The 112022-nt window shown below is 70.4% G+C and carries 110 protein-coding genes and 2 tRNA genes (1 of these 112 running past the window's edge); 64 read left to right on the top strand and 48 right to left on the bottom strand.

The features are described from left to right. Both ABD327_RS01280 and ABD327_RS01275 read left to right on the top strand, forming a co-directional pair. On the top strand, positions 1-60 hold the 3' portion of the coding sequence (locus ABD327_RS01280) for a response regulator transcription factor (protein WP_425547019.1). The gene continues 645 nt to the left of window position 1, outside the view; only the last 60 of its 705 coding nucleotides appear in the window; its start codon lies beyond the left edge, outside the window; the stop codon is at positions 58-60. Between the two features lie 2 nt (positions 61-62). Continuing rightward, positions 63-1214 (top strand): sensor histidine kinase, encoded by a 1152-nt coding sequence (locus tag ABD327_RS01275; RefSeq protein WP_344448551.1) that lies wholly within the window; start codon positions 63-65, stop codon positions 1212-1214. On the opposite strand, the gene ABD327_RS01270 is transcribed toward ABD327_RS01275, so the two are convergent. Continuing rightward, positions 1184-1546 (bottom strand): hypothetical protein, encoded by a 363-nt coding sequence (locus ABD327_RS01270; RefSeq protein ID WP_344448187.1) that lies wholly within the window; start codon positions 1544-1546, stop codon positions 1184-1186. The two genes, ABD327_RS01275 and ABD327_RS01270, sit on opposite strands and share 31 nt — an antisense overlap. A 164-nt stretch (positions 1547-1710) precedes the next feature. Here ABD327_RS01270 and ABD327_RS01265 point away from each other — a divergent pair, with 164 nt between their 5' ends. Genes ABD327_RS01265 through mptB form a run of 3 tightly spaced genes read left to right on the top strand, consistent with a single transcriptional unit; the run spans position 1711 to position 4320 of the window. Next, entirely contained in the window at positions 1711-2049 is a 339-nt protein-coding gene (locus ABD327_RS01265) for an STAS domain-containing protein (RefSeq protein ID WP_344448186.1), read from the top strand. Between the two features lie 20 nt (positions 2050-2069). Beyond that, the gene (locus tag ABD327_RS01260) at positions 2070-2828 is read left to right on the top strand and encodes a glycosyltransferase family 2 protein (RefSeq protein WP_344448185.1); all 759 of its coding nucleotides are present in this window, start codon (positions 2070-2072) and stop codon (positions 2826-2828) included. Further along, on the top strand, positions 2812-4320 hold the full coding sequence (mptB, locus tag ABD327_RS01255; RefSeq protein WP_344448184.1) for a polyprenol phosphomannose-dependent alpha 1,6 mannosyltransferase MptB: 1509 nt from the start codon (positions 2812-2814) through the stop codon (positions 4318-4320). The genes ABD327_RS01260 and mptB overlap by 17 nt, the downstream gene beginning before the upstream one ends. Here mptB and ABD327_RS01250 read toward each other — a convergent pair. After that, the gene (locus ABD327_RS01250; protein ID WP_344448183.1) at positions 4238-6385 is read right to left on the bottom strand and encodes a hypothetical protein; all 2148 of its coding nucleotides are present in this window, start codon (positions 6383-6385) and stop codon (positions 4238-4240) included. The two genes, mptB and ABD327_RS01250, sit on opposite strands and share 83 nt — an antisense overlap. 71 nt (positions 6386-6456) lie before the next feature. Here ABD327_RS01250 and ABD327_RS01245 point away from each other — a divergent pair, with 71 nt between their 5' ends. The 6 genes from ABD327_RS01245 to serS all read left to right on the top strand — a co-directional run bounded on the left by ABD327_RS01245 (position 6457) and on the right by serS (position 12566). After that, a complete protein-coding gene (locus tag ABD327_RS01245; protein WP_344448182.1) occupies positions 6457-7737 on the top strand; it encodes a glycosyltransferase 87 family protein in 1281 nt (426 codons plus the stop codon). After that, a complete protein-coding gene (locus ABD327_RS01240; protein ID WP_344448550.1) occupies positions 7737-8177 on the top strand; it encodes a DUF4446 family protein in 441 nt (146 codons plus the stop codon). Before ABD327_RS01245 ends, ABD327_RS01240 begins: the two co-directional genes overlap by 1 nt. Positions 8178-8209: 32 nt before the next feature. Continuing rightward, entirely contained in the window at positions 8210-9124 is a 915-nt protein-coding gene (gene pheA / locus ABD327_RS01235; protein ID WP_344448181.1) for a prephenate dehydratase, read from the top strand. Between the two features lie 44 nt (positions 9125-9168). Beyond that, positions 9169-9924, top strand: a complete 756-nt coding sequence (locus ABD327_RS01230) for an enoyl-CoA hydratase/isomerase family protein (protein ID WP_344448180.1) — start codon at positions 9169-9171, stop codon at positions 9922-9924. Positions 9925-10153: 229 nt separating this feature from the next. Beyond that, positions 10154-11140, top strand: coding sequence for a hypothetical protein (locus ABD327_RS01225; RefSeq protein WP_344448179.1), 987 nt, complete (start codon positions 10154-10156; stop codon positions 11138-11140). A 166-nt stretch (positions 11141-11306) separates the two neighbouring features. Then, entirely contained in the window at positions 11307-12566 is a 1260-nt protein-coding gene (serS, locus tag ABD327_RS01220; protein WP_344448178.1) for a serine--tRNA ligase, read from the top strand. A gap of 746 nt (positions 12567-13312) precedes the next feature. Here serS and ABD327_RS01215 read toward each other — a convergent pair. After that, positions 13313-13765 (bottom strand): DNA-binding protein, encoded by a 453-nt coding sequence (locus ABD327_RS01215; protein ID WP_344448177.1) that lies wholly within the window; start codon positions 13763-13765, stop codon positions 13313-13315. A gap of 146 nt (positions 13766-13911) precedes the next feature. After that, entirely contained in the window at positions 13912-14715 is an 804-nt protein-coding gene (locus tag ABD327_RS01210) for an HAD family hydrolase (RefSeq protein WP_344448176.1), read from the bottom strand. A gap of 76 nt (positions 14716-14791) precedes the next feature. Here ABD327_RS01210 and ABD327_RS01205 point away from each other — a divergent pair, with 76 nt between their 5' ends. Beyond that, complete coding sequence (locus tag ABD327_RS01205; RefSeq protein WP_344448175.1) at positions 14792-15628, top strand: tyrosine-protein phosphatase; 837 nt, start codon at positions 14792-14794, stop codon at positions 15626-15628. A gap of 59 nt (positions 15629-15687) precedes the next feature. On the opposite strand, the gene ABD327_RS01200 is transcribed toward ABD327_RS01205, so the two are convergent. Both ABD327_RS01200 and ABD327_RS01195 read right to left on the bottom strand, forming a co-directional pair. Then, the gene (locus tag ABD327_RS01200; RefSeq protein WP_344448174.1) at positions 15688-16212 is read right to left on the bottom strand and encodes a bacterial proteasome activator family protein; all 525 of its coding nucleotides are present in this window, start codon (positions 16210-16212) and stop codon (positions 15688-15690) included. After that, positions 16209-17174 carry an NAD(P)H-quinone oxidoreductase gene (locus ABD327_RS01195; protein ID WP_344448173.1) on the bottom strand — a complete coding sequence of 322 codons (966 nt, stop codon included), beginning with the start codon at positions 17172-17174 and terminating at the stop codon, positions 16209-16211. The genes ABD327_RS01200 and ABD327_RS01195 overlap by 4 nt, the downstream gene beginning before the upstream one ends. A 63-nt stretch (positions 17175-17237) precedes the next feature. Between ABD327_RS01195 and ABD327_RS01190 the strand changes: the two genes are divergently transcribed. Next, positions 17238-17324: transfer RNA gene (locus ABD327_RS01190), tRNA-Ser, on the top strand. Between the two features lies 1 nt (position 17325). On the opposite strand, the gene ABD327_RS01185 is transcribed toward ABD327_RS01190, so the two are convergent. The 4 genes from ABD327_RS01185 to ABD327_RS01170 form a co-directional block, all read right to left on the bottom strand. Continuing rightward, positions 17326-17511, bottom strand: a complete 186-nt coding sequence (locus ABD327_RS01185; protein WP_344448172.1) for a hypothetical protein — start codon at positions 17509-17511, stop codon at positions 17326-17328. A gap of 48 nt (positions 17512-17559) precedes the next feature. Beyond that, positions 17560-18090 (bottom strand): Clp protease N-terminal domain-containing protein, encoded by a 531-nt coding sequence (locus tag ABD327_RS01180; protein ID WP_344448171.1) that lies wholly within the window; start codon positions 18088-18090, stop codon positions 17560-17562. 1 nt (position 18091) lies between these two features. Further along, positions 18092-18337 carry an RNA polymerase subunit sigma-70 gene (locus ABD327_RS01175; RefSeq protein ID WP_344448170.1) on the bottom strand — a complete coding sequence of 82 codons (246 nt, stop codon included), beginning with the start codon at positions 18335-18337 and terminating at the stop codon, positions 18092-18094. 275 nt (positions 18338-18612) lie between these two features. Next, positions 18613-19080 carry a M15 family metallopeptidase gene (locus ABD327_RS01170; RefSeq protein ID WP_344448169.1) on the bottom strand — a complete coding sequence of 156 codons (468 nt, stop codon included), beginning with the start codon at positions 19078-19080 and terminating at the stop codon, positions 18613-18615. Positions 19081-19366: 286 nt separating this feature from the next. Here ABD327_RS01170 and ABD327_RS01165 point away from each other — a divergent pair, with 286 nt between their 5' ends. After that, on the top strand, positions 19367-19753 hold the full coding sequence (locus tag ABD327_RS01165) for a hypothetical protein (protein ID WP_344448168.1): 387 nt from the start codon (positions 19367-19369) through the stop codon (positions 19751-19753). Between the two features lie 14 nt (positions 19754-19767). Here the strand turns inward: ABD327_RS01165 and ABD327_RS01160 are convergent, their stop codons facing one another. Further along, positions 19768-20220: a MarR family winged helix-turn-helix transcriptional regulator gene (locus tag ABD327_RS01160; RefSeq protein ID WP_344448167.1), complete on the bottom strand. Its 453-nt coding sequence runs from the start codon at positions 20218-20220 to the stop codon at positions 19768-19770. A gap of 204 nt (positions 20221-20424) precedes the next feature. Between ABD327_RS01160 and ABD327_RS01155 the strand changes: the two genes are divergently transcribed. Next, positions 20425-21618, top strand: coding sequence for an ATP-binding protein (locus tag ABD327_RS01155; RefSeq protein ID WP_344448166.1), 1194 nt, complete (start codon positions 20425-20427; stop codon positions 21616-21618). A 220-nt stretch (positions 21619-21838) separates the two neighbouring features. On the opposite strand, the gene ABD327_RS01150 is transcribed toward ABD327_RS01155, so the two are convergent. Together ABD327_RS01150 and ABD327_RS01145 are read right to left on the bottom strand one after the other, a co-directional pair. Next, positions 21839-22612, bottom strand: a complete 774-nt coding sequence (locus ABD327_RS01150; protein ID WP_344448165.1) for a MauE/DoxX family redox-associated membrane protein — start codon at positions 22610-22612, stop codon at positions 21839-21841. Next, positions 22612-23529 carry a hypothetical protein gene (locus ABD327_RS01145; protein WP_344448164.1) on the bottom strand — a complete coding sequence of 306 codons (918 nt, stop codon included), beginning with the start codon at positions 23527-23529 and terminating at the stop codon, positions 22612-22614. Before ABD327_RS01145 ends, ABD327_RS01150 begins: the two co-directional genes overlap by 1 nt. A 265-nt stretch (positions 23530-23794) precedes the next feature. Between ABD327_RS01145 and ABD327_RS01140 the strand changes: the two genes are divergently transcribed. The 3 genes from ABD327_RS01140 (at position 23795) to ABD327_RS01130 (ending at position 24914) form a co-directional block, all read left to right on the top strand. Beyond that, the gene (locus tag ABD327_RS01140; RefSeq protein ID WP_344448163.1) at positions 23795-24316 is read left to right on the top strand and encodes a SigE family RNA polymerase sigma factor; all 522 of its coding nucleotides are present in this window, start codon (positions 23795-23797) and stop codon (positions 24314-24316) included. Positions 24317-24377: 61 nt separating this feature from the next. Beyond that, positions 24378-24770: a hypothetical protein gene (locus ABD327_RS01135; RefSeq protein WP_344448162.1), complete on the top strand. Its 393-nt coding sequence runs from the start codon at positions 24378-24380 to the stop codon at positions 24768-24770. 55 nt (positions 24771-24825) lie between these two features. Then, a tRNA-Ser gene (locus ABD327_RS01130) sits at positions 24826-24914 on the top strand. 102 nt (positions 24915-25016) lie between these two features. On the opposite strand, the gene ABD327_RS01125 is transcribed toward ABD327_RS01130, so the two are convergent. Further along, entirely contained in the window at positions 25017-25820 is an 804-nt protein-coding gene (locus ABD327_RS01125; protein ID WP_344448161.1) for an SAM-dependent methyltransferase, read from the bottom strand. Positions 25821-26033: 213 nt separating this feature from the next. Between ABD327_RS01125 and ABD327_RS01120 the strand changes: the two genes are divergently transcribed. The 4 genes from ABD327_RS01120 to ABD327_RS01105 all read left to right on the top strand — a co-directional run bounded on the left by ABD327_RS01120 (position 26034) and on the right by ABD327_RS01105 (position 29752). Continuing rightward, entirely contained in the window at positions 26034-27224 is a 1191-nt protein-coding gene (locus ABD327_RS01120) for an FG-GAP repeat domain-containing protein (protein WP_344448160.1), read from the top strand. A gap of 313 nt (positions 27225-27537) precedes the next feature. Next, the gene (locus ABD327_RS01115) at positions 27538-28059 is read left to right on the top strand and encodes a SigE family RNA polymerase sigma factor (RefSeq protein ID WP_344448159.1); all 522 of its coding nucleotides are present in this window, start codon (positions 27538-27540) and stop codon (positions 28057-28059) included. Continuing rightward, the gene (locus tag ABD327_RS01110) at positions 28056-29039 is read left to right on the top strand and encodes a hypothetical protein (RefSeq protein ID WP_344448158.1); all 984 of its coding nucleotides are present in this window, start codon (positions 28056-28058) and stop codon (positions 29037-29039) included. The genes ABD327_RS01115 and ABD327_RS01110 overlap by 4 nt, the downstream gene beginning before the upstream one ends. A 200-nt stretch (positions 29040-29239) precedes the next feature. After that, a complete protein-coding gene (locus ABD327_RS01105) occupies positions 29240-29752 on the top strand; it encodes a hypothetical protein (RefSeq protein WP_344448157.1) in 513 nt (170 codons plus the stop codon). Between the two features lie 32 nt (positions 29753-29784). On the opposite strand, the gene ABD327_RS01100 is transcribed toward ABD327_RS01105, so the two are convergent. Further along, on the bottom strand, positions 29785-30288 hold the full coding sequence (locus ABD327_RS01100; protein ID WP_344448156.1) for a MarR family winged helix-turn-helix transcriptional regulator: 504 nt from the start codon (positions 30286-30288) through the stop codon (positions 29785-29787). A 231-nt stretch (positions 30289-30519) separates the two neighbouring features. Between ABD327_RS01100 and ABD327_RS01095 the strand changes: the two genes are divergently transcribed. Both ABD327_RS01095 and ABD327_RS01090 read left to right on the top strand, forming a co-directional pair. Beyond that, a complete protein-coding gene (locus ABD327_RS01095; protein ID WP_344448155.1) occupies positions 30520-30999 on the top strand; it encodes a hypothetical protein in 480 nt (159 codons plus the stop codon). A gap of 34 nt (positions 31000-31033) precedes the next feature. Continuing rightward, the gene (locus ABD327_RS01090) at positions 31034-33184 is read left to right on the top strand and encodes a galactose oxidase early set domain-containing protein (protein WP_344448154.1); all 2151 of its coding nucleotides are present in this window, start codon (positions 31034-31036) and stop codon (positions 33182-33184) included. 127 nt (positions 33185-33311) lie between these two features. On the opposite strand, the gene ABD327_RS01085 is transcribed toward ABD327_RS01090, so the two are convergent. The 6 genes from ABD327_RS01085 to ABD327_RS01060 form a co-directional block, all read right to left on the bottom strand. Further along, the gene (locus ABD327_RS01085) at positions 33312-33836 is read right to left on the bottom strand and encodes a DUF6790 family protein (protein ID WP_344448153.1); all 525 of its coding nucleotides are present in this window, start codon (positions 33834-33836) and stop codon (positions 33312-33314) included. A gap of 192 nt (positions 33837-34028) precedes the next feature. Then, a complete protein-coding gene (locus tag ABD327_RS01080) occupies positions 34029-34808 on the bottom strand; it encodes a VIT1/CCC1 transporter family protein (protein WP_344448152.1) in 780 nt (259 codons plus the stop codon). 805 nt (positions 34809-35613) lie between these two features. After that, positions 35614-36090 carry a hypothetical protein gene (locus ABD327_RS01075; RefSeq protein ID WP_344448151.1) on the bottom strand — a complete coding sequence of 159 codons (477 nt, stop codon included), beginning with the start codon at positions 36088-36090 and terminating at the stop codon, positions 35614-35616. Positions 36091-36149: 59 nt separating this feature from the next. Then, a complete protein-coding gene (locus ABD327_RS01070; protein ID WP_344448150.1) occupies positions 36150-37328 on the bottom strand; it encodes a helix-turn-helix domain-containing protein in 1179 nt (392 codons plus the stop codon). Positions 37329-37625: 297 nt separating this feature from the next. Next, positions 37626-38042 (bottom strand): VOC family protein, encoded by a 417-nt coding sequence (locus ABD327_RS01065; protein WP_344448149.1) that lies wholly within the window; start codon positions 38040-38042, stop codon positions 37626-37628. Positions 38043-38096: 54 nt separating this feature from the next. Then, on the bottom strand, positions 38097-39263 hold the full coding sequence (locus ABD327_RS01060) for a serine hydrolase domain-containing protein (RefSeq protein ID WP_344448148.1): 1167 nt from the start codon (positions 39261-39263) through the stop codon (positions 38097-38099). A gap of 283 nt (positions 39264-39546) precedes the next feature. Between ABD327_RS01060 and ABD327_RS01055 the strand changes: the two genes are divergently transcribed. From ABD327_RS01055 to ABD327_RS01020, 8 genes are all read left to right on the top strand, one after another. After that, positions 39547-40065: a DinB family protein gene (locus ABD327_RS01055; protein ID WP_344448147.1), complete on the top strand. Its 519-nt coding sequence runs from the start codon at positions 39547-39549 to the stop codon at positions 40063-40065. 239 nt (positions 40066-40304) lie between these two features. After that, on the top strand, positions 40305-41243 hold the full coding sequence (locus ABD327_RS01050; protein ID WP_344448146.1) for a L,D-transpeptidase: 939 nt from the start codon (positions 40305-40307) through the stop codon (positions 41241-41243). Between the two features lie 32 nt (positions 41244-41275). Beyond that, positions 41276-41896: a P-loop nucleotide/nucleoside kinase family protein gene (locus tag ABD327_RS01045; protein WP_425547036.1), complete on the top strand. Its 621-nt coding sequence runs from the start codon at positions 41276-41278 to the stop codon at positions 41894-41896. A 209-nt stretch (positions 41897-42105) separates the two neighbouring features. After that, complete coding sequence (locus ABD327_RS01040; RefSeq protein WP_344448144.1) at positions 42106-42675, top strand: NADPH-dependent FMN reductase; 570 nt, start codon at positions 42106-42108, stop codon at positions 42673-42675. A 14-nt stretch (positions 42676-42689) separates the two neighbouring features. Further along, positions 42690-44423 (top strand): ABC transporter ATP-binding protein, encoded by a 1734-nt coding sequence (locus ABD327_RS01035; RefSeq protein WP_344448143.1) that lies wholly within the window; start codon positions 42690-42692, stop codon positions 44421-44423. Then, on the top strand, positions 44420-46279 hold the full coding sequence (locus ABD327_RS01030) for an ABC transporter ATP-binding protein (protein ID WP_344448141.1): 1860 nt from the start codon (positions 44420-44422) through the stop codon (positions 46277-46279). The genes ABD327_RS01035 and ABD327_RS01030 overlap by 4 nt, the downstream gene beginning before the upstream one ends. 144 nt (positions 46280-46423) lie before the next feature. Further along, positions 46424-47827 (top strand): 3-isopropylmalate dehydratase large subunit, encoded by a 1404-nt coding sequence (gene leuC / locus ABD327_RS01025; protein ID WP_344448140.1) that lies wholly within the window; start codon positions 46424-46426, stop codon positions 47825-47827. Positions 47828-47996: 169 nt separating this feature from the next. Then, positions 47997-48578: a TetR/AcrR family transcriptional regulator gene (locus ABD327_RS01020; protein ID WP_344448139.1), complete on the top strand. Its 582-nt coding sequence runs from the start codon at positions 47997-47999 to the stop codon at positions 48576-48578. A gap of 22 nt (positions 48579-48600) precedes the next feature. Here the strand turns inward: ABD327_RS01020 and ABD327_RS01015 are convergent, their stop codons facing one another. Next, positions 48601-49683 (bottom strand): helix-turn-helix transcriptional regulator, encoded by a 1083-nt coding sequence (locus ABD327_RS01015; RefSeq protein WP_344448137.1) that lies wholly within the window; start codon positions 49681-49683, stop codon positions 48601-48603. Between the two features lie 173 nt (positions 49684-49856). After that, positions 49857-51452 carry an acyl-CoA synthetase gene (locus ABD327_RS01010; RefSeq protein ID WP_344448136.1) on the bottom strand — a complete coding sequence of 532 codons (1596 nt, stop codon included), beginning with the start codon at positions 51450-51452 and terminating at the stop codon, positions 49857-49859. A gap of 231 nt (positions 51453-51683) precedes the next feature. Between ABD327_RS01010 and ABD327_RS01005 the strand changes: the two genes are divergently transcribed. Next, a complete protein-coding gene (locus tag ABD327_RS01005) occupies positions 51684-51860 on the top strand; it encodes a hypothetical protein (protein WP_344448135.1) in 177 nt (58 codons plus the stop codon). Between the two features lie 48 nt (positions 51861-51908). Here the strand turns inward: ABD327_RS01005 and ABD327_RS01000 are convergent, their stop codons facing one another. Continuing rightward, complete coding sequence (locus tag ABD327_RS01000; RefSeq protein ID WP_344448134.1) at positions 51909-52889, bottom strand: lytic polysaccharide monooxygenase auxiliary activity family 9 protein; 981 nt, start codon at positions 52887-52889, stop codon at positions 51909-51911. Positions 52890-53033: 144 nt separating this feature from the next. Then, positions 53034-54401 (bottom strand): sensor histidine kinase, encoded by a 1368-nt coding sequence (locus ABD327_RS00995; protein ID WP_344448133.1) that lies wholly within the window; start codon positions 54399-54401, stop codon positions 53034-53036. A 95-nt stretch (positions 54402-54496) separates the two neighbouring features. Here ABD327_RS00995 and ABD327_RS00990 point away from each other — a divergent pair, with 95 nt between their 5' ends. After that, complete coding sequence (locus tag ABD327_RS00990) at positions 54497-55012, top strand: hypothetical protein (protein ID WP_344448132.1); 516 nt, start codon at positions 54497-54499, stop codon at positions 55010-55012. A 9-nt stretch (positions 55013-55021) separates the two neighbouring features. Here the strand turns inward: ABD327_RS00990 and ABD327_RS00985 are convergent, their stop codons facing one another. From ABD327_RS00985 to ABD327_RS00975, 3 genes are all read right to left on the bottom strand, one after another. Then, entirely contained in the window at positions 55022-55699 is a 678-nt protein-coding gene (locus ABD327_RS00985; protein ID WP_344448131.1) for a response regulator transcription factor, read from the bottom strand. Between the two features lie 100 nt (positions 55700-55799). Beyond that, entirely contained in the window at positions 55800-56636 is an 837-nt protein-coding gene (locus ABD327_RS00980) for a hypothetical protein (RefSeq protein ID WP_344448130.1), read from the bottom strand. Then, positions 56629-57129 (bottom strand): sigma-70 family RNA polymerase sigma factor, encoded by a 501-nt coding sequence (locus tag ABD327_RS00975; RefSeq protein WP_344448129.1) that lies wholly within the window; start codon positions 57127-57129, stop codon positions 56629-56631. The genes ABD327_RS00980 and ABD327_RS00975 overlap by 8 nt, the downstream gene beginning before the upstream one ends. 245 nt (positions 57130-57374) lie before the next feature. On the opposite strand from ABD327_RS00975, the gene ABD327_RS00970 reads away from it, so the two are divergent. After that, entirely contained in the window at positions 57375-57629 is a 255-nt protein-coding gene (locus ABD327_RS00970) for a hypothetical protein (RefSeq protein WP_344448128.1), read from the top strand. 86 nt (positions 57630-57715) lie between these two features. Here the strand turns inward: ABD327_RS00970 and ABD327_RS00965 are convergent, their stop codons facing one another. Next, the gene (locus tag ABD327_RS00965) at positions 57716-58366 is read right to left on the bottom strand and encodes a TetR/AcrR family transcriptional regulator (protein WP_344448127.1); all 651 of its coding nucleotides are present in this window, start codon (positions 58364-58366) and stop codon (positions 57716-57718) included. A gap of 120 nt (positions 58367-58486) precedes the next feature. Between ABD327_RS00965 and ABD327_RS00960 the strand changes: the two genes are divergently transcribed. From ABD327_RS00960 to mhpA, 4 genes are read left to right on the top strand one after another with little or no spacing between them, the layout of a single operon-like run. After that, a complete protein-coding gene (locus ABD327_RS00960; RefSeq protein ID WP_344448126.1) occupies positions 58487-59431 on the top strand; it encodes a fumarylacetoacetate hydrolase family protein in 945 nt (314 codons plus the stop codon). 31 nt (positions 59432-59462) lie between these two features. Continuing rightward, on the top strand, positions 59463-60575 hold the full coding sequence (locus ABD327_RS00955) for a VOC family protein (RefSeq protein WP_344448125.1): 1113 nt from the start codon (positions 59463-59465) through the stop codon (positions 60573-60575). A 45-nt stretch (positions 60576-60620) separates the two neighbouring features. Then, the gene (locus tag ABD327_RS00950; RefSeq protein ID WP_344448124.1) at positions 60621-62504 is read left to right on the top strand and encodes an acyl-CoA synthetase; all 1884 of its coding nucleotides are present in this window, start codon (positions 60621-60623) and stop codon (positions 62502-62504) included. Further along, positions 62501-64111 (top strand): bifunctional 3-(3-hydroxy-phenyl)propionate/3-hydroxycinnamic acid hydroxylase MhpA, encoded by a 1611-nt coding sequence (mhpA, locus tag ABD327_RS00945; RefSeq protein WP_344448123.1) that lies wholly within the window; start codon positions 62501-62503, stop codon positions 64109-64111. The genes ABD327_RS00950 and mhpA overlap by 4 nt, the downstream gene beginning before the upstream one ends. Positions 64112-64148: 37 nt before the next feature. Here the strand turns inward: mhpA and ABD327_RS00940 are convergent, their stop codons facing one another. Continuing rightward, positions 64149-65489 carry a metal-dependent hydrolase family protein gene (locus ABD327_RS00940; protein WP_344448122.1) on the bottom strand — a complete coding sequence of 447 codons (1341 nt, stop codon included), beginning with the start codon at positions 65487-65489 and terminating at the stop codon, positions 64149-64151. Between the two features lie 371 nt (positions 65490-65860). Here ABD327_RS00940 and ABD327_RS00935 point away from each other — a divergent pair, with 371 nt between their 5' ends. Then, positions 65861-66895 carry a Rieske 2Fe-2S domain-containing protein gene (locus ABD327_RS00935; protein ID WP_344448121.1) on the top strand — a complete coding sequence of 345 codons (1035 nt, stop codon included), beginning with the start codon at positions 65861-65863 and terminating at the stop codon, positions 66893-66895. Between the two features lie 16 nt (positions 66896-66911). Beyond that, the gene (locus ABD327_RS00930; protein WP_344448120.1) at positions 66912-67520 is read left to right on the top strand and encodes a nucleoside deaminase; all 609 of its coding nucleotides are present in this window, start codon (positions 66912-66914) and stop codon (positions 67518-67520) included. Positions 67521-67551: 31 nt separating this feature from the next. Here ABD327_RS00930 and ABD327_RS00925 read toward each other — a convergent pair whose 3' ends face one another. Next, the gene (locus tag ABD327_RS00925; protein WP_344448119.1) at positions 67552-67902 is read right to left on the bottom strand and encodes a MerR family transcriptional regulator; all 351 of its coding nucleotides are present in this window, start codon (positions 67900-67902) and stop codon (positions 67552-67554) included. A gap of 54 nt (positions 67903-67956) precedes the next feature. Between ABD327_RS00925 and ABD327_RS00920 the strand changes: the two genes are divergently transcribed. The 3 genes from ABD327_RS00920 to ABD327_RS00910 all read left to right on the top strand — a co-directional run bounded on the left by ABD327_RS00920 (position 67957) and on the right by ABD327_RS00910 (position 71012). Continuing rightward, entirely contained in the window at positions 67957-68520 is a 564-nt protein-coding gene (locus tag ABD327_RS00920) for an RBBP9/YdeN family alpha/beta hydrolase (RefSeq protein WP_344448118.1), read from the top strand. 118 nt (positions 68521-68638) lie between these two features. After that, positions 68639-70054: an MFS transporter gene (locus ABD327_RS00915; RefSeq protein WP_344448117.1), complete on the top strand. Its 1416-nt coding sequence runs from the start codon at positions 68639-68641 to the stop codon at positions 70052-70054. Positions 70055-70226: 172 nt separating this feature from the next. Beyond that, a complete protein-coding gene (locus tag ABD327_RS00910; RefSeq protein WP_344448116.1) occupies positions 70227-71012 on the top strand; it encodes a VOC family protein in 786 nt (261 codons plus the stop codon). A gap of 51 nt (positions 71013-71063) precedes the next feature. Here the strand turns inward: ABD327_RS00910 and ABD327_RS00905 are convergent, their stop codons facing one another. The 6 genes from ABD327_RS00905 to ABD327_RS00880 all read right to left on the bottom strand — a co-directional run bounded on the left by ABD327_RS00905 (position 71064) and on the right by ABD327_RS00880 (position 77085). Continuing rightward, positions 71064-71525, bottom strand: a complete 462-nt coding sequence (locus ABD327_RS00905; RefSeq protein WP_344448115.1) for a MarR family winged helix-turn-helix transcriptional regulator — start codon at positions 71523-71525, stop codon at positions 71064-71066. 47 nt (positions 71526-71572) lie between these two features. Further along, positions 71573-73171 (bottom strand): MFS transporter, encoded by a 1599-nt coding sequence (locus ABD327_RS00900; RefSeq protein WP_344448114.1) that lies wholly within the window; start codon positions 73169-73171, stop codon positions 71573-71575. A gap of 210 nt (positions 73172-73381) precedes the next feature. Continuing rightward, the gene (locus tag ABD327_RS00895) at positions 73382-73837 is read right to left on the bottom strand and encodes a MaoC family dehydratase (protein ID WP_344448113.1); all 456 of its coding nucleotides are present in this window, start codon (positions 73835-73837) and stop codon (positions 73382-73384) included. Then, on the bottom strand, positions 73834-74562 hold the full coding sequence (fabG, locus tag ABD327_RS00890) for a 3-oxoacyl-ACP reductase FabG (protein WP_344448112.1): 729 nt from the start codon (positions 74560-74562) through the stop codon (positions 73834-73836). Before fabG ends, ABD327_RS00895 begins: the two co-directional genes overlap by 4 nt. A gap of 14 nt (positions 74563-74576) precedes the next feature. Further along, the gene (locus ABD327_RS00885; RefSeq protein WP_344448111.1) at positions 74577-75719 is read right to left on the bottom strand and encodes an acyl-CoA dehydrogenase family protein; all 1143 of its coding nucleotides are present in this window, start codon (positions 75717-75719) and stop codon (positions 74577-74579) included. Positions 75720-75819: 100 nt separating this feature from the next. Beyond that, a complete protein-coding gene (locus tag ABD327_RS00880; RefSeq protein ID WP_344448110.1) occupies positions 75820-77085 on the bottom strand; it encodes a multidrug effflux MFS transporter in 1266 nt (421 codons plus the stop codon). Between the two features lie 45 nt (positions 77086-77130). Between ABD327_RS00880 and ABD327_RS00875 the strand changes: the two genes are divergently transcribed. After that, the gene (locus tag ABD327_RS00875; protein ID WP_344448109.1) at positions 77131-77649 is read left to right on the top strand and encodes a MarR family winged helix-turn-helix transcriptional regulator; all 519 of its coding nucleotides are present in this window, start codon (positions 77131-77133) and stop codon (positions 77647-77649) included. Positions 77650-77701: 52 nt separating this feature from the next. Here ABD327_RS00875 and ABD327_RS00870 read toward each other — a convergent pair whose 3' ends face one another. Beyond that, the gene (locus tag ABD327_RS00870; protein ID WP_344448108.1) at positions 77702-78739 is read right to left on the bottom strand and encodes a helix-turn-helix transcriptional regulator; all 1038 of its coding nucleotides are present in this window, start codon (positions 78737-78739) and stop codon (positions 77702-77704) included. 74 nt (positions 78740-78813) lie between these two features. Here ABD327_RS00870 and ABD327_RS00865 point away from each other — a divergent pair, with 74 nt between their 5' ends. The 6 genes from ABD327_RS00865 (at position 78814) to ABD327_RS00840 (ending at position 84203) form a co-directional block, all read left to right on the top strand. Beyond that, positions 78814-79851 carry an ATP-binding cassette domain-containing protein gene (locus ABD327_RS00865; protein WP_344448549.1) on the top strand — a complete coding sequence of 346 codons (1038 nt, stop codon included), beginning with the start codon at positions 78814-78816 and terminating at the stop codon, positions 79849-79851. Further along, complete coding sequence (locus ABD327_RS00860) at positions 79848-80642, top strand: ABC transporter permease (RefSeq protein ID WP_344448106.1); 795 nt, start codon at positions 79848-79850, stop codon at positions 80640-80642. The genes ABD327_RS00865 and ABD327_RS00860 overlap by 4 nt, the downstream gene beginning before the upstream one ends. A 115-nt stretch (positions 80643-80757) precedes the next feature. Then, positions 80758-81549 carry a VOC family protein gene (locus ABD327_RS00855; protein WP_344448105.1) on the top strand — a complete coding sequence of 264 codons (792 nt, stop codon included), beginning with the start codon at positions 80758-80760 and terminating at the stop codon, positions 81547-81549. Between the two features lie 45 nt (positions 81550-81594). Further along, positions 81595-82017 (top strand): YybH family protein, encoded by a 423-nt coding sequence (locus ABD327_RS00850; protein WP_344448104.1) that lies wholly within the window; start codon positions 81595-81597, stop codon positions 82015-82017. A 64-nt stretch (positions 82018-82081) separates the two neighbouring features. Then, positions 82082-83554, top strand: coding sequence for an MFS transporter (locus ABD327_RS00845; protein WP_344448103.1), 1473 nt, complete (start codon positions 82082-82084; stop codon positions 83552-83554). Between the two features lie 151 nt (positions 83555-83705). Beyond that, positions 83706-84203, top strand: a complete 498-nt coding sequence (locus tag ABD327_RS00840) for a PPOX class F420-dependent oxidoreductase (RefSeq protein ID WP_344448102.1) — start codon at positions 83706-83708, stop codon at positions 84201-84203. Between the two features lie 66 nt (positions 84204-84269). Here ABD327_RS00840 and ggt read toward each other — a convergent pair whose 3' ends face one another. Both ggt and ABD327_RS00830 read right to left on the bottom strand, forming a co-directional pair. Next, on the bottom strand, positions 84270-86054 hold the full coding sequence (gene ggt / locus ABD327_RS00835; protein WP_344448101.1) for a gamma-glutamyltransferase: 1785 nt from the start codon (positions 86052-86054) through the stop codon (positions 84270-84272). A 122-nt stretch (positions 86055-86176) separates the two neighbouring features. Further along, a complete protein-coding gene (locus tag ABD327_RS00830) occupies positions 86177-86701 on the bottom strand; it encodes a copper chaperone PCu(A)C domain-containing protein (protein ID WP_344448100.1) in 525 nt (174 codons plus the stop codon). Between the two features lie 249 nt (positions 86702-86950). On the opposite strand from ABD327_RS00830, the gene ABD327_RS00825 reads away from it, so the two are divergent. From ABD327_RS00825 to ABD327_RS00805, 5 genes are all read left to right on the top strand, one after another. Further along, a complete protein-coding gene (locus ABD327_RS00825) occupies positions 86951-87391 on the top strand; it encodes a hypothetical protein (RefSeq protein WP_344448098.1) in 441 nt (146 codons plus the stop codon). Continuing rightward, positions 87363-88082, top strand: a complete 720-nt coding sequence (locus tag ABD327_RS00820; protein WP_344448097.1) for a tyrosine-protein phosphatase — start codon at positions 87363-87365, stop codon at positions 88080-88082. The genes ABD327_RS00825 and ABD327_RS00820 overlap by 29 nt, the downstream gene beginning before the upstream one ends. 461 nt (positions 88083-88543) lie before the next feature. Further along, positions 88544-89320, top strand: coding sequence for an alpha/beta fold hydrolase (locus ABD327_RS00815; protein WP_344448095.1), 777 nt, complete (start codon positions 88544-88546; stop codon positions 89318-89320). Next, complete coding sequence (locus ABD327_RS00810; RefSeq protein ID WP_344448093.1) at positions 89317-90645, top strand: PP2C family protein-serine/threonine phosphatase; 1329 nt, start codon at positions 89317-89319, stop codon at positions 90643-90645. Before ABD327_RS00815 ends, ABD327_RS00810 begins: the two co-directional genes overlap by 4 nt. Next, positions 90642-91001: an STAS domain-containing protein gene (locus tag ABD327_RS00805; protein ID WP_344448092.1), complete on the top strand. Its 360-nt coding sequence runs from the start codon at positions 90642-90644 to the stop codon at positions 90999-91001. The genes ABD327_RS00810 and ABD327_RS00805 overlap by 4 nt, the downstream gene beginning before the upstream one ends. A gap of 57 nt (positions 91002-91058) precedes the next feature. On the opposite strand, the gene ABD327_RS00800 is transcribed toward ABD327_RS00805, so the two are convergent. From ABD327_RS00800 to pgi, 3 genes are all read right to left on the bottom strand, one after another. Continuing rightward, positions 91059-91673: a cupin domain-containing protein gene (locus ABD327_RS00800; RefSeq protein ID WP_344448091.1), complete on the bottom strand. Its 615-nt coding sequence runs from the start codon at positions 91671-91673 to the stop codon at positions 91059-91061. A gap of 82 nt (positions 91674-91755) precedes the next feature. After that, positions 91756-93123, bottom strand: coding sequence for a glucose-6-phosphate dehydrogenase (zwf, locus tag ABD327_RS00795; protein WP_344448090.1), 1368 nt, complete (start codon positions 93121-93123; stop codon positions 91756-91758). Continuing rightward, the gene (gene pgi / locus ABD327_RS00790; protein ID WP_344448089.1) at positions 93120-94748 is read right to left on the bottom strand and encodes a glucose-6-phosphate isomerase; all 1629 of its coding nucleotides are present in this window, start codon (positions 94746-94748) and stop codon (positions 93120-93122) included. Before pgi ends, zwf begins: the two co-directional genes overlap by 4 nt. Positions 94749-95090: 342 nt before the next feature. Here pgi and ABD327_RS00785 point away from each other — a divergent pair, with 342 nt between their 5' ends. After that, positions 95091-98582 carry a glycosyltransferase family 2 protein gene (locus ABD327_RS00785; RefSeq protein WP_344448088.1) on the top strand — a complete coding sequence of 1164 codons (3492 nt, stop codon included), beginning with the start codon at positions 95091-95093 and terminating at the stop codon, positions 98580-98582. A gap of 14 nt (positions 98583-98596) precedes the next feature. After that, complete coding sequence (locus tag ABD327_RS00780) at positions 98597-99622, top strand: glycoside hydrolase family 26 protein (protein ID WP_344448087.1); 1026 nt, start codon at positions 98597-98599, stop codon at positions 99620-99622. 45 nt (positions 99623-99667) lie between these two features. On the opposite strand, the gene ABD327_RS00775 is transcribed toward ABD327_RS00780, so the two are convergent. The 4 genes from ABD327_RS00775 to ABD327_RS00760 form a co-directional block, all read right to left on the bottom strand. After that, on the bottom strand, positions 99668-100285 hold the full coding sequence (locus tag ABD327_RS00775; protein WP_344448086.1) for a 3-keto-alpha-glucoside-1,2-lyase-like domain-containing protein: 618 nt from the start codon (positions 100283-100285) through the stop codon (positions 99668-99670). A gap of 94 nt (positions 100286-100379) precedes the next feature. Beyond that, positions 100380-101654, bottom strand: coding sequence for a non-hydrolyzing UDP-N-acetylglucosamine 2-epimerase (gene wecB / locus ABD327_RS00770; protein WP_344448085.1), 1275 nt, complete (start codon positions 101652-101654; stop codon positions 100380-100382). A gap of 30 nt (positions 101655-101684) precedes the next feature. Beyond that, positions 101685-102908: a glycosyltransferase family 2 protein gene (locus tag ABD327_RS00765; protein ID WP_344448084.1), complete on the bottom strand. Its 1224-nt coding sequence runs from the start codon at positions 102906-102908 to the stop codon at positions 101685-101687. Further along, the gene (locus ABD327_RS00760; RefSeq protein ID WP_344448083.1) at positions 102905-103111 is read right to left on the bottom strand and encodes a hypothetical protein; all 207 of its coding nucleotides are present in this window, start codon (positions 103109-103111) and stop codon (positions 102905-102907) included. The genes ABD327_RS00765 and ABD327_RS00760 overlap by 4 nt, the downstream gene beginning before the upstream one ends. Positions 103112-103411: 300 nt before the next feature. Between ABD327_RS00760 and ABD327_RS00755 the strand changes: the two genes are divergently transcribed. The 6 genes from ABD327_RS00755 to ABD327_RS00730 all read left to right on the top strand — a co-directional run bounded on the left by ABD327_RS00755 (position 103412) and on the right by ABD327_RS00730 (position 110237). Further along, on the top strand, positions 103412-105238 hold the full coding sequence (locus ABD327_RS00755; protein WP_344448082.1) for a DUF2334 domain-containing protein: 1827 nt from the start codon (positions 103412-103414) through the stop codon (positions 105236-105238). Beyond that, positions 105235-106236 carry a glycoside hydrolase family 113 gene (locus ABD327_RS00750; protein ID WP_344448081.1) on the top strand — a complete coding sequence of 334 codons (1002 nt, stop codon included), beginning with the start codon at positions 105235-105237 and terminating at the stop codon, positions 106234-106236. The genes ABD327_RS00755 and ABD327_RS00750 overlap by 4 nt, the downstream gene beginning before the upstream one ends. A 221-nt stretch (positions 106237-106457) precedes the next feature. Continuing rightward, entirely contained in the window at positions 106458-107609 is a 1152-nt protein-coding gene (locus ABD327_RS00745) for an RNA-guided endonuclease InsQ/TnpB family protein (RefSeq protein ID WP_344448080.1), read from the top strand. 158 nt (positions 107610-107767) lie between these two features. Further along, positions 107768-108550, top strand: coding sequence for an ABC transporter ATP-binding protein (locus ABD327_RS00740; RefSeq protein ID WP_344448079.1), 783 nt, complete (start codon positions 107768-107770; stop codon positions 108548-108550). Further along, positions 108547-109506 carry an aliphatic sulfonate ABC transporter substrate-binding protein gene (locus ABD327_RS00735; RefSeq protein ID WP_344448078.1) on the top strand — a complete coding sequence of 320 codons (960 nt, stop codon included), beginning with the start codon at positions 108547-108549 and terminating at the stop codon, positions 109504-109506. Before ABD327_RS00740 ends, ABD327_RS00735 begins: the two co-directional genes overlap by 4 nt. Next, positions 109503-110237 (top strand): ABC transporter permease, encoded by a 735-nt coding sequence (locus ABD327_RS00730; protein ID WP_344448077.1) that lies wholly within the window; start codon positions 109503-109505, stop codon positions 110235-110237. The genes ABD327_RS00735 and ABD327_RS00730 overlap by 4 nt, the downstream gene beginning before the upstream one ends. Positions 110238-110286: 49 nt before the next feature. Here the strand turns inward: ABD327_RS00730 and ABD327_RS00725 are convergent. Further along, on the bottom strand, positions 110287-112022 hold a 1736-nt coding region (locus ABD327_RS00725), incomplete at its 5' end, for a glycosyltransferase family 2 protein (protein ID WP_344448076.1).

Raw genomic sequence — 112022 nt, 5'->3', positions numbered from 1 at the left:
CCCGCACGCATCCAGACGGTGTGGGGAGTCGGCTACCGGTATGGAGACGCGGCGAGTTGACGATGCTGCCCTTCGAAGCGCTCCTCGACGTCATCGCCACGTCCGCCGTGAGCGCGCTCGCCGTCGGCGGCCTCGGGCTGGCCGTGCTGCGCCTGGTGCGCGCGCGGCCGATGTCCGTGCAGTTCGCGGTCGTCGCGGTGGCGACGGTCTGCGCCATCGTCGCGGGAATCATCGCCATCACACTGCGGATGTTCATCTCCTCCCACGACCGCGACGTCGCGCTGACGGTGGTGTCCGTCGCCGGGCTCGTCGGCTTCGGCGTCGCGGTACTGCTCGGGCGCAGGCTCACCCTCGCCAACCGGGCACTCGTCGCAGCGGTCCGTGCGGAGTCCTTCACCGCTCCGAAGCAGGCTCTGCCCGCCGAACTGGCCGAACTCTCCAGGGAACTGGAGGCCGCCTACGGCCGTCTGGCCGACGCCCACGACAGAGAGAAGGCGTTGGAGGCGGGCAGGCGTGAGCTCGTCGCCTGGGTCAGCCACGACCTGCGTACGCCGCTGGCGGGACTGCGGGCGATGGCCGAGGCGCTCGAAGACGAGGTCGTCGTCGACACGGAGACCGTCCACCGCTACCACGGGAGGATCCGGGCCGAGGTGGACCGGCTCACCGAGATGGTGGACGACCTCTTCGAGCTCTCCCGGATCCACTCGGGGACGCTCCGGCTGTCCCGTCAGCGCGTGGGCCTGGACGACCTCGTCGCCGAGGTGGTCGCGGGGGCGGAGCCCCTGGCCCGCGCCAAGGGCGTCCACGTCCGCGGCGCGGCGGCACGCGGCCTCCCTTTGGAGGTGGACACCGCCGAGCTGGGCCGCGCGCTGCGCAACCTGGTGGTCAACGCGATCCGCCACACCCCGTCGGACGGGTCCGTCGAGATCCTCGGCGAGGCCGGGGACGGCCGGGTGCTGGTGTCCGTCGCCGACGGCTGCGGAGGCATCCCCTCCGAGGACCTGCCGCGTGTCTTCGACGTCGCCTTCCGCGGCGAGAGCGCCCGCACGCCCGGCGAGGGCGGCGCCGGCCTGGGGCTGGCGATCGCCAGGGGCATCGTCGAGGCGCACGACGGGGAGATCGTCGTCGCCAACACCGGTCCGGGCTGCCGGTTCACCGTCGAGCTGCCGCCGGCCGTGCCGCCTCAGCCGAGGGGCTCGCTGAGCGCCCGGTAGGTGGCGCACGGCCAGCTGGTCATGCAGGTGTGGCAGCGGCGGAGCGGGGTGTGGGGGTCGCTGGACAGGCCGCCGCCCTGGCGCGGCCGGTGCAGGGCCAGGACGCGCAGCCCCATCTGGGACAGGGCGGCGACGTCCTCACGGGCCTCGGAGAGGAAGAGCAGGTCCTCCCGGGTGAGACGGGTCCTGACGGGTACGAGCCCGTCGCGGTTGACGAGCTGCAGCAGGAATCTGGCGCCGGTACGCCAGGACGTGGATTTCTCCGATCGGGCGTGGATCGTCTCCAGGCGCTCACGTATCCGGGAACGTTGCCGGTCAGGCGAAATCCTCACCCGTTCAGCTTGCCAAAATCGCCGGTTCATGGGGCAGTAATCACCAGGTCGGGCCGTGTCGTTACCTGCGCTGTACTCGGTGATTACCGGCAGAACAGATGAATCACCAAGGGTTGGGAGGCGTTCTCTGGCCCCCGGCGGACTTGGCGGATAGTGTGCCGGTCATGGAGCTTCAGGTCTCGACTGCATCTCAGGCAGGTCACATAGTCATCACCGCTGTCGGTGAGCTGGACCTGTACACCGCGCCCGGACTGCAGCAGGCTCTTGCCGCCGCGCTCACCGAGCAGGACGTCGACCGGGTGGTCGTCGACCTGTCGGGAGTGGAGTTCTGTGATTCGACTGGCATGAACGTGCTGCTGTCCGGCATGAAACGCGTCAAGGAACGGGGTGGAACGTTCGAACTCGCGGCGCCGCGCCCGGCCGTCCGCAGGATCCTGCAGGTCACCGGACTCGACACGGTGTTCACCGTGCATGATGCGGTTCCGGCTCTCGACGCGACCTGAGGGCCACTACCATCGCAGACATGCCCGAAAAGACCCCGCCCGGCACCGCCGGCATAGCGGTGATCATCCCGGCCAAGGACGAGGCGCGACGGATCTCCGCCACCGTCCAGGCCGCGCTGAAGCTGCCCGGAGCCGACCTGGTGATGGTGGTGGACGACGGCTCGGCCGACGCCACCGCCGAACTCGCCGAACGGGCCGGGGCCAGGGTGGTCCGGCACGCCCGCAACCGGGGCAAGGCCGCGGCCATGGAGACCGGCGCCGAGGCGGTGCGCCTGCTGGACACCCATGACGGGGTGCCCTCCCGCCACCTGCTCTTCCTGGACGCCGACCTGGCGGAGACGGCGCAGGACGCGGCTCCGCTGGTCGAGCCCGTCCTGAAGGGCGAGGCGGACATGACGATCGCCGTCTTCTCCTCGCTGGTGAAGCTCGGCGGCCACGGGTTCGTGGTGCGATTGTCACGCGACGGGATCCGCCGCGCCACCGGCTGGACCGCCACCCAGCCGCTGAACGGGCAGCGCTGCCTGACCCGGGCCGCGTTCGAGGCGGCCCGGCCGCTCGCCGCCGGCTTCGGCGTGGAGACGGCGCTCACCATCGACCTGCTGCGCCAGGGGTTCCGGCTGAAGGAGGTCGAGGTGCCGCTCTCGCACCGCGCCACCGGGACCGACCTGAACGCGCAGCTGCACCGGGCCAGGCAGTTCCGGGACGTCGCCAGGGCCCTGGCCACGCGCGACCCGGCGGTACGCGACCGGCTCGGCCGGTTCCGTGCGCGTGCCCTCTGAGCAGGCCTCTCCCGCTCTCGACGGACCGCCGTCCGGCTCGGGTACCGCAGGAGGCTCCGATCTCGACCCGTCCGGGGGGCTTCCCGGCCTGGCCTGCCTCGGGCTGAGCCTGGCGTCCTTCCTCTCGCTGTCCCTGCTGGGCCCCTCGCTGGTGCAGCCGCCGCTGGGCGGTTCCGGCGCCCCGTGGACGTTTCACGTGGATCCGCCTCCCGGCCCGGTGCTGGGGCTGCTGGTGGCGGGGATCCTGCTGGCCGGGCTGGGCCTGGCCCTGTGCTTCCGCGCGGTCTCGCGCGGCTGGTCGCCCAGGCCGGGCCGGCTGCTGGCCGCCGGCGTCCTGCTGGCCGCCGCGTTCTCCCTGACCCCGCCGGTCGGCTCCAGCGACCACCTGAACTACGCGGCCTACGGGCACATGGTCGTCTCCGGCCTCGACCCGTACGTGACGACGGCGAGCGACCTGGTGGGCAGCCCCTACGGCCGGGCCGTCCAGGAATGGCGGGAGACGCCGTCCATCTACGGACCGCTGGTGACGGGCGTCCAGGCGCTGGCGGCGCTGGGCGGCGGGGACTCGCCGAGGCTCACCGTGCTGCTGCTCTCCCTGGTCAACGGACTCGCCTTCGTGCTCACCGGCCTGATCCTGTACCTGCGGACCAGGGACGAGAAGGCGCGGCTGCGGGCCGTGCTGCTGTGGTCGGTGAACCCGCTCCTGCTCTTCCACCTGGTCTCCGGCTCGCACAACGACGTGCTGGGAGTCGCCGCGGCGGTCGGCGCGCTGGCCCTGTTCACCGCGGGGACGGGGAACCTGTGGCGGGCCTTCGGCGCGGGCGCCGCGGTCGGCGCGGCCGTCGCCATCAAGTTCCCCGCCGGGATCGTCGGCGGAGGACCCGCCTGGCGGCTGTTCACCGGCCGCCGGTTCGGCGAGCTGGCCGCGCTGTTCGGCGGCGCCGGGCTGGTCGTGGCCGTCGCCTACGGGCTGGCCGGCCCGCACGCGCTGGACCGGGTGCGGGAGGCGGCCGACTCCATCTCGCTGGCCAACCCCTGGCACCTGGTCGCGGGCCGGGACGGCGGGGTCCTCGGCCTGGACCTGCCCCGCGGCCTGGTCTCGGCGGGCTCGCTGGCGCTGATGGCCCTGCTGCTGTGGCTGCTGGCCAGGGCGCTGCCCGAGGCCGACCCCGTCCTGACCGTCTCGGCGTCGCTGGTGCTGGCGTGGCTGTTCGCCGCCTCCTACGCGCTGCCCTGGTACGACGGTCTCGGCTGGGCGCTGCTGGCGTTCCTGCCGTGGTCCCGGTTCGACTGGTGCATGCTGGCCCGGACCGTCGCGTTGAGCCTGGCCTACCTGCCGGCCCGCGACCCCCGCCTGGCCGGGCTGCCGGACGGGCTGCACTGGCTGGTGACGGGCCTGCGCGCCACCGTCATGCCGTTCGTGCTGGCGTCGGTGCTCGCTCTTCTGGTGTGGTGCTGCCTCCGTCGGCCACGTCCAGCTCCAGCGCTCTGACGCACGCCGCGAGCACCAGCGGGATCGCGAGCGTGAAGACCAGCGCGGGGATGACCACGCCGGAGTCGTTCATCAGCATGCCGGCCAGCGCGATCACCAGCACGGACAGCAGCGCGGGACGCAGCGTGGGGGAGCGCCGGTAGGCGGAGGCCAGGATCGGGGTCCGCCAGGACGACGGGCGGGCCAGCACCAGGAACAGGAACAGCATCGCGCCGATCGCCGCGATGGTGTACTCCCAGTAGCCCAGGCTGCCCAGCATCGCGCCGAACTTGCGGGTGACGACGCTCCAGCCCTCGCCGTCCATCAGCTGCAGCCAGAACTTGCCGAGGTGGGTCGGCTCGTCGCGGCGGGAGTCGGCGAACGACATGCCCAGCACGATCACCGCGCCCAGCAGGGCCAGCAGCCCCAGCCGCACCGCGGAGACCCGCCTGCCGCTGATCAGCAGGGCGAGCGTGCCCGTCCCCACCAGGATCGCGACGACGCCGCCGAAGTCGCTGCCCCAGCCGGGCAGGCCGTCGACGACCATCGCGACCAGGCCGACGCCCACCACGGTCGCCAGCGCCGCCAGGCGCCTTCCCGCCCGCAGCAGCGGCTCGGCCAGCCAGGCGGCGGTCAGGACCGAGGCGGTGGCGAAGAGCGCGAAGGCCATGTTCCCGAAGCCGTAGAAGCGGCCCGCCACCAGCGCGGTGTAGCCCATGAAGGTGTTGATCTGCAGGCTGGAGCCGGTGATGACGTCCAGTCCCAGGACGGTCGCGGTGAGCCCGGCGATCACCAGCCCGGGGCCGGTGATCGAGCGTCGCCACGGGCCCGCCAGCGCCAGCGCGGTGATCGCCGCGGCGAGCGCCGCCACGCAGACGACGAGCAGCGCGCCCGGGTAGGGGGAGCGCCACCAGGGCAGCAGGCCCGCCAGGTAGGTGGCGGCGGGGGTGGCGGCGCCCGCCAGCGCGCCGATCCTGGTCCAGCCGAGGATGCGCTTGCGGTCCCTGGTGCCGCTGCGGCGCAGCGCGAGCGCGGCGGAGCCGTAGAGCAGCAGCTGCACGGCGAACAGCACGACGAAGAACACGCCGCTCAGGCGGCGGATCGACTGCGCGGCGAGGTCCTGGTCGTCCAGCGTGCGGACCTTGGCCCCGGCCGGATCGCCGGAGGGGACCGTCTTCCAGACCGAGCCGACGGTGCCGGAGGGGCGCTCCAGGCCCAGTCGGTCCAGGGCGGTCGCGGTGACGTCCGTCAGGGTGACCAGCCCGGCCCTGCGGGTGGCGGAGCTGGTGAGGTGGCCGCGTTCGAAGCCGCCGGAGCCCAGGGCGACGTGCAGGTGCGGGGTGCCGGTGGTGTCGGCGAGCCCGGCGATCAGCACGGTGGTGCCGGCGGGCAGGCCCTTCAGCGCCCGCGAGATCCGGGCGTCGGCGTCGGACGCGGCACGGGCGCGATCTCCGTCGCTGACCGGGGCCTGGGCGCCCTCGGAGTCCACGCCGGCCTTGATGTAGGCGCGGAAGACGTCGTCGACGTCGACCACGGTCAGCGCGCAGCCGGACCAGTCGGTGACCTCCTCCACGGTGGCGGAGTAGCGGTCGACCAGCCCCTGCCGGTCCGCCGCGGCGAAGGCGCCGCCGGGCCCGACGGCCCGGGTGCAGCCGCCCGCGCGGCGCACGGAGTCGCCGAGCAGGCCCACCTGGGCGCGGTAGGACGTGTCGGCGTTGTCGTCCACGATCTCGGCCCAGCCGGGGACCGTCGCGCCGTTCTCCCCCGTCCGCGGGGTGGGCGGCAGCGCGCAGCTCCCGTTGGCCAGCCGTGCCCGCTGGCCGGCGGACACCGTCAGCCAGCCGTCCACGGGGCAGGTGCGGGTGGTGGTGGTCCGGACGGACAGGGCGGCCGTCGCGCCGCTGCCGGCGAGCCTCCACAGGGTGGGGGTCCCCTTCGGGGAGAGATCGCTCCACTGCAGGCCGGGCACACCGACGATCACCACGCGGCCGGTCGGTTCTGCCTGTGCGGGCTGGGCGGAAAGCGTCATGAACGCCGTGACCAGCACGGTGATCATTGCCCAGGCGGCGCGCCACCTGCGGGCCACGAGGCCTCCAACTGCTGCTCTACAAGACGGTCGCCCCCAGGTTAGTGGTCGGATTAAGCCAGGATGGACCCATGTCCGGACCTTGGAGACGTCGGTTCGCCGCGGCGGCGGGGGTGGCGGCGGCCGCCCTGGTGCTGGTCCCGACGGCCGTGCGCTGGCTCACGAACCCCGCCGACCAGCGCCTCGTCGACCTGGACGTGTACCGGACGGCGGGCATCGCGCTGATGCGGGGGGAGCCGCTCTACGACTTCCTCACCGAGCCGCCGCAGCTGCTGCCGTTCACCTATCCCCCGTTCTCGGCGCTCCTGTCGGCCCCGCTCGCCTGGATGCCGTGGCCGGTCGCGCAGGTCGTCATGATCCTGCTGATCTACGCGGCGCTGGCGGTGTCCGTCCGGTACGCCTTCCGGCCGCTGCTGGCGCGGGCGGGGGACTGGTCGCCGCTGGTGCTGGGCGTGCTGGTGGCGCTGCTCCTATGCCCGATGCCGCTGCGCGACCAGGTGCGGTTCGGCCAGGTCGACCTCTTCCTCGTCGCGCTGTGCGTCGTGGACTGCGCCACGCCCCGGGCCCGCTGGCCGCGCGGGCTGCTGGTGGGCCTGGCCATGGCGATCAAGCTGGTGCCCGGGGTCTTCCTGATCTACTTCCTGGTCACCCGCCGCCGGGAGGCCGCGGTCAACGCGCTGTTCACCGCGGCGGGCGCGACGCTCTTCACGTTCGCGCTGCTGCCGCAGGACTCGCTGAGGTTCTGGTTCGGCGCGCTCCTGGAGGGCGACCGGGTCGGTTCCAACTACGTCACCGCCAACCAGGCGGTACGGGGCTTCCTGCTGCGCATGTACTGGCCGGACCCGGTCACCGTCGCGGTGTGGCTGGTCGTGGTGGCGCTGCTGGCCTGGACGGGCTTCCGGTACGCGCGGCGGCTCTCCCTGCTGGGCGCGTCCGGACTGCTCTCTCCCGCGAACTCCTGGTCGGCCGAGCAGGCCGGGATCGCCGTGACGGGCCTGGTGGCGGTCATCGTGTCCCCGGTCTCGTGGATCCACCACCTGGCGTGGATCGTCCTCGTCGTGGGGGCCCTGGCGGGTGACGGCAGGAATCTGAGACGGTGTTCCGCCGCGGCCGGAGTGTGGCTTTTCTATGTGCTCACCATCCCCTGGTGGGGAACAGGCCATATCCAGGCGGCCAAGCCTCTGTGGGAACAGGCGCTGGGTAGGATCATGCAGAGCTCTTACGGGCTGGGCGCGGTGACTCTGTTGTTCGTCTTGGGAAGCTGGCTGGTGAGCGAAATGTGGCGGGAAACACCGACAGATCAGCGGGATGAGTCTCGTACCGACGCATCGACGGGTACGTACGCGCCGTGATGCTCATCACTGTGGCCGTCATCGGGGCCCTCGCCGGAGTGGCCGGCCTCTGCATGGCACTGGTCGCGCACAAGCGGATGAACCAGGTCGTCGAGGAGTGCGCGGGCATCCTGCGCAAGCAGATGCAGGTCGCCACCGGAGTCGACAAGCAGGCCTATCGCGACCTGGCGATCGTCCAGTACGACGCGCTGGAGGAGATGTCCGGCCGCCTGTCGTTCTCCCTGGCCCTGCTGAACGCCGTGGGCGACGGGATCATCATCACCTCGATCAACGGGCGTTCCGAGACCCGCACGTACTCCAAGGTCGTCCAGGACGGCCGGGGCGTGACGATGCTCTCTCCGGAGGAGGAGCGGGCGCTGCGCGCCGCGAGGCTCGGCAAGGGTCCGATCGTGGAGCTGGACGACCCCCTTCCCGATTACGGTCACCCCATCCACAGCTGAGCAGACCCTTCTCTCGATTACGCTTCTGTTTCATGCCGGACCGTTATGCCTATCTGGGTCCCGAGGGGACCTTCACCGAAGCCGCCCTGCTGACGCTCCCCGGAGCGAAGGACGCCGAGCGGCTCGCCTTCGCCACGGTTCCGGCCGCGCTCGACGCCCTGCGCGGCGGGAGCGTCGACCGGGCGGTCGTCGCCCTGGAGAACTCCGTCGAGGGCTCGGTGCCGACCACCCTGGACGAGCTGGCGACCGGGGAGCCCCTGCAGATCATCGGCGAGATCCACCTGCCGGTGGAGTTCGCGCTGCTGGTGCGTCCGGGCACGTCCCTGGCGGACATCAAGACCGTCGCCTCCCACCCGCACGCGCAGCCGCAGTGCCGCCGCTGGCTGGCCGCCAACGTGCCGGACGCCGAATGGCGGGCCTCGACGTCCAACGCGGAGGCCGCCCAGCACGTCGCGGACGGCCTGTACGACGCGGCTCTGGCGGGATCCTTCGCGGCGGCCAGGTTCGGGCTGGAGGCGTTGGCCGAGTCCATCCACGACGTCGCGGGCGCCGTCACGCGGTTCGTGGAGCTCTCCCGGCCCGGCTCCCCGACCGCCCGTACGGGCAGGGACAAGACGACGGCCGTCGCCTACATCAGGGACGACCACGCCGGCGCCCTGCTGGAGATCCTCCAGGAGTTCTTCGTCCGGGGGATCAACCTGACCCTCATCCAGTCCCGCCCGACCGGTGAGGGCCTGGGCTCCTACCTGTTCTGGATGGACTTCGAGGGGCACGTCGCCGACGCCCGGGTGGGCGAGGCGCTGATGGGCCTGCGGCGGGTGTGCGCCGACGTCCGGTTCATCGGCAGCTACCCGGCGGCCGACGGGACGCGCCCGCACGTCCGGCGGGGCACCGACGACGCGGACTTCGCCGCGGCCAGCGGCTGGCTGGCGCGGATCCGGGGCTGACCGCGCCGGAACGGGCGAAGTTACCCCTAGGTAAGCTCTGGGTCATGGGTCTGGAGTGCGTGGTCCGCGACGGCGTCGCGACGGTGACGATCGACAATCCCGCCAAGCGGAACGCCATGACCGCCCAGATGTGGCGGGACATGCCGGAGCTGCTGGAGTCCCTCGCCAAGGACCCCGCCGTCCGGGTCCTGGTGCTGACCGGGGCGGGGGAGGACTTCTGCGCCGGAGCCGACATCTCGGAGCTCGCCGACATCAACCGCAGCGGGGACGCCAACCTGTCGTCCCGGGCCGAGAACGCGCTGGCGGGCTTCCCCAAGCCGACGATCGCCGCGATCCGCGGCTTCTGCGTGGGCGGAGGCTGCCAGCTGGCGGCGGCGTGCGACGTGCGGTTCGCCGAGGAGGGCGCGCGGTTCGCGATCACCCCGGCGAAGATCGGCATCGTCTACCCGCCGACCGCGATCGAGCGGCTGGTCGGCCTGGTCGGCCCGGCGTCGGCCAAGTACCTGCTCTACTCGGCCGACCTCGTCCCGGCCGGGCACGCGCTGCGCATCGGCCTCCTCCAGGAGGTCGTCGAGGACCTCGAGGCGCGGGTGGGCGCCTACGTCGCGACCCTGCTGTCCCGTTCGCAGTTCAGCCTCGAGGCGGCGAAGGACATCATCGGCGGGGTCGTCGAAGGCTCGCTGTCCGAGGAGCGGCTCGACGACTGGATGCGGGGCTCGCTGGACGGCGTGGACGCCGCCGAGGGCATCGCCGCGTTCCTGGAGCGGCGTCCGGCCCGGTTCACCTGGGTACGTCCGTAATTTTGTGAAATTTTCCGGCTTGGGGCCAACTAATTGATCGTGCCCCGAGTCCTATTTGACGTGCCGAAACTCCGGGGTCGGGGAAGCTCGCCTGACACGTGAGGGCCTTGAAAGGTTGCATGGGTTCCTAGGAAATTTTGAGAATCCTGGTATAAACGGTGATCACGCGACATCTGTCAGATGTGTCCCATCCCGGGCGCGCACCCGTACTCCCCTCACGGAGGATCCGTTGCGGAGATTCACCGGCGTCGCCACCGGCCTGATCCTGGTGGCGGGCAGCCTCGCCTACGCCTCCCCCGCTCAGGCCGCGGTCGCCACCAAGGTCACCATCAAGACCGACCACGCCCCCGGCTACATCGGTGACGAGGTCACCGTCAGCGGGAAGCTGACCCGCTCCAGCGGGGCCGCCCTCAAGGGGCAGAGCGTCCTGCTCAACGTGTCGGGCAAGCGGAAGATCGTCACCACCAACTCCGACGGCCTGTACATCGCGGAGTTCCTGGTCCCCAAGAGCGGCGCGTTCACCGCCGAGTTCCTGGGCGCGGGCTCTTACGACGAGTCCGCCGCGTCCACCGCCTACTACGCGCTGCAGTACCGGACGTTCATCGACAAGTTCAGCGCCTCGCCGCGGCCGATCGAGCAGAACAAGCCGCTGAACATCACCGGCCGGACCAACCGGATCGCCGTCGGCGGGAACGAGAAGCTCGCCGGCGCGGGCCTGGACCTGCTGTACTCCGGCGACGGGAACAACTGGTCCTACGTCTCCTCGACGAACAGCGACGGCAACGGACGCTTCCGCTTCACCCCGATCGTCGGCCAGGACGGCACCTGGAAGGTCGTCCTCAAGCCCAACGCCGTCGCGGACGGCTGGCTGCAGACCGAGCGCAACATCTGGGTCGACTCCCGCTACAAGACCAGCGTCGCCGTCTCCGTCACGCCCAAGAACGTGAAGTACAAGGGCAAGGTCAAGGTCTACGGCACGCTCAAGCACAAGGTGGACGGCTCCTGGGCGTCGTTCGGCGGCGTCAAGGTCGCGGTCTACCACCGGGCCAAGGGCTCCAAGAAGTGGCGCTTCCAGGGCTGGGTCTCGGTCTCGGGCGGCGGCAAGTTCAGCAAGCGCTTCACCGCCAAGCGGGACGGCCACTGGAAGGCCGTCTACAAGGGCAACGGCGCCAACTTCAGCGACAGCAGCGGTTCCAAGTACGTGAACGTGCGCTGAGCAGAACATGCCAACCTTTGAGGGCTTAAAGCCGTCAAAGTATTGAATCAGGAAGGCCGTCTCCGGCGCGGGAGGCGGCCTTCCACCTTTTCCGGAGCGCCTTCCGGACCCGGCCCTGTGGATATCGGGCGGCGACGAGGCCGCCGGGAACGATAACCTCGGTTCTGTGATTGACCTGCGAGCGCTTCGAGAAGATCCCGACCGGCTGCGCGCCTCCCAGCGCTCCCGGGGCGAGGACGTGGCCGTCGTCGACGTCCTGCTCGACCTGGACGAGCGGCGGCGCGCCGCGCTGACCAGGTTCGAGCAGCTGCGCGCGGAGCAGAAGAGCTCCGGCAAGCTCGTCTCCCGAGCCCAGGGCGAGGAGAAGCAGGCGCTGCTGGCCAAGGCCAAGGAGCTGTCCCAGCAGGTCAAGGAGGCCGAGGCCGAGGCCGACGCGCTCGCCGTGGAGCTCGACGCCACCCTGCGCGCCGTCCCCAACCTGGTGGAGGAGGGCGCCCCTCCCGGCGGCGAGGAGGACTTCGTCGTCCTGGAGGAGGTCGGCCGGATCCCGGAGTTCGACTTCGAGCCCCGCGACCACCTGGAACTCGGCGAGAAGCTCGGCGCCATCGACATGGAGCGCGGCGCCAAGGTCTCCGGTTCGCGCTTCTACTACCTCACCGGCGTGGGCATGCAGCTCCAGCTGGCCCTGCTCAACCTGGCCATGGAGCAGGCCGTCGAGGCCGGTTTCACCCCGATGTACGTTCCGGTGCTGGTCAAGCCCGAGACGATGGAGGGCACCGGATTCCTCGGCAACCACTCCGCCGAGGTCTACCACCTCCCCGCCGACGACATGTACCTGGTGGGCACCTCCGAGGTCGCCCTGGCCGGCTACCACATGAACGAGATCATCCCCGACCTGCCGAAGCGCTACGCGGGCTGGTCGAGCTGCTTCCGCCGCGAGGCGGGCTCCTACGGCAAGGACACCCGCGGCATCATCCGCGTCCACCAGTTCGAGAAGGTGGAGATGTTCACCTACGTCGATCCGGCGGACGCCCACGCCGAGCACCTCCGCCTCCTGGCCTGGGAGCGCGAGATGCTGGCGAAGGTCGAGCTCCCCTACCGCGTCATCGACGTGGCCGCCGGCGATCTGGGCACCAGCGCCGCCCGCAAGTACGACTGCGAGGCCTGGGTCCCCACCCAGAACGCCTACCGCGAGGTCACCAGCACCTCCAACTGCACGACCTTCCAGGCCCGCCGCCTGGCCATCCGCCACCGGGACGCCGACGGCAGGCCCCAGCCCGTCGCCACCCTCAACGGCACCCTCGCCACCACCCGCTGGATCGTCGCCATCCTGGAGAACCACCAGCAGGCCGACGGCTCCGTCCGGGTCCCCGAGGCCCTCCGGAAGTACCTGGGCGGCCGAGAGGTCCTCGAACCCGTCCGCTGAGCCCCGCCACCGCACCCGGCGACGCACGGCCGCCGGAAAAGATCAGGCCCGTCACATGACACATGTGACGGGCCTCGTGCATAGGGAGCGGGACCCACGGAACCCGGCCCGGAACGGACGGGGGCCCCGGCGCGTGTGCGCCGGGGCCCGTTCCCAGAGTTCAACACCATCTACCGGCTGTGACAGCCGGCTTGTCTTGTCCGCGCCACCACCCGGAACGGGCGTGGGCGCGGGGACCGCGAATACTTGACCGAGGACCACCACCAATCTGTGGAACTACGGCACCCGACCGGCGGATCAACCACCGACCAGGCGATCCCGATGGTGCCAACACCCCTTTCTCGACTTCACTTCCGAACCTGTTACCGGTGTTGCGGGTACTGCCGAACTTCACTTCGCCGGATCCATGGACCGAGCCCCTTGCACCACTCCGGCCCGGCCCATCCGATCCGTCTCGCCCACGACCTCTGGGCACTTCACTTGCCACTTGCCATCTGTTACCGCACTTGCTCTGGCGACCGATCCGGCCGCCCGGGCGAACCCGCCGCATCGGGGCCTCCGAGTACTCAGGCCTGACACGCCGGTCGGTCACCCGTCCTGCGATCCATCATTCCGGGCAGTTCGTCCTCTGCCGCGTTTCGTGGACTTCTTCTCTCTCGATGACAGGAACACTACCCATCCCGGAACCGAATGTCTACCCCGGTCGCTACAGATTTTCGTTTCCGCCCACGGCAGAACCCGAGGCCTCAGGGGCGCTCGTCCCGCGAGCCGGCGTCGGCCCGTCCGGCCAGCCGCTCGTGGCGCTGCCTGGCGGCCTGCGGGGTGCCGAGCCCGAGACCGAAGGCGATCTCCTGCCAGGTCATGCCGCGGCCCCGCGCCATCTGGACGAGCCCGGCTTCCAGGTCGTCCATCTGCGCACGGGCCTGGGGGACGAGGCTCAGGGCGGCGATGACGTCGGCCTGGTCCACTTCCGGCTCGCCCTCGTCGGGCCGCACCGCTCCGCTGAGCAGGAAGGCCACGATCCTGACGGCCTCGTGCGGGCCGAGGACCGAGGAGTGGACCTGCCGTAGGCGCTGCTCCTCCGTGGCCGCGTGCCGCTCGGTGATGCGCAGGAGCGACGCGTATTCGCGGTGCGCTCGCGCCTGGTCCGGACGCAGGGGTGCGAAGGGGTCGACGGGCTGCTCTGGAGTCGAAGGCATGCGACCAGAATGTGTAATGAACGACTCATTGTCAACTCATTGTTTTAAACAATTTGTTTACTTCACGAGCGTCGGCATGCGGGAGGTCCACACGAACGATGAACGACCCCGCCCCATGGGAGCGGCGCTCTTAAGCGGGGTCTGGTTCAGGAAGGGTCGTCGAGCAGGGACTCCAGGACCCGTGCCACTCCGTCGTGGTCGTTGGTCTCGGTGCGCAGGGGGACCGCGGCGAGGACCTGGTGGTGGGCGTTGCCCATGGCGTAGGCCCGGCCCGCCCAGGTGAGCATGGGCAGGTCGTTGGGCATGTCGCCGAAGGCGATGACGTCGGAGGGGGTCAGCGAGCGGGCCGCGCAGTAGTCGGACAGCGCGCTGGCCTTGGTCACGCCCGGCGCGCTGATCTCCAGCAGGGCCCGTCCCGAGGAATGGGTGATCGTCACCAGATCGCCGACCACGCGGTGGGCCTCCTGGAACAGCGCGTCCACGTCGGTGGGCGGGTGGAGGGCCAGCAGCTTGGTGGCGGGGCGGTCGAGCAGCCCCTTCTCGTCGTCGACCGGACTGCCGCCGAGCGCCGAGGCGTCCCATTTTCCGAGGTGGTAGCGGGACTCGAAGACGAAGCCCTCGCCGTACTCGACGGCGAAGCGCAGTTCGGGCAGTTCGGCGCGCAGCAGGGCGATGGTCTCGGTGAGGAGTTCGGTGTCGATCGTCCGGCGGCTGACGATCTCTTCGGTGTGCAGGTCGTAGAGCACGGCGCCGTTGGCGCAGATCGCCTGGCCCCGGTGGCCGAGCTGCCGGGCGATGCCGTGCATCCAGCGCGGAGGGCGGCCGGTGACCATGACCACGGGGATCCCGGCCTCTTCGGCCCGCGCCACGGCGGCCACGGTACGCTCTGACACCGTTCCGTCCGTGCGGATCAAGGTGCCGTCGAGGTCGGTCGCGATGAGTTTCGGCATAGCGACCCTAAGTCTGCCCGGATTCGACCATATTTGTGAGACCAAAGCGCCTCCTGTGCTGTGAGGGTACCCCGTCATGAGATCTGGTGTTCCGATGCTGCGCGCCGTCCTTCCCTCTGTTCTGGCCGCGGGCCTGCTCGCCGCCCCCGCGTCGGCCCATCCCGCGGAACCGCCCCGCGTGCTCAACGTCCAGGGTGTCCACAACGTTCGTGATCTAGGCGGATACCGGGGCCTGAACGGCAAGACCGTGCGTTACGGGCGGGTCTACCGCTCGGGGAGCCTGTCCGAGGCGACCTCCGAGGGCCTGGCGCTGCTCAAGAAGAAGAAAGTCTCCCTGGTCGTCGATTTCCGGAGCAGGAGCGAGATCCAGAACGAGGGGAACTACAAGCTCCCCGGCGGCGTGAGACGGCAGAAGTCCCCCGTGGAGTTCGTCGAGCTGGCCGGGATCCTGGCCACGCCCTCACTCAACCCGGCGATCACCGCCATGCACAAGGCCTACCGGCGGATGGCCGCCGATCCGAAGGCCCGCAAGGAGTTCGCCCGGACGTTCCGCGCCGTGGCCAAGGCGAAGAACCCGGTGCTCTTCCACTGCACCTCCGGCAAGGACCGGACGGGCGTGATGTCGGCGATCCTGCTGATGGCCGTCGGCGTCGACCGCGGCACCGTCTACCGCGACTACCTTCGCTCCAACCAGGAACTCGAGGCCTACAACCAGGGGATCATCGAGTACCTGAAGAAGGAGGACATCGACCCGAGGCTGGTGAAGCCGGCGCTGTACGTCCAGCGGTCGTTCCTCAACGCCTGGTTCGACGAGGTCAAGAAGCGCTACGGCGGCTTCGACAAGTTCCTCAGCAAGGGCTTGGGCATCAAGCCCGCCGAGAAGAAGGCGCTGCGCAAGCGCCTGCTCAAGTAGCCGGACGGAAGACGGCCGGGGCGCCTGCAGGCGCCCCGGCCGTCGTCGTCTCCGGACGCCTACAGGTAGGGGCCGTTGGAGTGGTGGTCCTCGTCCTTCTGCTGCCCGCCGGGGAGGAGACCGGCGGGCAGGGCCCGGCGCATCTGCTCCAGCTGGGCGCGGGCCGCCATCTGCTGGGCGAAGAGGGTGGTCTGGATGCCGTGGAACAGGCCCTCCAGCCAGCCGACGAGCTGGGCCTGGGCGATCCGCAGCTCGGATTCGCTGGGCACCTCGGAGGCGAACGGCAGGGACAGCCGCTCCAGCTCCTCCACCAGCTCGGGCGCGAGCCCGTCCTCCAGTTCCTTGATCGAGGAGGTGTGGATCTCCCGGAGCCGGGCCCGGCTCGCCTCGTCCAGTGGCGCCGCCTTCACCTCTTCCAGCAGTTGCCGGATCATGCTGCCGATCCGCATCACCTTGGCCGGCTGCTCGACCATGTCGGTGAGGGAACGGGGGCCGTCGCCGTTCTCGTCGGCCTGGCCGGAGGCCGGGTCCCCTCCGCCGGGACCGACGATGAACATCTGCGGTTCCTGCTGCTGTTCGCTCATGACTCCCCAGTCTTCAACAGGATCTTGCCGAAATGCCCGCTGCTCTCCATGACCTGGTGGGCTTCTCCCGCCTGGCTCATGGGGAGCACCCTGTCGATCACGGGCCGGACGATGCCGGCCTCGAGCAGCGGCCATACGTTCTCACGCACGGAGGCGACGATCGCCGCCCTCTCCTCCAACGGGCGGGCGCGCAGGGAGGTTGCGTGCACGGAGGCGCGTTTGCTCAGCAGCTTGCCGAGGTTCAGCTCGGCCTTGGTGCCGCCCTGCAGCCCGATCACGACCAGCCTGCCGCCGGGGGCGAGGGCCGAGATGTTGCGGTCCAGGTACTTGGCGCCCATGTTGTCGAGGATGACGTCGAACTCCCCGGCCTGGACGAAGTCCTCGGTCCGGTAGTTGATCGTCTGGTCGGCGCCCAGCTCGACGCACCGGCGGGCCTTCTCCTCGGTGCCGACGGTGCAGACGGTCTCCGCCCCGTGCTGCTTGGCGAGCTGGACGGCCATGGTGCCGATCCCGCTGCCTCCGCCGTGGACCAGGAAGCGCTCGCCGGGTTTGAGCCCGGCGAGCATGAAGACGTTCGACCAGACGGTGCAGGCCACTTCGGGCAGGGCCGCCGCCTCGATCACCGAGAGGCCCGCGGGGACGGGCAGCAGCAGTTCCTGGGCCACCGCGACCTTCTCGGCGTAGCCGCCTCCGCCGAGCAGGGCGCACACCTGGTCGCCGACCGACCAGCCGCTCACGCCGGGCCCGATCGCGCTGATCGTTCCCGAGGCCTCCAGGCCCGGATGCTCCGGAGCGCCCTCGGGCGCGGGATAGAAGCCGAGCCGCTGGAGGACGTCGGCGCGGTTCACCGCGCCGGCCGCCACCTCCAGGAGCACTTCGCCGGGACCCGGGACGGGGTCGGGCGCCTCCTGCCAGGAGAGCACCTCGGGACCGCCGGGTTCGAGGATGGAGATCGCACGCATGTTCCCACGCTATCGATAGCGGACGCGGGATCGGGCCGCGCCCGCTATCGTGGTGTGCGCACTGGAGGGTTCGCATAGTGGACGAGTGCAGGCGCCTTGAAAGCGCCCGGGCCTTCACGGGTCCCGTGGGTTCGAATCCCACACCCTCCGCTCAGGAGGCGATCAGAGCGATGATCGCGGCGATCACGATGAGGCCGACGACCGCGAGCACTCCGACGAGGAGGCCGGCGGGAAAGCCCGTGCGTTCTGTCGGATCGGGCTCTGATCCTTCCTGCTGCTGAGCGAACCGGCGGAACTGCTGGGTGTCCCGGGCGGGATCCTGTTCGTTATCTGCCATATTCCGGAGAGTATCCGAAACCGCGAGAATTATGTGGCGACGCGTGACTTAAGCGGCCTCTGTGGTGATTTCACCAAGGGTGGTGGCGGCCAGGGCGTCCAGATCGGCTCCGGAGCTCGACAGGGCGCGTACGGGCGCGCTCTTGGTCAGCATGAGCAGCGCGAGCAGAATGTGCCCGTCGGAGATGAATCTGTGGCCGTTCTTGAGCGCCACCCTCAAGGAGAGCTCCAGCGCCTTCTTGGCCTCGGGGGTGAAGCGCAGGTGCCCCCGCTTGGGCCTGCGGCCATCGAGGGCGCCCTCTCCGAAGGCCGCCTCGGTGGCCTCCCTGACGGCCGTCAGGTCGATGCCGATCGAGGCCAGGGCGTCGGGGTCGAGCCCGTCGATCTCGGTGCGGACGCGGGCGCGCAGCCCGTCGAAGCCTGGGAGGTGGACGGTCAGCGCCCTGGAGGCGGTGCCTTCCACGGACGTCAGGGCGAGGAGGAGATGGCCGGCGCCGACCCGGTCGTGCCGCAGGGCCCGGGCCTCCTCCTGGGCCTGGACGACCACGGCCCTGGCGTCTTTCGTGAACCTTTCGAACATCTCAGGTGTCCTTTCCGAACCTGGTGAAGAGGGACGGCTCGGCGTGCCGGTGCTTCTTGTGCACGGCCTGGCGGCTGACGCCGAGGGCATCGGCGATCTCCTGCCAGGACCAGCCCAGCGACCGGGCGCTGCCGACCTGAAGGGTCTCCAGCCGGTCGGCCAGCTCCCGGAGCGCGCGCACCGCGCGCAGCCCCACGGCCGGATCCCGGCTGCCCGCCTCGCGGGCGAGTTGTTCTCCATCCGTCATGCCGTCAACTTAGGTTGACATGGCGGGCGTGTCAACCCTGGTTGACGGATTCGGTGTGAAGAACCGGCCGGTCCAGGACGAGTTCTGGGAATCCGGTCACATGGCGGGCTTCGGGAAGGTAGTTCTTCAGGGGACGGACGCTCGTTTCGCGGCATGCTCGCAAGACGGCATGTCCCCGAGCATCCTGAGAGCCCCGTACGGCCGCAGTGGTGTCCGCGCCCCCGCTGCGGCCGTACGGCACGGCGCCCGGAGGGCGGTGAGAGCCCCGGCGGCTGTCAGCGCGAGTCGGAGAAGTGCTGGTAGTCCTTGGTGCCGGCCCAGTAGCCGCCCCACTTCCAGCCGATGCTCCCGAACGCCTTCACCACGTTGTCGCCCGCCGTGATGACGCCGGGATCCTCGGCGTTCCGGGTCTTGTAGTACTTCTTGCAGCTCGGGTGCGCGATCGTCCCGCTGGTGGAGACGTACGGGTTCTGGCACGGGTTGAGGTCCACGGCCATGCCGTAGGCGTGCCGGGACCAGTTGGACGAGCCGGTGGCCTGGCGGCAGTTGAACGCCGAGGTGTTGTTGGCCTCGATCGAGTCGAAGTCGTCGCCCTTGAACTCGTCGACCGGGACCATCTTGTGAATGGGATAGCGGTCCTCGTAAAGCTTTTCGAAGACCCCGGCTATCTTTTGGGCTACCTTGGCGTTGATGACCAGTCTGCCTCCCTCGTGTGCCTTCTCGTCGAATCCCCAGTAGGGCATGGTGATCATCCTGAGTCCGGACAGGGGAACGGGGCAGCCCTTCCTCCAGGAATGGCGCAACTGCTCCGCCGTGACCTTGCTGATCTCCGCCTCGAACTTCGGAGGGCCCGTGGGAGAAGGGGTTCCCGTCTCCGTCGGGGAGGGCCGGGGCGCCGACTGGGTCCGGGTCCCGGTCGGCTCGGGTCCCTCCTCGCCCTGGCCACATGCGGCCGTTCCCGCGAGGAGGGCCGTCCCGAGAGCAACTATCGAAAAAGCCCGTGAAACGTCCATGACCTCAGGATCGCCCATGACCGAGCCGGACGAACGGCCGACACTCTCCGACGAACTGTTCGAGATGCAGGAGGTCCCCGCGGCCAGACCGGCCGAGGACGGGCTGGGCCTGACCTGGCCGGAGTTCCTCGGCGCCCCGCCGTCCAGGGGGGACGCGCTGCGCGGCGCGGCGGGGTTCCTCGTCTACGCGCTGATCAACCTCGTCGTCATGTGGGCGCCGATGCGCAACAGCGGATCCGGCGCGAGCGTGCAGGCGATCGTGCTGGTCGTGGTGGCCTTCGGCTTCGGCGCCTTCCTGGTGTGGGGCGTGGGCGGGAAGGGGCGCCTGTACGGGTTCGGCATGATGCTCGGCTGGGTCGTCCTCACCCTGCTGTCCCTGGGGTACGCGACCGGGCTGGGCTGAGCACCGTCCGGGCGTCACTCCGCCCGGGCGGCGATCCGGGTGAAGGCCTTGCCGATGACCTCGAGCTCCTCGGGGGAGACCAGGTCGATGAGGTGGGCGCGCACCGTCTGCACGTGGCTCTTCGCGGCCTGTTCCAGGACGGCGAAGCCCTCGTCGGTGAGGACGGCGTTGATGCCCCGTTTGTCGTCCGGGCAGGCCTCGCGCCGGACCAGGCCCTTGTTCTCCAGCCGGGAGCAGGTGTGGGAGAGGCGGCTGCGGGACTGGTAGGCCATGGCGGCGAGTTCGGCCATGCGGAGCCGGCGCCCGGGGGCCTCCGACAGCCGGACGAGGATCTCGTACTCCGGCATGGTCAGCCCGTGCGCGGCCTTGAGGTCACGGTCGAGCCGCTCCCACAGCCGGGAGCTGCCCTCCAGGTAGGCGCGCCAGTGCCCCTGCTCGGCAGCGTCGAGCCAGCGGGGTTCGTCCATGTCTCTGAGCCTACCCATTTCACCCTCCCAAGTTTTGCCCCGTGCGGCTGACAGCTCGAACATGTGTGCGCTAACGTGGTGCGCGGTCGAACGCATCTTCGAGCGCGTGGATTGGGGGTAATTGTGACCCTTGTGGCGACACGCCGTAAGTGTTTCTACGGAAATCTAAGGCCTCAGCTATACGGCCTCATAGAGTCCGAGATCGTGGACCCCGTACGCAATCCCTACGCGCCCGGCGCGGGCCAGCGGCCGCCGGAGCTCGCCGGCCGCGACCGTGAGCTGCGGCAGTTCGAGATCGTGCTGGAGCGGGTGGCCAGGGGCCGTCCGGAACGCAGCATGATCATCACAGGGTTGCGCGGGGTCGGCAAGACCGTTCTGCTCAACACCTTCCGCTCCATGGCGATCCAGCGGCTGTGGGGCACCGGCAAGATCGAGGCCAGGCCGGAGCAGTCGATCCGCCGCCCGGTCGCCGCCGCCCTGCACACCGCGATCCGGGAACTGGCGCCCCGCCACCGCGCGCCCGACCGCATCGAGGAGTTCCTCGGAGTGCTCAAGGCCTTCGCCCAGGCCGAACCCCCGCCCTCCGGCCGGGCCAAGGCCTCGGTGCACCGCTGGCAGCCCGGCATCAACGTGCCCGCCGCACGGGGCCGGGCCGACTCCGGCGACCTGGAGATCGACCTGACCGAGCTGTTCGTCGACGCCGCCTCGGTGGCCACGGACCTGGGCGTCGGCATCGGCCTGTTCGTCGACGAGATGCAGGACGTGCCGCCCGACGACGTGTCCGCGCTGTGCGCCGCCTGCCATGAGCTGTCCCAGACGGGCGGTCCGCTGATCGTGGTGGGGGCGGGGCTCCCGCACCTCCCCGCGGTGCTGAGCGCCAGCAAGTCCTACTCCGAGCGGCTCTTCCGGTACGCCAGGATCGACAGGCTCGACCGGGAGGCCGCCGACCACGCCCTGCTCGCCCCCGCCGAGCGGGAGGAGGTCACCTTCACCCCCGGCGCGCTGGACGCCCTGTACGAGGCGGCCGACGGCTACCCGTACTTCGTCCAGGCCTACGCCAAGGTCGTCTGGGACCTGGCGCCCACCTCGCCGATCACCGAGCACGACATCAAGGTCGCCGCGCCGGAGGCCGAGAGCGAGCTCGCGGTCGGGTTCTTCGGCAGCCGCTACGAGCGTGCCACCCCCGCCGAGCGCGACTACATGCGGGCGATGGCCGTGCTGGGGGACGAGCCGGTCTCCACCGCGTCCGTGGCCGACGAACTGGGACGCAAGCCGTCCAGCCTGTCCCCGGCCAGGGACGGGCTGATCAAGAAAGGGCTGATCTTCAGTGCCGAACGCGGGACGGTGGCGTTCACCGTTCCCCACTTCGGGAAGTTCCTGCGGGCACAGCCTGCGTGAATATCCAGCTCTCTAGGCTCACGGCTAGAAAGCCGTAGAGAGTTGTGACGAGTGTTGTCTAAGGCTTTCTAGTGTCATGCCTAGAAACCCTTAGAGATTTCTGACGAGCCGGTCCCGTCTTCTTCGCGGCCGTATGGCCCGGGTTAGTACGTGTGGTGGCCGGGCTTCTTCTCCCATGCCCGGCAGGCCTCGGCCCCCATCTCGGGACGGATCGGCTGGATCACGGCCTGGCCGGCGCGGACCCGGCGGCCACGGGGAGCTCCGGGCCGGCGCCGGGTCCCCCCGGGGACATGGCGGAGGGCTCCCCGTCCACCAGGGCCGCGCGGACCCGGCCGTCGGCCAGCGAGACCGCGAAGACGACCTCGCGGCGCCCGTCCCCCGAGGGGTAGACGAAGAACCGCCAGCACAGCTCCCGCCAGACCTCCACGGGCTCGGTCTTGCGGGAGAGCCCGTGCCGGCCCCAGGGTTCGCTGGCGTACAGGACGGCGAGGGTCTCGCGCAGCGGCACGAAACGGCGCTCGCAGGCGGTGCGCTGCCGCCGTACCGCCATCGAGATCTCGGGGGAGATCGCCGCGATCAGCCCGACCTCCGCCATGAACAGCAGGGAGCGCCAGCCCGGCAGGTCGGCCACGACCTCCAGGCCGGTGCGCTGCGCGGGGAAGGCGGCGATCGCGACCAGGGCCAGCAGCCCGGTGCGCAGGACCGTCATCCGGGTGATCGGGCTGGAGCTGAGCACTCCGAAGCAGCCGCAGCCCTGCCCCGGGCGGAGGACGCGCATCTCGCCCAGCACCCAGGTCGCCGAGATCATCAGCATGACGGTCGCTAGCCGCACCAGCAGGTGCACCGACACCAGGAGCAGGACGCACACGGCGCCCTCGATGAGGATGTAGAGGATCCGGACCTTGTCCTTGGGCGCGTGCAGCTTGCCCAGGACGGCCAGCGCGAACATGAAGGTGATGACCAGGAGCTGGGTCTCGATGAGGACGTGCGCCATCAGTTCACCGCCAGGGTCACGTTGAAGCAGCCGGCGTCCAGGTCGCCGCCGAGCTCGACGAAGCTGGTCTTGGTGAGCTCCACCAGGCGGCCGCGGGGGGAGGTCCCGCACTCCACGCACCGGTCGCAGAACAGCGCGGCGTTGCAGCCGCACTCGACCACGTCGAGGTCCGCGCCGCGGCCGGTGCAGTCGTTGCGCACCTCCAGGGTGCTGCCGAGCGACAGGTAGGGGAGCTGCGCGCAGGGCTCGGCGGCCTCGGGGCATCCTCCGGAGTCCCCCAGCGGGTCGAGCCTGGGGTAGGCGGCGCCGCGTCCGGAGCCGGAGTACCAGGTGGCGGTGCCCCGCAGCATGCCGCCTTCGGGGCCCGGCGGGGCCACGGTCATCGGAGCGGACTGCGCGGTGCTCGGCCGGACCGCCACCGGTCCCTCGCCGGTCCGCCTGGCGATCACGTCGAAGAGCTGGCCGGGGAGCATGAGCGGATGCCGCACCAGGATCTTGCCGAGGCTCTCCGGCGGGATGGAGACCTGCACGCGGGGCCGGTGCGGGCCCTGGTCCACCTCGACCAGGTGGACGGTGCCGCGGCGTTCGCGCCTCTGGCCGGTGGAGAGGATCGTCCCGTTGATCCGGAGGATGTCGACCCAGATCCGGTCGGCGGCGAGGCCGTCCCCCGTGGGGCGGACGACGGCGTCCCGGCCCGGCTGCAGCGCCTCGGGGCCGGACCTCCCGCCGTGCCAGACGGAGGTCTTCTCCGACATGGGGAGCCGGTACTCGCGGTGGGCGGGGGCGCCGTCGGGGGTCGCGGGCCCGGGGGCCCACAGGACGATCAGGTGCGGGCTGGCGTCGACGATCCGCCCCTCGGCCGCGCGCAGCGGGGGCTCGCCGGGGGCGAGGAGCCGCTCGGGGCTCCCCAGCACCATGGATCTCAATCTCCGGCGTCGGCGCATTGACACCCCTCTCTGCCTGCTGTCAAGCGTCTCCCACATGTTGTTGTCAACAGTTACCCGCCGAAGGCCAATTGTCGACCAATTTGTCCATAACTCGCGGTTCTCTGGAGTGGTTTTTCACTCCCGAGTATAGTTTCTTCACACTTGGTTGACCCGAAATTGAGGATTACCGGAAGCCGTAATGGCGATCTCCATGTCAGGGTACGGCTCAGAGCCGGCTCCCAAAGGCGGGGATTAAATGGAAAATCCGGTACATAAGGAGTTCGCCGAGTATGTGATCCGACGAGGCCCCGCCCTTCTGCGCACCGCCAGAAGGCTCACGGCGGACGCCGCGGAGGCCGAGGACCTGCTGCAGACCGCTCTCGTCAAGACCTATCTGGCGTGGGACCGCATCCACGACCGCGCCGCCCTCGACGGGTACGTCCGCCGCGCCATGGTCAACACCCAGATCTCCTGGTGGCGCCGCCGCAGGCTGGAGGTCTACCCCGCGGCCGAGCCGCCCGACCGGCCCGTCGAGGACTGCACCCGCCGCAGCGAACTGCGGGACTCCCTGTACCGCGCCCTGCGCCGGCTCCCCGACCGCCAGCGGGCGACGCTCGTGCTCCGCTACTACGAGGACCTCTCCGAGGCCGAGATCGCCGAACGGCTCGGCGTCAGCGTCGGGACCGTGAAGTCGACGGTCTCGCGGGCCGTGGCCAGGCTCCGGGGCGACACCGACCTCGGCCGCGACTTCCCTTCACCCCGGGGGTACCCCCCATGACCACCTGCCCACTAGGGTCGGGGCACTTGACGGAGACCTCCCCCTCTCTTGGAGTCCCCCCATGCGTCTACGTTCTGTTCTCCTGGCCCTGGCCCTGCTCTCCACGGCCACGGCCTGCGGGGGCGACAGCGGTGTCGACAAGAAGACCAGCTGCGACCAGATGAAGGCCGCGATCAACGCCATCGGCACCGTCCAGGCCGAGGAGAACGGCGCGGGCGCCGAGAACTTCCTCAAGGTCTACTCCGACGCGGCCACCAAGATCCGCAAGACCGCCAACGACTCCGCCGACGCCAACGTCAAGTCCACCGGCCTCCAGGTCGCCGACGCCCTGGACGAGCTCGCCAAAGCCCAGACCTCCACCGACCCCATCGGCGGCCCTGAAGTCCTCGAGGCCAGCGGCGAACTCGCCACCGCCGCCGGCTCTTTCGCGAAGCACTGCGGCCCGGTCGACTAACCGCTTTGCCGCACCCCCGGACTACCGGTACCCTTGCACTGGCCCACAGGGCCTTGGAGGTGTCGCCTAGTACGGTCTATGGCGCCGCACTGCTAATGCGGTTTGGGTTCACGCCCATCGCGAGTTCAAATCTCGCCACCTCCGCCGCCGGTCAGGCCCGCTGCACGGATCTCGTGCAGCGGGCCTGACCGTTTTTTCAGGGTCTTCGGACCCTTCACGATCACCGCGTCACAGCGGAGAACGCGGTCAGAGCAGGCCCACTCCGCCCAGGCCGGTGGCGGCGGTCGGGCGGGTGTCGTCGCCGGGCCGGGGGTGCCAGTCGGCGATGGGGACGACGCCCGGGGGTAGCAGGGTCGTGCCGTCGAACAGCCGGGTCACCTGCTCGGCGGTGCGCAGGTGCACTCCGGGCGGGGTGGCGGCGGAGTAGATGTCGACCGCCTGGTCCAGCCGCTCGGAGTCGGCGCCGCCGGGGGAGATGTGCGAGATCGCCATGGCCGAGCCCGGGGCCAGGCGCGCCAGGTAGGAGCGCAGGAGGCCCTCGACGTCCTCCTCGTCGGAGATGAAGTGCAGTACCGCGACGAGCATCAGCCCCACCGGGCGGGAGAGGTCCAGCAACCCGCTCTCCTCGACCGCGGCCAGCAGCTCGTCCACCTGGCGCAGGTCCGCGGTGACCACCTTGGTGTTGCCGTTCTCCGCCAGCAGCGCCTGGCCGTGCACCAGGACGAGCGGGTCGTTGTCGATGTAGAGGACCTTCGCCTCGGGGTCGAGCTCCTGGGCGATCTCGTGGACGTTCCCTTCGGCCGGGAGCCCCGAGCCGATGTCCAGGAACTGGTCGATGCCCGCCTCCTCCACCATGTACCGCACGACCCGGTGGAGGAACTCCCGGTTCTGCCGGGCCATGACCGGGATGTCGGGGAAGAGGGCGAGCGTCTGCTCGGCGATCTGGCGGTCGGCGGCGAAGTTGTCCTTGCCGCCGAGGAACACGTTGTAGATCCTCGCCGGGTGCGGGACAGAGGTGTTGATGGAGGGGGAATCGGCACCATCGCCCATGGCGTCTCCTTGTGATCGGGGAGAAAGGAGCATGATCGTCTAAGGGTTTCCCGACTCTACTGGCTGATGTGCTCGAGAAGGTGAAACAGGCGCAGGAGCAGGCCGAGGGCTCGGCGAGTGCTCCTCGCTACGCGCGGGATCGCGCCCATCGGCGAACCTTTCGGTTTTCGGCGGCATCTCACTTGCAACACTTGTGATCGAAAGGCCGCCGCCGTGAAGACCGTCGTCCTTCCCTCGCTCGCCGCCCTGGCTCTCGCGGCGGCGCTGATCCCCGGCTCCGCCGCGCAGGCCCGCCCGCACCCCGCGAGGCCCGGCGACTACGACGGCGACGGGCGCCGCGACATCGCGGTGACCCTCAAGCGGGCCAAGGGGCAGAAGTCCGCGATCCTCGTGTACTCCGGCGGCGCCAAGAAGGTCTCGCGCAAGCCCGCCGTCATCCGGCGGCCGAAGACGACGGGTCACTTCACCGGCCTGGCGACCGGCGACTTCGACGGTGACGGCTACGCGGACCTGGCCGGCCTGCTCGAGCGGGAGCCCGTGCCGGGCGACGTCCAGGGCGGCCTGGTCGTCTACTCGGGCTCGCGCAAGGGCCTGGGCAGGACGGCCCGGACCCTGCTGCCCTGGGGCGCGGCCGAGCGCGTCGCCCCCGTCGCCGCCGACTTCAACGGTGACGGCTACTCCGACGTGGCCGTCCGGGTCCCGATGGGGGTCATGGTCTTCAAGGGGGGCGCCAAGGGCCTGTCCTCCGACCGCTACAAGATCCTCAAGGGCGTGACGGGGCGCCTTGCCGCGGGTGACGTGAGCGGCGACAAGCTCCCCGAACTGGTGGCCGTCGGCTCCCGGGCCATGACCTTCCGGAGCAAGAAGGGGTACTGGCCGGATCCGTCCCGGTCCTGGACCTCCGACGCGTTCCAGGACGGCGAGGGCCCGGTCCACGTCGCCGACATCACCGGCGACGGCCGTGCCGACCTGGTCGCCGTCCGGCTGACCGGTCCGGGCCGTGGCCATCTCGACGTGCGCCTCGGCACCGGTCGGAACTTCGGCCTGCCGCTCGCGCCGATCCCCTTCAAGGGGTCGCTGACCGTCGGCGACGTCACCGGCGACGGCCGCGCCGACGTGGTCGTCGCGCCCGGCTCCCGGACCCTCCGCGTGATCCGCGGCACCCGCACCGGCCTCGACACCGACCACGTCAAGACCATCAAGACCTCCGCGTTCGGCGCGAAGGGGATCGACGCGCAGGACATGGTGGTCCAGAACCCGGTCGGCGGCGCCGCCAAGGAGCTCCTCATCCCGGACAGCTCCGCCCCGAACCTCTGGGTCGTGCCCGTCACCCGCCCCAAGACCGCCCAAAGACTCCCGGTGCCCCTCTCCGGCTTCCTCGGTTGGGGAACCGCCCGCCCCTAGTCCTTGAGATCGGTGCGGGCACGTTCTCCGGGGCGACCTTGGCCGACCGCGAGCGGGTGCCGGGCGCAGACCATCCGACCACTCAGGTGGTCCGCGAAAATCCGGAGACGGCACAGCGGCCCCGACGTGAGGACGGATGGGTGCGGAGACCGTCTCGCAGCCGACCGCCTGGTCGCAGTCCGCGATGGTCCGAGTTCTTCTTCGGACGTCCATCAGTGCCATGCGGGTGCGGATTGACGTCAACCTTCGGTGGGGTTCGCCGCGTGTCTGCGGGCACTGGTTCCCGGTCGGGGACCCGCCTGAAGGAGAGTGCGTGGACTTCGTCGACTTCGTGCGGCGCCGGGGGGACCGGCATCTGCGCACCGCGGTGCTGCTCACCGGTGACTGGCAGACGGCGCAGGACCTGACCCAGGCCGCGCTGACGGAGCTGTACCGGGTGTGGGACCGGCTGGACACCGAGACAGAGCCGGACGCCTACCTGCGCCGGATCATGGTCAACACGCGGCGGAGCTGGTGGCGGGCGCGCTGGCGGCGGGAGACCCCGCTGGCCGAGATACCCGACCGCGGGCCGGAGGACGACGCCGCGGACCGGCACGCGGTCGCCGAAGTGGTCAGGCAGGCGCTGCGGTCGCTTCCGCCCCGCCAGCGGACGGCGCTCGTGCTGCGCTACTTCGAGGACCTGTCGGAGGCGCAGACGGCCGAGCTGATGCGGATCTCGGTCGGCTCGGTGAAGACGCACGCCCACCGGGGGCTGGCGGCGCTGCGCGCGTCGCTTCCGAAAGATCTGCTGGTCGCTGTCAACGAAGGAACGGAAAGCGGAGGTGTGGAGCGGTGACAGTGTCTCCTGACGAGAACGAGGAGTACGGCATGGCCGAGCTCAAGCACCTGCTCACCGTCGCCGGCGAGGACCGGCCCCCGAACATCGACCTGCTGGACGGCCTGGACCTCGCCACCCGCCGGCGTCCGGTCCGACGCCGCAGCGCCCTCGCCGTCCTGACCGCGGGGGCGGTCGCCGCGGGCGCCGCCGTCGCATTGAGCGTGGTCTGGACGCCGCAGAGCGCCCAGGCGACGGTCCTGGAGGCCGTCGCCCGCAACGAGGGCAAGCCCTACCACGTCGAGATGGTCACCCAGGCCTCTCCCGGCGGCGACCCGTTCCCGCTGAAGGGAGACTTCGACCCCGGTAGCGAGTCGGGTCACCTCGAAGCACCGGAAGGCGGCCGGATCATCATGATCGGGGACACCGGGTACCAGAAGCTGCCCGAGTCCATGCAGAGCTCCAAGAACATGCCGCGCCCCGGCAAGGACGGGAACTTCCCGAAGGTGCCGAAGGGCTGGAAGCCCGTCATGGTGCCCCTCGGCGAGAACGCCTGGCTGAAGCTGCCGATGGACCACGTCACCTGGGGTCTCGGCTCCTCGACCCGGTCCTTCGCCCAGGACCCGCAGGGCGAGCTGAAGGCCATCCGGAAAGCGGACCGGATCAAGGAGGAGGGCCCCGTCAGCGGCCCGGGATGGACGGGTGAGCGCTACTCCTTCACCACCCCGGCGGTCAAGAAGTGGTTCGGCCGCGAGTCGAGCAGCGGCACCGTCGACATCGACTCCAAGGGTGACATCCGTGCGCTCGACGTGACCCTGTCCTACCCCGACGCCAAGGGCGACCACTCCGTCAACCGCAAGATCACCTTCAGCGCCCACGGCACCCCCGTGAAGCTCTCCCCCCCCGACACCCCCCACCTCTACACCGAACAGTCCCTGCACAAGCTCCTCAGCGGCAGGTCCCTCCCCGCCGGAACCGCCTACGGCATCCCGATCTATTAGAGAACACCCCCCTCGGAGGCAGCCGCGGACCCGGCGGCCTCCGAGGCCGCGGCGGGCAGGGGGAGCAGGTCGTCTGGGCTCACCGGCCTCCAGTGGAGGCGCCGTCCGGCCTGACCGCCCTGAACTCCGTGAGCGGTTCGAGCCGATAAGGGAGTAGATGGGAGCTTGATGCGCTCACCTTCCCGAGGCAGGAGATCCGAGTGGGGAAAGCGGTTCTGGGAACGACCGTGCTGGTCGCGTTCACGAGTGCGACGGTGCTCTACGGCAGCGCGACGCTCACGGACGGGATCTTCCAGCTGGCGGCGGTGGTGGTGCTGTTCACGGGGACCGTGGCGGTCGTCCTGGCCTGCGGATGGCATCGGCGGACGGCCTGGGTGGCCGCACCGGTGCTGCTTCTCACGGGGGCGACGGGGCTGGCCTTCACGGGCCTGCCGGAGCAGGCGATGCTCGCACTCATCCGTGATGATCTCCAGAGGATGGCCGAGGGCGGCAGGGGCGGCGAGGTCTGGCCGTATCGCGTCGGGGAACCGGTCCGGGAGGGCACCGCGGTACTGCTCCCGGTCTCGGGGACGGGCTGGATCTTCTCCCATGAGGGATTCGTCTACGCCCCCGACGGGGCCTCCACCATTCCCCCGCTGGGCGAGGGCTTCGAAAGCCTCCGGTTCTGGCACCTGGACGGGCCTTGGTACCGCTACTACGTGATGGAGACCTGACTCCCCCTCGATGAGGCGGCGGGGCGGGGTCCTCAGGTGAAGAAGATGGGCTGGGTGACCGTCGCCGGGAGTTCGTCGTCGGCCTCGACGAAGGCGTCGAGGGAGGAGATGAGGGCGGTGCGCTGCTCGGGGGCGAGGCGGGCGACGACGCGGCCGATCTCCTCGTGGCGGCGGGCCGTCACCTCCGAGACGATCCGGTGGCCGGCCGGGGCCAGTTCGAGGATGATCTCGCGGCGGTTGTTCGGGTTGGTCTCGCGGGTGAGGAGGTTGGCGAGCGAGAGCCGTTCGGCCATCCGCAGCGCCGTGGAGGGGTTGACGCCCAGCACGTCCGCCAGCGTCGCGAGCTTCATCGGGCCCTGGAGGGAGAGGCTCACCAGCATGCGGAACTGGGGGAGGGTCACCCCCGCGTCGGCCTGGCCGAGCGAACGCGCCGAGATCGCCACGAGGAGGCGTGAGGCCGCCAGGAGGGCCGTGGTCACGGCTTCGATGTCGTCGCCGCCGTCGCCGTCCGGCCTCGCGGGCCGCGCACTGTCCATGTCCCCTTTGTATCGCTACTCACCCGGTGGAATCCTTGCACCGTGCAATGATCGGCTGGTAGGTTCGGGCCACGCTCGCGATGGACGCGCAGGCAGAAGCCGTTCATCAGGGCCTTCCATCAGAAGCGCGGGCCGTCGACGCCTCGCCCCCACCGCTCGTGTGCCCTCACTTGCCGGTCCGGGCCCGGCGCCGGTCCGCACGGGCACCGAGACGGCAGGGGAATTCCACCGATGTCGCCACCGCGCAGGATCGTGTGGGCGGGTCTCGCCGTGGTCGTGGCCGTCGTGGCCGTGGTCGCGGGAATCCTCCTGACCGGAGGCGGGCCGGAGAAGAAGGCGAACGACAAAGGGGACGTGGCCCTGACGGAGCCCGCCGCCCCGCCGGAGCCCGCGGACGAGGAGCTCCTCCCGGACGCCGCGCCCAAGGCGAAGCCCGAGATCACTCCCCAGGCGACCGGCCTCAAGGAGGAGAAGGTCCCGGAGGTGAAGTCCGACAAGGAGTGGCAGGGCGTGCCTCCGGAGGCGGGCGGCTGCGACCGTGACTACGGTGGGGCGACCCAGTGCGTCCCGTGGACGTTCCCCGACGGCATCACCGAGTACGCGGACAAGTGTCTGTGGCTCAAGCTCAACGGTTTCGCGGACCTCAAGGTCAACGGCACCGACCGGCAGAAGCTCGACCCGGACGGCGACAAGATCGCCTGCAACGGCTGAGAAGCCGCGAGACAGCCCCCTAGGAGTTTCGACGATGAGGTTCAGCAGGCCGAGGATCCGGGTGTTCCTGACCGGTTCGGTGATGATGACGGCCACGATCGTGCAGGGCGGCGTCCCCGCGTACGCGGCGCCCAACCTCGTGCCCAACCCGACGCTCGAGAAGATGGCGGGCAAGCTCCCCAAGTGCTGGTACGTGCACACCAGCGGGCACAACAAGGGGTCGGTGAAGATCGTCAAGGGGCGCGGCAGCAAGCGCGCGGCGCAGATCACCCAGAAGGTGCGGGTGTCCGGCTGGCGGGCCCTCCTCCAGACCAAGGGGTGCGCGATCAAGAAGGTGAAGGCGGGGCAGCGCCTCAGCCTCTCCTTCTCCATGAAGTCCACCACCCCCAAGGCGTCCGTGAAGTTCTTCCGGCAGAAGAGCAACGGCGTCTGGGTGGCCTGGGGTGAGTACGGCGTCGGCGGCGCGAACAACGCGTGGCACAAGGCGACGGTGAAGTCCGGGCCGGTCCCGGCGGGCACCAAGGCCGTCCGGGTCGGTCTCGCGATCGCGGGCAAGGGCACCATCACCACCGACGACTACGTCATGACCGCTTCGGCCGCAGGCTCCGGCAAGTGCACCGACGCCGCGGGCTGCGAGACGGGCAAGTGGAAGTACGTCAGCTTCGGCGACCCCGTGCCGGGCGCGAACGACGTCGACCCCGGCGACGCCAATCCCGCCAAGAAGGGCGTCCGTGCGATGCACACGGTCGTCCTCAGGAACGGCAAGGTCCTGCTCATCGCCGGTTCCGGGAACAACCCGGCGAACTTCAAGCCGAGCGCCTTCGAGAGCATGCTCTACGACCCGGCCACCGGTAAGTACAAGAAGATCAGAACACCGTCCGACATGTTCTGCTCCGGACACGTCCAGCTCTCCGACGGCCGCGTCCTCGTCCTCGGCGGCACGAGCAAGTACTCCGAGAACGGCGACGGCTACAAGGGCTGGCAGGGCGAGAAGAGGTCGTACCTCTTCGACCCCGCCACCGAGAAGTACTACAAGACCCGGAACGACATGAACGACGGGCACTGGTACCCGTCCGCGACCATCCTCGGGAACGGCGACGTCTACGCCGTCGGCGGCTACGCCGCGGACTACCAGGGCGGCGACTACCAGAAGGTCTCGCAGGTCACGGAGCTGTTCAAGTACGACAAGAAGACCGGCGGCACCTGGCAGCCCGAGAACAAGGTCCGGCAGAACAAGATCAACTGGTCGACCTACCCGTCGCTGATCCTCATGCAGAACGGCAAGCTGTTCTACTCCGGGAGCAGCGTCTTCGGCCACCCGGTCACCCAGGGCGGCGACAACTACGGCCACAACGAGGCGGCCTTCCTCGGCCCCATGATCTTCGACTACAAGACGGGGGCCCGCAAGGACGTCCCCGGCCTGAGCCAGAAGTGGGCGCGCGACCAGTCCGCCAGCGTCCTGCTCCCCCCGGCCCAGAGCCAGAAGGTCATGACCGTCGGCGGTATGGACTTCTCGAACCAGGGTCCGGGCGTCGCGCACGCCCACACCGACATCGTCGACCTCAACGCCGCGAACCCCGCGTACAAGCGCGGCCCCGACCTGAACGCCGCGAAGGTCTACCCGTCGGTCGTGCTGCTCCCCGACGGCAAGGTCTTCGAGACCGGCGGCTCCTACGGCAACCGCGCCCAGTACGTCCGGGAGGCGGCGATGTTCGATCCGAAGAAGCCGAACGCCTGGCAGGCGATGGCCGCGGACAAGGTCGGCCGGACGTACCACAACACCGCGGTCCTGCTGGCCGACGGACGGGTTCTGGCCGCCGGCTCCAACCCGCTCAGCGGCTTCTACGAGACCCGCATCTCGATCTACTCGCCGCCGTACCTCTTCAAGGGCGCCCGGCCCAAGATCAAGAGCACGGGCGGCCAGTACTGGGCCTACGGCTCCACCCACACCATCACGACCGACCGCAAGATCAAGAGCGCGTGGCTGATGCGTCCGGGAGCGGTCACCCACTCCTCCGACCCCAACCAGCGCGCGGTGGCTCCGGAGAAGCTGACGATCAAGGGAAACAGCAGCAGGTTCAAGCTGACCAGCAAGTCCACCATCGCCCCGCCCGGCTGGTACATGCTCTTCGCCACCGACGCGGCCGGCGTGCCTTCCGTGGCGAAGTGGGTCCACATCGGCTGACCGGGCCGACGGCCGAGCGGAACGGCGGCCGTACCGCTCCGAGTGAAGCGGTGTCCGCTTCGCATGATCGCGTCGGGCGCGCGTTCCCGACCGGCTTCGGTCCGGTCGGGGACGCGCGGCGCGGGGATCAGCCCGAGCGGCGCGACGTCCACCTGCCCGCCGGGGGCACCGCGTCCCCGTTCCGCCTGCGGGACGCGCAGTACAGACCCCAGGCGACGGTGGGGATGACGAAGTCCAGCCACAGGGGCGGGCCGATGTTCCCGGGCTTGGTGTTGTCCTCGGCGAGCCAGTAGTAGATGTGGCCGGCGCCGTCTCCGTAGAACTGGACGGACAGGACCACGATGACGGCCAGCCAGAAGTCGCCGCGGAAGCGGATGCACATGAGGCCGGCGATGCCTATGGACAGGTCGCCCATGGCGTTCTCGAACTGGAAGCCGCCGTTGCCCCGGGTATAGCCGATCATCTCGGCCGTCGCCGGGCCGTCGAAGAGGTGGGCGGCCGCGCCCAGGGCCGTACCGACCCCCACGGCCACCGCCAGCCACCACACGAGGAAGATGTCGACCGCGGTGGCGGCGCCCGGCTCGCGGTGGCGCATGCTCCACTGGACCATCGCGCCGATGAGCGCGATGGCCGCGACCACGACTACCTGCATTGCCCGCTCCCCGAATATCCACCCACAGTGATGATCACTGTACTTTCGGTGGCGGATGTGGTGGCGACCGGGGTGGGCGGGCGGCCGACGGGCCGAAGAGGTCCGTGATGCCTGCTCGCTCACCGCGCCCGCGTCGGTCCGATGACGCACACGGGTGCGGGGAGCGTCGGCCGCCGTGCCGACCGGCCCGGGTCAGACGATGCCGGTCGTGCCCAGGAGGGCGCCGGTGAGGTAGGTCGCCGCCAGGGCCAGGGCGCCTCCCGCGGTGACCCGGAACGCGGCCCGGATCCAGGAGCCGCCGCCGATCAGGGCGGCCGTCGTGCCCGCGACGGCGAGACCGGCGAGGGTGGCGGCGAAGGCGACCGGGACGCGCAGGTGCGGTGCGGGCAGGAGGATCGCCAGTAGGGGGAGGAGGGCGCCGAGCGCGAAGGCGACGAACGAGGCGATCGCGGCGTGCCAGGGGCTGGTGACGTCGTCCGGATCGAGGTTGTGCCGCTCACGCAACTGGGCTTCCAGGGGGTCGTTCGCGTAAAGCTCCCGAGCCACCTGGCGGGCGGTCGCCGGGGAGAGGCCGCGGTCCTCGTAGGAGCGGACCAGCGCGCGCAGCTCGGTGTCGGGGTCGGACGCCAGCGCACGGCGCTCCTCCTCGATGAGGTGGCGCTGGCTGTCGCGCTGGCTGTGGACGGAGACGTACTCGCCGAGCGCCATCGACACGGCCCCGCCGATCGAGGCGGCGAGCCCGGCCAGCAGGATCGGCTGGGCGGAGGAGGTCGCCCCGGCGACGCCGACGACGACGGCCGCGGTGGACACGATCCCGTCGTTGGCCCCCAGGACGCCCGCGCGCAGGGCGTTGAGCCTCCGCTCGAGGCCGCCCGAGCGGGCCTCGGACTCGGGCTCGTGCGCGCGGGGTCCGGGTGCGGTGATGATCTCGATCGTGTCCGGACGGTCCTTGAGTGCGACGGACTCCCTCATGATCTCTGTGGATCTCCTTCGGAACAACGGACGGTCTCGTCCGGGGGCGCCTCCTCGTCGAGGCGCCGGAATGCTCGCGGTATCGGTGCTGTGGCGGGTGAGAGGACGGGCTGCCGACGGATCCACGGGATTCTCCGCGGTCACCGTCCATCAGTGATGACAACATTTCGTCCACGCGCCTGATTCCCGTTTCCCGGCGAATTTCAGACGCCCGTCGGAGGGTGAGGGAAGGCTTCCCTAAATTGCTTTCCTTAGGTTGTCCTAACCTTTCTGATGCTCCGCTTCCGCCGGGCTGCGGACACCCCGGCCATGCGGCTCGTACAAGCCGGAACCGGCCCGTACGTGGGGAAACCTGCGCCGTCACGTCCTCGTGGGTCTCCTGCGTCCGGTCCTTCCACAGGATGAATGACGGCAAGGAGCGTTCGGGTCGCGGTGCCGAAGGGCACCGAAATCAGAATTCCTGATTCTCCCGCGAGACTTTCCTTCCCTGCCGTCTTGGCAGGGTCGGGATACGCCCTCTCTCCTGGCCTGAAGAATGGTGATGGGGCTCACTTGTCTTCTTCCGCCGTGTGCCCTTGGCGCTTTACGGAGTCGGACGCCGCGGGGCGGCGCCGGACCGGGATTCCGGGAGCCGTCTTGATCGGAGGAGTCTCCGCCCGCCGCTCGGGCGGAGAGCCGATTCCCATCCCGAGCGGCGGGTGGGAAGCGGCTCTTTCCAGACGAACCCCCTTGCCGGGTCCTGTGATCGTCGGTCGAGTGAAATGTCGCCTGTGGCGGAGGCGGGCCTCCTACGGCGGAAGAGGGATCACGAAGGGCCCGAGGTCAACGTTCTGAGCCTGTCCTCGATCTCGGTGAGCCGGGTTCGCCCGATCCCCGGGATGTGGGCGAGGTCGCCGCTCTCCCGCAGGGTCAGGAGGTCGGCGATCGTGGGGACGTAGCGGCCGCCGAAGACGCAGTGCGCGATCAGCGCCCGTTCCGTCTGGACCTTCAGGCGCAGGCAGCCCAGGGGGCAGGACCTGTTGAGGGGGTGCGGGCCGTCATGGTCCACGGCGCGGGCGGCCCGGACGGCGTCCTCGATCGCGTCCTGTTCCCGCAGCGCGGCCTGGAGTTCGTCGGGACCGTCCTCGATGAGGGTGGCCGCGGGCTCCCCGCGGAGGGAGAAGAAGCCCGGCGGGACGTCGGGGACGGGGCCGCGGCGGGTGGCCACCCACAGGGAACCGGTCACCCAGACGCTCCAGCCCGGCGAGGTCTCCCGCAGCCGGTCGATCGTGTTCGCGCTCATGACTCATACGATCGTGGTGCGCACTCCCCGTAGTGTTCCCGGTTGGAACATTCTCCGGGTCAGACGCCCATGCGGGTCCTGAGGCCCCGGAGGGGTTCGGGGACGGTGCGGCGGACGTCGACCAGGTGGGTGACGACCGTGCGGGCCGAGGGGTGGAAGCGGGTCATCTGGGGGGCTGCGCGTTCCGCGTGGAGGAGGCGGGTCAGGGCCTTGTCGTAGGAGCCGGTCTCGGCGTGGACGCGGGCCATGTCCACTTCGTGATGGGCTCGGCGTTCAGGGGGCAGCGAGGAGAGCGTCTGGGCGGGGATCTGCTGGTCCCGTCTGGTCGCCTCGTCGAAGTCGCCGAGTTCGACGGCCACCGCGGCGCCGTGGATCGCGACGTTTCCCAGGGTGAAGCCCGTGGTCACTCCGTGTCTCGTTCCCGGTTCGTCTCCGGCGGCCTCTCGTACCTCCAGCGCCTGGCCGTAGTAGTCCCAAGCGGCCTGGTCGCCTGCTCTGGCGGCGATCACGGCGCTGCGCAGCAACGCGGTGCCGAACACCTCGCGAGCGTCCCGCCGGGTGTGGTCGACGGCACGAACGGCTCTTCCCAGGAGGATCAGCGCCGGGCCGGGACGTCCGATGGCGCTGAGGAGCAGGGAACGCCGGATCGGCACCAGCAACGGCAGGTGGGGATCCCGGACATGGCGGGCCGCTTCCCGGGCGGCTTCGAGAGCGCCGGCGGCCAGGTCGTGGTAGCCGAGCTTGCGACACAGGTCCGCGCCGGCTTCACAGGCGCGGAACAGCGGCTTCCACGCGCGCGGTCCACCGGACTCATGTGCGTGCCAGGCGAGTTCTTCCAGCAGGGCGGGCAGCCGTATCCCGATCTGCGAGTGCCGGGACAGTTCCTGGAACCGCCGGAGCGCGGTCATCTCGGAGACCAGTTCGTCCAGGGGACGAGGCGGGGCCTGTAGTTCCGGGGGCACGTCGACCGCGACGAGGGCCCGGCGGAGATCCGCGATGGAGGCGTGAACCCGTTCGGCCCGGCCCGGGAGGTGGAACGGCTGGCCGTAGAGGTCGGCGGGGTCGACGCTGAGGGCTCCGGCGACGGCCGCGACGAAGGCGGGGGTGGCGACCTTGTGTCCGGCTTCGACCTGGGCGATGTGGGAGCGGGAGTAGGAGGTGCGCTGGGCGAGGCCGTTCTGGGTCAGGCCGCGCTGCTTCCTGGCGCGGGCGACGCGGACGCCTACGGGGTCGGGCATGTTCGGCTCCGCCTCTCTCGGGAGGTCGCCTTCCAGGCTACGAGCCGTCCCCGCTTTCCGTCAGGCCTGTCCGAAAGGTCTGGCGGAGAACGCGGCTTCGTACCGGGTCATCCGTCATGTGTGCCTGCTGCCGCAGCGACAGGTCGACAAGGTCGTCCATGGAGTCGCCGGCCACGGGCTCGAAGCGTCAGGTCGAAACTCGCATGCCGAATGGCGTCACCGCTGACCGGAGTCTCGGCCTCGGCAACCTGTCGTTGCATCACCAGGTGGTCGTTCCTTCGGGGGTCGTACTCAGGCTCACTGGCGTTTGTGGCCGAATTCCTGGATGAGGAAGCCGTTGCCGTCGGGGTCTTCGACGGAGATGAAGGAGTTGTAGTCGGCGCGGTCGGGGGCGGGGCCGGGAGTGCGTTCGCCGTTCTCGAAGTGGAAGATCTCGCTGATGGGGGCGTCTCGGGAGGTGAGGTCGGTGTGGGCGGCTTCGATGTCGTCGACGACGAGGTGCAGGCCCGAGACGGAGCCGGGGACGGCCTGGGTGACGCCCTTGCCGATCGAGATCGAGCAGGACGAGCCGGGCGGGGTGAACTGGACGATGCGGAAGTCGTCGCCGTTCTCGACGTCGAGGTCGATGTTGAAGCCGAGCTTCTCGGAGTAGAAGGCCTTGGCGCGGTCGATGTCCGTGACGGGGATGAGGACGAGTTCCAGCTTGTAGTCCATGGGGTCTCTCCTGGGGCGAGGCCGGGCGGGGCGAGGCTGGGCGGGGCGGGGCGGTCAGGCGTCGAGCGTCCGGTACAGGGCGGTCAGGAAGGCGTCGAACAGCGGGGCGGGCGGGGGGAGGCACTGGGTGAGCAGGACGGCTGCGGCGTCGCGGCGGGGGAAGGAGTACCAGACGGTGCCCAGGCCGCCGCCCCATCCGTAGCGGAGGGTGCGGGCGCCGGTGCCGTGGTGGGGGGCAACGACCTCGACGCCGTGGCCCCAGCCTCCGTCCCGGAGGAGCGTCCGGGTGGTGGCGGAGCGGGGGCGCCGGGGATCCAGGTGGTCGGTGGTCATGGTCGTGATGGACGAGGGGGCGAGGAGACGTGTCCCGTCGGCGGTCCTGCCGTCGGCGAGCAGCATCCGGGTGAAGCGCAGGTAGTCGGCCGCGGTGGAGACCAGGCCGCCGCGTGCGTCGGGGAACGCGGGCGGGTCGTTCCAGCGGCTGTCGTCCGTGCCGTCGAACGGGACGAGCCGGCCCCGTTCGTCGCGGGTGTGGCAGGGGATCAGGCGCTCCCGGGCGTGCTCGGGGACGGAGAAGCCGGTGTCGGCCATGCCGAGGGGGCTCAGGAGGCGCTCGTGGAGGAGCGCGTCGAGGGGACGCCGCGCGGCGCGGGCCAGGAGGACGCCCAGGACGCCGAAGGGCAGGTCGTAGGTCCATTCCGTTCCGGGCTGGTACATCAGCGGCAGCCGGGCGAGACGCGAGATCCACTCGTCGGGGGTGAGCGGGGACGCCGGGTCCGGCGGGCCGACGCCCAGGCCGAGGGACGCGGCCTCGTCCAGGACGGGGCACGGCCCGTCGAAGTGGAAACCGAATCCCATCCGCATCGTGAGCAGATCGTCCACGGTGATCGGGCGTTCGGCGGGCACGGTGTCGTCGAGCGGCCCGTCGGGACGCCGCAGGACGCGACGCTCCGCCAGTTCCGGGATCCAGCGCTCCACCGGGTCCTCGGGCGACAGCAGGCCGTCCTCGGCCAGCATCAGGGCCAGCGCGGCGACCAGCGGTTTCGTCATGGACGACAGGCGGAACACGGCGTCGCCCCGCATCGGCTTCCCGCCGGCCTCACCCATGGCCGCGACGCGTGTCTGACCGCCCAGGTCGATCGCCAGCACGGCGCCGGGCACGGCACCGTCCGCGACGTGCCCGTCGACCACGCTCCGGAGCAGATCCCAATCGATCACCATGGACAGGACGCTACCCAGAGGGTCCGACAGAACACGCGTGGTTCCGCGCCGGGCCCCTGACGTGCCGCATCCGACGAGGACGATCAGGCCGATCCGCTCGGAACGAGGAGGGCCTCCATTCGTGCTCCCGTCCCGCCGGTGTCCACTGCGGCCGTCCGCGCCCCGCCACCCGCCTTCACCTGCGTTCACGTCCCGTCGGCGCTCGCGGTGACGAAGACCGGCGGCCGCTCCCGGTAGGCGTTAACGAGTGGGTGAATTCGAGGCGCGCTGGGATGATTCGGTCATGGAAGAGGTGGAGAGGGCCGAACGCCCGCGGGCGGCGGACGAGCGGACGACGTTGGCCGGGTTCCTGCAGTTCCATCGGGACACGCTGGCCCTGAAGTGCGAGGGCCTGACGGCCGAGCAGCTCGGGCGGAAGGCCGTGCCGCCTTCGGAGCTGTCGCTGCTGGGGCTGGTCCGGCACCTGGCCGACGTCGAGCGCGGGTGGTTCCGCAACGTGATCGCCGGGGAGGGCGTGCCGCTCCGCGGGGGGACCGGGTCGGCCAGGTCCATGGGCTTCGACGTCGAGGAGACCGAAGTGGCCGAGGCAGAGGTGGAGGAGGCCTTCGCGGTCTGGCGGGAGGAGTGCGAGCGCTCCCGGGCGATCGTGGCCGCCGCCGAATCCCTCGACGTCATCGGAGTCCACCGCACGGGCCCCGTCTCCCTGCGTTACGTCCTCGCCCACATGATCGAGGAGTACGCCCGCCACAACGGCCACGCCGACCTGCTCCGAGAACTCATCGACGGGACCACCGGAGAGTAGGCACGCCCGCCCGGACGGCCCCGGGGCCGCCGTCCGGGCCGCGGGCGAGAGCCGGGCGTGTCACGGCTGTGCGAACGCCGCGTGTCACGGTTGTGAATCAGGCCGGTGATGATCCGGTGGATTCTGGGGGTGCTGCGGGGGTTTTGTCTGAGGGGCAGAGTAGGTTTTGACCTGCTCATTAGTGCTTGTCGGGGTATGGGGGCATACTCCCGGCGCGTGGAACCCCCTGGAGAAGAGACATGCGCGGTGTCGCCCTGCTCGGGTTGTGTTCTTTGATGTTGGTGACGGGGCTGACCGGTGGAGCGGCGGCCGCCGCTCCGGTGGACGGGTCCCCGGGGGAGCGGGCCAAGGCCAGGAAGTTGTCGATCGACGACATCACGCCGAGGCGTGGGGAGAAGGTCGGCACCGGTATGCCGATCATGCTCCGCTTCACCCAGAAGATTCGGAACAAGAAGGCGGTGGAGCAGGCGCTGGTCGTGAAGTCGACGAAGTCGACGGAAGGCGCCTGGTACTGGACGACGAGCTCGCAGGGGACGTCGCTGGCGATCTTCCGGCCGAAGACGGAGTGGAAGCCGAACCAGAAGGTGACCGTCAAGGCGAACCTGAAGGGCGTCAAGGCGGGCGGCGGTGTCGTCGGCCTGAAGAACGGCAGCATGTCGTTCACCGTCGGCGACTCGCACGTGGTGAAGATCAGCTCCAAGAAGCACCGGGCCAAGGCATACCGGAACGGCAAGCTGGTGCGCTCCTGGCCGGTGAGTCTCGGCTCCGGAGGCGAGCGCAAGAACGGCGTGGACGTCCTCATCACCACCAGCGGGGTGCACCTGGTGATGGCGCACAGCAAGCTGGAGCGGATGATCTCGCCCGGCAAGGAGAAGGGCGACCCCGGCTACTACGACGAGATGATCCCGTGGGCGACGCGGATCAGCGGCAGCGGCGAGTACATCCACCAGAACATGTCCGACCCGTCCTGCCTGGGCCGCCGCAACTGCAGCCACGGCTGCGTCCGCTCTCCCGGCGGCGACGCCAAGTGGTTCATGAACTGGTCCTACCGGGGCGACAAGGTCATCATCACCGGGACGACGCGGAAGCTCGACTGGAACAACGGCTGGGGCTACTTCCAGATCCCGTGGAAGAAGTGGGTGGCCGGCGGTGCGCTGAAGCAGCCCGTCCGCACCTGACGACCTGCCTGAGGAAAGGCCCGGTGTCCCGCATGGGACGCCGGGCCTTTCCATGGCGGCGTTACCGTGGCGGGGTGAACGACTCGGCGACCGTCTGGGTGGTGGCCGGCCCACCCGGAAGCGGCAAGACGACGGCCTGCGAACTGCTCCTGCGACGCCTCCGTCCGGTGCCCGCCCTGCTGGACAAGGACACCCTGTACGGGTCCTTCGTCGCTGCCGCTCTCGCCGCCGCGTCACGCGACCCGGGGGAACGCGAAGGCCCCTGGTACAACGAGTACGTCAAGCGCCACGAGTACGCGGGACTGACTGCCACGGCCCGCGAAATCCGCTCGCACGGCTGCCCCGTGATGCTCAGCGGCCCCTTCACCGGCCAGATCCGTGATCCTCGCAGGTGGGAGACCTGGCAGAAGGAGCTCGGAGGCCCGCCCGTCCGGCTCGTCTGGATCCGGACGGACGCCGAGACGCTGCGCGCACGCCTCACCTCCAGAGGCCTTTCACGGGACGCCGGCAAGCTCGCCGCGTTCGAAGCCTTCCTCGAACGCATGCGTCCGGACGTCCCGCCTCCGGTGCCCCACCTCGAGTTGGACAACCGCCTGGAGCAGGGCGCGTCCCTTCCGGAACAGGTCGACGCCCTCCTCGGCCGGGGCCTCTGACCCGCATCTCACCGAAAGGCGTCGGTGCCGGCCTCCCGCAGCAGGATCATCGTGACCCCTTTTCATCGAGGCCATCCTGGAACTTGAAGCTCACTGCAGGTCAAGGCCTCGACGGTGAGACGCACGGCACGTGTTCGAAGACGTTGACTTGAAGTTAACTTCAACTTCTAGCCTTCCGGTGATCGATCCACTCACCGGAAGGAAGAACGATGAACGACCAGATCAGGCTCGCCGTGTTGGTCGGGAGCACCCGTCAGGGACGGAGGGCTCCCCAGGTGTCGCGATGGTTCGTCGAGCAGGCCGAGCGGTACGGGGGCGTGAAGGTGGACGTCCTGGACCTGGCCGAGCTCGGGCTGCCCGAATCACTGGACGGGGCGGACCCCGCCGTCGCCGCCGTGCGGCCGCGCATCGACGACGCGGACGCGTTCGTGGTCGTCGTGCCCGAGTACAACCACAGCTTCCCCGCTCCCATCAAGACGGCCGTCGACTCCTTCTACAAGGAGTGGCAGGCCAAGCCCGTCGGCTTCGTCTCCTACGGCGGCATGTCCGGCGGCCTGCGGGCCGTCGAGCAGCTCCGCCAGATCTTCGCCGAGCTGCACATGGTGTCCGTCCGGGACGGCGTCAGCTTCCACAACGTGTGGGGTCACGTCGGTCCGGACGGGGAGTTCCCCGTTGAGCCGGATGGCTGCGGCCAGGCCGCACGGACGATGCTGGACCAGCTCGTCTGGTGGGCGAACGCCCTGCGCGACGCCAAACGACGCGCCCCCTACGGCAGTTGACGGGAGGGGAGACCATGTTGGTCCGCCTGCTCCGCGGCTACCTCCGCGCCTACCCGCGAGACCTCGTCCTGATCCTGCTGACGCAGCTCCTGGTCGTCGCCGGCATGCTCCTCATGCCCGCCCTCAACGCCGACATCATCGACGAAGGCCTGGTCGCCGGGGACACCGGAAGGATCCTCGAACTCGGCCTGGTGATGCTGGCGGTGACCCTGGCGGGCGCCGTCAGCTCCATCGGCGCCACCTACTACGCCTCCCGCGCCGCCATGGCCGTCGGACGGGACCTGCGTGCCGACCTCTTCGAGAAGGTGCAGTCCTTCTCCGGACGGGAGGTGGGACGCTTCGGTACGCCGTCGCTGATCACCCGCATCACGAACGACGTCCAGCAGGTGCAGATGGTGGCGCTGCTGACGTTCACCATGCTCGTCACCGCCCCCGTCATGTGCCTGGGCGGCGCCGTCATGGCGCTACGCGAGAACATGGCGCTGTCCGCGGTGCTGCTGTTCGCGCTTCCCGCGATGGCCGTCGTCTTCGCGCTGATCCTGCGGCGTATGGCGCCGCTCTACCGGCGGACGCAGGACTACCTCGACACCGTCAACCGCATCCTGCGTGAGCAGATCACCGGTGTGCGGGTCGTCCGGGCATTCGTGAAGGACGACGCGGAACGGGAGCGCTTCCGCCGCACCAACCGGGAGCTGCGGGGCGTCTCGACGCGCGCCGGTTTCCTCATCGCGATGATGTTCCCGCTGATCATGCTGCTCGCGAACCTCTGCAGCATCGTGGTGCTCTGGTTCGGCGCCCATCGGGTGGACGAAGGGGCGATGGGCGTCGGATCGCTGACGGCGTTCCTCACCTATCTGATGATGATCCTCATGACGGTCATGCTGGCCGCCTTCACGGTGCTGATGATGCCGCGCGCGGAGGTGTCGGCCCAGCGCATCCGTGAAGTGCTCGACACCTCCTCCAGCGTCGTTCCGCCCGTCCATCCCGTCCGTGAGCTTCCGTCACGGGGCCGCGTGGAGCTGCGCGGAGTGGGGTTCGGCTATCCGGGAGCGGAGCAGGCGGTCCTACATAACGTCGAGTTGCAGATCGCGCCGGGAGAGGTCGTCGCGATCGTCGGCAGTACCGGAAGCGGCAAGACGACACTGCTCAACCTGATCCCGAGGCTGTTCGACGCGACGGACGGAAGCGTGCTCGTCGGCGGCGTCGACGTAAGGGAACTCGAACCATCCCTGCTCTCCAGTACGGTCGGCTACATCCCGCAGAAGCCCTTCCTGTTCTCCGGGACCATCGCCTCCAACCTGCGTTACGGCCGCCCGGACGCTACCGACGCCGAACTCTGGCAGGCACTCGAAGTAGCCCAGGCGCGTGACTTCGTGGCGGAACTCCCCGAGGGGCTGGACGCTCCCGTCAGCCAGGGCGGAAGCAACCTCTCCGGCGGCCAGAAGCAGCGGCTCGCGATCGCGCGCACGCTCGTCGTCCGGCCTGACATCTACCTCTTCGACGACTCCTTCTCCGCACTCGACTACGCCACGGACGCGGCACTGCGCGCCGCTCTGCCGGCGTACACGAACGGCGCGACCGTCCTGATCGTGGCGCAGCGCGTCAGCACGATCCGTCATGCCGACCGGATCGTCGTCCTGGACCGCGGCACGGTCGTCGGTACGGGCACCCACCACGAGTTGATGGCGGCCGACGCCACCTACCGCGAGATCGTCCTTTCCCAGCTCACTGAGAGCGAGGCGGCATGACCGAGAAGACGCCCGCCTTCCGCGGCCCGGCGGCGTTCTTGAACGCGCCCGCCGAGAAGTCCCGTGACGCGGCACGTACGGGCCGCCGCCTGCTGGGCCTGCTACGCCCGGAGGGCAAGCTGATCGGACTGGCGCTGCTCTCCACCCTGGCCAGCGTCGTCTGTGCCGTGGCCGCCCCGAAGGTCATGGGCAGGGTCACCGACCTCATCTACAACGGAGTCACCACCGGCAGCCCGATCGACTTCGCGGGAATCCGCGACGTGCTGCTGTGGCTCCTGGCCCTCTACCTGACCTCCGCGTTCTTCCTGCTGCTCCAGGGCCGCGTGCTGAGCAGGCTGGTGCAGCGCTCGATGTACCGGCTGCGCGACCGGGCGCAGGCCAAGCTGCCCCGGCTGCCGCTGCGGTACTTCGACGAGCAGCCGCGCGGCGACCTGCTCAGCCGGGTCACCAACGACGTCGACAACCTGTCCCAGACGCTCTCCCAGACCCTCGGCCAGGTGCTCAACGCGGTACTGACCCTGGTCGGGGTGCTCGCGATGATGTTCTGGATCTCGCCTCTGCTGAGCGTCATCGCCCTGGTGGTGATCCCGGTGTCGTTGTCCGCGGCCAAGAGGATCGCCGAGCGCGCCAAGCCCCGGTTCCTGGAACAGTGGGGGACGACGGGGAAGCTCAACGGGCATGTGGAGGAGGTGTTCACCGGGCACGCCCTCGTCCGGCTGTTCGGACGGAACGAGGAGGCGGCCCGACGTTTCACCGAATACAACGAAGGGCTCTACCGGGCGTCTTTCAAGGCCCAGTTCGTCTCGGGCCTGGCCCGTCCGGCGACGATGCTGCTGGGCAACGTCGGCTACCTGATGGTCGCGGTGATCGGCGCCTACCGGGTGGCTTCCGGATCGCTGACGCTCGGGGACGTCCAGGCGTTCGTCCAGTACTCCCAGCAGGCCACCCAGGGAGTGAGCCAGGCGGCGAGCCTGGTCAACCTCCTGCAGTCCGGGCTGGCCTCCGCCGAGCGGGTCTTCTCCCTCCTGGACGAGCCGGAGCAGTCCCCCGACCCGGACGAGCCGGAGCAGTCCCCCGAGCCGCGCCGTCCCGGAGGCGCCGGAGGTCCCGGCGGCCCGCGGAGCGGGGTGGAGTTCGAACGGGTCTCCTTCGGCTATGTTCCGGGCCGCCCGCTGATCAGGGACCTGTCCCTGACCGCCGCGCCGGGGCAGACCGTGGCGATCGTCGGGCCGACGGGCGCGGGCAAGACCACGCTCGTCAACCTGCTGCTGCGGTTCTACGAGCTGGACGCGGGCCGCATCACGCTGGACGGCGTGGACATCACGGCGATGCCCCGCCGGGAACTGCGCTCGGCCACCGGCATGGTGCTGCAGGACGCGTGGCTGTTCCAGGGCACGATCGCCGAGAACATCGCCTACGGAAAGGAGAACGCCACCAGGGAGGAGATCGAGCGTGCCGCGCGTGCCGCCCACGTCGACCGCTTCGCCGCGACCCTCCCCGACGGGTACGACACCGTCCTCGACGACGAGTCGTCCGGCGTCAGCTCGGGGGAGAAGCAGCTGATCACGATCGCCCGCGCCTTCCTGGCCGATCCGCGGATCCTGATCCTCGACGAGGCCACGAGCTCCGTCGACACCCGCACCGAGCTGCTCGTCCAGCGTGCCATGAACGATCTGCGGCGGGGGCGGACCAGCTTCGTCATCGCCCACCGCCTGTCCACCATCCGGGACGCCGATCTCATCCTCGTCCTGGAGTCCGGCCGGGTCGTCGAGCAGGGCGACCACGGGGAGCTCCTCGCTCTCGGCGGTTCCTACGCGGCCCTCCACGATGCGCAGTTCGCCCGAGTAGCTCCATGACTCTTGGCTTTTGCCCCGATCGCTCCGTATATCCCGCGATCGGGGCTTTTGCATGGTCTGTTAAAGATGGCCTCCGTGCATTAGCATGGCCGAAATATGAGATTTCTGTCTCACAAAATGAGACACCTCGGCAGGAGGAATCCGATGGGCGAGACCCTCGCGCGGAAGATCTGGGACCGGCACGTCGTCCGCCGGGAGGAGGGCGTGCCCGACCTGCTCTACGTCGACCTCCACCTCCTGCACGAGGTGACCAGCCCCCAGGCGTTCGAGGGGCTGCGCGCCGCGGGGCTCCCCGTCCGCAGGCCCGACCTGACGATCGCCACCGAGGACCACAACGTCCCCACCGAGAACGTCGACGTCATCGCCGACCCGCTCTCCCGCGCCCAGCTGGAGGCCCTCCGCGCCAACTGCGCCGCGTTCGGGGTGCGCCTCCACTCGATGAAGGACCTCGACCAGGGGATCGTGCACGTCATCGGCCCCCAGCTGGGGCTGACCCAGCCCGGCATGACGGTCGTCTGCGGCGACTCCCACACCGCCACCCACGGCGCCTTCGGAGCCCTGGCGTTCGGCATCGGCACCAGCGAGGTGGAGCACGTCCTGGCCACCCAGACGGTCCCCGCCGCGCCCTTCAGGACGATGTCCGTGACGGTCGACGGCGTCCTGCCGCCGGGAGTGACCGCCAAGGACGTCATCCTCGCCGTCATCGCGGAGATCGGGACCGGCGGCGGCCAGGGCTACGTCATCGAGTACCGGGGCGAGACGATCCGCGCCCTGTCGATGGAAGGCCGCATGACGGTCTGCAACATGTCCATCGAGGCGGGCGCCCGCGCCGGGATGATCGCCCCCGACGAGAAGACCTTCGCCTACCTGAAGGGCCGCCCCCACGCCCCCGAAGGCGAGGACTGGGACGACGCCCTGGCCCACTGGAGCACCCTCCGCACCGACGAGGACGCGGTCTTCGACCGCGAGGTGGTCCTGGACGCCTCCGCCCTGACTCCCTTCGTCACCTGGGGGACCAACCCGGCGCAGGGCGCCCCGCTCGGCTCGGCGGTCCCCGACCCCGGCTCCTTCCCCACCCCCGCCGAACGGGACGCCGCCGAGAAGGCCCTCGCCTACATGGGCCTGGAGCCCGGCCTCCCCCTGCGGGACATCACGGTCGACACGGTCTTCATCGGCTCCTGCACCAACGGCCGTATAGAGGACCTCCGCGCCGCCGCCGAGATCCTCCGGGGCCGAAAGATCGCCGACGGGGTGAACATGCTCGTGGTCCCGGGCTCCGCCCGGGTGAAGCTCCAGGCCGAGGAGGAGGGCCTGGACCGCGTCTTCACCGGCGCCGGCGCCGAATGGCGCCACTCCGGCTGCTCCATGTGCCAGGGCATGAACCCCGACAAGCTGGGCTCCGGCCGGCGCAGCGCCTCGACCTCCAACCGCAACTTCGAGGGCCGCCAGGGCAAGGGCGGCCGCACCCACCTCGTCTCCCCCGTGGTGGCCGCCGCCACCGCGCTGACCGGCCGCCTGTCCGCCCCCTCCGACCTCCCCGACGCGTAGACGGCCTTCACTGTCTCCAGGCCGAGAGCCTGGCGCGGGTACCAGGGCGAGCTTGGTCGCGCGGCTTCCCGGCGTCGGTAACCCTCCTTCCAAGAGAGCGCCTCCTTTGCACAAGCTCGGATGGGGGGTTCGGGGGCCGGTGTTGGAACGTGGGAGTGGGAGGTGTGCCTTGCGCAGCGAAGAGACCGACGAGCGGGTCCTGGAAGTGGCGGAAAGGATGTTCGCCCAGCTGGGATACGACGGAACGACCATCGAACTGATCGAGGACGCGGTAGGACCGGGGAGTCAGCGCTCGGAGCTGTTGCGGCACGGCAAGCAGGAGCTCTACCGCGAGGTCTTCGCGCGCCTCTTCAAGCTGAGCGAGGACCGGATGCGGACCGCGGCGGAGAAGGCGCCCGACGACGTCGAGGGCATGCACTACCTGGTGGACGAGTTCTTCGACTTCGTACTCGACCATCCTGAGATGCCCGCTCTGTGGCAGCAGCGCGGCCTTCTGGACGCCGTCGACATCATCATCCCCGAGGACACCTACCAGCCGCCCCTGGTGGCCGCGATGACCTTCCGCCAGTGGCAGGGCGTACGCCCGGATCTGGACATCGAGTTCCTCGCCTGGGTCGTCATGTGGTCACTGGGCGGATTCGTCCACAACGGCTTCCCGGACGAATCCGGCCAGCGACGCCATGCCGATGATCCGACCGTCCTTCAGCGCTTCCGCGAACAGCTCCACGAACTGGTCGGCCGCATGCTCTGAGAGCTGACCGCCGGACGAACGCTCAGCCGGTGGACTCGGGGAGGCGGCGGCCGTCGGTGGAGAGGGGGCCCCTGCCGAAGAACGGGAGGTAGTGGCGGCAGAGGATGTCCGCGATGAAAGCCCGGCGGTCCTCCAGGCCGGTCTTCTCGAAGATGCTCGCGAGGTGAGACCGGACGGTGCCGAGAGGAAGGGAGAGGTGCTTCGCGACGCGCTCGGGGGTGTAGCCGTGCAGGGTGCGGCGGGCCACCTCCTCCTCCTGGCCGGTCAGCCCGTACGCGCCGAGGACGACGGCGCTCAGCGGGGCCCAGGGGGACGGGCCCAGGGAGACGGCGACGACCTGTTCGCCCTCCAGGCTCGTCGACCAGGCGTGGACGGACAGAAGGGCTCCGGAATGGACGGGGAACTCGGCCCGCGCCGTGCCGGAGAAGAGGGTCGCGTCGATCGCCCCCTGGAATCGCCGGACGTGCTCCGTGTCCTCTTCCAGGAGGTCCAGCCAGGTGCGGGCCGTCGGGCTCGCGGACAGGACGGTGCCCTGACGGTCGACGACGAGACGGCCGGGGGCGTCGGGGAGCTCGCCGGTGTCGGTCCCCTCCAGGAGCAGGGTGCGCCGCAGCGCGTCTGTGGCGGGGCCGCTCAACCGGGCGGCGAACTCCTCTTCCACGGTGGTGAACGGCGCGCCTCCCGCCGTCCGGCACAGCACCACGATCGCCCACAGGTGCGGGCCGTTCCGCAGGGCGATGCGCAGCTCGTCGCCGAGTCCCTGCGGCCGCAGGATCGCCCGGTAGTAGGCGCTGTCCTCGAGCCGTCCGCCCATGGCGCGGCTGAGCAGGCGGGTCGCGTCCGAGCTGCCGGCCAGGGCGCGCAGGTCGCCGGGCTCGTCCGCGGTGAAGTGCTCGACCTCGAACAGCCGGGTGAGGTACTCCGGAGGGAAGCCGTTCTCGATGAATCCTCCGGTGTCCAGCAGCGTGGACGGGTCGAGCTGGACGGCGCACCACACGTCGGCCGGTATCCGTTCCACCGCTTCGTGACACGTCGCCTTGAGCACGTCCAGCGAGGTGTGCTGAGCGGCGAGTCTCTGCTCGAATTCGAAGAGGTCGAGGCGCATGCCTCCACACTAAGAGCTGATTGACCGTATATCCGGGAAACGGGATATACGGTCAAGTCCCTGTCATCCGGGAGCCGTCATTTTCCGGCCGTCATCAGGTTGTTCTCCGCACAAGTGCCGGAAAGGCGGCGCGCCGTTTTACTCTGCTTTTTGTAGGGTGGATCGGAATCCGGTCAGGAATCCTCGGCGGAGAGCTTCGCGTGCTCGACGCGGAGGTCCTTTTTGAGGATCTTCCCGCTGGGGTTCTTGGGGAGGGCGTCGGCGAAGACCACGTACTTGGGGCGCTTGTAGGAGGCGAGGACCTCGCGGGCGTGGGCCTGGACGTCCTCGACGGTGAGAGCGGAGCCGGCCCTGGGCACGACGACCGCGGTGACGGCCTCGATCCAGCGCGGGTGGCCGATGCCGAACACCGCGACCTCCGCGACGCCGTCGAGGAGGTAGAGGGCCTCCTCGACCTCCCGGGAGGCCACGTTCTCCCCGCCGGTCTTGATCATGTCCTTCTTGCGGTCGACGACGGTCAGGTAGCCCTCCTCGTCGACGACCCCGAGGTCCCCGGAGTGGAACCAGCCGCCGCGGAACGCCTCGGCCGTCTTCTCCTCGTCGCCGTAGTAGCCCAGCGCCGCGTGCGGGCTGCGGTGCACGATCTCCCCCACCCGGCCGGGCGGCAGCGGGCGGTCCTCCTCGTCGACGACGCGGGTCTCCACGTTGAGCGCGGCACGGCCCGCCGATCCCGCGTGCGGCAGCTGCTCGTGCGGCCGCAGGATGGTGGCCAGCGGCGACATCTCGGTCTGCCCGTAGAAGTTCCACAGCCGCACGTCGGGAAGCCGCTCCCGCAGCTCGCGCAGCACCTCGACGGGCATCGCGGAGGCGCCGTAGTAGCCCTTGCGCAGGCTGGAGAGGTCCCGGGAGTCGAAGTCGGGGTGGCGCAGCAGCGAGATCCACACCGTCGGCGGGCAGAACAGCTTGGTGGCCCTCTCGGACTCGATCGTCGCCAGCAGCGCGGCCGGTTCGGGTGAGGGAAGGATGACGCTGGTGGCCCCCAGGTAGACGTCGACGGAGAAGAAGCAGTCCAGCTGGGCGCAGTGGTACATCGGCAGTGCGTGGACCTCGACGTCGTCGGCGCTCATCCCGCCGTCGATCGCGCAGGAGACGTACTGGCTGATCAGCGAGCGGCTGGACAGCAGTACGCCCTTGGGGCGCGACTCGGTACCGGAGGTGTACATCAGTCGCAGCGGGTCGTCGTCGCCGACCGGGACGTCGACCGGTGTCTCGTCCCCGGCGTCGATCCAGGTGTCGACGTCCTCCCACTCTCCGGAGGCCGCCGCGCCGATCCGGCCGCGCACCCCGCCGGAGAGCCCGGCCAGGGCGGTCGCGCGGTCCGCCGTGGGGGCCAGCGCGTTCTCGGCGACCATCCCGGCCGCTCCGGAGTGGGTGAGGATGAACGCGATCTCCTCGGCGCCGAGCATGAAGTTGACCGGCACCAGCACGACGCCCAGCCGCGCCGTGGCGAAGACCAGCACCGCGAACTGCCACGAGTTGTGGCTCAGCAGCGCCAGCCTGTCCCCCTTGGACAGTCCCCGGGCGGCCAGGGCGTTGGCGCACCTGGTCACCGCCAGGTCGAACTCGGCGAAGTCCGCCCGCCGCCCGTCGGCGATCACGGCGGTCTTGCCGGGGTATCGCAGCGCGGTCCGGCGGAGCAGGTCCCCTGTCGCGTGTCTGCGCGCGCCTGCGATCGACCCGGTGGTTTCGGGGGTGAATTGGTGGTTCATGGGCTGATCCTCCCCTTGGTGGGAGAGGTCTAACTTCGGTCTGCGGGCTCCTGTGCGAAGTCGGGACGCTGCTGCCCGTATCCGGACACTTCGGGAAGCTGCGAACCTTCAGGTCAATCCATTGCAGATCATTACTTTTCTCCTGTTTCATTCTGTCGATTCGGGTAGAGAACCAGACGAGAGATCCGCATGAGCGGAGTGTGAACGATGATCTGGAAGGGTTGACGCCTGATGTCCATGCCCGAGGAGAACGCGCCCAAGACCCGCGACACCGACCAGGTGCTCCCCCGCCCCGACGAAGGGGCGCGGCGGCCGGAGCGGGGAGAGGACACCGAGATGGGCGCGAAGCTCAAGGCGGCCATGAAGGAGGCCGACCTGAGCCGGGAGGACCTGGCCGGAGAGGGCTGAACGGCGGCGGACGGTCCCGGGTGGACCGTCCGCCGGAGATGGAACGGGTCACTCGTGGGAGCCGCGCAGGCCGCGACGGCGGCGGCCGGTGAGGAGAAGGCCCCCCACACCGCCCAGAGCGAGGCCTATGGCGCCGGCGAGCATGCCGGTCCCGGCGGCGGTCTGGGCGGTGGTGGGGGTGGTGCCCGCGACGGGGGTGCTGTGCAGAGAGACGTCCGACGACGGGGAATGCGCGTGGTGGGACGTCGTCTCGGGGCGGCAGGACGGGGTGCCGGGCTTGGGCTTCGAGGTCCTGGTCGCGGTGGGCTTGGGGGTGGTGGGCGTGCTGGGCCTGGGCGTCGCGGTGGTGGTCCCGCCGGGAGCCGGAGCCGGGTTGGAGGCGCCGGTCCCGCCCAGGACGACGTCGGAGCAGGAGTAGAAGGCCTCCGGGCTGTCGGTGCGCTGCCAGATCGCGTAGATCAGGTGGCGGCCCGTCTTTCCGGCGGGGATCCTGCCGGAGAGGTTGTAGTACCCGCCGGAGACCGTCGGCGCAGCGTCGGTCAGGAACGGAGTGCTCTCCAGGCTCGCCCAGGTGAGCGGCTTGGCGGCGTCGTAGCCGTTCTTGGTGATGAAGAGCTGGAAGCCGCCCTTGTGCACGGCCGTGACCTTGAAGCGGAACGTGTGGTCCGCGCCGGCCTTCAGCTCGGTGGCGGGCCAGTCCGCGCGCGCCAGGTCCAGGCCGCGGAAGGCCGGGTTGCCCGCGCTGCACAGCTGCCCGTCCGGGATGCGCTGCTGGTGGCGGCCGGCGACGTCGCCGATCCGCACACCGTTCCAGTCGTAGAAGGCCTGCGTGCCGCCCGCCGCGACCGCCGCCTTGCACGCCGCGGACTTCGGGGACTCGGGGTTCTCCTGGTAGCAGGTGAGCACCCGGCTGAGCGGGGACTCCATCGAGCCGTGGGCCGACGCGGGGAGGGCGAGTCCCAGCACGGGAGCGGCGGCGGCCGCGAGGACCAGCGAGGTCCGGCCGAAGGTCTTCACGTGGCTGTTCATCTGGCCTCCAGGAACGGGGGGTGGCTTGCCGACGAACGAGATGCTAGGCAGCGGAAAAGGCCCAGAAAACGGTCTTCAGAAGCTCTTAAGGAACGCATGAGCAAGACCTAAAAGTGTTGTCTGCCCGGTTTTGGCAGGGGCTGCTCAGCGCCCGGACGCCCGCCGCCCACGGCCGCGGGCGCGGCGGGCGGCTTCGCGCACCGTCCGCCGCGAGGCCTGCCTGGGGGCGGTGCGCAGCCACACCTCGACCTGGGCCCCGCCCAGCAGTGAGGCCCCCACGCGCAGCGACCCGCCCGTGGACTCGGCGAGCCGCCGGGCGATGTCGAGGCCGAGGCCGGTCGACCCGGCTCCGCTCGCCCCGCGGCGCAGCGCCTTCCCGGGATCGGTGATGCCCGGCCCGGCGTCGCCGAACAGCAGGCCGACGGACGTCCGGCCCCGGTGGACGGTGAGCTGGAAGGCGGTGCCGGGCGGAGTGTGCCGGAAGACGTTGCCGAGCAGGGCGTCGACGACGGCCGCCAGCTCGGCGGAGGCCACCGGCACGGGCACCGGGCCGTCGGGGGCCGCCAGGCTCCAGCCGCGCTCCTGGTCCTCGGCCAGCGCCGACCAGAACTCCAGCCGCCCCCGCACCACCGCGGCGGCGTCGCAGCCCGTCATGCCCTGGTCCGCCGCCCTGCGGGCCGAGGCGATGATCTCGTCGACCGCCTCCTCCAGCCGCCCCAGCGCCTCCTGGCTCTGCGCGAGCCGCGCGGGATCCCCCGGGTGCCCGGCCAGGCCGCCGAGGTTGATCCGCAGGGCGGTCAGCGGGGTGCGCAGCCGGTGCGAGAGGTCGGCGCCCGCCTCCCGCTCGGCGGCGAGCAGCCGGGCGAGCTGGCCCACCATGTGGTTGAACGCGTCTCCGGCGGCGCGCAGCTCCGGCGGTCCTCCGGGATCGACCCTGGCGGACAGATCGCCTCCGGCGACGGCGGTGACGGCCTGCGCGAGCCGGTCCGCGGCGCGCACCACCCGCAGCGCCAGCCGGTCGGCCATCGCGACCGAGACCCCGACCAGCGCCAGCGCCACGAGCGCGAGGATCGTCCAGGACTTCGCGACGCCCTGGGTGAGCTCCGCCTCCGGCACGCGGACCTCGATGACCGCGGGCCGCTCGGCGTCCATCAGCACCGGGCGCAGCAGCACCGTCCCGCCCGGCACCTCGACGGCGAAGGTGCGGCTCATCCTCCGCGCCTCCGCCAGGTCGGAGTCCGGGGCGTGCGGGGAGCCGATCACCTCGCCGGCCGGCAGGTGCAGCGCCAGGCGCCCCGCGGCTCCGGCGGGGATCGAGCCGATCGCCGCGGCGAGCTCGTCCGGGTCGTCCGTCACCGTCAGCACCGGCACCAGAGAGGACGCCTGCCGTTCGGCCGAGGTCAGCGCCCGGTCGCGGGCCATCTGGCCGTTGAGCAGGCCCAGCGGGACGACGAACGACAGCGCGACCATCGCCGTCACGGCCACCGCGACGCGTGCCAGCGCCCCTCGCATGCCCACCTCCACGCCCGTGCCGCCGCCGGTCGCCGACCGTACCGGAAAGACGGGACCTGGCGGACGGACGCCGATGAATGAACATAATGGGCCGCATGAGGGCACGAATCGGCTTCATCGCGGTGTGGGTCGCCACCACGGCGGCGGGCATCGGCATCAGCTGGGCCGGCGTGGGCGACGCATTGCGCGGCACCGCCCTCCCCACCCAGGACCTGGCCGCCAAGGTGCCCGTGCACGAAGGCCGCCCGCCCGCTTCGGATCCGTCGCAGGAGGCCGTCTCGTTCGGCGCCCGTTCGGCCTCGCCGACCGCGTCCCCTCCCACCCGGACGCCCACCGCGAGACCGACCAGCAAACGCCCTTCGGTGAAACCGTCCTCTTCCCGGCCGGACGGGAACGTGCGCACTTACGTGGTGAAATCCGGGCGTGTGGTGCTCTCCCTGTCAGCCGATTCGGCACGGCTCGTGTCCGCCACACCCGACAACGGTTTCCAGGCCAAGGTGTGGCGGCAGGAGAAATGGCTCCGCGTCGACCTGACAGACGGCGTCAAAGGCTCCGCGGTCTTCGCCCAATGGAACGGGCACGCGCCTCTCGTGCAGGTCTACGAGTACTGAAACCGCACGTCACTCCGGGGCCATGAGCATCACGCCGACACCCCGCACGGTGTGCAGATAACGCGGGGCCGAGGCCTTCTCTCCCATTTTGCGGCGCAGCCACGACAGGTGGACGTCAATGGTCTGGTCGTCCCCATAGGGCTGCTGCCAGACCTCGGCCAGCAGTTCCTTCCGGCGCACCACGCGTCCCGCGTGCCGGGTCAGAAAGGCCAGCAGGTCGAATTCCTTGCGCGACAACCGCAGCGGTTCCCCGTCCAGGCTCGCCTGCCGCCGGTCGGCGTCGACCCGCAGCCCGCCCACCACGAGGGCCTCCGGCTGCCGCACGGACCTGGACCGCCGCAGCACCGCCTCGATCCGCGCGTGCAGGTGCCCGGCGGAGAACGGCTTGGCGACGTAGTCGTCGGCGCCCGAGCCCAGCAGCCGGATGATCTCTTCCTCCCCGTCCCGGGCGGTGGCCACGATCACCGGCACGTCGGAGACGGCGCGCATCATCTTCAGCGCTTCGCCGCCGTCGAGGTCGGGCAGGCCCAGATCCAGGACGACGACCTCGGGCGCCTGCGCCGCGACCTCCCGCAGCGCCTCCAGCGCCCGGCCCGCGCTGCGCACGACATGCCCCAGCGCCCGCAGCTCCCGCAGCAGCGCCCGCCTGACGTGGTCGTCGTCCTCGACCAGCAGTACCGTAGCCACGAACCGGACAATAGAGCACTGTCCGCGGACCCAAAAGCTCATGGCCGAATCGCCCGGAGAAAACCATCGCCGGGCGATTCGGGACAGTGGGTGCGGCTGGTCAGTAACCGAAGGCGGCCAGCTTCTCGACCATCTCCCGGGCGTCGCGCTCGTGGTCGTCCAGGCTCGCCTGTTCGCGGCCCGCCGGGAGGCGGCCGTCGCTGTAGACGGCGATGACACGGCCCTTTCGAACCGCGACGCCCTTGGCGTCACCGATTTCGGGGTCTGTGGAGACGGAACTGATCGCCTCGTCGCCGATCGCGGGGTGGTTTACGACCGCCTCCTTCGGCGTGCAGGCCTCGGTCGCTTCGACGATGTGGTCCATGGCCGAGCGGGCCGTGGCCTCGTCGGCGAAGACCAGGACGTGCTCGGCGAGCGTGGCTCCGGCACTCCACCAGAGGGGGCCGCCGTCATCGGAGCCGGGGTGGGGGAGGTCTTCTCCGCTGCCGTCGTACCCGATGTAGAGACCGGTCTCGAGGTCGGGAATCTCGGACTCGCTGTCCGAGAAGAGGTGGAAGGTGTCGGGCCGGGAGAAGCCGGAGCAGGTGGGGAAGTCCAGGGGACCCCATTTGGTCTCGATGATCTTCCAGCGCTTCCGGTCTCCCTTGGTCGCGGCCTCGGCGTGGACCAGGTCCTCGCTCTTGAGCGGCCGCTCCTGGGGCGCGGGGCTCGTGGTCGCCGTGGGCGACGGGGTCAGCACGGGCGCGGTCTCGCGTTCGGCTTCGCCGGGGAGGAAGAACAGACCGGCCGCGACGGCGGTGGCGAGGCCGCCCGCGATGAGCCGGTGCCGGGTGCGGCGGGCGCGGGCGCGGCCGATGATCCGGTCGGGTTCGGGACCGGTCACGTGCGGGACGACCCTGTCGCGCAGCCCGTCGAAGAGGGTGTCGACATCACGCATGGTGGTTCGCCTCCAGGGTCTCGTCGGAGAGCAGTGCGGCCAGCTTCTGGCGGCCGCGCGACAGCCAGGCCTTGACGGTTCCTTCCGCGACGCCGTCCATCGCCGCGATCTCGGCGACCGAGTAGCCGCCCATGTGGTGCAGCACGACGGCCCGCCGGTGCTTCTCGGGAATCGCGCGCAGCGCCTCGACCAGCTCCGCCGACACCGCGTCGGGCGCGGGGACGTCCGGCGGGGGCCCGTGCCGTCTGAAGCTCAGGAGCGTGTTGCGCGCCTTGCGCCAGCGGCTCACCGCCAGCCGGTAGGCGACCCGTGCGACCCAGGCGCGCGGCTGGTCGTAGGAACTGACCTTGTTCCAGCGAGGCCAGGCCCGGGTGAAGGCCTCCTGTGCGGCCTCCTGCGCCTCGGCCAGGTCACCCGTGTAGGCGTACAGCTCGGCTACAAGACCGGGATAAGCGCCCCGGTAGAACTCGGCGAAATTCTGTTCGTCCGCCACACCGTCCCCTTGATCTCGGATCTTGCGGGATACACGCCCGGACCCGGAAGCCGGTTGCACTTCGCACGACACATTTCCGGGCGGCCTGTTCGCCGATCCTGGAACCGGTGCGACGGGTGAATCGTTGGAATCGCACTGGACGTTCTCTCGGGGGATGAGGATTTCAGGGGGAAGTTCTGGAGAGACCGCAACGGGAGGAGCAGCCCGGAGCAGGCGAGGAGTCCCTGCTCTGGCTCGGCACCCAGTTGACCGAGGTCGAGGCGCTCTTCGCCTTCGTCCTCGCCGCGCCCACCCTCCTGACGGAGCGGCGCGCCCTCGGCGAGCTCTCGGACGCCGCGGAACGCCTCGCGCTCTACGCCCGCTACGCCGCCGCGGGCGTGGCGCTGAAGAACCACCCCGGCGTCCGCGCCGTCCCCGCCACCGCCCGGGCCCGCCGCCGCGCCGCCCGCGCCCGTCGCGGCGTCGACCTCATCCTCGGCTGGACCACCCGCGGCACCTGACGCCACGGGCGGGGCCCCTGGTCAGCGGTGGCCTTCAGGTCCGCGACGCGCCGGTGGAGGACCTTTCCACCTGGCAGAAGGGCGGCTCAGGGGAGGGCGGGCAGCGGGCGGGTCGCGATCCGGTGGGCCTCTTCGCGGTCGAGGCCGAACATGCGCAGGAGGTTGACGGCCAGCTGGCAGGCGGCGGCGTCCACGTCGAGGTCGGGGCGGGCGTCCAGGAGCTGGAGCATGCCCAGGAGGGCGCCGCCGGTGCAGGCCAGGGCCACCTGGGGGTCGCCTATGTCCAGGCGGTCGGCGGCGTCGGCGGCGCGCAGGTCGCGGAGGGCGTGGAAGGCCATGCCCTGGTCGCTGGTCAGGTAGGGGAGTCCGGTGTGCAGCAGGATCCGGGCCATCTGCGGATGGCTCCGGCGCAGCCGGCCGGTGAGGCGCAGCGACGCGGCGAAGACCTCGGCGGGGTCCCGCAGGGGGGCGGTCGCCTGTTCGACGAGCCGCGCGTGCTCGGCCAGGGTCTCGGCGATCGCGGCGTCGAAGAGCTCGTTCTTGTCCTTGAAGTGGTTGTAGAAGGAGCCGAAGCCGACGTCGGCGGCGTCGGTGATTTCCTGGATGCTCACTTCCGCCCGGCCCTGCTCGGCCAGCAGCCGTCCGGCCGCCGCGACGAGCGCGGCCCTGGTGCGGGCTTTGCGCCGGTCCAGCCGGTTCTCCCGAGGGGCCGGAGCCGGCTCTTCCGTTGTGCTCACCTTTCAATGTTACCTGCCATCGCTTCTGATGAGTTCATCAGTCCTGATGAGTATTGACATGGGTCGGATCGGAACTGAGGATCTCATCAGAAACAGGGAGACACCGGAGAGGGAGCACGCATGGGCATCGCCGTCATCAGGACCAGGAACGGCTGGTGGGTGGAGACGCCCGAGGGCCTGTCCGCGGTGGAGACGTCCGCGGCCACCACCGCCGAACTGCTGGCCGACCGCGCGGCGGTCGAGACGGCCGCCGCCGCGACGGGCACGGTGGCGCGGCCGGAGGAGGGCGAGATCCTGTCGCCGGTCACCGCGCGGTGCCGGGTGGTGGCCCAGATGGTCAACTACCGCTCGCACGCGGCGGACTCGGGTTTCGACCCCGACCAGGTGCCGCCCACCTTCTTCCGCAAGGCCTCCGGGTCGATCACCGGCCCGTACGGCGCGATCCTGCGTCCGGACGGCGTGCGGCTGCTGGACTACGAGGTGGAGCTCGGGCTGGTGATCGGCGTCCGGATCCCGGTCGGGACGGTGGTGACCGAGGAGAACCTGGCGGAATTCGTGGCCGGGCTCGTGGTGGCCGACGACGTCAGCGCCCGCGACCTCCAGCTGCCCAAGACCCAGTTCTACGAGAGCAAGTCCTATCCGACGTTCACCCCGCTGGGCCCCCGCCTGGTGCTCACCGACGCCGCCGAACTGGCCCGGCTGCGCGACCTGCGGCTCACCCTGGAGGTGAACGGGGAGCGGCGCCAGGACCTGACCGCCGCCGACATGATCGTCGCCCCGGCGAAGGCGCTCACCCTGCTGTCCTGCTTCCAGGAACTGGACCCGGGCGACGTCCTGCTGACCGGCACGCCCGGCGGGACGGCCCTGCGCTCGCCCGGCCCGCTGGTGGAGAAGATCGGGGCGCTCCTGCCCGCCCACGTGAAGTGGAAGACGTTCTTCAAACGCCAGGAGGCCAACCCCGCCTACCTGAAGGACGGCGACGTCGTCACCGCCCGGATCCGCACCGACGACGGGCTGCTGGACCTCGGTGAGCAGCGCCACTCCGTCGGATCCACCGCGTCCTGACCGCACCGAGCCGAGTGAAGGAGAGCGAACGATGAACGCCGATCCTCACCGGAACCTGCACAGCGAGCAGGGCGCGCTGCGCGGTGAGCATCCCGGACGGGACACCGACCCCGTCATCAAGGTCGTCGACCTCGCGTGGCTGGAGTTCGTCAAACCCGACCTGGACCGGGCTGAGGCCTTCGCCCGCGACTTCGGATTCACCGTCGCCTCCCGGACGGACGAGACGCTGCGGCTGAGAGGCGCCCTGGCGGGGCCGGACTGCCTGGTGGTCCACCGCGGCCGCAGGCAACGGTTCGCCGGTCCGGTCTTCCAGGCCGCCGCGGCCGAGGACCTCGACCGGTTCGCCCGCGCCACCGGCTCGTCCGTCACCGCTCTGGAAGCCGGAGGCCGGTGCGTCACCGCGCGCACTCCCTCGGGGCTGGAGGTTCGGGTCGTGCACGGGGTGCCCGAAGTCGGCGGGCTGGAACTCCAGCGCCCGCTGACGCTCAACAGCGGAGGGACGTTCCCCCGCGTCAACGACACCCAGCGTCCGCCCAGGGAACCGGCCAAGGTCGAGAGGCTGGGCCACGTGGTGCTGTCCACCACCGTCTTCTTGCGCGACCTGGACTGGTTCCTGCACCACCTGGGGCTCATCGTCAGCGACTTCCTCTATCTGGACGGCCAGCGGGACCGCGGCCCGACCATGGCGTTCATCCGCTGCGATCGCGGCTCCGAGCCCGCCGACCACCACACCCTGGCCATGCACCTGGGGCCGGAGAACGGCTACGTGCACTCGGCCTACCAGGTCGCCGATCTCGACGCCCTGGCCGCGGGCGGCGAGTACCTCAAGGAACGCGGCCACCGGCGCTCCTGGGGCATCGGCCGCCACATCCAGGGCAGCCAGATCTTCGACTACTGGCGCGACCCCGACCGGCTGCTGCTGGAGCACTTCACCGACGGCGACCGCTTCGACTCCTCCCTCGAACCCGGCTGGGCCCCCATGTCGGCCTCCGGCCTGGCCCAGTGGGGTCCCCCCGCGACCGCCGACTTCCTGGGCAGCACCCCCTCGCCCGTTCTGCTGCGCCGGGCGGTCTCGGCGCTGCGCGCCGACAACGAGGTCGACCTCTCCCGCCTGCTCGCCCTGGCCAAGGCCATGAGCCCCTGACCCTCCTCCGCTGCCGTCCGAGAACCCCCACTCCAAGGAGATGTGATGGTCCCCGCCCCGCACACGCAAGGAGATCGCCCCCTCGTCCTGCTCCCCGAGGACGTGCCGGCCATCGAGGCGACCCCGCTGCACGAGCGCGGTCTGCCCTCCAGCACCTACGAACTGCTGCGCCGCACGGCCGTCGCGCATTCCGAGCTGCCCGCCCTGCACCTGCTCGGCGAAGGCGGCCTGCCCTGGCGGGAGGCGTCCCGCTGGAGTTACGGGACGCTGCTGGAGCGCGTGCACCAGGCCGCGAACGCCTACCTGTCGCTCGGCCTGCCCGAAGGCGGCGTCGTCGCGCTGATGCTGCCCAACTCCGGCGCGACGTACGCGGCGCTGCTGGGCGCCCAGGCCGTCGGCATCGCCAACCCCGTCAACCCGATGCTCGCCGAGGACCACCTCGTCGAGATCCTCGCCCTGACCGGTGCGCGCCTCCTGCTGGCGCCGGGCCCCGGCGTGTCGCCCGAGCTGTGGGCCAAGGCCCGGCGGATCGCCGCCCGGTTGCCCGGCCTGCGCGCCCTCGCGGCGGTCGGCTCCCCACCCGGCCCGCCGGACGGGTCCGCCGTCGAGGAGGTCGGCTTCGACGTGCTGGCCGCCGCGCGACCGGCGGACCGGCTGCTCACCGAACGGCGTCCCGGCGCGGACGACCTGGCCGCCTACTTCCACACCGGCGGGACGACTGGGGTGCCGAAGGTCGCGCCGCACACCCACGCCAACGAGGTGTACATGGCGTGGGCGCTGGGCTGCTCCGGGGCGTTCCTGGACGGCTCCGTCGTGCTTTCGGGGCTGCCGCTGTTCCACGTCAACGCCGTCCACGTCACCGGCCTGGCCCCGTTCATGCACGGACGCCCGGTGGTCTCGCTGGGCCCGCTGGGCTACCGGGACAAAGCGCTGATGGCCGAGTTCTGGCAGATCGTCGAGCACTACAAGGTGACGAGCTTTTCCGGCGTCCCGACCGTGTACGCGAACCTGCCGGCGGTCCCCGAGGGCGTTGACATCTCCAGCCTGCGCGCCGGAGCGGTCGGCGCGGCCCCGCTGCCGAAGAAGGTCCGCTCCGCCTTCGAGGCCGCGGCCAAGGTGCCGATGCTGGAGGGCTACGGGCTCACCGAGGCGACCTGCGCGACCGCCACGACCCCCGCCTTCGCGCCCAGGGAGGGCACGGTCGGACTGCGGCTGCCCTACCAGCTGGTCAAGGCCGTCACCGTCGACGAGGCGGAGCTCCCCGTCGCGGACTGCCCGCCCGGCCGGACCGGCGTCCTGGCGATCAAGGGCCCTAGCGTCTTCCCCGGCTACCTGCGGCCCGGCCCCGGCGGCCCGGCCCCCGACCCGGCCGGGAAGATCTTCGACGGGTGGCTGCTCACCGGCGACCTGGGCCGGGTCGACGAGGACGGCTACGTGCACCTCACCGGCCGGGCCAAGGACCTCATCATCCGGGGCGGCCACAACATCGACCCCGTCCCCGTCGAGGAGTCGCTGCTCGCCCACCCGGAGGTCCGCGCCGCCGCCGTGGTCGGAGCCCCCGACCCGCGCTCCGGCGAGGTGCCCGTCGCCTACCTCGTGCTGGCCGAAGGATCCCGCGCCACCGAGGAGGAACTGCGGGAATGGGCCCGCGCCCACGCGCCCGAACCGGCCGCCGCACCCCGGACGGTGCACGTCGTGGACGAGCTGCCGACCACTCTCATCGGCAAGGTCTACAAACCCGCGTTGCTCCAGGACGCCGTCCGCCGCCTCGTCCTGGACGAGCTGACCCGGGCCGGGGCGTCCGGGCGGGTGGACGTCGAACTGCGCGACGGCCGCCCCCACGCGACCGTCCACCTGGACGCCGGGGACGGCGGCGTGCTGTCGGCCGAGCTCGACCGCTACTCCTTCACCCACGAGGTCGCGTCATGACCGCGCCGGACGATCCGCCGGTCCTCATCGTCGGGGCGGGACCCACCGGCCTGACCTGCGCCATCCTCCTGGCCCGGTACGGCGTCCGCAGCCTCGTCGTCGAACGCCATCCCGGGCCCTACCCGCTGCCACGGGCCGTCCACCTGGACGACGAGGTCCTGCGGATCCTCCAGCGGGTCGGCGTCGCCGACGCCTTCACCGGGATCAGCCGTCCGATCAGGGGGATGCGGCTGGTGGACGGGAACCTGCGCGTGCTCGCCGAGTTCCGCCGAGACCGGATGGCCGCCGAGCACGGCTGGCCCCAGGCCAGCCTGTTCGACCAGCCCGACCTGGAACGCCTGCTCCGCGAGGAGCTCGCCCGCCACCCGCTCGCCGAACTGCGCTCCGAGACCGAGGTCGAGCACCTCGACCCCGGCGACGCCTCCCGGCCCGCCCTCGTCCGCCTCCGCCATCTGCCCACCGGCCGCACCGACACGGTCTCCGCCCAGGTGGTGCTGGGCTGCGACGGCGCCAACAGCCTCGTCCGCCGATCCGTCGGCGCGACGATGCGCGACCTGCGCTTCGAGGAGCGGTGGCTCGTGGTCGACGTGCGCTGCGCCCGGGAACTCGACGTGTGGGACGGCGTCGACCAGGTCTGCGACCCGCGTCGGGCCGCCACGTTCATGCGCGTCGGCCCCGAACGCTACCGCTGGGAGTTCCGCGTGAACCCCGGAGAGACCGCGGAGGAGCTGACCGCTCCCGAGGGGATGGCCCGGCTCCTGTCCTCCTGGACGGGCGACGTCCCCTTCGACGAGCTCCACGTCATCCGCAGCGCGTCCTACGTCTTCAAGGCCCGGGTCGCCGACCGCTGGCGCGCGGGCCGTCTCTTCCTGCTGGGCGACGCCGCCCACCTCACCCCTCCGTTCATCGGGCAGGGCATGTGCGCGGGCCTGCGCGACGCCGCCAACCTCAGCTGGAAGCTCGCCGCGGCGCAGACCGACCCCGTCCGTCACGACCGCTTCCTGGACACCTACGAGAGCGAACGCAAACCCCACGTCACCCGCATGATCCGCCTGGCCGTCACCACCGGCTGGGCCATGACCGGCGGCCAGGACGGGGCCGCCGCCCTCCGCCGCTTCCTGCTGTCCCGCGTCATGCGGCTCCCTCCGGCCAAGGCAGCCATGCTGCGCGGAGTCTCTCCCCGGCTCCGCCGAGGCCCTCTGGTGGCCGGTTCGTTCCGCGGTCCGGCCGGAACCTTCCTGCCCCAGCCCGCCCTCACGGTCGACGGCGTCGAACGGCGGCTGGACGACCTCATCGGGCCCGGCTTCGCCATCGTCACCCGCCACGCGGCGTCCCCGTTCCTCACCGGCCTGACCGCCGCCCTGAACGCGGCGCTGGTCCACGCGGGCACCGACGGCACTCGTATCGAGCTTCCCGGCGGAGAGCGCCTGACCGTCCAGGAGCCCGTTCTTGCCGCCTGGCTCGACCGCGCGGGCACGTCCACCGCGGTGGTCCGCCCCGACCGGACCGTCCTGACGACCCTTCCCCGCACCGCCTCCCGCCTTCCGGCGCGATTCGGCCTCCTTCCCGGCTTCTCGCCGAGCGGGGAGCTCCGGCGGTCGTCATGAAGGCCGGCGGTCCAGCGGCCGAGGGCGGCGCGGCGGGTCAGGGCGACAGGGTGTTCTTGTGGATGCGGCCGTCCTTGATGATGAGCTTCAGGTTCGTGTGGGGGTCGCCCAGGACGGCCAGGTCCCGGGTGGGGTCGCCGTCGACGAGCAGCAGGTCGGCCCAGGCGCCCTCGGCGATGACGCCCAGGCGGGCCAGGTGGGGTTCGCGGCCGTACTCCTTCACGTCGGCGGGGGTGGGGTTCTGGTACGGGTCGCGCGGGCCGGCCTTGCGGAACAGCGCGGCGTTGCCGGAAGTGGCGATCTTCAGGCCCGCCAGGGGGCCTCCCGCCAGCTCGGCCAGGCGGACGAGCATCTCGCTCTGCCTGAAGCCCAGTGACGGGGCCAGCAGCAGGTCGGTGCCGAACGCCAGCCGCACCCGGTGTTCGAGGGCGCAGGCGAAGACGTTCGCCACGCCTTCGCAGACCCGGCGGTGCTTCTCGGCCGACACCGGGTCGGCGAAGTGGTGGTCGTCCTCGATGAACGGCTGGGTGCTCAGCCAGATCCCGTGGTCGGCCATGAACCTGATGTCGTCCTCTTCCGCGAGCTGCGCGTGCTCGATCACCTGGACCCCGGCCTCGACCGCGCGGCGGATACCGGCCCCGGTGTAGACGTGCACCGACACGTAGGTGCCCCAGTCGGCGGCGGCCTGCACGCCGGCGCGCAGCTCGTCGGAGGTGTACTGCAGCACGTCCAGCGGGTCGTAACGCGAGGTGACGCCGCCTCCGGCCATCATCTTGATCTGGGTCGCGCCCTTCTTCAGCTGCTCGCGCACCCCCGCCAGAACCTGGGCGCGGCCGTCGGCGACCCGCATGACGCCCAGCTGTTCGGCGCGGGTCGGGGCTCCGCCCAGCGCGGTCGGCAGGTCGTAGACCATGCCGAAGTCGCCGTGCCCCGAGGTCTGCGACAGCCCCGCCTGGCTGGGGTAGATCCGCGGGCCGGGCAGCGCGCCCGCGTCGATCAGCCGTTTGAGGTCGCCGGTGTCGCCTGCCATGTCGCGCACGGTGGTGAAGCCGCGCATCAGCATCGCCTCGGCCTCGGCCGCGCCCCTCAGATATCCCAGGCCCGTGCCGCCGAGCAGCAGCTCCTCCGGGGTGGCGCCGATCAGCATGAGGTGCACGTGCGCGTCGCCGAGCCCGGGGATCAGCGTCATCCCCCGCCCGTCGACGGCCACGGCCGAGCCGTCCTCGGCGTCCGGGGCCGGGAGCCGCTCCTCGGTGACCACCTCCTTGATCTTGGGACCTTCGGTGACCACCCGGCCGGGCCGGAGGCCGTCGCCGATCCCGTCGAAGATCCGCACATTCCGGATCACGATCCTGCCGGCAGGCCGCTGCTCGCCCATGTCACCTCGCTCCCGGGACGGTCGACGGACTTCTGCCCTCGGGCGGCGGAACCATACGGACGGTGGCGGACCGTTGGCGAAGTGCTTGCCCGCCTTGTCCAGTGTGCTTAACGGTGGTGGAACGAAGGGGCAATGGAGCCGCAACGTCGCTGCTCCAAGGTCGGTCATGGGCGTCCTGCCAGGTGAGCGCGGAGGGAGGGACACGATGCGGCTGAACACCGATGTGCGGCTTCGCGTCCACCAGTCCGCCTGGACCCGGGGACGTGTCGCGCACGGGTGGAGAGCTCGGGGCGGGGACGCTTCGGGCTGAACGTCCGCGGTGTCCTCGCCGGTCCGCCGTTCTTCCGCCGACCGCCTCTCGAGGATCCGTGATGACGACCGTAAGCCCTGGCCTGCCCCGTGACCGCACCTTCGACCCCGACGACTGGGCGGTTCTCGCCCGGTTCTGGTATCCCGTCGCGCTTTCCCGCGAAGTGGGCGACGCGCCCGTCGGCGTCCGGCTCCTGGACGAGGAACTGGTCGTCTACCGGGCGGGCGGCGAGATCGTGGTGGCGGGGGACATCTGCCCGCACCGCGGTGTCCCGCTGAGCCTGGGGACGGGGGACGGCGAGGGCGTCTCCTGCGCCTACCACGGGCTGAGATTCGGGGCGAAGGGGCGGTGCACGGCCGTCCCGGCGCACCCGGCGGCGAAGATCCCGGACCGGATGCACCTGCGGACCTATCCGGTTGCCGAGAGGTACGGGCTGATCTGGACGTGCCTGCGGCCCGAGGACGGAACGCCCGACGTGCCGGAGATGAAGCACTGGGGCGACGAAGGATTCCAGGGGATCACCTGCCCGAGCATCGACATCGCGGCCTTCGCCGGACGCCAGGTCGAGGGGTTCCTGGACGTCGCGCACTTCGGGTTCGTCCACGCCGACTCCTTCGCCGACCCCGGGAACGTCGAGGTGCCCGCGTACTCGCCGGTCCGGAACGCCAAGGGGTTCACGGTCGACTACTGGTCCACCGTCGCCAACTACCCGCACGCCGCGGGCAAGAAGGCGCCGCCCGGGTTCCAGTGGCTGCGCCGCTTCGACGTGCACCTGCCCTTCACCGCGCAGCTCGTCGTGCACTTCCCCGACGGCGGCCTGCTCGACATCATGAACGCGGCATCCCCGGTATCGGCCAGAATGACCCGGATGTTCTGCCCGATCGCCAAGAACTTCGACCTCGACCTGCCGGTGGAGGCCACTTACGACTTCAACCGGCGGATCTTCGAGGAGGACCGCGCGATCGTCGAGGTCCAGCGCCCGGAGAACCTCCCCCTCGACCCGAAGATCGAGGTCAACATCCCCGCCGACCGCAGCTCCGTCGCCTACCGGCGGGGCCTGCGCGACCTCGGCCTCAGCCACTTCTTCACCGCCTGACCGAGGAGGTCCCCCCATGGACACCGCCGCCACCGCGCTCGCCGACTCCTTCGGCGCCCGCCTGCCCGCCTGGGTCGCCGCCGAACTGGCGGACGTCCCGGAGCTCCTGCCGTCCGACGACGACCGGATCCGCCTGGCCAACAGGCTCGCCGAACGCAACCACCGAGAGGACACCGGCGGACCGTTCGCCGCCCTGGTCGTCGAGTCGAGGACGGGACGCCTCGTCTCGGCCGGCGTCAACGTCGTCCTGGCCTCGAACCTGTCCTCCACCCACGCCGAGGTCACCGCCCTGTCGCTCGCCCAGACCCGGCTCGGCGTCTGGGACCTCGGCGGCCACGGGCTGCCCGACCTGGAGCTCGTCGTCAACTGGCGGCCGTGCGTCATGTGCTACGGCGCCACGATGTGGTCGGGCGTCCGCCGCCTGCTCATCGCGGGCGAAGGCCCCGAGCTGGAGAAGCTGACCGGCTTCGACGAGGGCCCGATGGTCGAGGACTGGGCCGCCCAGTTCGAGGCCCGCGGCATCGAGGTCGCCCTCAGCCCCCTGCGCGAGGAGGCCGTCGAGGTCTTCCGCGCCTATGGCGCCCGCGACGACGCCGTCGTCTACAACGCCCGCGGCGCCGTCTAGGTGTTGCCGGCCGGAAGGTCGTCGACGTTCGCTAGTGATCGGAGGCGAGCGCGCAAAGACGCTCTCTGGTCTCTCGGATGGCGTTCTGCCGCGAATCGAGGAGTGCGGCCAGGGCGTCCAGTTCGGCGCGAAGATCCGGGCACATCTCCAGCGAAACGCCGTGGTCGCCGGTCCGCGCACAGTCGATGTACCGACGTATGGTGTCGGTTCCCAGGCCGGCAGCGATCATCGCCTTGATCTGGGCCACGCGCGGGATGTCGGACTCCGAATAGATCCGGTAGCCGTTGGCGTCGCGTGCGGGAACCAGCAGGTCGCGGTCCTCGTAGTGGCGCAGGGCTCGCGCGCTGACGCCGGTCCGTTCGGCGAGTTCGCCGATCAGCACTCGTCCTCCTGTGACTTGACCTTCACGCTGGCGTGAACCCCTAACGTCCAGCGTATGACATCCACTGCAACCGGACGGCGGGCGTCGATCTTCCACGGCTACGGCGCCACACCTGATGACCATTGGTTCGGATGGCTCGCCGAACAGCTTGAGGGCGCTCGCATCCCCACCACGGTCCCCGCTCTGCCAGACCCTGGAGCGCCGGATCCAGATCAATGGATCGCGACGGTGGGAGCCGTCGTGGGAACACCGGACCGTGATTCGATCGTCGTCGCCCACAGCCTCGGCTGCATCACGGTACTGCGGTACCTTCTCTCGCTGGCGGGACCGTGGCGCCTCGGCAGCCTCGTCCTCGTCTCCGGGTTCGTCGACAAACTGCCGGCGCTTCCGCTACTGGACTCCTACATCGGCGACGGACTGGACGTGGCAGGGCTGAGCGACCGCATCGACCGCCTCACGATCATCCGATCGGACGAGGACCCCTACGTCCCCACGGGCCACACGGACCGGCTCGCCGGCCTGCTCGGAACCTCGGCGCTGATCGTCCCGGGAGCCGGGCACTTCCTGGCGTCCGACGGGGTGACATCGATCCCCCGCGTCCTCGACGCGATCGCATGACGACCTCTGCTCGAGAACTGCCGAGAACCGCGTGACACACCCTTCGCCTCCGCGCCTCGACCGCCGACGGACCGGATAGGGGTGCTTCGGACGGAAGGGAGCGGGGGAGGTGGAGGGAGTGCGTTACGACAGTGCGGCGGGGAAGTGGGTGCTGATCGCGACCGTGCTCGGGTCGGCGCTCGCCGCGATCGACGCGACGGTGGTGGGGATCGCGCTCCCCGCCATCGGGCGGGAGTTCGGCGTCGGGCTGGGGAGCCTGCAGTGGGTGGTCACGGCCTACACGCTGACGCTCGCGGGGCTGCTGCTGGTGGCGGGGGCACTGGGGGACCGGTACGGGCGGCGGCTCGTCTTCCAGATCGGGGTCGTGTGGTTCGCGGCGGCGTCCGCGCTGTGCGCCGTCGCGTCCGGGCCCGGTCTGCTGATCATGGCGCGGGCGCTGCAGGGGGTGGGGGCGGCGCTGCTGACGCCGGGCAGCCTCGCCATCCTGCAGGCGTCCTTCCACCCGGACGACCGGGGGAAGGCGATCGGCGCCTGGTCGGGGCTGAGCGGGGTGGCCGCGGCGGTCGGGCCGTTCCTGGGCGGCTGGCTCGTGGAGGCGGCCTCCTGGCGGCTGATCTTCGTGATCAACCTGCCGCTCGCCGTGCTCGTCGTGGTGCTGACGTGGCGGCATGTCCCGGAGTCCCGCGACCCCGAGGCGTCCGGCCGGGTCGACGTCGTCGGCGGGGTGCTGGTGACGGGCGGGCTCGTCGGCCTGACGTACGGATTGATCGAGGGGCCGGAACGGGGCTGGACGGCGCCCGCCGCACTCGCGCTGCTCCTGGTCGTCTTCGTGTGGTGGCAGAGCCGGGTGGACCATCCGCTGCTGCCGCTGGAGATGTTCCGCTCGGTCGGTTTCAGCGTGACGAACGTCGTCACGTTCATCGTGTACGGGGCGCTCGGCGGGGCGTTGTTCCTGCTGCCGATCCAGCTCCAGCAGGTCTCCGGGTACACGCCGCTGGAGGCGGGCATCGCGCTGCTGCCCGTCACGGTCATCATGCTGCTGTTGTCGTCCAAGTCCGGCGCGGTGGCCGCGAAGATCGGGCCGCGAATGCAGATGAGCGTCGGCCCCGTCGTGGTCGGCGCCGGATTCGCCCTGCTCACGCGTGTGGACGAGGCCGGAACGTATCTGACCGAGGTGTTCCCCGCCGTCTGCGTCTTCGGCCTCGGCCTGGCCATCACCGTCGCGCCGCTGACCGCGACGGTCCTCGCGGCGGTGCCCGCCCGGCACGCCGGAATCGCTTCGGCCGTCAACAACGACGTGGCCCGCGCCGCCTCCCTGATCGCCGTCGCGGTCTTCCCCGCCCTCGTCGGCATCGCCGGCGACGCCTACCTCCATCCGGAACGGTTCTCCGCGGGTTTCCACAGCGCTTCTCTGATCGCCGCGGCGCTGTGCGTCGCCGGGGGCCTGCTGTCCGCGGTCGCCCTGCGCGGCGCGGCCTGCCCGAGGATGGCGGCCCGACACCACTGCGCGCTGGACGCCCCGCCTCTGGACTGACCGGGGATCCGGATGCGGGCCCCGTTTCGAAACGCGGCCTGTCGTCGGCGGGCCGTCGTCTTTTCCACAGATCCGGTGGCAGCCGAGGAGGTGATCGTATGTAACGATATTGTTGCGTTAAGTGATTGTGCTGGACGCCAGGTCCGGCGGTGATCTTCTCAGGAGGCCGCAGATGCCCGAAGTCACCGGCTCCTACCCGCCGGGCGCCCCGTGCTGGGTCGATTTGATGGTCCCCGACCAGCGGGCCGCACTCGACTTCTACGGCACCCTGTTCGGCTGGCGGGGCGAGATCGGCCCGTCCGAGATCGGCGGGTACTCGGTCTGCACCCTGAACGGCGGCGCCGTGGCGGGCATCCTGGCCCCGCCGCCGCCCGATCCCGAAGGCTCGGCGCTCCCGAGCGTCTGGACGGTCTACCTGGCGACCGACGACGCCGAGGGTGCCGAGCGGGCGATCACCGACGCGGGCGGCTCCATCCTGATGCCCGTGACGGACATCGTGGACCTCGGCCGGATGGTGGTGGCGCTCGACCCCACCGGCGCGGTCTTCGGGCTCTGGCAGGCCGGCGAGTTCTCCGGGGCGCAGGTCGTCGAGGAGCCCGGAGCGGTCGTCTGGCACGAGCTCGACACCTCCGACATCGTCGTCGCGAGCGCCTTCTACCGGGCGGCGCTGTCCGTCGAGACGACCCCGATGGAAGGAGCCGAGGGCTACTACTCGCTGAACGCGGGAGGCCGGGTGGTCGGCGGCATGGGGGCCCTCGAGAGTCCCGGCGACCCGTCGCACTGGCTGGTCTACTTCGCGGTGGACGACCCGGACGCCACGGTCGACGCCCTGGTCCGCGCCGGCGGCACCGTCCTGGAACCGCCCTACGACATGGTCGCCGGCCGCATGGCCGTCGTCCGGGATCCCCAGGGCGCCGTCTTCGCCGTCCTCAGGCCGAACCCCATGAACCCGGCCTGAGGCCCCGGCCGTACGGCGGGGCCGGGGTCCGGAAAGGCCGGAAGGCCGCGGTCAGACCGCGGCCTCCCTGATGTGGGCGGCCAGGGCGTTGAGGCCGGGGACGGCCCGGTCCAGCGCGGTGATCTGGTCGTCCGTGAGTCGGCGCAGGCTCTCCAGCGCGTAGGCGGTGATGAGGTCGTCGACCGCGGTGAGGCGGTCGAGGGCCAGGTCGGTGACGTGCAGGTGGGCGATGCGCTTGTCGTCCGGGTCCTGCACCCGGGTGAGGAGGCCCTCCTTGACCAGGAGGGAGACCAGGGAGCTGACGTTGTTCGGCTTCATCAGCAGGGCCTCGGCGGCCTCCCGCACGGTGATCCCGTCGCGCTCGCGCACCAGCCGCATGAGCGACAGCTGGGTGTCGGGCGGTTTGGGGTGGGGGAACTCCCGGTCGATCCGGCGTTCCATGGCGCGCATCAGCGCCGGCAGGATCGCGCCGAGCAGGGCCGAGAGCTCCCGGAGTTCGTCCTCACCCGCCATGGGCCCATCCTATCCATGGCGCGGATAGGTATCCGATCATGGGTTTCTCAGTGCATCGGCACGGAGTCGGCGGGCCGTCCACGGCGCACGACGGCGACCGCGAGGACGGCGCCGAGCAGGCAGAGCGTGCCGGAGACCGCGACCGCGGCGTGGACGCCCTGCATGAAGGCCTGCCCGCTCGCGTCGGTGACGGCGGCGGCGACCCGCGCGCTCACGCCGTCGGGCACCGGGGCGACGCCCATGGCGACGGTCTCCTTGGCGTGCGGCTCCAGGCCGGCGGCGAGCTCGGCGGGGACGCCCGCCGAGGCGAACTGCCCGCCGACGGCGCTCGCGGCGCGGAGGCTGAGGACCGACAGCAGGATCGAGGTGCCCAGCGCGCCGCCCAGCTGGAGCGCCGTGGCCTGCAGGCCGCCCGCGACCCCGGCGTCCCTGACGGGGGCGTTGCCGACGATCGCCTCGGAGGAGGCGGCCATCACCGCGCCGACGCCCAGGCCCATGCAGATGAAGGCCGGCCACATGAGGTTGTAGGAGGAGTCGACGTCGAGGAAGAGGAAGGAGCAGGAGGCCGCGGCCTGCAGCAGCATGCCCGTCGGCATGGTCACGCGGGGGCCGAACCTCTCGGTGAGGGACGCGCCCAGCGGCGCGGCGACCACGGAGGCGAGGCTGAGCGGCAGGGTGAGGACTCCGGCCGTGATCGGCGAGTATCCGCGCACGTTCTGCAGGTAGAGCATCACGAAGAAGATCGTGCCGATCAGCGCGAAGAAGTTGATCGCGGTGATGGCGGTCCCGGCGGTGAGGGACGGGTTGCGGAACAGCCGCATCGGCAGCAGCGGGTGCTCGGTCCTGTTCTCGACGAGGCCGAACACGACGAGGACGGCGAGGCCGAGGACGATCATGCCGAGGGTGCGGGCGTCGCCCCAGCCCCAGGTCTCGCCCTTGACGATGCCGTAGACGAGGGCGATCATCCCGGCGGCCAGCAGCACGACGCCGGGGACGTCGAAGCGGTGGCGGCCGGTGCTGTTGCGGTTCTCGGACAGGACGTACATGCCGTAGAGGAAGCCGATGACGCCGATGGGCACGTTGATGTAGAAGACCCATTCCCAGCCGACGTGCTCGACGAGGGCGCCGCCGACGATCGGGCCGAGCGCGGTCGACACCGAGGAGACCATCGCCCAGATGCCGACGGCCCGGCCGAACTTCTTCGGCGGGAAGACCGCGCGCAGGATGCCGAGGGTGTTGGGCATGAGCAGCGCGCCGAAGGCTCCCTGGAGCGCCCGGAAGAAGATCACGCCGCCGATGGAGCCGACGAGCCCGATGGCGGCGGACGTGAGGGTGAACCCGACGAGGCCGATGAGGAAGAACTTCTTGCGTCCGAACCGGTCGCCGAGCTTGCCGCCCAGGACCAGGAGCGCGGCCAGCGCCAGCAGGTAGGAGTTGGTGACCCACTGCAGCTGGGACAGCGAGGTGCCGAGGTCCTGGCCGATGTAGGGGTTGGCGATGGCCACGACGGTGCCGTCGAGCGCGACCATGAACAGGCCGAACGAGACGGCGATCAGCGACAGCCACGGGTTGGAGCGTGGCCCGCGTTCAGCCGGACGGTCGGCGCCGTCCTGAGCGGGAGGAACGGTCGGGCTTTCGACGTGCATGAACGCGGAGTGCCTTTCGATCAGGGAAGTCGCTCCGAAAGAAGCTCTGCGAGGATACCTATGTAGGCATAGCTAAAGTCAAATAGCTATAAATACATAGGTACTTGGCGGAGTGGTGGAACGACCAGGCCGCCGTCCGGAACCGGACGGCGGCCTGAAGCACACGGGAGGCGCGGCGGCCCTCATGGAGACCGGGCCGCCGGCCGTGGTTCAGCGCAGGTAGCGGACGAGGTTCTCCGCGACGCAGGCGGGCTTGGGGGAGCCTTCGATCTCGACGGTGATCGTGCGGGTGACCTGGACCCCGCCGTCGACCTCGCGGACGTCGGACAGGACGACGGTGCCGCGCAGGCGGCTGCCGACGGGGACGGGAGTGATGAAACGCACCCGGTCGAGCCCGTAGTTGATGCCCATCCGGATGCCCTTGACGTCCATCACCTGCTGGGCCAGGTGGGAGACGAGCGACAGGGTGAGGAATCCGTGCGCGATCGTCCCGCCGAAGGGCCCCTCGGCGGCGCGGGCCTCGTCCACGTGGATCCACTGGTGATCCTCGGTGGCCTCGGCGAACAGGTCGACGCGCCGCTGGTCGACGGTGATCCAGCCGCTGGAGCCGAGTTCCGTGCCGACGGCGGCGGTGGCGAGCTCGTCGACGCTCTCGAAGGTCCTCATCGGGCGCCTCCGTTGATGTAGAGGGTCTGGCCCGACACGTAGGAGGCGTCGTCGCCGACCAGGAAGGCGATCACGGAGGCGACCTCCTCGGGCCGCCCGACCCGGTGGAGGGGGATGCGCTCGGCGGCCGTCCGCTGGTGCTCCTCGGGGTCGGCTCCGACCCGGGCGGCGGTCGCGGCGGTCATCGCGGTGGCGATGTAGCCGGGCGCGACGGCGTTGACGTTGACGTTGAACGGGCCGAGCTCGATCGCGAGCGTGGCGGTGAACGCCTGGATGCCGGCCTTGGCCGCGGCGTAGTTGGCCTGCCCCCGGTTGCCCAGAGCGGACCTGCTGCTCAGCGAGACGATCTTGCCGGAGCGCTGGGCGGTCATGTACTTCTGCGCGGCCTTGCAGCAGTGGAAGACGCCGCTGAGGTTGACGGACAGGACCGAGTCCCAGTCGTCCTTGCTCATCTTGAACAGCAGGTTGTCGCGGGTGATCCCGGCGTTGTTGACCAGGATGTCGAGGCCGCCCAGGTCGGCGACGATCCGGGCGAACACCTCCTCGACCGCCGCGAGGTCGGTGACGTCGCAGTCGTAGGCGTGGACGGCGTCGCTCCGCTTCCTGGCGTCGAGGTCGACGACCGCGACGGTCGCGCCCTCTTCCTCCAGGCGGCGGACGGTGGCCGCGCCGATCCCCTGCGCGCCGCCCGTCACGACGGCGACTTTTCCGGTGAGTCCGCTCATGTGTCTCTCCTGGGTCAGAACGCGCTGACGCCGGTCAGGGCGCGTCCGATGACGAGTTTCTGGATCTGGCTGGTGCCTTCGTAGAGGGTCATGACGCGGGCGTCCCGCAGCATCTTGCCGACGGGGTACTCGTCGATGTAGCCGTAGCCGCCGAAGACCTGGAGGGCGTTGTTCGCGGCCCGTACGCACGCTTCGGAGGCGAACAGCTTGGCCATCGAGGACTCGGTGGCGAACGGCAGGCCGCGGTCGATCAGGTCGGCGACCTTCCAGGTCAGCAGGCGGGCGGCGGCGACGTCCACGGCGATGTCGGACAGCAGTTCCTGGACGAGCTGGTGCCCGGCGATGGGCCTGCCGAACTGCTCGCGCTCCCCGGCGTAGCCGACGGCCGCGTCCAGGCACCCCTGGGCGAGGCCGACGCAGCCCGCCGCGACGGACATGCGGCCCTTGGCGAGGGTGGCCATGGCGATGCCGAAGCCCTTGCCTTCGGGCCCGAGCATCGCCGAGGCGGGCACGCGGACCCCATCGAGGACGAGTTCGGCGGTGGCCTGGCCGCGCAGCCCCAGCTTGCCGTGGATCTCCCGGCGGTCGATCAGCTCGGTGGGCACGAGGAAGGCGCTGATCCCCCGGGACCCCTCCCCGCCGGTCCTGGCGAACACCAGCGCGATGTCCGCCCAGGTGCCGTTGGTGATGAACATCTTCGAGCCGGTGATCACCCAGTCGCCGCCGTCCCGGATCGCGCGCGTGGCGAGGTTCCCCGCGTCGGAGCCGGTGCCGGGTTCGGTGAGCGCGAAGCACCCGAGCGAGGCGCCGGAGGCGAGCCTGGGCAGCCAGTGCCTCTTCTGCTCCTCGTCGCCGTGTCCGAGGACGGCCTTGGCGACGAGTCCGAGGGTGACCGAGACGATGCCGCGCACGGCGGAGTCCCCGCGTCCGAGCTCCTCCAGCACGAGGCAGTAGGACAGGTGGTCGCCGCCGGAGCCGCCGTACTCCTCCGGGATCGTCACCCCCAGCAGGCCGAGCTCACCCAGCCGACCGACGATCGCGCGGTCGACCGACTCGGCCCGGTCCCACTCCCTGACATGCGGGACCACCTCCCGGTCGACGAACTCCGCCGCCATCGTCCGGATGGCCGAGTGCTCCTCGGACAGTTCCAGGTCCATGGGCCCCTCCAGAGAAAACTGGCACTGACAGTTTTCCCTGAAACTACCACCGCAAGTTTATCTGCGGCCAGGCTCCGCCCGGATCCGGTGACGACGATCTTCAGTGGGAGGCGCGGGCCTCGTCGGAGACCTCTCCCAGGCGGAGCCAGGGCCGGGCGAGCGTGACCAGCGCGAGGACGGCCAGGAGCATGGCGGCGAGCATCACGACCGCCATCGGCAGGGAGCTCGACTCGCCGAACAGGCCGACGATCGGCGAGGCGATCGCGCCGAACAGGAACTGCAGGCCGCCCATCAGGGCCGAGGCGGCGCCCGGGGTGGCGCGGCCGAGGGTCTGGCCCAGGGTCATCGTGGCGGGGAACAGCATGCCGATGCTGCCTATGGCCACGAAGAGGGTGATCCAGGTGCCCGCGAAGGTCTCGCCCGCGACCGCCACCACGACGACCTGGGCGAGCGCGCCCAGCAGGGACAGCCCCACGGCGACGGTGAGCAGCCGGTTCACCGGGACGCGGGCCGACAGCCTGCCGAAGAGGGCTCCCATCGTCAGCATCCCGGCCGCGTTGACCGCGAAGACCACGGAGTACATGGCGGCCGAGGTGCCGTGGAGGTGCTCGAAGATGAAGCTGGAACCGCTGATGTAGGAGAACAGGCTCGCCGAGGCGCAGGCCAGCACGAGCGCGTAGCCCATGAAGCTCCGCTCGCGGGCCAGCCTCCCCATCGCGCGGAAGGTCCCGCCCAGCCCGTCCTTGCGGCGGCGCTCGGGCGGCAGCGTCTCGGGCACCTTGACCAGGACCGAGACCAGCAGCAGGACGCCGACGAGGGCGAGCACGAAGAAGACGGCGCGCCAGGTGGAGACGGAGAGGATCGCACCGCCGATCACAGGGGCGATCACCGGGGCGACGCCGAGGATCTGCGACAGGATGGCGAAGTAGCGGGGGATGTCGCGGCCGTGGAACCGGTCGGTGATGATGGCCCTGGCCAGCACCATGCCGATGGCGCCGGTGGCCCCCTGCAGGAACCTGACGGCGATCAGCACCTCCGCGCTGGGAGCCAGCGCGCAGAGCAGGGACGTCAGGGCGAAGCCCGCCATCCCCCACAGGAGCAGCTTCCGCCGTCCCAGGCTGTCGCTGATCGGCCCGATGACGACCTGTCCCACGATCAGGCCGACGAGGAACGAGGTGAGGGTCAGCTGGATGGAGGTGCTGCCCGCGTTCAACGCGTCGCCCATGGAGGGAAGGGCCGGCACGTACATGTCGGTGGTGAGCGGTGCTATCGCGGTGAGGGCGCCCAGCACCGCGACCAGCCCGGCCGTCCGGCCGGGTTCGCTGGCGCCCGGAGCCGGCGACTGGTTGGGTGAGGTGGAGGTCACCTCGAAAAGGTAACATGTAGTTCACTGGTTAACAAAGGAGTCCTCTTGCTCCCCCCGCCCTCCGCGGTCCGGGCCCAGTGGGCCGAAGGCCGTCCCGACCTCGACACCTCTCCCATGGAGGTCGTCGCGCTGCTGAAGCGGATCGGCGCCCTGCGGGACCGGGCCGTCGAACCGATCTACGAGGGGGCTCCGCTCACCGCGCCCGAGGTCGACCTCCTGATCCCCCTGCGCTACACGCGGACCCCGGTGATCGCCCGCCACATCGCCGAACACCACCGCCTGTCCCGGGCCGCCGTCAGCAAGACCCTCGCCAAACTGGAGAGCCGCGGTTTCATCTCGCGCGCGCCGAGCCCGAGCGACAGGCGGGTCGCCCTCATCACCGTCACCCCCGAGGGAAAGGAGGCCGTCGACGCCCTGTTCCCGCGCCAGCTCCGGATCGAGTCGGCCCTCCTGTCCCGCCTGGGCGCGGACCGCCCGCGCGTCCTGGAGGCACTGGCCCTGCTGGCGGAGTCCCTCGAAGCCGCCCTCCCCGAGGCGCTGCCGGAGGAGGACGGCCCCCGCTAGCCCCGGAGGCGGGCTGGAGTCTCCCCACCCCGTCGCGGTTCCTCCGTCGGCGTCAGCCGCTGTCGTGACCTCCCGCGCCCGGCTCCGTTTTCCCGGCCTTCCGTTCCGGGGAGCGGAGGAGGGCGAGGGAGGTCTCGGCGGCCTGGAGCATGCGGGCGGCCTGCTCGCGGAGGAACAGGAGGTACTCCTCGTCGGCGTCGAGTTCGTAGGCGACGCCTTCGGGGATCCAGACCAGGACGGTGGTCAGGAGCGGGAAGGAGTCGCCTCCGAACGGCCAGGAGGTGCGGGCCTCGTCGACGGCCCGCGCATCCTGGGCCCACGGGCCGAAATGGCTTCGCATCTCGTCGAGCGGCATCTCCAGGACGGCGCTCGCCGTGTGCCGGGTCGGGACGGAACCGGCGGCCACGGCCACGAACTCGGCGGCGTCCTCGGCGGGCAGGACGCGGGCCTCGGCCCGCACGCGGGTGCCGACGACGCGGCTGACGCGGTCGACGCGGAAGGTGCGCCAGTCGTCGCGGTTCAGATCCCAGGCCACGAGGAACCATTTGCGGTCGGCGGACACCAGCGAGTGCGGGTCCACGAGCCGGTGGGTCTCGGCTCCGTGGGCGTCCGTGTAGTCGAAACGGACCCGCTCGTGATCGCGGCACGCCAGCGCCAGGCTGCCGAGCAGCTCCGAGGAGACCGGCCCGCCCCGCGGCGTCTGCGGCTCGACCGAACGGCCGATCGCGTTGACCCGCTCCCGGACGGCGGACGGCAGCACCTGCTCGAACTTCGCGAGCGCGCTGAGCGTCGTGCTCTCCGCGTCCGCGATGCCCGTCGTCGCGGCGATCCGCAGGCCGACGGCCACCGCCACCGCCTCCTCGTCGGTCAGCAGCAGGGGCGGCATGCGGTTGCCCGCGACCAGGCGGTACCCGCCGCCCGAGCCGGGAGTCGACTCGATCTCGTAACCGAGCTCGCGCAGGCCGTCGATCTGCCGCCGGAGGGAGCGGGTCGTGACGCCCAGGCGCCGGGCGAGCTCCCCGCCGGGCCACTGCCGGTGCGACTGGAGCAGCGTGAGGAGACGGAGAGTGCGGGCGGCGCTTCTGTCCATGGGTTCAAGCTACGGTTCATCGAGGACGTGGAACGTCCGCATCGCTTCCTAGCGTTCCGGGCATGGACACCCCGATCATCACGGCCCGCGGGCTGTCGAAGACCTTCACCGTGGCACGGCGTCCCGTCGCCGCGGTCACCGATCTCGACCTGGACGTGGCCGAGGGCGAACTCGTCGCCTTCCTCGGCCCCAATGGGGCAGGCAAATCAACCAGTATCCGCATGCTCACCACCCTGCTGCCCGCCACGTCCGGCACCGCGCGCGTCGCCGGGTACGACGTGGCGAGCGAACGCTCCCGGGTGCGGCACGCGATCGGCTACGTCGGGCAGGGCAACAGCGCCGGACACAACCAGCGCGTACGCGACGAACTGCTCAGCCAGGGCGCGTTCTACGGGATGACGCGACGCGACGCCGCCCGGCGCGCGGACGAACTCATCGACTCACTCGACCTCGGAGCGCTCGCCGGCCGCGGTGTCATGGGCCTCAGCGGCGGCCAGAAGCGGCGCCTGGACATCGCGCTCGGCCTCATCCACACCCCGCGCGTGCTCTTCCTCGACGAGCCGTCGACCGGCCTGGACCCGCAGAGCCGCGCCAACCTCTGGGAGCACATCCTGGAGCTGCGCCGGAAGTCCGGAACGACGGTCTTCCTCACGACCCACTACCTGGAGGAGGCCGACCAGTTCGCCGAACGCGTCCTGATCATGGACCAGGGGCGGGTCATCGCCGACGACGTCGCGTCCCGCCTGAAGTCCGAGCTCGCCGGAGACGTGATCACCGTCGGCTTCGGCGATCCCGCCCGTGCGGAAACCGGAACACCGGTCGTCGCCCGCCTGACGGGAGGAGACACCGAACAGGTCGACTCCGCCACGATCCGGGTGACGGCGAAAGCGGGGGACGTCCTCCTCCCCGCCCTCGTCAGAGCCCTCGACGAGGCCGGCGCCCCGGCCGCGCGCATCGCGCTGCGCGAACCGACCCTCGACGACGTCTTCCTCTCCCTCACCGGCCGCAGCCTCCGCGACACCGGCGACACCTCGTCCCCGCCGTCCCCGTCCCCGGAATCCGCAGAGCCCGCCGTTCTCGTTCCCGCCCACGACCGTTCGGAGTCCCGATGACCACCGCCACGCTGGGCCGTCCCGCGCCCGTCACCGCCGAACGCCCGTTCCACGACACCTGGCACGTCTTCGTCCGCGAGATGCGCCCGGCCCTGCGCGACCCGTTCTCGGTGATCTTCAGTCTCCTGCAGCCCCTGGTCTTCCTCGGCCTGTTCGGCCCGCTGCTCATCGGCTCCTCCGGCGCGCCCGCGTCCGAGACCCTCGCCTGGTTCGTCCCCGGCATCCTGGCGATGACCGTCCTCTTCGGCGCCAGCGGCACGGGCTCGAACCTGCTCTTCGAGATGCAGACCGGCTCCCACGAGCGCACCCTCGTAGCGCCCGTCTCCCGCTCGGCCCTCCTCGTCGGCCGGGCGCTGAAGGAGATCGCCCCGACCATCGTCCAGGCCCTCCTCGTCGTGGCCGTCACCTTCCCGTTCGGCTTCCGAGCCTCTTTCCCGGGCCTTCTGGCGGGCCTGGTGCTCCTGGCCCTCTTCGGCATGGGCCTGGGGGCCCTCAGCTACACCCTCGCCCTGGCCAGCGCCAAGAAGGACTGGATGTTCTGGGCCGTCCAGCAGACCCTCATCTTCCCCTTGATGATCCTTTCCGGCATGCTCCTCCCCCTCTCCGAGGCCCCCGCCTGGATGCGCGCCGTCGCCGTCGCCAACCCCGTCAGCCACATCGTCTCCGCCGAGCACGCCCTCCTCGACGGCGCCCTCCTGACCCCGACCGTCCTCAAGGGCTTCACCGCCGCCCTCCTCCTGGCCGCCGCGGGCCTCACCCTCGGCATCCGCACCATGCGCCGCCAGCACTGACCGTCCCGGGCCCGCGGGCGTCGGTCCGGATACCGTCAGTGGCCGTCTGTAGTCTCGAAATGAGAGATGGCGCCGGGCGACGGGCCCGGCGCCGACTTCCTCTGGAGGCTGTGAGATGCCCGAAGTCACCGGTTCCCACGCACCCGGCACCCCCTGCTGGATCGACCTCATCGTGCCCGACCAGCAGGCCGCCCTCGACTTCTACCGCGAGCTGTTCGGCTGGCGGGGCGAGGTCGGCGCGGCCGAGTTCCACGGGTACTCGGTCTGCACCTTCGGCGGCAGGCCCGTCGCGGGCATCATGGCCGCGCCGCCGTCGGAGTCCGGCGCTCCCGCGCCGCCGGTCGCCTGGACCGTCTACCTGGCGACGGAAGACGCCGACGCGACGGAGAAGGCGATCAGCGGCGCGGGGGGCTCCGTGCTGATGTCCACGGTCGACGTCGGGACGCTCGGCCGGATGGCGGTCGCCGCCGATCCCGCCGGCGCGGTCTTCGGGCTCTGGCAGGCCCGCGAGTTCTCCGGGACCGAGGCGGTCGGGGAGTCCGGCGCGGTCGTCTGGCACGAGCTCAACACCTCCGACGTCGCCGGCGCGAGCGCCTTCTACCACGCGGCCCTGTCCCTGGAGGCGGTCCCGACGGACATGGAGGGGGCCGAGGGCTACTACTCGCTGAAGGCCGGCGGCAAGGTGGTCGGCGGCATGGGAACGCCGGACGAGCCCGGCGTCCCGCCGCACTGGCTGGTCTACTTCGCCACGGACGACCCGGACGCCACCGTCGACAAGCTGACCGGCCTCGGAGGCGAGGTCGTCGCGGCGCCCTTCGACATGGTCGCCGGCCGCATGGCCGTCGTCCGCGACCCCCAGGGCGCGATGTTCGCCCTTCTCGACCCCGCGCCCATGAACCCCACCTGACTCCGTCACGACTTCGCCGGAAGTTCCGACCAGAGGGGAACGGCAGTGAAGAACGACGAGGAGCAGATCCGCGAGCTGGTCGGGGGGTGGGCCGCCGCGGTGCGGAACGGCGATCTCGACGGGTTGCTCGCCGGGCACACCGACGACATCGTGATGTTCGATGTGCCCCCGCCCCACGAGGGCGTCCGCGGCCTGGACGCCTACCGCGAGACCTGGCCGCCCTTCCTGCGCTGGCAGGCCGGGGGCGCGACGTTCGAGATCGAGTCGCTCGAGGTCACCGCCGGCGGGGAGGTCGCGTTCGCGTACGCGCTCCTGCGGTGCGGCACTCCCGAGGAGTTCGCAGCCCATCCCGAACGCCGCCTGCGGCTGACGCTCGGTCTGCGCAAGCAGGACGGCCGCTGGCTGATCGCCCACGAGCACCACTCGTTCCCCGCCGAGGACGAAGCCCAGATCGAAATAAATCACTAGAAGATAGTCTGCAACAAAACTATCTGTTATGGTCTCTCGTGTTCCCCTCAGGACAGGAGAGACCATGTCCACGACCGTCCCCTCCCCGCACCCGAGCCGTGCCGGCACGCCTCGGTCGCGCGGGCTCGCGCTCGCCGTACTGTCCGTCGCCGCGCTGATGACGATCCTGGACGGCAGCATCGTGACCGTGGCGATGCCCGCCATCCAGCAGGACCTGGGCTTCTCGTCCGCCGGTCTCAGCTGGACCGTCAACGCGTACCTGATCGCCTTCGGAGGACTGCTGCTCCTGGCCGGCCGGCTGGGCGACCTCATCGGGCGCAAGGCCATGTTCCTGGCGGGGAACGCGGTCTTCACCGCCGCGTCGCTGCTGGCAGGGGCGGCCGGCGGGCCCGGCACGCTGATCGCGGCCCGGTTCGGCCAGGGCGTCGGCAGCGCCATGTCGTCGGCGGTCGTGCTGGGCATCCTGGTGACGCTGTTCACCGACCCGGCCGAGCGTGCGAAGGCGATCGGCTTCTTCAGCTTCACCGGGGCCGCCGGAGCCTCGATCGGCCAGGTGCTGGGCGGGGTCCTCACCGACGCGCTCAGCTGGAACTGGATCTTCTTCATCAACCTGCCGATCGGGCTGGCGGTGATCGTGCTGGCGGTCCGCGCGCTGCCGGACGACCGGGGGACGGGGCTCGCCGCCGGCGCCGACGTCTTGGGTGCCGTGCTGGTCACCGGCGGGCTGATGCTGGGCGTCTACACCGTGGTCCAGGTCGAGCGGTACGGCTGGCTCTCGGCGCACACCCTCGGCCTCGGCGCGGTGTCGGCCGTCCTGCTGGCCGCCTTCTTCGCCCGCCAGGCGACGGCCGCGACCCCGTTGATGCCGCTGCGGATCCTGCGTTCGCGCAACGTCGTGGGCGCCAACCTGGCACAGATGCTGACACTGTCGGCGATGTTCGCCTTCCAGATCATCGTCGCGATCTACATGCAGAAGGTCCTCGGCTACGGCGCGCTCGACACCGGCCTGGCGATGCTCCCCGCGGCGGTGGCCATCGGCGGCGTCTCCCTGTTCGTCTCCGCCCGCCTCAACACCCGTTTCGGCGAGCGGAACGTCCTGGCGGCGGGCCTGCTGCTCCTGCTCGGCGCGATGGCCTGGCTCACCCGCGTCCCGGTGGACGCCCGCTACGTCACCGACCTGCTCCCGGTGATGCTGCTCATCGCGGGCGGCGGCCTGGTGCTCCCGGCGCTGACCGCGCTCGGCATGTCCGGCGCCCGCCCCGACGACGCGGGCCTGGCCTCCGGCCTGTTCAACACCACCCAGCAGGTCGGCATGGCGGCCGGGGTCGCGGTGCTGTCCACCCTGGCCGCCTCCCGCACCGAGTCCCTGTTCTCCGAGGGCGCCACCGAGGCGACCGCCCTGACCGGCGGCTACCACCTCGCCTTCGGCACCGCGGCCGCCCTGCTCGTGGCCGCTCTCGTCGTCACCGTCACCGTCCTACGCCAGCCGACCCCGTCGACCCCGTCTCCCGCCGACCGACCCGTCCGGAAGCGCTGACTCCTCGGCCGCCGTTCGGTCGGCTCCCTCTCCCGCCGACCGGACCGTCCGGCGCGCCCCTGACTTCTCGGCGGCCGCTCTTCGCCCGCCGCCCCGACCGATCAGCGGGCCCGATCCCGCACCGAGACCGAACCGACAGGAAGTGATCCAGATGATCGAGTCCACCACTGCGAACCAGGAGAAGCAGGACCTCCGCCCGGGACCTCGCGTCCTGAGCGACGAGGAGGCCTCGGAGCTCCTCGGATCCCAGCGGTTCGGGGTGCTGGCGACCGTGAAGCGCAGCGGCCATCCCCATCTGTCCACCGTCCTCTACCACTGGGATCCGAAGGACCGGATCGTGCGGGTCTCCACGACGGCCGACCGCCTCAAGACACGTCACGTGCGCGGGAACCCGCACCTCGCCCTGCATGTGAACGGTCCGGACGTCTGGTCGTTCGCGGTGGCCGAGGGAGACGCGGAGGTGTCGGAGACGACGGTCGTGCCCGGAGACGAGACCGGAAGGGAGTTGCTCTCCCTTACCCCGGGCTTCGACGATCCCGAAGAGGAGGCGGAGTTCCTCCGGGAGGCGGTGGAGGAACGACGGGTGGTGATCAGGCTCAGGGTGACGCGCCTTTACGGCACGGCCTTGGACATGCCTGCCGGAGACTGACGGGAACACCGATGACGGAGAAGGCTCCCGGACACCATGTCCGGGAGCCTTCTCCAGGTGTGCGGGTCAGCGGGGGCGGACGACCATGGCGCTGCCGCCGTGGCGGCGGACGGGTTCGGCGACGGCCTGGACGAGGTTCGGGCGGAGGAACTCCAGGGCGGTGGCGGCGCCGATGGAAGGGGGCGGGCCGGTGAACAGTTGCAGGGTCTGGCCCTTGGCGGTCAGAGCGGTGCCGTACCGGTCGATGAACTCCTGTTCGGCGAGGGTCGCGGCGGTGTTGCGCTGGGTGGCGCGCGGCGCGGCGACGGCGGCGGGAAGGTCCATGCCGAGGTGGAGCCGGTTCAGCAGGATCTGCAGGACGGTCGTGATGATGGTCGATCCGCCGGGGGAGCCGAGCGCCAGGAACGGTTTGCCGTCCTTCAGCACGATCGTGGGCGCCATGCTGCTGCGCGGGCGCTTCCCGGGTCCCGGGGTGTTCGGGTCTCCCGCCGTCGGGGTGAGGGTGAAGTCCGTCAGTTCGTTGTTGAGGATGAAGCCCCGGCCGGGCACGGTCAGCCCGCTGCCGCCGAACTGCTCGATCGTCAGCGTGTAGGCGACGACGTTGCCCCACTTGTCGGAGACGACGAGGTTCGTGGTCTGCGGGCCCTCGTACGACAGAGGACGGCCCTCTCCGGACACCGCCGGGCAGCGCTTGTACGAACCGTCCGGCGACCCCGCCGCGACCGGTGCCTTCAACGCAGTGCCGGCGTTCACCAGACAGGCCCGTTCCTTGGCGTACGAGTCGGAGAGAAGTTCTTTCAACGGCACTTTGGGCACGTCGCCTATGTAGGCACCCCTGTCGGCGTAAGCGAGCTTGGACGCCTCGAGGTAGTAGTGCAGCGCCTGTACCGGGTCGCGCTTGGAGAGCGGGAAACGTTCCAGGATGTTCAACGCCTCGCCGACGGTGGACCCTCCGGAAGACGGAGGCGCCATTCCGTACACCTCCAGCCCCCGGTACTTGATGCGTGTAGGAGCCCGGAAGGGAGCCTTGTACGAGGTCAGGTCGGAGACTTCCATGAGGCCGGGCCGGACTTTGCGCGTCGCCCCCGGCACGACGGGAGGCTGTTCGACCGTCCGTACGATCTCTTTGGCGAGCCCGCCTCCGTAGAACCAGTCGATTCCGTGTTCGGCTATCTCTCGGTAGGTGTCGGCCAAGTCAGGGTTCCGGAACACCGATCCCACGGCGGGCGGAGCGCCTCCGGGCAGGAACAGGTCGCGTGTGGACGTGATGTCCGCGAACCGTGCGGCGTTGACTTCGGTCTGGTCGTGGAACTCCTGGTCGACCCGGAATCCCTTCTCCGCGATCTCGATGGCGGGCTTGAGCAGCGTGTCCAGCTCGCGCGTGCCGTGGCGGCGCAGAGCCTGGTCCCATTGCGCGAGAGTCCCGGGCACGCCCACGGACAGCCCGCTGGTGACGGCCTCCTCGAACGGGATCGCCTTGCCCGTCGCAGGGTCGACGAACGAGTCCGCCCGCATCGCTTCGGGCGCGGTCTCCCGTCCGTCGATGGTGTGCACCTTGCGCGTCCGCGCGTCGTAGTGGACGAAGAAGCCGCCGCCTCCGAGGGCGGCGACGTACGGCTCCGTCACGCCGAGCGTCGCGGCGGCCGCCACGGCCGCGTCGACGGCGTTGCCGCCTTTCGCGAGCACGTCCAGGGCCGTCCTGCTGGCATCGGCGTCGACGGTCGAGACGGCTCCGCCGAATCCCGTCGCCACCGGTTTCGCGTTCGGCGCGCCCCGCACTCCCGGGAGCGCCCCCGCTCCCGGAGCCGTGAACGCCGTCCCCAACAGCAGGGGAGCGGTCAGCAGAGCCAACCTGGAAACGAGACGACGTGCCACCGGACCTCCCGGGAACGGAGAGAGTTTCACAGTGACATTCCCCCCAATATCGCCCGTCTATTCGGCCACTCCCGGCCCCGTGGACGCCTCCGCCCGACTCAAGGAGCCGGGGAGTAGCTCTCGTAGCTGTCCTTCCTCTGGATGACCGGGGCCTCCAGCGTCACCGAACCCGCCTTCTGGAACTTCAAGGTGAGGTCGACGTCCCCGTCGCTTTCGAGCGCTTCGGTGAGCCCGCGCAGGACGATCCGCGCGTCCGGGCCGACCCTGACGTCCTGTCCGGCGGGCAGTTGGACGGGCCCGCCGATGAGTTCGACGGAGTTCGCGTCGGTAGAGGTGACCGACTCCAGGACGTCGGCCTCGGCGGCCGCGGTGCCGCCGGTGGGATCGGGCTCTCCCCCGGCCGGCCGGTTGACCATCGTGAGGTAGACGGGCGCCGAGCCCCCGGCGGGAATCTCGGCCGTGCCGTTCCCTCCGAGGACGAACAGGTCCCGGATGTCGACGTTCCCCACCTGCCCCGACACTCCGGCCTCGGGCGAGACCGTGGACTCCTCGTTCGAGTCGCCGCACCCGCTCACGAGCGTGACGGCCAGAAAAGCGACGACGGCCGAGGCGGCGAACTTCATGGCTCCCCCTGATCCGGATCCCGTCGGCCGCCTCCGTGCGAGCCGAAGCGACCGTTCCTCCGGAGATTCCTGAATAACCCTCGTGAAAAAACACCGATGGCCCCATGCAAGTGCAAAGCAACCGAGCCGGTCGTTCTGGAGGCCCGGTGGAAGGCGTCCCGTCCAACGGGACCGGTCATGTGCCGCACGTCACACCATGCGACCGTCCGGGACGGCCGGACATTCAGGCCATGAAGGAAAGGAACCACCTTGAAACTCCAGTCCACAGGCCTTCACGCGGGCGGCGTCGTACTGGGAGCGGCCCTCGCCGTCGGTCTCGCCCAGCCCGCGGCTTTCGCGGGGCAGGGCGGTGCCTCGCAGGTCACGGCGGTGAACGTCACCCGGACCGCGGACGGGGTCCACGAACTCGAATGGACGGTCCGCAAGTCCGGAACGGTCTACGTCTACGCCTCCACCGACTCCCGCGACCCGTCCCGGTCCGGACGGCTGGTCGCCGCGACGAAGTCCTCCGGCACCCGGGTGGAAGGCCTGGACGCCGGGAAGCGCTGGTACTTCGAGGCCGCGCCCCGCCGCTCGGCGAACGCCGAGGGCCCGGTCGCGGGCACCCGGCGGGTCGCGCTCGAAGGGTCCGCCAACACCCGGGACCTCGGACGGGCGCACGGTGCGCTGGGGCCTCGTCTACCGCAGTGACAGCCTCGGGAAGGCCACCGAAGCCGACGTGGCGCGACTGGCGTCTCTCGGCCTGTCCACCTCCGTCGACTTCCGCGGCGAGGCCGAGGTCGTCAAGTACGGCGTCAACCGGCTGCCCGCGGGCGTCGAGGCGGTCGCGAGGCCGCTGCTCGACGAGAGCGGCAACACCCTGGCCGAGGCCCTCACCACGGCACTGAGGACCGGGGACTCCGCCGTGCTGGAGGAGATGCTCGGCGGCGGAAGGGCCGAGCAGATCGTCCTCACCAGCTACCGCGACATGGTGACCAATGAGGCGGCGCGGGCGGGCTTCCGCGACGTCCTGCTCCGCCTGGCCGGCCGGGACGGGCTCCCGCTCGTCTACAACTGCACCGCCGGCAAGGACCGCACCGGCATCATGTCCGCCGTCATCCTCACCCTGCTGCGCGTCCCCCGGCAGGCCGTCATCGACGACTTCGTGCTCTCCAACACCTACCTGTCACCTTCCCACCAGCAGACCTACGACCTGCTGGCGAGCAAGGGCGTCGACAGCGGCCTGATCCGCCCCCTCCTGGAGCAGGACGCCGCGTACATCGAGGCGTTCCTCGACGGAGCCAAGGCCGAGTACGGCTCCTTCGACCGTTACCTCCGCGACGGTCTGGGCCTGAGCCAGAAGACCATCACCCACCTGCGGCACGCCCTGACCACCCGCTGATCCGAGCGGGGCGGAACCTACCGGAGAAGGTTCCGCCCCCTCCACCGGTCCGGTGGCGGGGGCGCGGGCCGCCGAGCCGAGCTCGCTTCCGGAGAAAAACCATAATTATAATTATCGATGTATAATTACTAATTTTCTAGTTTGAACTTTTCTTGATCGGCAATAACCGGAATGCAGATCGATGTCCGTTTGTGAACGGCCAAGGGCAGGCCCGAGCCCGCTCGCTCCCGGTTCCGGGCCCGCCCCGGTTCTCGCGTGCCGGGCCCGGCGTCGGCATTTCGGCAGTGAAAAAATTGTGCTTTTTCAAGGTTGATGTGCTTGTCTGGGATAGATCCGCCTGACCTGGGCATGTAGTCGACCCCCATACCCTTTACTTAGCCAATGGGTTGTCGTCCTGGTCTGTGGTGCCGAGACAGACTAGGAGTGTTCTCACCATGGGAGTTTTTACGAAGAATCACGTGATGGTGACCGGTGGACAGGCCGGGCCCACGGTGATGTTGTCGCACGGTTTCGGGTGCGACCAGAACCTGTGGCGGCTGGTCGCGCCGGCGCTGGCCGAGCGGTTCCGGGTGGTGCTGTTCGACCACGTGGGATCAGGCCGCTCGGACCTCTCCGCGTGGAACCCGGACCGTTACGGAAGGCTGGAGGGGTACGCCGAGGACGTGCTGGAGATCTGCCGGGAGCTGGACGCGGGACCGGTGGTGTTCGTGGGCCACTCGGTGAGCGCCATGATCGGGGCGCTGGCCGCGATCGCCGAGCCGGAGCGGTTCGAGGGCCTGGTCCTGCTCGTGCCCTCGCCCTGCTACATCGACGACGGCGACTACCGGGGCGGGTTCAGCCGCGAGGACATCGACGAGCTGCTGGAGACGTTGGACGGCAACTACCTCGGCTGGTCGTCGGCGATGGCGCCGGTGATCATGGGCAATCCCGACCGGCCGGAGCTGGGCGAGGAGCTGGAGGACAGCTTCTGCCGGACCGACCCGAACATCGCCCGGGTCTTCGCCCGCGCCACCTTCCTGTCCGACAACCGCGCCGACCTGCCGCAGGTGAAGGTCCCGGCGGTGGTGCTGGAGTGCTCGCAGGACGTCATCGCGCCCACCGGGGTGGGGGCCTTCGTCCGCGACCAGATTCCGGACGCCGGTCTGGTCACCCTGGACGCGGTCGGGCACTGCCCCCAGCTGAGCGCCCCTGAAGCCACCGTCCAGGCCATAAGCGACTTCGTGACGGGGCTGCGATGACGTTCACTTCCGGCCATGTTCACGACGCGGCCTCTTCCGGCGAGGGCTTCGATGAGGGGAACCCCGGCTTCACGGTGCCGGAGACGGCGGCGGACCTGCTGGACGACAACGCCGAGGACCTTTACGACAACGCGCCTTGCGGCTACCTGTCCACGTACCCGGACGGCCAGATCGCCAAGGTCAACAAAACGCTGCTGGGCTGGCTCGGCCGCGCCCGCGAGGACCTGGTCGGCCGTCTCCGCTTCGCCGACCTGCTGACCGTCGGCGGGAAGCTCTACCACGAGACGCACCTCGCGCCGATGCTGGCCGTTCAGGGCCGGCTGGACGGCGTGGCGCTGGAGTTGAGGACCGCCGACGGCGGCCGGCTGCCGGTGCTGGTCTCCTCCACGGTCAAGTACGGGCGCGGCGGGCGGCCGCTGCTGATCCGCACCACGATCTTCGACGCGACGAGCCGGCACTCCTACGAGCGGGAACTCCTGCGCGTCCAGCGGGAGGCCGAGAAGGCGCGAGCAGAGGCCGAGCAGGCCCGCGCGCTCGCCGAGGTCGAACGAGCCCGTCTGCAGCGCGTGGTCACCACCCTGCAGCGCACCCTGCTGCCGCCCACGCTGTCGGCGCCCGAGGGGATGGAGGTCTCCGCGTACTACCACGTGGCCTCCGCGGACCAGGTCGGCGGCGACTTCTACGACGTCTTCCCCCTCAGCGAGGGACGCTGGGGCTTCTTCCTGGGCGACGTGTGCGGGAAGGGCGCGGACGCCGCGGCCGTCACCTCGCTCGTCCGCTACACCCTGCGCGCCGCGGCGGTCTACGACCCCGATCCGGTCGCCGTCCTGAACAACCTCAACATCGTCCTCAACCACGAGTACAACGGCGACGACCCCCGCTTCTGCACCGTCGTCTTCGGGATCATCACCCCCGCGTCGAGCGGTTTCACCCTCGGCCTGGCCGTCGGCGGCCACCTCGATCCGCTGCTGTTGCGCGCCGACGGCACCGCGGACTACATCTCCACTCGTGGAGGCCTGATCGTCGGTGTCTTCCCCGACCCCCACTTCGCCACCACCACCGTCCACCTGGCCCCCGGCGACGCCCTGCTGCTCTACACCGACGGCCTCGTCGAGGCCAGGGTCGACGGGGCGGACGGGGAATCCGACGCGCGCTATGGTGACGCGGCCCTGCGTGACCACACCGCTACGCTCGCCCCGACCACCGCGTCCGACCTAGTCGAAGGCCTCACCGGGCTGCTCACCCGCTTCGGCGACGGCCTGGACGACGACACCGCCCTGCTGGCCCTCAGCGTCCCCACCCCACCAGAACGAGACGACCAGTGACCCGCACCCTGACGATCACCGCCACCGAAGTCCCCTCCGGCACCGTCCTGGCCCTGGCCGGCGACCTCCACCTGCACACCGCAGGCCAGCTCCGAGACATCCTCAAGAAGACGGATCTGGACGCCGGCCAGCAGCTCATCATCGACATGAAAGCCCTGGACTTCTGCGATTCCAGCGGCATCGCCGCCCTGGTCGCCGCCTACCGCCACGCCCAGAAGTCCCGCGCCACCCTCGCTCTCACCGCCCCGAGCGCCCGCCTGGCCCGCCTCCTGGCCCTCTCCGGCCTCGACCGCTTCCTGGCCCTCTACCCCACCACCGCCGAAGCCCAGGCGGCCTGGACCCCCCCGTCCCCCTGACCTGCCCCGCGGCCGAGGCGCGCCCGGAGGGCCGCGGGTCCCGCGGTGGGGAACGGTTCACTCGACGCTGAAGTCCGCGAAGTCGAAGCCGGGCGAGACCACGCAGCTCACCAGCACCGCTTCGGTTCCGGCCGGTTTCGCGGCCTGCCAGACTCCGGCGGGGACGAGTGCCTGGGGGGTCTGGCCGTGCTCGACGTCCGGGCCGAGCACGATCGCCTCCGGGGCGCGGGGGCGGTCGCCGGAGCCGCCGAGCAGGAGCGTGAGGGGACCGCCGCGGTGCCAGAACCAGACCTCGTCGGAGCGGACCGCGTGCCACATGGACTCCTCGCCGGGAGGCAGCAGGAAGTAGATGCCGGTGGCGGTGGCGCGCTCCCCCGGACAGCCCTCCGGCCGCACGGTCGGAGCGGTCCGCCAGGTCTGCCGGTACCAGCCGCCCTCGGGGTGCGGGAGCAGGTCGAGGGCCTCGGCGACCGGCGGGCGTTCGAGCAGTTCGACGTGTGTCCCGGCGGGACCCCGGCGGGCGAAGCGCAGGCGGGCGCCGTCCCACGCGACGACCTGCCCCGAGGGGAAGCCGTCCGCCGTCCGCAGGGCCTCCGCGTCGTCGGCGGCCTCCGGCCCGCCGGCGCTCTCGGCGCCGTGTTCCCGCCAGGTCTCCAGGTCGATGATCCGCATGTCCCGAACCTACGCTTCCCCTGAGCGCGGCCCGGCGCGGACGGCGAACTTTCCCGCCTCTCCTCTGGAGACGGGCGTTCGGTCAGTCGAAGGTGGTGGAGATGGGGTGCCAGCCGCCGGGGACGAGGCGGGCGGCGGCTTCCGGGCCCCAGGTGCCCTTCTCGTAGGGGAGGGGCGGGATGGTCCGGTCGAGGAGGGGCTGGACGACGCGCCAGGACTCCTCGGCCAGGTCGAAGCGGACGAAGCGGCGCGGGTCACCGCTCACGGCGTCGGCGAGGATGCGCTGGTAGGCCGCCTCCATGGGGCCGAGGGCCTTGGTGAAGTCGACGTGGAGGGGGACGCGCCGGGTGGTGTCGCGGCCGGGTTCCTTGGCGAGGACGTCCAGGGTGATGCCCGCGTCGGGCTGGAGCCGGAACCTGAGCAGGTTCGGCTGGAGGTCGCCGTCGAAGAGGGCGACCGGCGGGGTGGCGAGCTCGGCGACGACTTCCAGGTCGGTCTCGGGGAGCGCCTTCCCGGAACGGATGTAGAAGGGGACGCCCGCCCAGCGCCAGTTGTCGATGTGCAGGCGCGTCGCGACGTAGGTCTCGGTGGTCGAGCCGGGCCGTACGCCTTCGGTGTCGAGGTACCCGGAGTACTGCCCGAAGACGGTCTCGTCGGGGTCGATGGACCGCACCGCCCGCAGGACGCGCCACTTCTCGTCGATGAACGCCCTGGCGTCGGACGAGGGAGGGGAGTCCATGGCGAGGATGGCCAGGATCTGCAGGAGGTGGTTCTGCACCACGTCGCGGACGGTGCCGTTGGCGTCGTAGAACGAGCCGCGGTCGGCGACGTCGAAGTCCTCGGCCATGGTGATCTGCACGTTGCGCACGTAGTGGCGGTTCCAGATCGGCTCCAGGAACATGTTCCCGAACCGGAACACCAGGAGGTCCTCGATCGGCTCCTTGCCGAGGAAGTGGTCGACGCGGCGGATGTGGTCCTCGTCGAAGTACCGGAGCAGTTCGGCGTTGAGGGCCTGCGCCGAGGCCGTGTCGTGGCCGAACGGCTTCTCCACCACGAGCCGGGCGTCGTGGTGGAGCCCGGCGCCGGCCAGGCCTTCGGCGACGGTCGCGAACAGCGACGGCGGGATCGCCATGTAGTGGGTGAGGAACTCCGCTCCTTCCGTCTCCGCGCGGATCGCCTCGAAGGTGGACGCGTCCCCGTAGTCGCCGGCGATGAGCCTCAGGTTCCCGGTGAACTTCGCGAACGCCGCCTCGTCGAGCTGGTCACCGCAGGCCTCCCGGGCCCGTTCCCGCAGGCCGGCCAGGTCGAGGTCGGTCTTGGCGACGCCCACGATCGGGAGGTCGAGCACCCCGGCGGCGGTGAGGTGGTAGAGGGCGGGCAGCAGCATCTTGTAGGCGAGGTTCCCGGTGATGCCGAACAGGACGAGCGCGTCCGCTCTCCGCCGGCTCATGCCCGCCTTCCCCTCAGCCGGCGGTAGCGGCGGACCAGGTTCTCGGTCGAGGGATCCGCGAAGTCCTCCGGTGGTTCCTCGGACGTGAGGGCGGGCTGCAGGCCGAGCGCCAGCTTCTTGCCGAGCTCGACGCCCCACTGGTCGAAGGGGTTGATGCCCCAGACCGTCCCCTCGACGAACACGAGGTGCTCGTACAGCGCGACGAGTTCGCCCAGGACGCGCGGGGTGAGCTTCGGCGCGAGGATCGTCGAGGAGGGCCGGTTGCCCGGCATCACCTTGTGGGGGACCAGTTCGGGCGGTGTGCCCTCGGCCGCGATCTCCTCGGCGGTCTTCCCGAAGGCCAGCGCCGAGGTCTGGGCCAGCAGGTTGGCGGTGAGGATGTCGTGCATGCCGGCCGGGTCCGCGAAGGGCTCGGCGAAGCCGATGAAGTCCGCGGGGACCAGCCGGGTGCCCTGGTGCAGCAGCTGGTAGAAGGCGTGCTGCCCGTTGGTGCCCGGCTCGCCCCAGAAGATCTCGCCGGTGTCGCAGTCGACCGGCGTCCCGTCGGCCTTCACCGACTTGCCGTTGGACTCCATCGTGAGCTGCTGCAGGTAGGCGGGGAACCGGTGCAGCCGCTGGGCGTAGGGCAGTACGGCCCGCGTCTGCGCGCCGAAGAAGTCGGTGTACCAGACGCCGAGCAGGCCCATCAGGACCGGCATGTTCTTCTCGAAAGGCGCGGTGCGGAAGTGTTCGTCGATCGTGTGGAATCCGTCCAGCATCTCCCGGAACCGCTCCGGCCCGATGGCGACCGTCAGGGACAGCCCGATGGCGCCGTCGAAGGAGTACCGCCCGCCTACCCAGTCCCAGAAGCCGAACATGTTCGCGGTGTCGATGCCGAACTCGGCGACCTTCTCGGCGTTGGTGGAGACGGCGACGAAGTGCTTGCCGACGGCGTCCTCTCCCAGCGCGTCGACCAGCCACTTCCGGGCGACGCGGGCGTTGGTGAGCGTCTCGATCGTGGTGAACGTCTTGGAGCTGACGACGAACAGCGTGGTGGCCGGATCGAGGCCGCGCAGCTTGCCTTCGAGGTCGGCCGGGTCGATGTTCGAGACGAACCGGGCCTCGATGCCGGCGTCCGCGTAGTCGGCCAGCGCCTCGTACGCCATGGCCGGTCCCAGGTCGGACCCCCCGATCCCGATGTTGACGACGGTGGCGATGGGTTCGCCGGTCGCGCCCCGCCACTCCTTGGACCGGACGCGTTCGGCGAACGCGCTCATCCGGTCCAGGACGGCGTGGACGTCGCCCGCCACGTCCTGCCCGTCGACCTCCAGCACGGCGCCGGCCGGCAGCCGCAGCGCCGTGTGCAGGACCGCCCGGTCCTCGCTGACGTTGATGTGGTCACCGCGGAACATCCGGTCGACTGCGTCCCGCAGCCCGGCCCGCTCGGCCAGTTCCACCAGCAGCCCGAGGGTCTCGCCGGTGGCCCGGTGCTTGGAGTAGTCGAGGAACAGGTCCCCCGCGGTCACGCTCATCCGTTCCGCCCGTCCGGGGTCCTCGTCGAACAGCTCCCGCAGCGTCCTCCCCTCGATCTCCCGGTGGTGCTCCCGCAACCCCGCCCATTCCTTGCTCAGGGTGATGTCGTCCATGGCTTCCCCTCATACCTGCTACGTCGCGTAGGAGCCGTTTCGCCGATATATCCGTCATGATCTCTTACCCGCCCGGACCGCGGGTCATCTTCGGAAACCAGGCCATCATGAGCCACGGGCGCGTTCGCGGGCGGTGTCGAAACTCCTGATCTGGATTGAACTTCGCTCACTTGCCCAAAGAAGATCATTAACTGCTCACATCTGCTAAATCATGTGAATAGATAACACAATCGCGTAAGGTGTCCTGTGCGCCGATAGTCCGGGAGGTTGTAGTTTCAACCAGGGGTTCCCGAGGGGGCGGGTGCCCGGCCAGTCCCGAGACGTGCGCGGGGGAGCGTGACAGTGACCGAGGGGAACGACCCGGCCCGACCATCATGGGACGTGTCCGACTACGACTGGTGGGCCGATCTGCAGGATCCTCCCCCGCCCGCCATCCTGCGGCGAGGCCGCCCGCCGCAGGCTCCGCCTCGACGTCCCCGCCGCGGACGGCCCACGCCGCCGCAGCGTGTCGGCATGCCGGACCAGGGCCCGAACAAGACGATCATGGACGACCCGCGCGGTGCCCGCCCCGGATCGCCCTCCGCCACCGAGACGCTCGTCGACGGCGCCTTCTCGACGATGAGAACGCTGTCCTCGGAGACCCTCCAGACCCGGCGTGACCTCGTCCGGCGCAACCGGGCCCGCCGGATGCCCCTGCCGCCTCCGCCGAAGCACACCGGACCGGTCTCCAAGCTCCTGCCGCGTCCGCCCGACGACGAGGAGAAGTACTCCTACGTCGTCCGCCGGATGTGGCTGCTGAACCTGTTCTCCCTGATCAGCTTCGCCGGCCTGACGGTGAGCCAGGTCAAGTTCACGCAGTCGAGCGCCCTGGCCCTGATCTTCGTGCCGTTCCTGATCTTCACGGTGCTCTACTACCTGGTCTCGCTGCGGATCAACCTCTTCACCAGGGACTTCGACCTGGAGGGCCACAAGCGGCTCGTCGAGTCGTGGCGGCCCAGGCGCTATCCCAGCGTCGACATCTTCCTGCCGGTCTGCGGCGAACCCCTCGACGTCCTGCACAACACCTGGACCCACGTGCGGGAGCTGGCGATCCGCTACCCCGGCAAGGTCGTCCCCTACGTGCTGGACGACTCCGACAGCGCCGAGATCAGGGAGCTCGCCCGGGACTTCCAGTTCCGTTACGAGGTCCGGCCGAACCGGGGCTGGTTCAAGAAGGCCGGCAACATGCAGTACGGCTTCCGGCGCTCGAGCGGCGACTTCATCCTCATCCTCGACGCGGACTTCGCCCCCCGCTCCGACATGCTCGAAGAGCTCATCCCGCACATGGACGCCGACCCGAAGCTCGGCATCGTCCAGTCCCCGCAGTACTTCCGGGTGCTCGACGAGCAGAACTGGATCGAACGCGGCGCCGGCGCCGTCCAGGAGCTGTTCTACCGCTCCGTGCAGGTGTCGCGGCAGAGCGTCGACGGCTCGATCTGCGTGGGCACCTGCGCGCTCTACCGGCGTGCCGCGCTCGCCGAGAACGGCGGCACCACCCTCATCGGGCACTCCGAGGACGTCCACACCGGCTTCGACCTGCGCAAGCTCGGGTGGGGCCTGAAGTATGTGCCGGTCGCGCTGTCGGCCGGCCAGTGCCCGGACAGCACCGGAGCGTTCTTCAACCAGCAGTACCGCTGGTGCATGGGCTCGATGAGCCTGCTGAGCAGCAAGAAGTTCTGGTCGACGAAGATGCGGTTCGTGAGCCGGCTGTCCTACTGCTCCGGCTTCCTGTACTACATCCACACCGCGGTCTTCGTCTTCGTCTCACCGCTGATCCCGCTCACGCTCCTGCTGTTCCTGCCGGATCTGGTGCGGATCGAGAACCTCGTCTGGATTCTCCCCAGCCTCGTCTACACGATGCTGATCTTCCCGCTCTGGCACCGGTCGCCGTTCCGGCTGGAGTCGTGGTCGATCCGGCTGATGTACAGCTGGGCGCACGTCTTCGCGATCTACGACCTGCTGCGCGGCCGCCCCATGGGCTGGCAGCCGACCGGCTCGGGCGGCGCGAAGAAGAGCAGGCACCGCCGCTTCTGGATCGGCGTGTGGGGCTGGGGCATGGGCACCTCGCTGCTGTGGGTGGGCGCCGCGTTCTGGCGGACGCTGACCCTCTACCCGCCGGACTTCACCCTGGTCTTGGTCAGCGGGATGTTCAGCCTCGTGATCGTGGCGCGCATCCTCATCCAGCCCAAGCCCCCCGCCGAGGACGGAACCCCGGCGATCATGGACGGCCGGAGGCGCTACGCGATCCCCCGCACCCCTGCCATGGGCTGGCTCGCCCACACCGGCGGGCGGCGCCTGTGGCTCGGGCGGATCATGCTGTCGGCCGTCCTGTTCGGCCAGGCGATCCTCTCCCTCCGGCTCAGGAACACCGCCCACCAGGACGAGGCGCTCTACGTCTGGGCCGGCCACCTCGTCCTCGACCACCTGCGGAACGGGACGTCGCTCGACCAGTTCGGATTCGCGGAGTACTTCTCGGGCGCCCCGCAGCTGTACCCGGTGGCGGCGGCCGTCCTCGACGACCTCGGCGGGCTGGCGCTCGTCAGGATCGGCAGCCTCGCGTGCATGCTCGGCACCACCGCCCTGCTGTACTCGATCAGCCGGCGGATGTTCAACGAGCGCGTCGGCCTGTGCGCGGCGGCGCTGTTCGCGACCCTGCAGTCGACCCAGTTCCTGGGGAACTTCGCCACCTACGACGGCCCCGCGCTCTTCCTGCTCGCGATCGCCGCCTGGATCGTCGTCTACGCGGGCCGCTCCGGCATGTGGCTGGCGCTCACGGCCGTTCCGGTCCTCGCTCTGGCGACCGGGGTCAAGTACGCCTCGGCCCTCTACATCCCGACCATCGCGGTGCTGGGCGGCCTGGTGGCCGCACGCACCCACGGCGCCAAGTGGGGGGTCGTCCGCACCGGCGCCATCGGGCTGGGCTCCGCGGCGCTGTCGTACCTGGTGCTCGTCGCCACCGGTGTGCTCGCCGCCCTCCAGCAGACGACCACCGAACGGGATCACGGCACCGACGGCTTCGGCTACCTCGCGATGAACTCGCTCGAGTGGTCCGGCGTCGTGCTGGTCATGGGCATCACCGGCTCCGTCCTGTACGTCCGCAAGGCCGGCATGGGCGAGGTGCCCGTCGGCGTCGCGAACCCCGTGCCCGGACGCGGCTGGCGGATCCTCCTCGTCACCACCCTGGTCGGGACCGCCTTCCTCGCGCCCGCCTACCAGATCCACCTGCAGACGAACACGTCGCTCGCCAAGCACGTCGGCTACGGGCTGCTGTTCACCTCCGTGATCGCCGGCGTGGGCGTCACCCGGCTGATGGGCAACCACTTCAGATACCTGCAGTTCGGCATCGCGGTGGTCTCCGTCAGCCTCGTCCTCGGCATGGCCCAGGCGAACGTCCGCTTCCACGGCTGGCCCGACTCCGGCGTCATGGTCGCCGAGCTGCGGAAGCACGTGTCCAAGGACGGCGGCCCGTACCTGGTGCAGGGCTTCGAGATCCCGTCGTACTACCTGCGGGACGTGACGACCCCGGGAACGTTCCGCGGCGAGAGCTTCCTCGACTACACCACCGAGAAGGGCGAGTACCTCGAAGGCCCCGACGCCTACGAGGCGGCCATCGCCGACGGCCACTTCGAGGTCATCGTGCTCAGCGCCGGCACCGCCGACGAGAGCCCGAACATCCGCGCCATCCGCAGCGCGCTCGTCTACGGGGGCCGCTACCGCATGGAGCGGATGATCCCCTTCCAACTCTTCTCCGGGGTCGGGGCGTACGAGCTCTGGACCCGCGACCCGGCATCCTGAGGTTCGGCTTCGCCATGAGATCCCTTTCCCGCCGGCGCGCCGCCGCCTGCCTCCTCGCCATGGCCGTGCTGGCGGGCTGCTCCGACGCCCGGCTCGCCACCTACCGGCGTCCCGTTCCCATGGACGCGCGGGCCGGGTACTCCGTCACCTACGACACCGAGGCCACCGCCGGGCGCGCCGAGGGCAGGTTCGACGTCTCGCAGCTGGTCAAGCCCCGCCGGAAGTACCTCGGCGCGTGGCTGCCGGACGTTCCCAAGACCACCGGGCCGATCGCCGAATGGAACAAGGCGGTCGGCAAGAAGGCGAACATCCTCGGCTTCTACTCGGCCTTCGGCGACCGGCTCGAACGCGACCGCCTGGAGAACGCGTGGAAGGCCGGCGCCGTCCCGATGATCTCGTGGGAGCCCTACAAGGCCAAGCTCGCCGACATCGCCGCGGGCAGGCACGACGAGTACCTCATCGAGTACGCGTCGGCTCTGGCGGCGACCGACATCCCCACCGCGCTCGTCTTCGCGCACGAGATGAACGGCTGGTGGTTCCCCTGGAACAAGGAGGCCGCCGAGGACTACGTCGCCGCGTTCCGCCACGTGCACACCGTGTTCAACCGGCTGGGAGCGACGAACGTCATCTGGGTCTGGAGCCCGAACATCGACCTGGAGGTCCCCCGGATGAAACCCATGGCCTCCTACTGGCCGGGGGACTCCTTCGTGGACTGGGTCGCGCCGATCGGCTACTACGTCTGGTCGGGTGGGCGGAGCACGTTCGACGATCTCTTCACCCCGACCTTCGAGCAGGTCAGGAAGCTCACGGCGAAACCCGTGATCCTGGCGGAGACCGCGGTTCCCGAGGCTCCCGAGAAACCGGCCCACATCGCCGAGCTCTTCGCCGAGGTCGCGAGCCGCAAGAGCATCGTGGGCATCGTCTGGTTCAACTACGACAAGGAACGCGACTGGCGGGTCGAGTCGAGTGCGGCGTCCCTCACCGCCTTCCGTGAGGCGGCCTCGCGGAAGGTCTTCGGCTTCGACCCGAGGAGGCCCTGACCGCGGCGGCGCCGCTCCTCCGGTGAGGCGGAGGGGCCGCGGACCTCAGCCGCCGATCTCGATGTCGCGGAACTCCACGGCCGCGTCCTCGGTGTACATGCCGACCGAACCGGACGGGTAGGGGCGCTCCCGGTCGGTGAAGGCGGTCAGCTCGTCGCCCTCGGCGTGGACCTTCAGGGTGGCGTCCCGCTGCTCGATCTTCACCGAGTACCACTCGCCCAGGGGGAAGGCGCGGTGGCCGGTCGCGAGGAACCGCTGCCCTCCCGGGTAGGCCGGGTCGCGTTTGCCCAGCTCCCAGCCGTTCGGCTTCAGCGCCAGGTAGTAGAAGTGCTCGGGGTCGGTGTAGGCCCAGACGACCCAGGACACCTCCCACGGGTTGCCCCGCGGCTTGCGCAGCGCCTCGGTCGTCCGGGTCTCCAGCCGGAAGTCGAGGCCGGTGTGGCTCGCGGCCGAGACGATGAGTCCTGCGTGGGTCTCATCGGGCCGCGTCGGCGGCATCGGCCGCATGCTTATGACTCCGTCACGGATGCCGTTGAGCCCGTGGCCGTCGAAGACCGACCGCCACGGGCCGTGCACGGTGCCGTCCGTCCAGCGCGTGAACGCCCCTCGCGGGCCGTCGTCGCGGGTGAACTGCTGCAGCAGCACCACCGGGATCAGCAGCACCCCCAGGAGGAAAGGCCAGCGCCGGCGCCTCGCACGCCGGTGACGGGGGCCTTCGGGGATGCTCAAAGGGGGGCCTGTCCGGTCGATGATCGGGTCAGTTCAGCACCCCCGCGGGCAGGGCGCCGTGGTCGCGGGTCAGCGAGGCGATGATGCGTTCGGCGGCTCTTCCGTCGCCGAACGGGTTCACCACGTTGGCCATCCCGGCGTACAGGTCGTGGTCGTCGAGCAGTCGGGTCGCCTCATCGTAGAGGACGGCGGCGTCGGTGCCGATGAGCTTGGCGGCGCCCGCCTCGACGGCCTCCGGGCGCTCCGTCGTGGCCCGCAGCACGAGGACGGGTTTGCCCAGGCTGGGCGCCTCCTCCTGCACCCCGCCCGAATCGGTGAGCACCAGATCGCATTCGGCGAGCGTCGCGGCGAAGTCTGCGTACCCGAGCGGTTCGACGATCGTCACCCGGCTGTGGCCGTCCAGGATCGGCAGCAGGGACTCGCGGACGGCCGGGCTCTTGTGCAGCGGCAGCAGCAGTTCGCAGTCGCCGCGGTCGGCGAGCCTGCGCAGCGAGCGGGCCATCGCGGTCATCTCCTCGCCCTGGCTCTCGCGCCGGTGCAGCGTCACGAGGATCCGGGACGGACGACCGGAGCGCAGCGAGGATCGGCCGGCCCGGCCTTCGGGGGTCCGGGGGTCGTCCCCCGGATCGGTACCGCCGGAGCGCAGCGAGGATCGGCCGGCCCGGCCTTCGGGGGTCCGGGGGTCGTCCCCCGGATCGGTACCGCCGGTCCGGAACGCCGGGACCCCCTGGCCGCGTGCGAGCATCCAGAACAGGTTGTCGATGACGGTGTTGCCCGTCACCTCGATCCGCTCGTCCGGGACGCCCTCGTGGCGCAGGTGTCCCGCCGACCGTTCGGTGGGCGCGAAGTGCCAGCGCGAGATCCTGCCGATGAGCTGCCGGTTGATCTCCTCGGGGAACGGGTTGCCGAGGTCGCCGGTCCGCAGGCCCGCCTCGACGTGCGCGACCGGGACCTTCTGGTAGCTGGCGGCGAGCGCTCCGCACATCGCGGTGGTGGTGTCGCCCTGGACGACGACGAGGTCGGGCCGGGCCTCGGAGATGGTGCGGCCGAGCCCGTCCACGAGCCGTCCGGTCAGCCCGGCGAGGTCCTGCCGCTCGCGCATCACGGCGAGGTCCGTGGTGATCTTCACCTCGAGCAGGTGCAGCATCTGCTCGAGCATCTCGCGGTGCTGGCCGGTGCTGACGACGACGGGCTCGAACCGGGGGTCTTCGGCCATGGCGCGCGCGACCGGGGCGAGTTTGATGGCCTCCGGACGCGTGCCGAGGACGATCATGGCATGGATCGGCTCCGGGAAGGGGGGCATGCGTGCTCCTGGCGTGGGGGTGGGGGGGGGTCAGGTCCGGGCGGTCTTGAGCCAGCCTTGTTCGCCGGACATGTAGCGCCACAGCGCCCACCAGCCGGAGAGGAACCAGATGTAGCCGTACAGGATGTAGACGTGCCCGATGAGGAGGGCGCGCAGCCGCCCCACCGCTTTCTCGCGCTGCCGGTAGACGTGGCCGTAGACGTTCGCGATCCCGAAGGTGACCGCGTAGAACCAGGCGAACCACAGAGGGCCGAGCGCGCCCCGCCACACGGAGTCGGCGAACGCGATGACGAAGCCGACCGGCAGCAGCGACGTGAGCAGCAGCAGCACCGGGCTCGACAGGTGGTAGAGCAGGTCGGCCGCGGCCCGGCCGTCGATCTCGCGCAGGATCAGCGGGTAGAGCTTGCGGGCCGCCTGCATGTGGCCCTGGAACCAGCGGGAGCGCTGGCGCACCAGCCGGCCCAGGGTGAGGACCGCCTGCTGGGAGACGGCCGCCGAGCCGCAGAAGGCGTTGGTCCAGCCCGCGGCGATGAGCCGGACGCCGAGGTCGAGGTCCTCGGTGAGGCAGTCGCTCCAGGGGTCTTCGGGAAGCGACTCCAGCGCCGACAGCCGCATGAACTGCCCGTTGCCGCCCATCCCCACGCTGCCCAGGTGGCGGCGCGCGTTCTGGAAGATCTCGCCGTAGACGACGAATTCCATGTCCTGGAGCCGGGCCAGCAGGCCCAGGCCGCGGTTGTACATGCGGACGCCGATCTGGACCGCGCCGACCCGGGGGTCGCCGAAGTACGGGTCGACCTCCAGGACGGCGTGCCGGTCGAGCCTGCCGTCCGCGTCGACGACGCAGATGATCACGTCGTCGGCGTCGTGTCCGTCGAGCAGGCCGCAGGCGCGCAGGTGCGCCAGGCCCGCGTTGAGGGCGGCTCCCTTGCCCTTGCGCGCCTCCGGGAAGGCACGCCGGTACAGCCGGACGTCGCCGCCCGCCTCTCGGACGATCTCCGCCGTTCCGTCGTCGGAGGCGTCGTCGATGACGAGGACGAGGGTGTCGCCGGGCACGTCGGAAAGGCGGTCCAGGCTCGCCCTGATGACTTTTTCCTCGTTCAGGCAGGCCACGAGGAAGACATAAAAACGCGAACGTCCGACTTGGTCGTTTTTTTGTTTGTATGCATGCCTTGATAGCAGGAACATGCCGCCGTTGTAGCCGATCGCCATGGCGATCATGGCCAGGCTGAGCCCGACGCCGACGGCGATGATCACAGTGCGCGCCGTTCCCTGGATTCCAGGTCGCGTAGCCGGAACCGGGCGATGAGGACGCCCAGCGAGAAGATCAAATAAAGTCCGAAACCCGCCCCCGCGAGTGCCAGCAGGATTCTCGCCACCTGGACGGGAGGCGAGGCGTCCGGCATCGAGGCCACCCCGAGCAGGACAAAGAGCGTGCCGAATGGCAGCTTCGCATACATTTCGGTCCCCGTAGATCAAGTGTCCGTATTCCGGACCTTGCGCGCCCCTGGTCGCCGGAAGGGCCGCACCTCCGACCGAGCGGCCCCTTGACGATCACGTTACGGAGGAACAATATCTTGATCGTTATCCTTTGCCTAGGAGAGTCATAAAAATCAGCGGACTATTCAGATTTGTGGCTTCCGGTAACCTTCCGGCAAAGCGTGTGATGTGCTTTGGTCAACGTCCATACCGGCTGCCCGATCGCCTCTCGGGGGAGGGCGGGGCTGCCGATAAGGACAATCGGAGGGAAATCCAGAGCTATGCGCACAAAACATGCGCTGGTCGTCGTCACGATGTTCGGCGCGCTCCTCGCCGTACCGGGCGGGGGCGCCCACGCGAGGCCGACCCCGGTGCCCGCGGGGTTCGCGATCCCGGCCGCCGGCGAGCGCAGTGCCGTGTTGAACGAGCTGTCCGGCCGGATCCGGCAGCAGGAGCGGACGCGTCGGAAGAAACCGCATAACACGGTCAAACCGCTCCCCGAGAAGGTGCGAAAGAAGATCGCGAACCGGGTGGCGCTCCGGTCGCCGTCGGTCTTCGGGCCGAAAGTGGTCAACGTCAGCCGCGCCGCCGCGGCCGACCCGGCGCCGTCGGCCCTCGTGCTCTACGACGACGCGGGCCCCTACGGATTCCTCGGCGAGCTCTACGCCGTCACCACCGCCAACCTCGCCGGCCACTTCGGGACCGTCACCGCCAAGCCGGTGCAGGACTACGTCGCGGGCGAGACCGAGGACCACACCTCGACGATCTACATCGGCTCGACGTACTACGGCGGCGCGATCCCCGACGAGATCCCCGACGCCTTCTACAGCGACGTCTCCACCACGGCGAAGCCCGTCGTCTGGATCGGGATGAACATCTGGAACCTCGCCAACAAGATCGGCGCATCGACGTTCAGCACCAAGTACGGCTGGGACGCCACGAACTCCTTCTTCGGCGGGGTCGGCACCGCGCGCGTCGACTACAAGGGCCAGCCGCTCACCCGGACCGTCCCGACGGCGGGAGACAGCGGCGTGATCAGGCCCTACGTCACCAACGCCCCGCTGGTCACCCAGCTGGCCACCGGCCAGGACCCGGCCACCACTCCCGAGACCCCCTACCCGTGGGCGGTCCGCTCGTCCAACCTGACCTACCTCGGCGAGATCCCCTACGCCTACGTCAACGAGACCGACCGCATCATCGCCTGGCACGACCTGCTGTTCGACGCGTTGGCCCCCGGCACCGCGACCCGGCACCGGGCGATCCTGCGGCTGGAGGACATCAGCCCCAACAGCGAGCCCGACGAGCTCCAGGACATCGCCGAGTACCTCGCGCAGGAGGACATCCCGTACGCCTTCCAGGTCGTCCCGCGCTACGAGGACCCGAACGGCACCTACAACAACGGTGTGGCGGAGACCGTCCGGCTCCAGGACCGGCCCGCGCTGCTCACCGTGCTGAACTACATGCTCGCCAACGGCGGACGCCTCATCCAGCACGGCTACACCCACCAGAACGGCAGCGCGGCCAACCCGTACAACGGGGTCACCGGCGACGACTTCGAGTTCTACCGGGCACACGTGGACGCCAACGACAGCGTCATCCTGGACGGTCCGGTCGTCGGGGACTCCGTCACCTGGGCGACCAGCCGGATCAACACCGGCAGGCAGGAGTACGCCCCGCGCGGCCTGCCCACCCCGACGATCTGGACGACCCCGCACTACGCCGCGTCGATCGCCGACTACACGGCCATCAAGAACGTCTTCTCGGCGGCGCTGGAGCGGCGCATCTACCCGGCCGGGACGCTGTCCGGCGGCGCCCTCGACTACACCAGGCTCATCGGCCAGTTCTTCCCGTACCCGGTGACGGACGTGACCGGCGGCAAGGTGCTGCCCGAGAACCTCGGCAACTACGAGCCCGAGGCGTACAACAACCACCCGCCGCGCTTCCCGGCCGACATCGTCAAGGCGGCGCAGTACAACCTGGCCGTCCGCGACGGCTTCGCCTCGTTCTTCTACCACCCGTACTTCCCGGTGACGCCGCTCCAGCAGACGGTGCAGGGAATCAAGGGACTGGGCTACACCTTCGTCGATCCGGCGACGGTCATTCCGTGACCCACCGAGCGTTGACGGCGGCGGTCCTCCTCGCGGGGGCCGCCGCCTGCGTTCCGCCGCACCCCGCCGAGACGCCGCGCCGGTACGGGTTCGCGCTCCCCGCCTGGACGGTGTCGGACTACTCCTCGAAGGAGGCCCCGGCCTACGTCGAGTCCCTGGCCGCGACGGGCGCGGGCTGGATCCAGCTCACCCCGACCTGGTACCAGAGGACGGCACGGGCCTCGACGATCCACCGCACCGCGGAGAGCGCCTCCGACGAGTCGCTGCGCGACGTCATCGCGCTGGCCGGGAAGCACGGGCTGAAGGTCCTGCTGAAACCGCACGTCGACCTGCCGGACGACCAGGACAGAGCCGAGATCCGCCCGCGGGACCGGGCGGAGTGGTTCGCGTCCTATCAGGCGTTCATCGGCCACTACGCGGAACTCGCCGCGTCGGCCGGGGTCGAGCAGCTCGCCGTCGGCACGGAGCTGGCCGGCGTCAGCGGCCACCGCGCCGAGTGGCTGAAGGTCATCGCCCGGGTCCGAGCCGACTTCAAGGGCGAGCTCGTCTACGCGGCGAACTACGACGGCCACGGGAACGTGGCCTTCTGGGACAAGGTCGACCTCATCGGGATCGACGCCTACTGGCCGCTGGCATCCCGTCCGACCCGCTCGGTCGCCGCCCTGAAGAACGCGTGGACCCCGTACGCCGAAGAGCTGGCGGCGCTGTCGGCCGAACAAGGCAAGAAGATCCTCTTCACCGAGGCCGGCTACACCAGCCAGCGCGGCACCGTCACCGAGCCGTACTCCTGGACGGTCTCCAGGACCCGCGACGACCGGGAGCAGGCCGCCGCATACGAGGCACTGCTCGCCGTCTTCGGCACGAAGGCGTGGTGGGCGGGCGTCATGTTCTGGATGTGGGACGACTGGCCGGGCAGCGAGGCCGTTCCGCGCTCCCTCGCCTACTCACCGCACGGCAAACCGGCCGAGAAGGTCGTGCGCGACCACTTCACGCGCTGAGTCGCGCGATCTCCTGCGACCGCACCGTCGAAGCGGCGGTCGAGGTTCAACAAGATCTAGCAAGGAATCCCGGCCCTTTCGCCGTTGAACTCCCGGAGTTCTCCGCTGAGCCGGGCGAGACGAAACGAACATGCAGGTCGTAGGTAGTACTTCGCCCCTTTTGTGCATGCTGGGATCGGGAAATTCTCTCGCTATCAGCGAAGAATCGCTATGTTGTGCGTGTGAAGCTCGTGGTGCAGGTGAAGCTCCTCACCGACGAAGCCGCGCAGGTGGCTCTCCGGGAGACGCTGCACGCCTGCAACCGGGCCGCCGACCACGCCTCCCGCCGCGCGTTCGAGACCGGCGTCAAGGGCAGGCAGCCGCTCCAGCGGCTGGTGTACGGCGAGGTGAAGGCGATGGGCCTGTCCGCCCAGCCCGCCCTCCACGCCGTCCGCAAGACCGCCGACGCCTACGCCGCCTTGAAGGCGAACCTGAAGGCCGGGAACTACGGCCGGGAGGGCTCCAAACGGCGCAAGGCCGCGGAGTCCAAGCCGGTCCGGTTCCGCAAGGACGCCGCCCAGCCGTTCGACGACCGCTGCCTGTCCTGGCAGCCGGAGGCGCGCACCGTGTCGATCTGGACCGTCCGAGGCCGCGTGAGGGGCATCGCGTTCCAGTGCTCGCCGTCCCAGCTGAAGATGCTCACCGCCCACCGGCGCGGGGAGTCCGACCTGGTACTCCGAGGTGGGAACTGGTACCTGTACGCCACCTGCGACGTCCCCGAGCCCGACTCGCTTGATCCGGTCGGCTTCCTGGGCGTGGATCTGGGCATCGTGAACATCGCCACCACCAGCGACGGCGACCGGTACGTCGGCAGGCACCTCAACCAGGTCCGGCACCGCAACCGGCGTCTGCGTAGCAGGTTGCAGAAGAAGGGCACCAAGGCGGCCAAGCGGCTGCTGCGCAAGATCTCCGGCCGGGAGGCGCGCTTTGCGGCCGACACCAATCACTGCATCGCCAAGAAGCTCGTGACCGAGGCTCAACGCACCTGCCGTGGTATCGCTCTGGAAGACCTGGGCGGCATCCGTGACAGGGTACGGCTTCGTAAGCCCCAGCGGGTCACCCTGCATTCCTGGTCCTTCGCCCAACTCGGCGCGTTCGTCTCCTACAAGGCCGCTCGGGCGGGGGTGCCGGTGGTGTTCGTGGATCCCCGCCACACCTCGCAGGGCTGCTCCGCCTGCGGCCACGTCAGCCGGAGCAACCGGCCTGATCAGTCCACCTTCCTTTGCACGTCGTGCGGCTTCGCTGAGCACGCCGACGTGAACGCGGGCCGCAACATCGCCCAACGCGGTGCTGCGGTCTGGGCAGTGAGTCACGCTGCCGACGACGCGGCCTGAACCACACCGGCCAGGTGTGGGGAAGAGCTGCAAGCTCGGCCCTTCAAGGCCGAGAAGTTGACGGGTTGCTCTATCGGGTGATCGGAAAATCGTGTCTCGCCCCGGCTTCGGAAGTAGGCTACTTTTCAGATCAGATTGACATGGAATGGGGTGGTGGGGTGCCTGTCGTCCCCGCGGCGGTGAGCCTGCGCGGTGTCAGCCGGAGCTTCCCGGGAGTGGAGGGCACCGGACCGCGGACGGTGCTCGACGCCATCGACCTGGAGATCGCCCCGGGCGAGATCGTCGCGCTGCTCGGCCCGTCCGGCTGCGGCAAGTCGACGCTGCTCCGGCTCATCGCCGGTCTGGACACGCCCTCGGAAGGCCGGGTGCTGCTGGACGGCCGGAACGTCGAGGGCGTGGACCCGCGCACCGCCATCGTCTTCCAGGAGCCCCGGCTGCTGCCGTGGCGGGACCTGGCGGGCAACGTCGCCCTCGGCCTGCCCAAGGGGCGTGGACGCGAGGACGCCGAGCGCTGGCTCGACCTGGTGGGGCTGGCCGAGTTCCACCGGCACCGGCCCCGGCAGGTGTCCGGGGGCATGGCCCAGCGGGTGGCGCTGGCCCGGGCGCTGGCGCGCGACCCCGGCGTCCTGCTCCTCGACGAGCCCTTCGCGGCGCTCGACGCGCTGACCCGGCTGCGGATGCAGGACCTGCTCGACGACGTGCGCGGCGCCGGCACCGTCGTCATGGTCACCCACGACGTCGGCGAGGCCCTGCACCTCGCAGACCGGATCGTCCTGCTGCGGACGGAACCCTCCGGAGCGGTCGTCCACTCGGTGACCGAGATCCACGAGCTCCGCCCCCGCGACCGGGGCGACTCCACGCTGGCGGCGCTCAGCGCCGAACTCCTCGAACAACTGGGCGTGCCCAGCCACCACCCGCGAGAACAGGAAACATCCCGATGATGAAAATGGCCGCCGCCCTCGCCGCCGTCGCCCTCCTGGCCGCCGGCTGCTCCTCCGGGGAGGGCGACAAGCCCGAGGTCAAGCTCGACTACGCGTACTACAACCCGTCGAGCCTCGTCATCCGCGACCAGGGCTGGCTGGAGAAGGAGGGCGTCGAGACCACCTGGGTGCTGTCGGCGGGGAGCAACAAGGCCAACGAGAACCTGCGGGCGGGCACCATCGACGTCGGATCGACCGCCGGCGCGGCGGCGCTGCAGGCCAGGGCCAACGGGACGCCCATCAAGGCGATCGAGATCTACAGCCACCCGGAGTGGGCCGCCCTGGTCACCGGCAAGGACTCGCCGATCACGTCCGTCGCCCAGCTCAAGGGCAAGAAGGTCGCCGCGACCAAGGGAACGGACCCCTACTTCTTCCTCCTGCAGGCGCTCCGCGCGAACGGGCTGTCCGGAACGGACGTCGAGGTCGTCAACCTGCAGCACGCCGACGGCGAGGCTGCCCTGAAGCGCGGTGACGTCGCCGCGTGGGCGGGACTCGACCCGATCATGGCGACCTCCGAGCTGACCGCCGGATCCAAGCTGTTCTACCGCAACACGGAATTCACCTCCTACGGGTTCCTGAACGCCAGGGAGTCCTTCATCAAGGACCACCCCGACCTCGCCCAGAAGGTGGTGAACGCCTACGAGAAGGCCCGGGCGTGGATCGCCGCGAACCCGGACGAGGCCGTCGCGCTCCTCGCCAAGGAATCCGGCGTCACGCCCGAAGTCGCCAAGGTCGTGCTGACGCAGCGCACGGACCTCACGGTCAGCCCCGTTCCCGGCGCCTCCCAGCGCGCCGTCCTGGAGCAGGTCCTGCCCGTCCTGGTCGCCGAAGGCCAGGTGAAGGACGAGGCGGCGGCGAAGAAGGCCCTGGACACCCTCTTCGACCCGCAGTTCGCGCAGAAGGCGGATACACGATGAGGCTCCCGGTCAAGGGCCTGGTCGTCCCGCTGGGCGTGCTCGCCCTGTGGCAGGTGGCGGTGACGACTGGCCTGTACGGCCGGGAGCAGCTCCCCCCTCCGTCCGACCTCGTCGAGGCGGGCTGGGAGCTGATCCGGCGCGGCGAACTCTGGCAGCACCTGGTGGTCAGCTGCAGGCGGGTCCTCATCGGATTCCTCCTCGGCACCGTCGCGGCCCTGGTGCTCGGCGCGCTGGTCGGCATGGTCGGATCCGTGCGCGACCTGGCCGGGCCCAGCATCGCCGCGGTGCGCGCCGTGCCGTCCCTGGCCTGGGTCCCCCTGCTGGTGCTGTGGCTCGGGATCGGCGAAGGCCCCAAGATCACGCTGATCGCGATCGGCGCCTTCTTCCCCGTGTACACGACGGTCTCGGCCGCCCTCGCCCACGCCGACGCCCACCTCCTCGAGGTGGGCCGCGCCTACGGCCTGCAGGGCCCTGCCCTGCTCGGCCGGATCCTGCTGCCGAGCATCGCGCCCGCCGCCTTCGCCGGTCTGCGCCTCGGCCTGGCCCAGGCCTGGCTCTTCCTGGTCGCCGCCGAACTCATCGCCTCGGCCGTCGGCCTGGGCTTCCTCCTCACCGATAGCCAGAACACCGGCCGCACCGACATCCTCCTCCTGGCGATCGTCCTCCTGGCCCTCCTCGGCAAGACCACCGACGCCGCCCTCGGCCTCCTCGAACGCAGGATCCCCGCCTGACCGCCCCCGGCGAGCGGGAACGGGTGCCCCTCCGCGCGGCTCGCGCGGGCTAGACCGCGTCGGCCGCCGCGACGATCTTGTCCTGCGGGGTGCGCGCGGGCTCGTCGTGCTTGGGCTGGATCACGGCGCGCACCACGATGAAGAGGTTGAGCAGGCCCAGGCCGAGGACCAGGGCGATGTCCTCGGGGGCGTGGTGGAACGACTGGTAGACGGCCAGCCCGACCCAGACGAGGGCGGTCGGGAGGCTCCAGCCGAGCAGCGCGATCCACATGCGGCGGACCTTGTTCTTCTTGGCGCTGCCGGCGCCGGTGGGCTTCCAGCCCATCTCGCGGCGGCGGAGCACGTCCCAGAACGTGAACAGGTGGGTCCAGCTGTAGAGGACGGCGACCGACCACGCTTCAAGGCGGTACGGGACCCGGTGCCAGCGGGGGAAGATCACCGTGCTGAAGATCACGGTGGGCAGGACCCAGAGCATGCGCTCCAGCTCGAACATGTACGGGTCGACGGCCAGCATGAGGATCGGCATGAGCGGGCCGACCACCACGAAGACCGCGGTGTGCGCGTAGTACAGCAGACCCGACAGGAACGCCGCCCTGGAGACCGGCCGCATCTTCATCTTCCAGAACTTCTTGCTGGTCAGCAGGCCGATCGAGCCCTGGCACCAGCGGTACTGCTGGCTGAAGAACGCGCCCATGTTGTCGGGGCACACGCCGGTCGCCAGCGCGATCGGCAGGTAGCGCAGCTCGTAGCCGAGCTTGTTCAGGTCGAAGCCGGTGTGGATGTCCTCGGAGTGCTCGATCAGCGTGATGCCGCCGATCCTGTCGAGGGCGGCGCGGCGGTAGACCGCGCAGGTGCCGACGCAGATGGCGCCGCCGATGCGGTCCCGCGACACCTGGACGAGCCGGTAGAAGTACTCCTGCACCGCCGCGGCGCCCCGCTCGATCCACGTCTGCTCGTCGAGGACCCGGAAGAACTGCGGGGTCTGCACGATGCCGAGCTCGGGATGGGTCTCCAGATGCGGGATGACCTCGTTGAGCAGGTCGTGCCGGGGCGTGAAGTCGGCGTCGAGGATCAGGATGTAGTCGCCGCCGGAGTTCTCGAAGCCGAACCGCATGTTGCCGGCCTTCTTGAACCAGCCGCGGTTCGGGCGGACCGCGTAGCGGAACCCGAAGTCCGCGGCCATCGCCCGCAGGTCGGCGCTGTCCCCGTCGTCCAGGACGAACGGCACGACCTTGCCGGGGTAGGCGCGGGCGAGCTTCTGGACGTGCGTCCACGTGTTGTGCAGCACCTCGATCTGCTCGCCGCAGACCGGCAGGAAGACGTCGATGCTCGGGTACCGGGCGGGCCGCCAGGTCTCCACCAGCCGCCGGTGCGCCTTGAAGTCGAACCCCTTGCCGAGGTAGTTCAGCGCGTAGGACGCCGCGTAGTACACGATCGTGAAGATCATGAACGGGACGAGGCCCCAGACCCACGGGTTCGACCGGGCGAGCTGGAACTGCGTGAACACCAGGCAGACGAAGGTGATGGAGGAGCCGATCACCAGGAGCGGCATCTTCCGGTCGACGTAGGAGTGCTTCTCCTCGTCGTCCGGGGGCTGGGGGAGCAGTTTGGAGATCGGGCCCTGCGGCCGCGGCGGGCCGGTGCGGACCGGAGGGCGGCGCGGCATCGAACGTCCGCGGCGGCGCGGGACGCCCTGGTCGATGACGGTCTGGTTGGTTCCGCGTGCGGGCGGGCCCGGCGTACCCGCGTCGGAGACGGCGCTGGCCGGGCCGGGCCGCGGCGCCG

Source organism: Actinocorallia aurantiaca, from assembly GCF_039533685.1.
Lineage (GTDB): Bacteria > Actinomycetota > Actinomycetes > Streptosporangiales > Streptosporangiaceae > Actinocorallia > Actinocorallia aurantiaca.
Note: the sequence above shows the minus strand (reverse complement) of the source record. Positions and strands in the feature narration are given on the sequence as shown.

Coding starts and splice junctions, on each gene's coding strand:
- ABD327_RS01170 (WP_344448169.1), bottom strand. CDS start 19,080: ATGCCCTACTGGGGATTCGACGAGAAGGCACACGAGGGAGGCAGACTG.
- pheA (WP_344448181.1), top strand. CDS start 8,210: ATGCCGGACCGTTATGCCTATCTGGGTCCCGAGGGGACCTTCACCGAA.
- ABD327_RS00905 (WP_344448115.1), bottom strand. CDS start 71,525: ATGGCGGGTGAGGACGAACTCCGGGAGCTCTCGGCCCTGCTCGGCGCG.
- ABD327_RS01160 (WP_344448167.1), bottom strand. CDS start 20,220: ATGGACGAACCCCGCTGGCTCGACGCTGCCGAGCAGGGGCACTGGCGC.
- ABD327_RS00990 (WP_344448132.1), top strand. CDS start 54,497: ATGAGGGCACGAATCGGCTTCATCGCGGTGTGGGTCGCCACCACGGCG.
- ABD327_RS00855 (WP_344448105.1), top strand. CDS start 80,758: ATGCCCGAAGTCACCGGTTCCCACGCACCCGGCACCCCCTGCTGGATC.
- ABD327_RS01215 (WP_344448177.1), bottom strand. CDS start 13,765: ATGCCTTCGACTCCAGAGCAGCCCGTCGACCCCTTCGCACCCCTGCGT.
- ABD327_RS00900 (WP_344448114.1), bottom strand. CDS start 73,171: ATGCACGTCGAAAGCCCGACCGTTCCTCCCGCTCAGGACGGCGCCGAC.
- ABD327_RS00895 (WP_344448113.1), bottom strand. CDS start 73,837: ATGAGGACCTTCGAGAGCGTCGACGAGCTCGCCACCGCCGCCGTCGGC.
- ABD327_RS01050 (WP_344448146.1), top strand. CDS start 40,305: ATGCGCGGTGTCGCCCTGCTCGGGTTGTGTTCTTTGATGTTGGTGACG.
- ABD327_RS01240 (WP_344448550.1), top strand. CDS start 7,737: ATGCTCATCACTGTGGCCGTCATCGGGGCCCTCGCCGGAGTGGCCGGC.
- ABD327_RS00950 (WP_344448124.1), top strand. CDS start 60,621: ATGGTCCCCGCCCCGCACACGCAAGGAGATCGCCCCCTCGTCCTGCTC.
- ABD327_RS01085 (WP_344448153.1), bottom strand. CDS start 33,836: ATGCAGGTAGTCGTGGTCGCGGCCATCGCGCTCATCGGCGCGATGGTC.
- ABD327_RS01275 (WP_344448551.1), top strand. CDS start 63: ATGCTGCCCTTCGAAGCGCTCCTCGACGTCATCGCCACGTCCGCCGTG.
- ABD327_RS00995 (WP_344448133.1), bottom strand. CDS start 54,401: ATGCGAGGGGCGCTGGCACGCGTCGCGGTGGCCGTGACGGCGATGGTC.
- ABD327_RS01065 (WP_344448149.1), bottom strand. CDS start 38,042: ATGGACTACAAGCTGGAACTCGTCCTCATCCCCGTCACGGACATCGAC.
- ABD327_RS00810 (WP_344448093.1), top strand. CDS start 89,317: ATGACGTTCACTTCCGGCCATGTTCACGACGCGGCCTCTTCCGGCGAG.
- ABD327_RS01055 (WP_344448147.1), top strand. CDS start 39,547: ATGGAAGAGGTGGAGAGGGCCGAACGCCCGCGGGCGGCGGACGAGCGG.
- ABD327_RS01015 (WP_344448137.1), bottom strand. CDS start 49,683: ATGCGCCTCGACCTCTTCGAATTCGAGCAGAGACTCGCCGCTCAGCAC.
- ABD327_RS01005 (WP_344448135.1), top strand. CDS start 51,684: ATGTCCATGCCCGAGGAGAACGCGCCCAAGACCCGCGACACCGACCAG.
- ABD327_RS01140 (WP_344448163.1), top strand. CDS start 23,795: ATGGAAAATCCGGTACATAAGGAGTTCGCCGAGTATGTGATCCGACGA.
- pgi (WP_344448089.1), bottom strand. CDS start 94,748: ATGGACGACATCACCCTGAGCAAGGAATGGGCGGGGTTGCGGGAGCAC.
- ABD327_RS01060 (WP_344448148.1), bottom strand. CDS start 39,263: ATGGTGATCGATTGGGATCTGCTCCGGAGCGTGGTCGACGGGCACGTC.
- ABD327_RS01230 (WP_344448180.1), top strand. CDS start 9,169: ATGGGTCTGGAGTGCGTGGTCCGCGACGGCGTCGCGACGGTGACGATC.
- ABD327_RS00885 (WP_344448111.1), bottom strand. CDS start 75,719: ATGGACCTGGAACTGTCCGAGGAGCACTCGGCCATCCGGACGATGGCG.
- ABD327_RS00860 (WP_344448106.1), top strand. CDS start 79,848: ATGACCACCGCCACGCTGGGCCGTCCCGCGCCCGTCACCGCCGAACGC.
- ABD327_RS00910 (WP_344448116.1), top strand. CDS start 70,227: ATGCCCGAAGTCACCGGCTCCTACCCGCCGGGCGCCCCGTGCTGGGTC.
- mhpA (WP_344448123.1), top strand. CDS start 62,501: ATGACCGCGCCGGACGATCCGCCGGTCCTCATCGTCGGGGCGGGACCC.
- ABD327_RS01070 (WP_344448150.1), bottom strand. CDS start 37,328: ATGCCCGACCCCGTAGGCGTCCGCGTCGCCCGCGCCAGGAAGCAGCGC.
- ABD327_RS00840 (WP_344448102.1), top strand. CDS start 83,706: ATGATCGAGTCCACCACTGCGAACCAGGAGAAGCAGGACCTCCGCCCG.
- ABD327_RS00935 (WP_344448121.1), top strand. CDS start 65,861: ATGACGACCGTAAGCCCTGGCCTGCCCCGTGACCGCACCTTCGACCCC.
- ABD327_RS01000 (WP_344448134.1), bottom strand. CDS start 52,889: ATGAACAGCCACGTGAAGACCTTCGGCCGGACCTCGCTGGTCCTCGCG.
- ABD327_RS00845 (WP_344448103.1), top strand. CDS start 82,082: ATGTCCACGACCGTCCCCTCCCCGCACCCGAGCCGTGCCGGCACGCCT.
- zwf (WP_344448090.1), bottom strand. CDS start 93,123: ATGAGCCGGCGGAGAGCGGACGCGCTCGTCCTGTTCGGCATCACCGGG.
- ABD327_RS01205 (WP_344448175.1), top strand. CDS start 14,792: ATGAGATCTGGTGTTCCGATGCTGCGCGCCGTCCTTCCCTCTGTTCTG.
- ABD327_RS00980 (WP_344448130.1), bottom strand. CDS start 56,636: ATGCGTGATGTCGACACCCTCTTCGACGGGCTGCGCGACAGGGTCGTC.
- ABD327_RS01180 (WP_344448171.1), bottom strand. CDS start 18,090: ATGTTCGAAAGGTTCACGAAAGACGCCAGGGCCGTGGTCGTCCAGGCC.
- ABD327_RS01260 (WP_344448185.1), top strand. CDS start 2,070: ATGCCCGAAAAGACCCCGCCCGGCACCGCCGGCATAGCGGTGATCATC.
- ABD327_RS01175 (WP_344448170.1), bottom strand. CDS start 18,337: ATGACGGATGGAGAACAACTCGCCCGCGAGGCGGGCAGCCGGGATCCG.
- ABD327_RS00960 (WP_344448126.1), top strand. CDS start 58,487: ATGGGCATCGCCGTCATCAGGACCAGGAACGGCTGGTGGGTGGAGACG.
- ABD327_RS00870 (WP_344448108.1), bottom strand. CDS start 78,739: ATGGACAGAAGCGCCGCCCGCACTCTCCGTCTCCTCACGCTGCTCCAG.
- ABD327_RS00955 (WP_344448125.1), top strand. CDS start 59,463: ATGAACGCCGATCCTCACCGGAACCTGCACAGCGAGCAGGGCGCGCTG.
- ABD327_RS01210 (WP_344448176.1), bottom strand. CDS start 14,715: ATGCCGAAACTCATCGCGACCGACCTCGACGGCACCTTGATCCGCACG.
- ABD327_RS01165 (WP_344448168.1), top strand. CDS start 19,367: ATGACCGAGCCGGACGAACGGCCGACACTCTCCGACGAACTGTTCGAG.
- ABD327_RS01080 (WP_344448152.1), bottom strand. CDS start 34,808: ATGAGGGAGTCCGTCGCACTCAAGGACCGTCCGGACACGATCGAGATC.
- ABD327_RS00920 (WP_344448118.1), top strand. CDS start 67,957: ATGACATCCACTGCAACCGGACGGCGGGCGTCGATCTTCCACGGCTAC.
- ABD327_RS01040 (WP_344448144.1), top strand. CDS start 42,106: ATGAACGACCAGATCAGGCTCGCCGTGTTGGTCGGGAGCACCCGTCAG.
- ABD327_RS01200 (WP_344448174.1), bottom strand. CDS start 16,212: ATGAGCGAACAGCAGCAGGAACCGCAGATGTTCATCGTCGGTCCCGGC.
- ABD327_RS01100 (WP_344448156.1), bottom strand. CDS start 30,288: ATGGACAGTGCGCGGCCCGCGAGGCCGGACGGCGACGGCGGCGACGAC.
- ABD327_RS00730 (WP_344448077.1), top strand. CDS start 109,503: ATGAGGCTCCCGGTCAAGGGCCTGGTCGTCCCGCTGGGCGTGCTCGCC.
- ABD327_RS01185 (WP_344448172.1), bottom strand. CDS start 17,511: ATGGCAGATAACGAACAGGATCCCGCCCGGGACACCCAGCAGTTCCGC.
- ABD327_RS01135 (WP_344448162.1), top strand. CDS start 24,378: ATGCGTCTACGTTCTGTTCTCCTGGCCCTGGCCCTGCTCTCCACGGCC.
- ABD327_RS00940 (WP_344448122.1), bottom strand. CDS start 65,489: ATGGGCGAGCAGCGGCCTGCCGGCAGGATCGTGATCCGGAATGTGCGG.
- ABD327_RS01075 (WP_344448151.1), bottom strand. CDS start 36,090: ATGAGCGCGAACACGATCGACCGGCTGCGGGAGACCTCGCCGGGCTGG.
- ABD327_RS00930 (WP_344448120.1), top strand. CDS start 66,912: ATGGACACCGCCGCCACCGCGCTCGCCGACTCCTTCGGCGCCCGCCTG.
- ABD327_RS01095 (WP_344448155.1), top strand. CDS start 30,520: ATGTCGCCACCGCGCAGGATCGTGTGGGCGGGTCTCGCCGTGGTCGTG.
- ABD327_RS01245 (WP_344448182.1), top strand. CDS start 6,457: ATGTCCGGACCTTGGAGACGTCGGTTCGCCGCGGCGGCGGGGGTGGCG.
- fabG (WP_344448112.1), bottom strand. CDS start 74,562: ATGAGCGGACTCACCGGAAAAGTCGCCGTCGTGACGGGCGGCGCGCAG.
- leuC (WP_344448140.1), top strand. CDS start 46,424: ATGGGCGAGACCCTCGCGCGGAAGATCTGGGACCGGCACGTCGTCCGC.
- ABD327_RS00780 (WP_344448087.1), top strand. CDS start 98,597: ATGAGATCCCTTTCCCGCCGGCGCGCCGCCGCCTGCCTCCTCGCCATG.
- ABD327_RS00755 (WP_344448082.1), top strand. CDS start 103,412: ATGCGCACAAAACATGCGCTGGTCGTCGTCACGATGTTCGGCGCGCTC.
- ABD327_RS00800 (WP_344448091.1), bottom strand. CDS start 91,673: ATGCGGATCATCGACCTGGAGACCTGGCGGGAACACGGCGCCGAGAGC.
- ABD327_RS00815 (WP_344448095.1), top strand. CDS start 88,544: ATGGTGACCGGTGGACAGGCCGGGCCCACGGTGATGTTGTCGCACGGT.
- ABD327_RS01150 (WP_344448165.1), bottom strand. CDS start 22,612: ATGGCGCACGTCCTCATCGAGACCCAGCTCCTGGTCATCACCTTCATG.
- ABD327_RS01030 (WP_344448141.1), top strand. CDS start 44,420: ATGACCGAGAAGACGCCCGCCTTCCGCGGCCCGGCGGCGTTCTTGAAC.
- ABD327_RS01145 (WP_344448164.1), bottom strand. CDS start 23,529: ATGGTGCTGGGGAGCCCCGAGCGGCTCCTCGCCCCCGGCGAGCCCCCG.
- ABD327_RS00760 (WP_344448083.1), bottom strand. CDS start 103,111: ATGTATGCGAAGCTGCCATTCGGCACGCTCTTTGTCCTGCTCGGGGTG.
- ABD327_RS01090 (WP_344448154.1), top strand. CDS start 31,034: ATGAGGTTCAGCAGGCCGAGGATCCGGGTGTTCCTGACCGGTTCGGTG.
- ABD327_RS01010 (WP_344448136.1), bottom strand. CDS start 51,452: ATGAACCACCAATTCACCCCCGAAACCACCGGGTCGATCGCAGGCGCG.
- ABD327_RS01045 (WP_425547036.1), top strand. CDS start 41,276: ATGGGACGCCGGGCCTTTCCATGGCGGCGTTACCGTGGCGGGGTGAAC.
- ABD327_RS00830 (WP_344448100.1), bottom strand. CDS start 86,701: ATGAAGTTCGCCGCCTCGGCCGTCGTCGCTTTTCTGGCCGTCACGCTC.
- ABD327_RS00735 (WP_344448078.1), top strand. CDS start 108,547: ATGATGAAAATGGCCGCCGCCCTCGCCGCCGTCGCCCTCCTGGCCGCC.
- ABD327_RS01035 (WP_344448143.1), top strand. CDS start 42,690: ATGTTGGTCCGCCTGCTCCGCGGCTACCTCCGCGCCTACCCGCGAGAC.
- ABD327_RS01195 (WP_344448173.1), bottom strand. CDS start 17,174: ATGCGTGCGATCTCCATCCTCGAACCCGGCGGTCCCGAGGTGCTCTCC.
- wecB (WP_344448085.1), bottom strand. CDS start 101,654: ATGCCCCCCTTCCCGGAGCCGATCCATGCCATGATCGTCCTCGGCACG.
- ABD327_RS01125 (WP_344448161.1), bottom strand. CDS start 25,820: ATGGGCGATGGTGCCGATTCCCCCTCCATCAACACCTCTGTCCCGCAC.
- ABD327_RS01265 (WP_344448186.1), top strand. CDS start 1,711: ATGGAGCTTCAGGTCTCGACTGCATCTCAGGCAGGTCACATAGTCATC.